This is a genomic window from Acinetobacter puyangensis (assembly GCF_900096995.1).
GTDB classification, from domain to species: Bacteria; Pseudomonadota; Gammaproteobacteria; order Pseudomonadales; family Moraxellaceae; genus Acinetobacter; species Acinetobacter puyangensis.
Genome location: NZ_OANT01000001.1, coordinates 173,015 through 288,357, shown reverse-complemented (window position 1 = coordinate 288,357; position 115,343 = coordinate 173,015). Strand labels below are relative to the sequence as shown.

The following is a 115,343-nucleotide window of genomic DNA, read 5'->3' as shown; positions in this document are numbered from 1 at the left end:
AAATGTTGGTAACCCCTTGGCAACAGGACGCAATTGACATCCAGCAATAAGCAACAATAACAGCATACTGATGCTGATTTTGCAGGATTGCCATCGATTTTGATCCATCATTCTGTCCCGTGCCATTTTTACATTAGTCCGTTAGCATTTCTGGAAGATCTTCCCGACAATACTCTGCCAATACTTTTAAACGACGCACCGACTCTTTATTCATCGGATTTTTTTCATCCCAAGCATAGCCTGCCAACAGTGAACTGATCATTTCCTTTACATCCTGATTTTGACGCTCGGAAAATACCACATCCTGAAAATCACCCTGATACCACGCTTCAACATACGCTCGGAACACTTGAATGCCTTTGCGCAAAGGCTGCTCATATTGTGTCAACCAATCCACGGCTTGCCCCTGTAGCATTTGATCTAGTAAAGCAATCGCCATGCTAGATGATTTAAGCGCAATGGTCACGCCTGAAGAAAACACAGGATCAAGAAATTCTCCAGCATTGCCTAATAGCGCATAATTCTTACCAAATAACTGTTTGACATTGGCTGAATAACCGACCAGTTTACGCACAGGCGTGTCAAATTTAGCATGTTGTAGCACGTCTGATAATGCGACATCATCCGCCAAAATACGGCGCATTAAAGGCTCAAGTTCATTTTGATCTTCATCTTGCAACATATATTTCTGGAAAAAATCTGGCTCTGCCACAATACCAAACGAACTACGACCATCGGCAAATGGAATCAACCAGTACCATGCACGATGATCTTTCTCATGTACCGTAATCAGAATTTTATTACGGTCAAAGGCAGGATGCGATACAATACCATCTTCAATATGAGTAAAAACTGCCTGCCGTACTGGAAAATCCGAAGGATATTCCAGATCTAAAAACTTCGGTAAAATTCGTCCAAAACCACTGGCATCCAGTAAAAATTTTGCTTCTATCTGATAGGGTTGTCCCTGTTCATTCTGCACAGTTAAACAAGGACGATCCGATTCCACATCTACCGCAATTACTTCGTGCCCAAATCGAATATCTGCACCTTTTTGACAGGCTTGCTGTGCCAGAATATTATCAAATAAGGCACGGCGAACTTGCCATGTTGTCCCAGGTCCATCACTAAACTTTTCAGTAAAGTCATATTGATGGGTTTGCTTACCTCGTAAAAATGCGGCACCATTTTTAAACTGGAAATCACAAGCATCAACCTGATCCCGTACCGCATCTAATAGCCCTGCTTCTTCAAGAAATACCATACATTGTGGCAACAAAGACTCGCCAATTGAAAAGCGGGGAAAAACCTGTTTTTCAATGATGGTCACTCGATAGCCTCGTTGTCTCAACAAACAGGCAGCAGAACTACCTGATGGACCTGCACCAATAATTAATACGTCAGTATTTTCATGTAACATAAAATTCCCCTCATCATTTTATTCATACATTTAAATTTTATCTTGTTGTCATTTCGGCAGCTCTGTCTGGGTTAAACATGTTGCAAACACAAAGGATAAAATCACCCCAATCAACACCGTCATCCCAAAACAGAAAATCGCATAGGTATTACTGAGTGCCAATAAACCAAAGCCTAACAGAGTCGATAGCATACACAAGAATAATGCCATGGCGACCACAAAACTATGCTGCTCGGCATGGCGATAGAAAATCGCATAATCCACCCCGATTCCCAAGATTAAAAAAGTCGCCATAATACTAAATAAATTTAGCTCAATGCCTAAATATGCCTGTATTGCAAAGGTACATGCCAATGCCATTGATACAGGCAACATCAACTCCAATACCGATTTTCGTCCATACAACATGCCTAAAATCACTGCCAGTGTTACTATTGCCGCCAATAATAACCACTGTGCATGCTGACGATGTAAAGCAAACTGTTCTGATAAGGTCTGCACAGGCTGCATAAAATAGACATATTCATTTTGTAATTGACCTAATGCTTGTCGATCCTGAATCCCTTGTAACAATACAACACGCTCATGGTCAGAAATCGCCAGTTGTGCCAAGGGATGCTGGGCAAATTGCTGCATGGTCAATTGTGATTGCTGTGCCAGTTGTTGTTGCCATTTTAGCGTATCTGCTACTGACAGCCCCATCGCTTCGGCATAATCAATCAATATAGTGTGTGGAATAGCCTGTAACAGTTCAACATTCTGTTGTTGTAATGCAGGATTTAGCCATTGCCCGATTGCCTGTATCTGTTCGATTTTACCCTGTTGCTGTAAAAGCTGTAATCGTTCAAGCAATTGCTGTTCCTGCTGTACGACATGCTCGGCAGTTGACCCTGTCACAATAAAATAATCATTGCCCTGCTGCTGACCAAATCGCTGTCTTATGTTTTGGTCTGCTTGTTTTAAGGTGACATCGGCACTTTGCAGATTATGAATATCATCATTAAAACGAACTTGCGATAAGCCAGCCAGACTAAACAAAACAATGACAGCAATCATTGCATAACGACGTTTTGGATAGATCACGATTTTATTGCGAATTTCCCCCAAAAAATGCAACCGCTTTAATGCAGGTTTTGCATTTAACGCAGGCAGACGTGGTAATAACAATACAGTGGTCAGCCATGCCGAGAACAAGCCGACCATAGAAAATACCGAGATTTGCTTGAATGCTGGAAAAGGCGTAAATGATAAAAAGAAATAGGCAATAATCGTGGTCATCAAGCCCATAAATAAACTGGGCAATAATGGCATCAAGATACGAAAGCCATTTTTTTCATGTGAAATGGATTGCATTGCCATAAAGTAAAAGGAAAAATCAACACAAACCCCGATTAGACTTGCGCCAAATACCAAGGTCATTAAATGGATTTCACCAAAAATCCAGTGCGTTACCGCAAAGGCAATTAACGAACCTGTCGATACAGCAATAAATTCGGTCAATAATGGACGTAGTGAACGAAAACCGAATAAGACCAATAACACAATTCCTATACTTGATCCCACGCCAATAGTAGAAATTTCTTTTTGTGCCGATTGGGTTCCAGCACTGGCAAACAATAAGGTGCCTGTCCATGTTGCCTGCACATGTGCCTGCTGTAATTGTGCAGTTTGTTGTTGAATCCATGCCAAAGTCTGTTGCTGGTTGTCAATCTGATAAGTACTTTGCCTAAGCTCTAACACAATCAAACGGGAAAGTTGAGTTTGTCCATTATCCAGTGGTTCACGCAGCGTTGCCCAGCCCTGTTCCAGCTCAATATTCTGCTGATTATGCTGTGATTTCTCTAGCAAATAGCGCGGAAATAATAATAATGGATCCTGCTGCAACATCTGTGCAGTGATCGGCACACCTGGACTCAACAATTGCAACATGCTTTTTTCTGTTAAGGCAGCATAATCCTGTTGTAACAGTAATTCTCGATCTTCCTGACTGAGTAACCCTGTCCGATATTGAAATAGCATCTGGCCAAATTGATCGACATCCAGACTGGGCTGAATCGGTTGCCACAACTGCGAGCCTGTCGCCTGTTGCAATAATTGCTGGGTCGCCTGATTCAGTTGTGCTTCGTCCTGTGTTTGTAACATCACAAAGACTTTATGATTGATCTGCTCACTCACCTTATCATAGCTTTGCAACAACTTAGGATTATCACTAATCTGTGGCAGCAGGGCAAAAATATTACTTTGAATATGAATATTTTTGTTGAACCACATCGTCGCCATACTGATTGCCACAATCGCCACCAGTAACAACCAGAATGCTGTGAGTTTATTTTGCCAATTGGAAAAGTGCATGTTCGGCTGGGCTTAATTGTGCAGGCGTGCTGCTATGTTGGCGAAATTGAATACGGGTGGTGCTGTTGCCTTTTTCCTGAATCAGCATGTTTTCGACATACTGTGCACCAGATGCATCCACCGCAATAAATAGCTTTTTCAGTAAACTGGATTTTGGTGTTAGACGAATGTTCCAGCGGGCGGGTTGCTGCGTATCATCAATGTAAATAGATTGAATATTAAAATTCTGGCTTAAGGTTTTTTGATCACCAGTCATCAATTGTAAAAATACACTGGCAACAGCACCATAAGGTGATTTATCCAACGCAACTTCACTTTGTGTACGTGCAGTTTTCTGTACCAGCTTTTTTTCGGTCATGACCAGATCTGCCTGTACAGGCGTTTTCATTTGCCACAGCACACCATTAGTTTTGGAAAACAACACCTGCCCCGTGGAATTAAAAGTTTTTGCAACACTCGGCAATTGTTTTTGTTGCTGGAACTGCGCCCGCACCAGTGTTTGACTCGCCAATTGCTGAAAAATTTGCTGGGCCTGCTGTGGATTGGCAAAGCTTTGTGAACTGATCATCATAGAAAAAACCAGCATACACAATAGACTTATCTGTAAACAGAAACGCTTACTAAAATGACGACTTAAAAACATAAATAGGCAACCTATTTTAATCTGACTGAAACGCTGACCATTGCTGTAATCGTGTCAATAATGCAGGCGGTGACACAAAACACAACTCACGATCAGCAATACGCACGGCAACCTGTATGGTATAACCTTTGGTCAGTCTTTTTTGTGAGCTTAAATCGTAGATTTGGTATTCAATTTTTAAACGGTTTTCCCATTCTTTTAATATCGCCACTACACGAATTTTCTGTGCAAACACAATACCATGTGCATAACGAATATGGCTTTCCACCACAGGCCAGGCATAACCTGAAGCTTTCATCTGCTGGTAATTATAGTCAAACTCATCTAGCAGCTTACATCTTGCCAGTTCAAAATATTTTAAATAATGACCATGCCACACCACTTCCATACTATCGACATCATGAAATGGCACATCAATAACAACTTCTGCACGCATTGGATTATCCTGTTGATTGTTGTTGCCATTCAAGATGTTGCAGCCGTTGTGTCAAGACATACAATACAGGCTGTAAAGGACGATCTTCGATGACATAATCAAATGACTGTGCCACCCAGTCCAGCAATTGTTGCAAGGTGACCGAATAGTTCGCCTGCTCGCCAAAGCGTAAATACAAGGCCTGACGACTGGCACATAAACATGCTGCCAACACCTGTTCAGTTAATTCTGCAACCCGAATGGCATCCCGTGCCGCAATCGTGCCCATACTCACTTTATCCTGATTATGACACTCAGTAGAACGTGAAAAAATCGAAGCAGACAATGTTTGTTTCAACGCTTCGGCTGTCCATGCCGACACCGCAATTTGTACCGCTTTAAACCCATGATTTAAAGGTAAGCGTGCTGCACTTGCACCCGTCAGATTACGTGGCAAACCATGATTCATTTTATCATCAACCAATTGCGCCAATTGCCGATCCAGTAACTCGGCACAATTCGCCAGCATAATTTTCAAGCTATCCATCGCCTGTGCAATATGCCCACCATAAAAATGTCCGCCATGTAATACCCGTAAACCCTCTGGATCAATCAAAGGATTATCATTGGAAGAATTGAGTTCATTTTCAATCATCTGTTGCAACCAGACTTTTGAATCCTCAAACACGCCAATCACATGTGGCGCACAACGTAAGGAATAACGATCCTGCAAACGTGGTGACTGTGCCTGCGACTGAACTTCTGCCTGCAATGCCTCCCGAATCCATGTCGCGACACGCTGCTGTCCCTGATGTGGCTTCTGAGCAAATAAAACAGCATCAAAATGACTAGGATTGCCCTGTAATGCCAATACATTAGCGGCAGTAATCAAACTACTTAATCGTGATACCTGCTCGGCACGGGCAAAAGCAAAACAGGCAATAGCGGTCATCACCGCCGTGCCATTCATCAATGCCAGCCCCTCCTTGGGACGTAACTTTAAGGCAGTCACGCCCAACTGCTGATAGACCTGTGCAGTTGGCTGTATTTTACCCTGATAATAAACCTCACGTTCACCAATCAACACCGCAGCCAAATAGGACAATGGGGTTAAATCACCACTTGCACCGACTGAGCCTTCTGCTGGAATCACTGGAATTACATCATGATTTAGTAACCAGACTAACCGTTGCAGCAATGCCAGTGACACGCCAGAAAATCCTCGTGCCAATGACACCAATCGCGTTACCACAATCGCTCGTGCCGTGACATGATCAAAATTTTCACCCAGACCACAACCATGAAAGCGCAATAATTGAATCGGTAATTCATCAACCTGATGACGAGGAACAGACACCAGACAAGAATCCCCATAACCTGTGGTTACGCCATAAATAACCCCATCTTTTTCCAGCAATTGATCGAGAAAATCGGCACCTCGCTGAATCCTTTGCTGCCATGCATCATCTTCGGGTAAAGCAACAGGGACATGCTGCTGCGCAATCGCAATCACCTGTTCAATCGACAATGGTTGCTGACCAATAGTGATTACAGCTTCTGATCTTGACATGATGTCCCCCAAAACGGATAAAAATTAAACCATTGATATGGTGCTGCCAGACAATGCTGTTGTACTAATGCGACATATTGCTGCATATACTCAGCTAAACGCTGCTGTCGCTGTTGACGTGGCAATAATAAATTCGCACTGATTAAATGAATATGTACCTGAATTTTTTGTTGTACTGGATAACAAAATACTGCCAATACAGGTGCTTGCAGTAGATGTGCTATTAACCATGCACCCTCGGGCCATGCCGCTGGAGAACCCAGAAAATCTATCACTTGTTGCCGATTGGATTTCACAGGAATACGGTCCGCTGCAATCACAATCCACTCACCTGCATCTAACCGTTGCTGTAATAACAAGGCAGTATCTACCCCGATTTCATCAACAGAAATTAAACGTACCGCCGCCTTGGGGTTAATACTCTGGAGAAAAGCATTGAATTGTTGAGCATGTTTACGATAAACCAGTACATTCACCACCTGAACATGATCGGATTTCACCGCACGCAACAACTCAATATTGCCAAAATGTGATACCAGAAGAATCGCCCCTTTCTGGTAATACTGGCGAAAATGCTCATGTCCAAACAGTTGTAATTCCTGCTCTGGAACATCACCAAGCCAGCCCGCCATTTTATCCAGAATACTCATGCCAAAACTACGTAAATGCTGATAACTATTGAACATTGTAGGTGGCATATCAAATGGAGATTGTGCTTGAGCAAAAGCATGTAATCGGGTTAAATAATCCAAAGAATTTTTTCGTGCAGTCTGTGCAAATAGCCAATACCACCAAATGACCAAACTCAGAATAAACACGAAGATACCACGACCACCATAACGATATAGCCACAGCATCACACGCAACACAAAGAAGCTACCTTTTTCCTGTTGCTGATCCCAGCGTTTCGGTTGCAATGGGGAGGTTGACATAGTTAATCCTGCCAACGTCGTTTTAATAAACGGGGAAATCGTATCAACATGCCTGCAAGCAAGCGTGCATGGGTTTTCGATATTCCCCAATTATCCCGCCATAGCTGAAAATGTGAAATACCATCGGCTGGATAAATCACTTTGGTTTTTACATTAATAAACCGCATCCCTTGCCAGCTTAAGCGTACTAGTATCTCACTATCAAAGCCCATACGTGGCTGTAAAGAATGATTTTTAATCACCTGATGCGTTGCTGCAACTGGATAAACCCGAAAGCCACACATACTGTCCTTAATCTCCAAGGATAAGGCGTTAATCCACACCCAGACATGCGTCATATAACGACCATATAAGCGTTTTTTCGGTACAGTCACATCAAATACAGGATTACCAATAATCATCGCATGCGGATTTTGCTCTGCTAGTGCTAAAAATCTGGCAATATCCTGCCAATCATGCTGACCATCTACATCCAGTTGCAAGGCATGACTAAACCCATGTTGATCGGCATACTGGATGGCTGTCATCACCGCCTGTCCTTTGCCTTGATTTTCTGCATGTTGTAATAACGTAAAATCAAATTGTTGTTGTAGTGTCGCAATCACACATTTACAGGCAACATCACTGCCATCATCGACCAAAATAACAGGCAACTTAAATTGTTGCAGGTAGCACAAAAGCCGGGATAAATAATGCGGATGATTATAAACAGGTAAGATAATACAGGCGTTGATCATGTTTTATCCTTGCAATTAAATAACAACCGTCCTGAAGCCACACGTTTACCACTGACGTGATCAAGCTGAAAAATTACCTTATTATCCTGTCGTTGCAAATTTAATTGTAAGATATCATAAGGACGGATCAAATCCTGAAATTTAAGCTGTTCATAGCCTGTGCAAAACTCAAAATCCATCCACAGTTGTGGCGAAAATTTAACCAAAAAACCAATTTGCCCGACACCAGGATACACAGGAAAATTCGCAAAATGCCCAGCAAAACATGCCAACTCTGGCAAAAATTCCAGCTGATAAATAAAATGCTCTTCCTGTTGCTGTTGCGTTAAAACTACAGGGCTGACTAAAGGCTGAAATAAGCTTTGCATCAATGCTCGGCTAATTTTGCCTTGTGCATTATGCGGAATCTGTGACATAAAACGCCAGCGTCTTGGCATGGCTATGCTTTCCAACTGACCGGATAACTGTTGTTTTAACTGAGCAACAATGGCTTTTTTACCCAGCGCCAACAATTGCTGTCGCATCTCTGGACTTAACACCACGACCACTGACAACAGCTCACGCTGTCCCTGTTGCGTCAGTAAAGCATAACACTGCTGTACCGCAGAGAGTTGTTCAATACTGTATTCAATCGCATCCAGACTTAAACGTTTTTCTTCGAGTTTAATAATACGATCACTACGCCCCAATAGCTCAAAACCATGTGCCTCCAACTTGGCAACATCGCCTGTGGCAATCCAATCTTGCTGATAAGCATGGGCAGTTTTCACCCATAACTGTTGTTGATCATCAAGCCGAATATCTACATCTGCCAGACTTTGCCAAGATGTATGATCCTGTGTTTGTGTCGCAATACCGCCAGTTTCCGAACTCCCAAACACTTCCACAATCGTTTGTGGATAATATGCCCGAATACCAGCATCTAGCTTACCGCCAGAAGAAAAAATCAATGGGCTGCCAGCAAAATCAAATTGCCCGATACAGCGTTTCAATAAGGCAGGACTAGCAATTAAATAATGATGTCGATTTAATGCTTTAAGCTGTTGTTGTGCGGCAATAATTTGTTCTGGATACGCTAATTGTTGCCGATAAAATGCCTGTCCCGACATCAGTGGCAATAATACTTTAAATAATATGCCATAAATATGTTGATGACTGACACTTGCCAGCATGCAATAAGGTTCAGACAATGAAAAATGATCCTGTAAAACCACGACTTCAGTTAATAGCTGTTGTAAAGTACGTGGAATTTGCTTGGGTTGTCCTGTTGAACCTGAGGTAAAAAAGATCAGTGCTTGCTGTAAAACCCTAGACCAATCCGTCACCAGCGTATTAATGGTTTTTTCCTGCTGAGTTACTGTATATTTTTCATCAATAAATACAATATTTTTTTCAGAAAACTGCTGTTCCAGTTGTGCAATACGATGCGGTGGCAAAATTATGGTTTTTTCTGCGATCAAGCCCGCCCACAGCCAAGATAAAAACAAATAACTGTCTTCTGTCCACAATGCAAACTGGGGTGCGCTTTGTGTTTGTAAATAACAGGCTCGATCTGCTACGCCCTGCCAAAATTCAGCAAAACTTAGACTTTTAGCATTTGCCTCTATCAGCAAAATCTGTTTAGAAAATAAAAAGTGTTGAAATGCCCAAGTTTTCATCGCATCTGTTTCGCCTGATGCCGCTTACGGAGTATAAATTCAGCAAGCAGCAATGCCCCCATTAAAAGATAAGAAATAAAACCATTATAAATTGCCCAAATCTGGGTACTAAAAAATAATACAGTCATTAATGCAATTATCGCATTCAGCAATAAAAACACACACCATACCTGCGTGACTTTTCTGGTCCACTGTACACCCGATTCGGGTAAATCAGGCTGATGCAGTCGTGCAAAGCGTTCAATCATTGACGGTGGTGAATACAGCGTATAAGCAAAAATGATACATGTACCTAAATTCATCAACACAGGATAAAACTTAAGCCCATAATCATTTTGTAATAGCAGACTTAATCCACCACAAAGCAGTGCCAATGCTGTTAAAGGTAAAAATAAGCGATTTGGCTGCAACAAATAACGCAATACAGCAGCAAAAATTAACACAAAACTGATCCAGAGTAATTTTTCATAACGCAATGCCCATAGCACAGCAAATGGATAGAACACCATTAACAGCGTCACCAATGCAGCCAGAGGCTTACGCATGATTTTAATTGATCTGCATTTTTTCGATGACAACCACCACATCTGCAATGGTTCGTACCGATTTAAAATCCTCGGGTTTAATTTGCTGTCCAGTTAATGCCCGAATTTTGACAATTAAATCGACTGCATCAATACTGTCAATATCCAGATCATTATAAAGATGGGCTTCCATCTGTACTTTTGCAGGATCAATCTCAAATAACTCTTCCATCCAGTCCCGTAGCTGGTTTAAGATTTCTTGTTGTGTTGCCATCATGTTCTCACTGTTCAGCATTAAACGGATTGTTGGGATTGTACCAAAGCAACCAGGCTATTAATCGATCTAAAATGTTGTTTTGTTTCTTCTGATTCAGCATTTAATTGAATGTGATAACGCTTTTTTAATGCGACCCCCAATTCTAACGCATCAATTGAATCCAACCCCAAACCGTCACCAAATAAAGGTGCATCATTATCAATATCATCAATACTGATATCTTCTAATACCAGCACATCAATGATCATGTGTTTAATTTCATTTATCAAGTTGCTCATTTAGACAGCTCTTTATCAAAAAAGTCATATAACCAGACATTTAACTGTCTGACATTTTTAGGATTGACCTCAGTCTGAGGTAATATTTCATCAATATTTAAAGCATCCAGCACCTTAATTTCAATATGAAATGGCCGATCTGGAATATGATACCACTTTTCATTTTTGGTTAAAGTTGAAGGTGTACAACGTATGCTGACAGGTCGGATCGGTACTTTTGCCCTTAATGCAATATTTGCTGCACCACGCTGAAAATCATTCAATTTTCTGCCCTTAAGTGTTCGTGTTCCTTCAGGGAAAATGACCAATGATGCAGCATTGCATTGTAATAACTTGGATACACAAGACTGAATAAATTGTTCAGAACCTAAATTTAAAATATAACCTGCACTTTGTACTGGTCCACGGGTAAAGAGATTAGACCATAATGCCTGTTTTACCACACAATTGGCTTGTGGCATCAACCCAATTAACAACACCACATCAATCAAGGTGGGATGATTGGCAATCACCAGTTCACCATAACTATTTTCTAGTTTTTCAATACCTTCAACGTCATACGTCATAATCCCCAAAGCCTTCATCATATCAACAAAGCCTTTAAAACTATGTTTAATGATTTTTTGTGCCAATTGATGTTGTTGTTCAGGCTGACGTTTTAGCAATTTGACTGTCGGTGAAATGACCACAGCAATTAATAATCCCCCTGCACCAAAAGTGGCAAAGCTAAAACCTGTCGCAGCGACACGCCAATAATAATTTATTTTTCTTGTTAACATTTTTTCCAGACCCATGAATTACTCTGCCAAACCATCTGATCACTGTGCCAAAATTGTCTAAAAGCTTCTATTTGTAGTGAATTTTCTATCATTGTTTCATTTATAGGCTGAATATCAACATTTGGGTGTGCCAAAGAAATGATCGCAGCCATTGCAATCGGTTGTGCAACCACAAGCGAATCCTGATAAATCTCAGGCAAAGATTCATCATAGTACACCACGAGGACTTGCTGCTTTTGCTGTGATGTTAAAAAAGCATAAGCATCCAAAACACAATCCTGCCAGACATAGCTGGCATGACTACTCAAACTAACTGAGGGCGTGTCATCCTGAAATAAAATCGAATATAAACCTGCAATCGCATTATGCACGGAAGTAGAAAACTGTGTGGGAGAAATGGCTTGGCTTTCTGCTATATCGTTTAAAATACTGACTGTTTTCTTTTCATCGCCATAACGAGAACTCCACACAATATAATCAACGGAGGTATCCAGAGATAAAAGACAGCTACGAGCCGCATGCAATGCAAGTTTAGCAAGCGAAGATAAGCGGCGACGTTGTATGGCTGGAATATGTTCCAGCGTTTTCAAATCCCTATAGTCACTAAAAAATTGTAAATGAGAAATACGGCATTTATACATTGCAGATATCCACGCAATAAATCGCATAAATGACCAACATTTATCACTTCAATGCGAAAAATTTCGCAGATTATAACAACTGTTGTTTTAGCTTTCAAAACATAAATACTGTCTTGATCAGACAACAATCTTTCAGGAAGCCTGAGATACTGCTAAAACACTCTCAACATTATCTGGCTGCGAGACCAATATGGTTGCAACGGTACGCCCCGTTTCGGTCTGAATATGACAATCAAAAATACCGATTTGATGACGATTTAAAAATTGTAAAGAGATTTCAACCAGTAGCTCTTCACCGACGGCAAAATAATCCTGTGCCATCTCAAAGCGTTTTGAACCCAGTAAAAAGCCAAGTTTTGGCTTGTTGCCTTTCAGTCGCTCCTGTACACCACCAAACATAGCAATGGTTTGTGCCATAATTTCAATCGCCACCCAGCTTGGTAAACCCTGCGACTCGATAAATGGCATATCAGCACGAATGGTGACTTTGGCAATACAGCCATTGTCTTTGACTTCCACCAATTCATCAAGCAATAGCATAGGGGCACGATGTGGAATATAGTATTCAGCATGACAAGGGAGATCGGAAAGTTGCATGAGTTATTCCTTATAGCGATTGATCTTTTGGCTGTTGATCTTTAAAAAACAGGCGGCCACTGGCAACGACTTCCTGTGCAGCATTGCTAAGCTTAAAGTTCATGGATTTTTCTGTTTGTTCCAGCACAATAAAAATCTCTTGATCCGGTAGAATAAAGTTTTGAAACCGCAACTGTTCTATTCGTTGAATGACACCGAGACTGGCAAAATATTGCGAAATAATTTGCTGAACCATGGCAATTTGCGCCACACCGGGGAACACTGCAAATTCTGGAAAATGCCCTTCAAAGGCTAATAATTCCTTGCTTACTGTCGCTTTAAATTCTAGTTTATCTGCTTCCTGTGCAACACATTGTGCCATTGGAATAAACTGCCCCATAGTCGCAATCCTATATGCAATATCTTGATGGAGAACGTGCGAACCCGCATCAATAAGTGAACATTTGTACACTTATAAGCTTAGTCACTCTTTAAGTCCACAACAATGGCGAATCTTCACAGTCTGAATATTTCGTTATTGTCTTAAAACATCATATGCAAGCTTAGAGATGTAACATTCTTTGCTATCAATATTTTGTCCGTTTGAAACCAGCAAGTACTAACTTTGCACATATAAACATCAACAATTGACTCGTTTGATCTTTGCAGCTCAATTTTTATTCATATAGTTTTTTTACCGATAAACCACGTTTATTAAAATAAAGCCAAACAGAAGTATGTTATAAATTGCGCATATTTTTTGCTGTACGGCGTTATGCTCAAATTTTTTCATCATTCTGTTTATCTTCTTATCCTGCTTTTCCCCGCATTATTGACGGGTGGATTGCTGGCATTTGTCGGAAATGCTGCTGATGGTGTTCGTTTAGGCTGTTTATCCTTGCTAGGCTGTGCCATTTTTTACTATGCGGTTAAACGCCAAAGCAAATTACTTTATACCTTGACCGTCATGTGGTGGCTGATTTTCTGGTTTGATAGTGTGTTACGTGCAACAAGCTGGTTCCTATTCGATAGTGATACCAATGCCTATTTTATTATGCAAGCGATTGCCAATACCACGCCACATGAAACCCTAGAATTTTTACAAACCCATCGCCTCAATCTCATTATGCTTGTTGTGTTGTTGTCGATAGTGACTTTAGCTTATTTTTTCTATCTATTTAAATATTTTACCAAACAACACCTAAACGCATTATTACAGCAAAAGTTTAGTCGTTCTCTGATCATTTTGTGCAGCATCACCATGATTACCAGTTATGCCATGCGTCCTGCCCGTGCATTATTTCCTGTACTGTATTGGCAAAACTATTATGCAGAGATACAGAATTTTCAGGATGAAATTTTAAAGCATAAGGATTTACAACAGCAATGGGCGCAATATGCCCGCAATAATCTTGTTTATCAAAAAAATTTTCAGCAACAACAAACGCATGTTCTAGTACTATCGGAAAGTATCACCAGTCTGAATATGGGTGTATGTGGCTATGATCGTGAGACTACACCAGAACTCAAAAAACGCCTTGATCAACTCTACGTATTTTGTCGGGCCTATTCACCCTATCCGTCAACCATTAACTCGCTCAAGGTTAACCTAACCAATAGTTCTGCCATCTTGCCGAATGATGAGCCGACAGAAAGTTTAATCAGCTATGCCGAAGCTGCGGGTTTTAAAGTCTATTGGCTCAGTAATCAAGATGATAGCTATATTTCCTCACTGTTTGGTTCCGATGCAACCACGCACTTTTACAATAACAAACGCTCTGGACGCAGCAGTCAGGCACTGGATGAACAATTACTGCCAGTATATTTTGATGCATTGGCAGATCCGCATCCCAAAAAACTGATTATTCTTCATTTAATTGGTGCACATCCCAATTATGCAGCCCGTTATCCGGTTAAATTTGATCATTTTAACGATGATAATAATGATGAAACAGAAAGTCTTATGGAAGCCAACCAGATTGGTCTTTGGGTACAATCCAAACGTAACCAATATGACAATGCCATTCTTTATCAAGACTGGTTGCTTTCCCAATTATTTGATCCACTACAACGAAATACCGCACTCGGGCAGCGTTCTTTTATCTTTCTATCCGATCATGGTAATGAGGTTGGACATGAGCTGGATTATGCCGGACATAGCCCAAATACGATTGCAGGCTATCAGGTGCCAGTCATTGTATGGCACAATCAGATGAAACTACATGGCATTAATACTAAGGACATCATCGACACTGCTAAACTGGACACGAACTTGATGCATTTGATGGGCATTCGAGATAAAAATGATCACCCACAATTATTCTGGCTAGAACCAAATTATCAATTTAAACCAAATAGTGCCTGGCCCTATTGGCAAAAAAAAGTATCTCCATCTTGAGATAAAATTAGATCCATAAAAAACAGCATCTATGTTTATCCCATGATGCTGTTTTTTATTTTAAAACTAAACGACAAGGTCCTATCGTCTAAATTTCTTCTCTGCCTTTTTGAACTTCTGCACATAACGACGACGACGTGCCGCAGTACGTTCATCAATCTGTGACTTTCTACCTTCAAATGGATTCTCAGCAGTTTTAAAATCAATCCGGACAGGCGTACCTTCCAGTTTATACACCTTGCGGAATACATTTTCCAAATAGCGACGATAATCCGCGGGCGTTTTATCCACTTTATTACCATGAATCACAATGGTAGGGGGATTTTGTCCACCCATATGTGCATAACGCATTTTGATACGACGACCTTGTATCATCGGTGGCTGGTGCTGTTCGGTAGCATCACTTAGAATTTGTGTGAGTTTTGCTGGTGTTACTTTTAAATTGGCAGACTCATACGCACGATGAATCGATGGGTATAGCTCACCCACACCGGTACCATGCAATGCCGAAATCAGATGGATTTTTGCCCATGGAATAAAGTCAAAACGTCGTTCGATCTCCATTTTGACCTGACTGCGATCATAATCGCTCATGCCATCCCATTTATTGATGGCAACCACCAGTGCACGACCCGCTTCTAGTGCATATCCGATCAAATGCAAATCCTGTTCAACAATACCTTCTCTTGCATCAATGACCACGACAATTACATTGGCATCTTTAATGGCTTGCAAAGTTTTAACGATAGAGAATTTCTCGACCGTTTCATCTACCTTGCCTTTACGTCGAACCCCTGCGGTATCAATCAGGGTATATTGACGACCATTACGTTCAAACGGGATATACACCGAATCACGCGTCGTACCCGGCATATCAAAGACCACAACACGATCTTCGCCCAGTAAGCGGTTGACCAGCGTCGATTTACCAACATTGGGCCGACCAATCATGGCAAGGCGTAAACCTGTTTTTTTATCATGCTCTTCAGGATTTTCATCTTCTGGCAAGTCTGCCAGAACATCTTCCAGCATTTGTGCCACACCACGACCATGGCTAGCAGCCACATGCATCGGCTCGCCGAAACCCAGTTTAAAAAACTCTGTGACAGCAGCTTCTGCATGGGTACCATCGACTTTATTGGCGACCAGAAAAACTTTTTTGCCTAAAGTACGTAGCTCTCGGGCAATTTGCTCATCTGATGCAAGCAAGCCAGCACGGGCATCGACCACAAAAATAATGATATCGGCTTCATTGATGGCAGTTTTAGATTGCTCCGCCATATAAGAATCAATACCTTGCTCACTTTCACCAATCCCACCGGTATCGACCACGATAAAGGATTTATTCTGGTAAGTCGCATCACCATATTTACGATCTCGAGTGAGACCAGCAAAGTCGGCAACAAGTGCATCACGACTTTTGGTGATTTGATTGAAAAGTGTAGATTTTCCGACGTTTGGACGCCCGATTAACGCAATAACTGGTTTCATAAAACTGTCTTTAAAAATCAGGGAGTTTGCCAAACACTAAAGTTGCCTTTAGTTGTCGCAACATAAAGTAAATTATCTTCTACACGTAAAGTACGCACATCACCAGAAGTTTTTTCACGGCCATTAACCTTTCCTGTGGCTGGATCAATCAGATGTAATACCCCATCATAATCTCCCACCACCAGAATATTACCCAAAACCACAGGGTTACTCAGACTACGATGCGCAAGCTCATCGTTTTGCCAAAGTTTATTACCGCTATACAAATCATAAGCCACCAAACTACCATCGGTATTGGCAACATAAACAGCTTTATTATCCACTGCGGGACTATTCAGACTGCTGGCTTTTTCAGACCACAATACCTGTTGGGAGCTTAAATCCACTACAGTGACTTGCCCCTGAAAACTGACCGTGACCATCTTATCACCGATCACTACAGGCTGACCATCAATATCAATCAATCGCTGAATATCGCCACGTCCATCATTCACTGCAACCCGACGCTGCCAGTTCGGTACCCCAGTAATCACATCTAATGCATAGACATAACCATTGGCAGATGCCACAGCAATGGTACGCTGATCAATCACGGTAGGCGCAGCATAACCACGGACCCGTAAAGAAGCATCCGGCAAATCAAAGGTCCAAATTAATTGGCCACTACGCACATCATGGGCAAAAACTGTACCATCATTGCTAATACTGACCACACGATTCTGGAAAATCAAAGCGGGACTTAAAATCGAACCGGTCAGTTGTTGTTGCCACAAGGTCTGACCTGTCTTGGCATCCAATGCAAAAATTTGCCCTTGATGATTACCGACCACGGCAATACCTTGTGCAACTGAAACACCCGTAGTTAAGGCCTTACTTGGACGAACTTCCCAGAGTTTATTTTTACCATTGAGAGCAGCTACCTTGCCATCTGGATCGACACTGTAATACACACCATCAAAACGATCCAACTGATAACGCAAAGGATCATGCTTTGGACTAGATGACACACTGGTTTGAAAAACCGGTTTTAATTGTTGTGTGACTTGAATCTTGGGTAAGGGATTCGGTTTTGGTTCTTCAACTTTAATCCCACTTTTGCTCGAACAACCGAGTAAAGCAACGGATAATAGGGTGAGTGCAAAAGGAATTTTAACGATATTTTTCATCGGTTATGACTCGCTCGGGATGTTCGCAGATGCTTGGCTAGGGGTTAAGACTGGACTTTCAATTTTAGGATCTTCTACTAAAACACCCAAGTTTGCCAATTTAATTTGTAATAATTCACGAGGTTGTTCACGTTTAACCAAAACCTCCCATGCTTGTTGATAGGCTTTCTTCGCAGCTTCAAAATCATTTTTTGTCACATAAATATCGCCTTTTGCTTCGGCAACCGAAGGAATAAATGCTTCATTATTAATGCCATCAAGCGTTTTTAATGCTGCATCAAGTTGTTCCTGAGCAACTTGCGTATAAGCCAAATGAAGTTTCACAATGGATTTTAAACCTTCATCTTTAACTTTACTGGTTTCTGCCTGAGTTAAAATTTTATTGGCCGCAGCATAATCTTTTTTATCAAACGCAAGTTTTGCCAGCAACAATTGTGTTTGAACCGCCTGTGCACTGTCCGGATTTTCCTGCACGATCTTATTCCCATCGGCAGTCAGTTTTTTATAACTGGCATCATCAACAGTGGCAAGTTGTGACTGATTCAATAAATTCTGATATTGAACGGTCAGATTGCTTGAACCTACGGTTTGTTTTTTATCCCACCATTGCCAGCCAAAAAATACACAAAGTGCAAGAAGTACACCTGTCACAATAGGCGAACCATAGCGTTTGACAAAGGAGCTTAACTTTTCCTTTTGTTCATCGTCTGTCATTGCAGTCATGTATACTTCTTCCTTTTTCAAATTTAATGCTATGGATTACTGCGTCAATTGCTTCTGATTGAAGAGTGCCTGTTGCAAATAATCAACCAGTTTAACCAGATCAACATGCTGTTGTTCCGCATTGGCCAGATGTTTCACCAGCACTTGCTGGCTTTCCCATTCACGCTCACCTAAAATCAGCGCAAGCGTTGCACCGGATTGATCGGCCTTTTTCATCTGGCTTTTCATGCTGCCCTGTGAACCTGTTTTTAAACGAATGCTTAAGGCCGCTTGTTCAAATTGATTACGCAGTTGTTCTGCCAACACCAGTGCTTTACCTTGATATGCAGGTTCGGCCAGTAAAAATACCTCACAATCGGTAATGGTTTCTGTCAGTTGTTGTTCCAATAACAACAGCAAACGTTCCATACCCATGGCAAAACCGACCGCAGGCACCGATTGATCTGCCTTACCTTTTAACTGACCGACCAGACCATCATAGCGTCCACCAGCACATACTGTGCCTTGTGAACCAAGATGCGTGGTGGTCCATTCAAATACTGTTTTATTATAATAATCCAGACCACGTACCAGTTTTTGATTAATCACAAATTGAATACCGGCATCAGTCAAATACTGCTGTAATTGCTGAAAATGATCCAGACTGTCCTGTTGCAGGAAATCGTGTAACTTAGGTGCCTGCTCTAGAATTTTTTGCGTACTTTCGATTTTGGAATCCAAAATCCGTAATGGATTGGTACCTAAACGACGTTGCGAATCTTCATCCAGTGCGTCTTTATGCTGATTTAAATATTCAACCAGTGCAGTACGATATTGGGCACGTTCATCGCTTTCACCCAATGTGTTTAGTTCAAGCTGAACCTTATCGGCCACACCCATACGCTGCCATAAACGGGCCGTCATCAAGATCACTTCGGCATCCATATCCGGTGTTGCGACACCAAAGGTTTCCACACCAAACTGATGGAACTGACGATAACGCCCCTTTTGCGGTTTTTCATAGCGGAACATCGGGCCGACATACCAGACCCGAGGTGTTGCACCACGTAAAAGATTGTGTTCCAGCATGGCACGTACACAACCTGCTGTACCTTCTGGACGTAAAGTCAAGGATTCCGGTGGATTACCCTTGTCCAAAAAGGTGTACATTTCTTTTTCAACAATATCGGTCGCATCACCAATCGAACGTTTAAATAGACTGGTTTGTTCAACAATCGGCAAACGGATTTGTTGATAGCCGTAGGCATCCATTAAAGACGCAAGATGCTGCTCCAAACGACGCCATGCTGGCGTTTGGCTAGGAAGAATATCGTTAAAACCTTTGATTGCTGTAATTGAACTCATAACCTACTCAGGAACTTGTGCGAATAATCTCTTTTGATTTAGCTTCTTCAAGCTCTTTAACACGTTGACGAACCATTGTTTCGACTTCATCAACCAAACTATCTGTATCAATTAAATGGCTTTTTTCACCATTGCGATACACCAATGACCGGGGACTTGCCCCAACCACACCAATATCCGCTTCTTTCGCTTCACCCGGACCATTGACCTTACAGCCAATCACCGATACATCCATCGGTGTACGAATATCTTCCAAACGCTCTTCCAGCATTTGCATGGCTTTAATCACATTAAACTCTTGTCGTGAACAACTAGGACATGCAATAAAATTAATGCCATTGGAACGTAAACCTAACGATTTTAAAATATCAAAACCAATTTTGACTTCATCTTCGGGTTCTGCCGCCAATGAAATCCGCATGGTGTCGCCAATGCCTTCCAGCAACAAACCACCTAATGCAATGGCTGATTTCACCGTACCGGTACGATAGATCCCGGCTTCGGTTACACCCAGATGTAAAGGATTATCAATTTGTTTGGATAATAAACGATACGCATCCAAAGTCAAAAAAACATTTGAAGCTTTAACACTGATTTTAAACTCATGAAAATTTAAACGGTCTAAAATATCAATATGCCGCATGGCCGATTCCAGCAATGCCTCACCTGTTGGTTCACCATATTTCTTCTGTAAATCTTTTTCCAGTGAACCGGCATTGACCCCAATACGCATGGAAATATCATGATGACGTGCAGCCGCCACCACTTCACGGATCTTGTCTTCCGAACCGATATTGCCCGGATTGATGCGTAAACAATCTGCACCGCGATCTGCAACAGCCAGCGCAATTTTATAATCGAAATGAATATCTGCCACAAGCGGCACTTGCACCTGTTTGCGTATTTCACCAAATGCTTCTGCGGCTTGCATAGATGGAACCGATACCCGTACGATATCGGCACCCGCATTTGCACAGCGCTGAATTTGTGCCACCGTCGCATCAACATCGCACGTTTCGGTATTGGTCATGGTCTGCACACTGATTGGTGCATCGCCACCCACATAGACCGAACCGACACGAATCTTGCGTGTCGGACGACGTTGAATTGGATTGTGTATCATGATGTTTTACCTGTACAAGATACCAAATGAATAAAACAAAAACTAAGGAGACAGTCTAAAATCAGCCGAACCATTAGATTTTGTATAGCTAGATAAGCCAATCGTCTCATTATTAAGTTTCAATTTAACTGCACTGGCGTCATCTAAGCGAATACTGAATGGGGCCTCACCATTCAAATTTAAAGTGTCAGCCTGACGACCCTGCGCCAATGTTTTACCAGTAGCGTCGGCAATCATGACCGAGGTCGGTTGACTAAACTCTAATACTAATTGATCTCCGCTGGCAGAATGGGTTGCGCCACTATTCATCGGCAAGACTTCAACCACATTATTACGATCAAGCGCATCGACTTCAGTCACTGCTTTTTTACTGTTCCAATTACTTAAACCAGCCCAGATTGCCCAAAGCAACACCACCAGAACAATCAAAATAAATAAGCGTTTAACCCATTTATTGATGCCACGTCGCCCACTACTAGACAAACGCCCCATGATCTTGATCGGGGAATCCTTTAATGCATGATTTGGCGGTAAGCCGGTATCATTACTATAGATTTCATCAAATCTTTGAATTAAAGCCGTCGCATCGGTATTCAGGAATTTGGCATAGGCGCGATAATAGCCTTTAATAAAAGGCGCTTCGGGTAAAGCTTTATAATCGTCCTTTTCTAGCGCCGTCAATTGTTTCTCTGGAATTTTTAATGCCTGTGCAACGTCTGCCAACTCTTTTTTCTGAGACAAACGAATTTGACGCAAATACTCGCCAGGACGTTGAGAGTTTCCTAATCCAGTGGAGGTGGAAGTCGTAGATTTAGGAGTATTTGAGTTTATTTCCATACCGCCTCAGAACTATTTTGTAGCTGTAAATAACGTTTATATTCGGGACTATCCGGAAATTGGGCACGCAATTGGTTGGCCAGCACCTTCATTCCCATCTCATCATTTCTTGCACGTGCCAAGCGCAACCCAATCCATAAGGCACGTGCACCCTGGTTGGTTTGTCCAGTATAGCGGACATAATCTTCGTACATTTGCCCCGCCAATGTAAAGCGTTGCTGAAAATAAAGCAATTCTGCCAATTCCAAACGAGAGATGACAGCATCACGATTGGCTTGTAATGCCTGAGTAAAAGCCTGCTCCGCATTGGCTGTATCACCCAGTTTCAAATAGGTACGTCCCAAGTTTTCCAGTGCAGAGAAACGCTGTTCATAGCCCAGCGTCGTGCCTGCAATTTTAAATTGTTCTATCGCCTCTTGGTAACGACCCTGCTGGAATAAATATGTACCATAATTGTTACGGGCCTGCGGATACTTTGCATCAATCGAAATTGCACGTCTAAAGTATTCTTCTGCTTTTTTCATGTTGGTCGGGCTGCCTTCTTGCTGCAACAGCACACCCATCATCAAATTTGCCTCAATCGAACGAGAATTAATCTTCAAGGCCTGATCTAGTTCATTTTTAGCTTTATCTAGATCACCTGTACGGATATATTCAGCTGCCAGTTGTGTCCGTAACTGTACAGCTCTGGCAGGATTTTTATCACCGAGCGTCGAATTGGACGTGGTGGTCTGACAACCTGTCATCCCCCACATTGTACATGACAATATCATGATCTGGCCAAACCGAGCTACCTTCATCCCACCCATAACCTTTTAATTAATCACCTTGCGTTCTTAAAATCTCACCCTGCTGGCTTGCAACTTTTTTCTGCCAGCGCTCTGCACGACGAGTACGGTCTGCAACCTGTCCAACCAACTGACCGCATGCTGCATCAATATCATCACCACGTGTTTGTCGAATCGTACACACAAATCCGGCATCTGACAAAGTTTTTTGAAACGCCATGATCCGATTTCGGCTGGAACGCCCATAAGGTGCATGAGGAAAAGGATTAAAAGGAATTAAATTAATTTTGCTTGGCAAATCTTTAAGCAGTCTTAATAATTGCTGCGCATGCTCGGCTTTATCGTTCACGCCATCGAGCATGACATATTCAATGGTGATATGTTTGCGGCTACTTTCATTGCCATCTTTGGCAAGATAACGCTGTGCCGCAGCAATCAATTGTTCCAATGGATATTTCTTATTAATCGGTACCAGTTCATCGCGCAATTCATTATTCGGTGCATGTAAGGAGATTGCCAAAGCAACATCAATGGTTTCCGCCAGTTTATCAATCATCGGTACAACGCCGGAAGTTGATAAAGTCACACGACGTTTTGACATACCGTAAGCAAAATCATCCAGCATCAATGCCATAGAAGCGACCACTGGCTCGAAATTAAGTAGAGGCTCGCCCATACCCATCATCACCACATTGGTAACCGTACGGCTACGCTCAGCAATCGGCACATCTTCCATATACGACTGATTGGCGACCCAAAGCTGACCGATAATTTCCGCAGGACTAAGATCACGCTGAAAACCCTGTTTCCCGGTGGAACAGAAGGAACAATCCAGCGCACAACCCACCTGAGATGAAATACACAATGTTTTACGGGCACCAGTTTTATCATCGGCTGGAATCAATACGGTTTCCACCAAAGAACCCGCACCATCGCCAACCCGAAATACCCATTTCCGTGTACCATCTTTGGAATAATTGCGATGCACAACTTCAGGCGCACAAATTTCGGCAATCTTTTCCAGTTTTTCCCGTAATTTGCCCGAAATATTGGTCATTTGGGCAAAGTCAGTGACTCCGAACTGGTGAATCCACTTCATGACCTGACCAGCACGGAATTTCTTTTCACCCAATTGCTCAAAAAACTGTTCCAGTTCAGGACGCGTCATGCCTAACAGGTTTACTTTCTCCACAGCAAACACTGCTGCGGAAGAACCTTGTTCTGTCGCGGATGTCGATTGTGGCATAACAGCATTCATGAGCAGACCTATTTCGCTATTTGGCTTTGGGTGCGTAAATTAAATTCGGTAAAATGTCACGTCTGGATATAAAGTACGTGAAAAGAAATTTGCATCAATAAAAAACCAGATAAGTATAGCACTTATCTGGTTGGTGTACTGTTAAGAATTAACGTGTACGTGGATAGATCTCATCTGCATTAAAGAAGTATGCAATTTCACGTTCAGCTGATGCAACAGAATCTGAACCGTGTGCAGCATTTTCATCGATACTTACTGCAAAATCTGCACGGATTGTACCAGGTGCAGCTTCTTTCGGGTTGGTTGCACCAAGAATATCACGGTGTGCAAGTACAGCATTTTCACCTTCAAGTACAGAAACCACAACAGGACCAGAAGTCATGAATTCAACCAGATCGTTAAAGAAACCACGTTCTTTATGCTCTGCATAAAAACCTTCTGCATCTGCTTTTGACAAATGTTTGTATTTGATTGCAACAGGTTTTAAACCAGCTTTTTCAAAACGTGCAATGATGTCACCGATGTGGTTTTTGCCTACAGCATCTGGCTTAATAATAGATAAAGTACGTTCAATCGCCATGGTTGGCTCCCTAATGGTAATGTTAACCGAAAAAAATTTTCCGCATTATATACGAGCATCGCCCTTAAGATATAGTATTTTATGTATTAAATTAGCCAGTTTGATTAAAGCAAAATAATTTAAATCCTTGGCACAACATACATCATCTACAAAAATTTTTATGCCGTACCAAAACAACCAAAAGATTGCATGAATCTATCTATTCAGATCAAGATTTACAGTATAAATCTTATCGAGCTTCATCAATCCACGCCATTTGAATCGCCTCCAGAACACCCTCACTGGATTTATTCGGATCATCTTCAAAATCCGGCAGTGCACAAATCCATTGGTGTAAATCGGTAAAACGGATATATTGCGGATCCACTTCTGGGTGTGCTTCATAAAGTTCAATTGCAATATCAATTGCATCTGTCCAACGTAATGCCATGATCGTTCACCTAAATTTTTTCTTGGCAGATACTTTAACAAAAATTTGTAGCGAGACAATCTTAAAATCTATATTTTAACGGCCAATCATTCATACTTTACAACATGATGTTAAACACAGGTGCCAGCCAAAGCGTCAGCGATGCCACAACTACGCCAATGGTTGCCCCAACGATCACATCGGTTGGATAATGCAGCCCCAGAATCATACGTGACAAAGCGATAAGCAAGGTAAAAGGCAGCATGATCAACAATAGAACCGGCACAATCGAACCTAATATCGTTGTAATCATGACAGCATGCAGCGTATGCCCTGAAGGAAAACTAAAATGATCCAGTGGACGCTCTCCCAGAATAATCACCTGATGTACCTGATAAGGTCTAGGGCGTACGGTATGACGTTTTAATACTTTATAAATTAATGTGCCAATACTGCTTGCTGCAACCAGATACATCACCTGAGAAAAATAACTGATGCCCTGTATAAACCAGACGATGCCCAGCATGGCACCCCAAAACAGGCCATCGCCCAGTCGACTAATTGTTCTAAAGAAAAGTGCAATGTTTGGATTTTCAGACCAGTGATTAAGATAAACACAACTGCGTAAATCCCAATCCAGAATGGTTTTGTGTGCTATTTTAATTCTACTCATGGGTGTATCCCCCTACATTCGTGCATAAACCATTGGTTTTTTGGCAAACTGCGACAATGCCTGTTCAAAATCTGTAACCGGTTTCTCCCAACCTTTATCTTGCGCTTTTTTTGCCGCCAGTTCACCCATTTGCCTTAATGTTTTTAATTCTGGTAATTGTAGCAGTTTTTGCTGCCAGAGATTGCATTCACCCAGCGGTACCAGCCATCCTGCTTGCGCCTGCTCCAGCATTTGACCAGCACAGGCATAATTATAGGCCAATACCGGTAAACTGCTTGCCATGGCTTCAAGCACTACATTACCAAAAGTTTCGACCTGACTTGGGAAAACAAAAACATCGGCACTGGCATAACATTGTGATAAAGCCTCGCCGGTTTGTGCACCCATAAATATCACATCAGGATAGTCTTGTTGATAGGTAGCAAGGATTGGACCATCACCCACCACAACCAACACAAATTTACGATTTTTTTGCGTTCTTTTTAATTGATGAAACGCCGAAAAAATTACAGGCAATTCTTTTTCCGGTGAAACCCGTCCTACAGACAGTAATACCGTGGTTTCTTGATCTGCCTGCCATTGCTTGCGTAATGTCTCACTACGGTAATTCGCATTGAAGCGGCTCGCATCAACACCGCGGCCAATCACGCGCATCGCACACTTCACCCCAAATGTCTGCAACTGATCCAGCGTAAACTGACTAGGAACACAGGTTAAATCGGTATTATTGTGAAACCATCTTAAATATTGTTGTAAAGGTTTCAACAAAAATGCCAGATCGAAATGGCGACTAAAATCATGAAATGCCGAATGGAATCCGCTGGAGATCGGAATCTGGCGTAATTTTGCCTGATTTAAAGCAGCCAGCCCCAAAGGACCTTCTGTGACGATATGCACAATATCCGGTTTAAATTGATCAAATGCCTGCCCAATTTTAAATACCTGTGGCAAACCAAATTGCAACTGACGATATTTTGGAATAGATTGTGATTTTACTAGACATTCCATATCTGGAATAAAGTCGTGACTTCTGGTTTTTTGTTGCGGACGAATCAATAAAATTTTGTGTCCACGCTTTTGTAATCCTTTTGCCAGTTGCAACATGGAAAAAGATACACCATTAATTTCGGGTGGCCATGTTTCACTGACAATCGCAATATTTAAACAATGCTGTGCTATTTTATTTTTATCCAGATCAATTGTTTTTGTACAATCAAAATACGCTGTTGTAGCAGTTTGATCCAATAATAAAGTTGGGACTTGAGGTGGCATATCGGTTTATCCTAATTTTTATCTTATACCGATAGCTTAAAAACAAAGTTTGACTCTTTTATGATCAAATGATGACAGTTCAATGAAGATATCCCACTCTCAACTGACCCTATAGATGTATTTTTTTATTTTCCATTAACTGATTGGCATTTTGCTGCATCCAGTCGCTTAATGCATTTAAGGGTTGTTGCATGGTTAAACCCAAAGCCGTAATTTGATATTCCACCCTTGGCGGTATTTCGGGGTAATGCTGCCGTTGTACCAACCCCAAAAGCACAAAATGTTTAAGATGCTTGGACAATTCTTTTTGTGTAATAGGTTGCAGAATCTGCAATAACTCGCCAAAACGCAAGGGTTCCTGTTGTTGAATCAGGCGATATAAAATCGGAATAGTCCATTTCCCGGATAGAATACCAACAAACTTCATCATTGGACAATTCGCATCCTGTGCAACATTTTTCATTTACATTTTCCTACATTTCTTTTGCTCAATACGGCACAAAACGCAAACCTCATAGATACTCAGTATCCTATTGGATATTACTATTTTTTTCATACTTTTTAAAATAACAATAAGCTAAAGATCAAACTTTAAGGAATATCTAATGCGTTTAAGTCATAAAAAAATCCTGATCACTGGTGCAACCAGTGGTATAGGCAAAGCCAGCGTTGAAGCTTGTCTAAATGAAGGGGCTTTTGTCTTTTTTACCGGACGTGATGCAAAAAAAGTGCATGATTTACAAAAGTATTGGGGCAAACAAACGATTGGTTTGGTCAGTGATGCCAGTGACTGGCAGGCACAATCCTCATTGATTCAGTCTATAGCGCAACATACTACCGCACTGGATGCGATTTATCTCAATGCAGGTGATGTAACGCATGCGCCTTTAACAGAATGGGATAGCATCTCTTTTGATCGGGTTTTTAATACTAATGTTAAGGCGCCTTTCTTTTTAATTCAGTCTGCTCTGTCCTTATTATCCAAGAACAGCACAGTAATCCTGTGTGGCTCAACCTCTATTCATATTGGATTGGCACAAAGTAGTGTCTATGCTGCCAGTAAAGCAGCCCTGCGCTCATTGGTGAAAACATTGTCCGGCGAACTATTGCAACGAAACATTCGCTTTAATTTATTATCGCCCGGCCCGACGTATACCGATGCTTTTGATAAACTCGGTTTGCACGATGAACAAAAACAACTGATGATTGATGAGATTAAAAATCTGGTGCCTCTAGGCCGCTTGGCAAAGCCCGAGGAACTGGCACAGGCTGTGGTGTTTTTAGCATCTGACGAATCAAGATTTATGCTCGGTACAGAAATCCTGATGGATGGTGGCGTGGCAAATCTTTAATAGGATGTTTTTTGATTTGCCAACCTGTAACTGCAATTTTTAGTAGCGATAACATGCCGATAATGCTGTTCTACTTGTTGTACCTGCATTACGCAAAGACAACACACCATGATTCACGCCATTAATTTTGACGTGTGCCTGTTGCTGTCCGGAAATCAAACCTTTGGGAAAGGAAGATTTACTCATATTTAGCAACCGATAACCAGCGTTATTGCGTTGTTCAGCAAACACAAACGGGTAAATCATATTGCCGATCTGGATTTCCACCCGTACCGGATTAGGCTGGCTGGCAGTAAATGCTGCTGCCACTGTCGGAATGTTGCCCTCACAATACACATTCAAGGATTTTAATCCTGCCACGCTCTTGGTAATTCCTGCTATTTTCAAGCCTTTGACGCTGGCAAATTTCCATTCGGCATTGTTACTGACATTATTAACAGCTGTTGTGCTTGAATTAGGCACGGATACAGCATGATTTGCATTGGTTTTTGCAGCTGGCGCATTTTCTTTTACTGGCAATAATTTTGTGCCATTCCATTGATACACTGTCGTTTGCTTGATGGTTGGACAACAGCGCGGATCATTAGGGCCTGCTTGCAATGAATGAACATGTATTAAACCATTTTTCACGTCAATGGATTGTACTGAACCGAGTAAACCCTCATCAGCCACAACTTGATAACCTTTGCCCTTATCACTCAGAATCACAAGACCATTGCTCCACCATGTCCCTCCTAGAAAAGACACCTCTAACACTACTTCGGCTTTCCCATCGTCATCTAAATCAGTCACAATACTTTGATTTACCTCAACCTCTTCCCGGTTTGCAGCCCGTTCTTTTTTCTCTTTGGCAACGTAGGCTTTTACAGCTTTATCCTGTGCAGGGGTTAAATTGGCAGCATGCACTGATGCAGCAAATACCACCAATACACACGCACAAATGATTTTTCTCATCTCACACCTCTTACGCTGACTTGTTAATGGTGGCTTTTTCTTTCAACAACGATTTTAACTTTGCTTTTGCTTCTCCAATTGCACGATTGGTCAGATAAATTTGAAAATAAGCAATATAAGCAAATACCACGAGAAATGGCACAGCAAAATAGGTCCAACTCATTGCACCTTGTTTACCCGTGACGGCACCCCATTTATTATACGAATACACAGTCTGTGCATCAGCACCCAACCAATAGCCTATCCCAGCACAGACAATAAACAACCAAAACAATGCTGCACGACTCAGCGCAGGATAACCAAATACACGGCGCAGTGTTTCTTTCCTTCCCCAATATACAGAACCCGTGCTGATATTCTGTACTGCAACATAATACTGTTGTTTTTTGCCTGATTTTTTTGCGGCGAGGGTCTGTACCGTATTCCCGTCCTTCACCGAAATATCCCAATCCACCAGTTTCAGTACTTTTTCATCACCAGCCTCATTTTCCAGAAACACCTCATCATGAATATAGGTATCAGAACTGGTATATATAGGGGTATCACCACCCCCACTACTTGATATTCTGGTTTCCCGTTGTTTTTCACGCTGCGTCACTGTGCCGATGAAATGGCTAATGTCGTAGTGTTTATTCCGCACCGTAATGCTCTCACTCATCTCACTACTCCATTATTATGCGGATTGAATAAACGGTTTTAATTGGTTTTTCACCGATTGGATGTCGTCTTTCCAAGGCTTATGTACAACAAAATAAAAATAAACGATCACCAGCACAATCGACAACCAACTAATAATCATGGCACTTGCAACCAGAATCACAATCGGCAGAATAAATACCTTCCACCACTCAGGGCGTACCAGTTTGCCAATCGAACCATGCCGACCACGATCACCCCATAACAAAGTATTGGTACTCAGGTTATTGATCGCAACATACGAACCTTCATCCTTGCCTTCTTTAATCAACCAGATCGCTTGAATAATATGACCCTCACGGGTCGCAATATCCCAGTCTACCAAACGCAATACATGTTCCTGTCCTTGATCATTAACCAGAAAAATATCATCATGCGTATATGTTGTTGAGCTAATTCTTACAGGTGCAGCACCGCCTGTCCCTTGATATGTTGCTCCGCCACCACCTCCTCCAGATACAACGGTTTCCAGTTGTTTATTACTATGCGCAACCTTACCTGTAAATTCATATATATTGTAATTCTTGCCCCGAACCTGTATCACGTTATTTGACGCCATCACAGTCTCCATAAATATTGTGTAATTATTGGAATAGCATTTGAATACAGCAAAAAATAAGCAGATAGAATGATTCTTTTTTAGCAAAAATCTTTTTACAAATAAATACAAATTTAGATAGAAATCACTTAAAAATGTTTCAAATTGATACTAATTATCAGTACCCAATCCACTATAGCAAAATTCAAAATGTAAGTTACATTTGTGTCATGCCGGACTTGATCCGGCATCCAGAGTTAACGTATCCTAAATTAAACTCTAGAAAGCTAAAGCCTAGGCCTTAACAACTTTTGAACTTTGCTCTGGATACTTGCTTTCGCAAGTATGACGAGATGATATGTAGCCTATAAACCGAATTTTGCTATATACGTAGATCAACTGAATTTCAATCATCTTCTGTGAAAAAACCATGATGAAAATACCGTAATCCATAACCGAAAAATTAATCGAGTAGGATCTAATAATGCGGTGGTTTATTGCTCAGCGGATCAAAGGGCGCAATGCCTTCTGAGAGATCCGAAGACTCAACACGTTGATACAATAATTGCATTTTCTTGTTTAAATCGGCAATTTCGGTATTCTGCTGCGCCACTTGATCGTTAAGTTGCTCAACTAAATCATCTAAAAATGCAATTCTTACTTGCAAATCTTCTATGAGTTGGGACAATGGCGCATGGTCATCATGCGATGGCGATTTTGACATTCTGTCGCTCCTGAAAAACGAGTTCTAAATAGTTGGGTTTAAAATTATGGCTTACATTACTTTACGAGATGTTCACTTGGCATTCGGTGGACCCGCCTTGCTTAATGGAGCAAATTTTACCTTAGAACGCGGCGAACGTGTGTGTTTAATCGGACGCAATGGTGAAGGAAAATCCACTTTACTGAAACTCATTGATGGCAGTTTACAACCCGATACCGGTGAAGTATCTATTCAAAATGGTGTACGTATTGCCATGCTGGCACAGGACGTGCCTATGTCCTCTGGTCTGGTCGCCGATATTGTCGCCGATGGTGCCGGAGAAGCTGCCAAAGTACTGAAACAATATCATGAAGCCAATAATGCCTGTGTATTGGGTGATCTGGATGCATGTGATCGCATGGGTGAACTTCAGCACCAACTCGATCAACTTGATGGCTGGTCACTGGAAAATCAGGTCAATACCATTTTGGCGAAAATGGGCCTTGATCCCAATGCCGATCTTGCCGATTTATCCGGTGGACGTAAACGTCGTGTCCTTTTGGCACGTGCCCTGCTGACCAAGCCTGATGTATTGCTACTGGATGAGCCAACCAACCATCTGGATGTAGAGAGCATCGAATGGCTGGAAAACTTTTTACTCGAACAGCACAATGTCACACTGTTGTTTATTTCCCATGACCGTTCTTTTGTTGATCGTTTATCAACACGTATCGTCGAACTGGATCGTGGTATGTTACGTAGCTTTGAAGGTAATTATTCCCGTTATCTTGATCTTAAAGCACAGCAACTCGAAGCCGAAGAAAAACAAAATGCCCTGTTCGATAAAAAACTGGCTGAAGAAGAAACCTGGATTCGTCAAGGCATCAAGGCACGTCGTACCCGTAACGAAGGACGTGTACGTGCGTTAAAAGCACTGCGTGATGAATCCAAAGCCCGTCGCTCACAACAAGGCAAAGTCAATATGGGCGCACAGGAAGCCAGTCGTTCCGGCAAACTGGTGTTTGATATCGAGCATTTAAGCGTCAGTTATAATGAGCAAGTCCTGATTAAAGATTTCTCGGCGATTGTCATGCGGGGCGATCGTATTGGTCTGGTTGGCGACAACGGTGTCGGCAAAACCACACTGGTCAAAGCGATTCTGGGGGAAATACCGCATCAAGGCACAGTCAAAACCGGCACACAACTGGAAATTGCTTATTTTGACCAATTACGCAATCAACTCGATCTGGAAAATACCGTTGCCAATAATGTCAGTGAAGGTTCTGATTTTGTTGATGTAAACGGTCAGCGTCGCCATATTTATAGCTATTTACAGGATTTCCTGTTTGCGCCGGAACGTGCCCGTACACCAGTCAAGGCATTGTCCGGTGGTGAACGTAATCGGGTCTTGTTGGCCAAATTATTACTTAAACCGTCCAACCTGATTGTCATGGATGAACCGACCAATGATCTGGATATGGTGACACTGGAATTGCTGGAAGAAATGCTGGCCGAATATAAAGGCACATTATTACTGATCAGCCATGACCGTGCATTTATGGACAATGTGGTTTCATCAACTTGGGTATTTGATGGCAAAGGCCATATTCAGGAATATATTGGCGGTTATCAGGATTATTTACAGCAACGTCAACGTATGCTTGAACAAGCTGCAAGCAAAGTCAGTAAAACCAGTACTAACGAATCGGGCAAAGAAAATACCAACAATAAACTACCGAAAAAAGTAAAATTAAGTTATAAAGATCAACGAGAGCTAGAACAACTTCCGGAATTAATTGCTGCATTAGAAAATGAACAGCAACGACTGGAAAAACAACTTGCAGATGGTTCATGGTTTATCAATGATCCGGAACAGGCAACACAAGCTGCCACTCGCTTGGCGGAAATAGAAGAACAGTTATTGGAAAAACTAGAACGCTGGACTGTATTGGAGAGTAAGCAACAAGGAGAGTAATCGTGAAAATTGTCTATGCGGCAATCTTAATCAGCATGGTGGGGCTGGCTGCATGCCAGTCTACTCCCAATCCCAATCAACCGCAGTTGCAAACCCAAAAAATCTATCATGCACCTGCACAGATTTTTGATTTTGACCTCGGTAACAGCGCCTTACGTGGCAAATTGCAATTAAAGCAATCCTGTGATGTGATCGGAACCAGTCTGGATATTCGGGATCAGTTAAGTCAGCAAGTTCGGATTGATACCTTTAATCTACGCAACAATCCCCAATTCAATCTCACGGCACCAAGCAGCCTCAAACAGATTGCCGAACAATTGCTTCCGCTCTATCAACAAAAATACAAGGCCAATCTGCTTGGCACACCGCAATATTATAAAACTACGCACAATGAAGTGGTAATAAGACGCTTGCAAGCCGGACAACAACCCATCGACATCGCCATACAGACGGCTTATGATTATGCTTACGTCATCATGCTAAATAGCCCCTTATCACAACATGATCGGCAAAATACACAACAACAGCTACAAATTTTGTTAAAATCACTTCATATTCCTGGCAGCAAGATCACCAGCAGCAAAACAACAGGCAGCACGAGTGACTTACCGATTGCCTTTGATTTAAGCAATCATGATGCAAATGCTCGCCGTAACTGGCAAAAAACGTATTGTTTATGAGTGATTCCACACAACACACCTCTGCACGTCCATATTTTCGATGGTCATTTCTTTTGCCACAATATTGGGGCATCTGGATCAGCCTGACCTTTTTAATGTTACTGACCATTTTGCCATGGTTTGTACAGCGGAAAATTGCTCATGCACTGGCTACGATTGCATGGAAAACCCTAAAATCACGTCGAGAAACTACCCTTCGCAATCTGGAAGTCTGCTTTCCGGAGTGGTCCCCCGAACAAGTCCAACAACAAGCCTGTCAGGTTTTTGTTGATATGATGCTGGGTGTATTTGAAACACTCAATGCCTGGTATCAACCATCTTGGTACAAAAATCGTGTCTCCATTGAAGGACTTGACGCATTACATGCTGCGCAAAAAGATGGGCATGGCATTATTCTTCTGGGTTCGCACAGCACTTTGCTAGATGCTGGTGGTTATATCTGTAGTTTATATTTCAACCCCGATGTGGTGTATCGTCCACAAAACAATCCCCTACTTGACTGGCTAATCTATACCGCCAGAGAACCAGTCTATGGTGAACAAATTGACCATGATGACCTGCGTTTTCTGGTTAAGCGTTTGAGACAAGGCCATATCATCTGGTACTCTCCCGATCAGGATTTTGGTTTAAAACAAGGTGTGATGGCACCTTTTTTTGGTGTACCTGCCGCCTCAGTCACCGCCCAGCGGCGTCTGGTGAAAGTCAGTAAAGCCAAAGTATTATCCGTACATTTTTATCGTATTGGCGAAAAAGACCCGAAATATCAAATCATCATTGAACCTGAACTGGAGAATTATCCCACTGCGGATGAAGTGGCTGATGCAACCCGGGTCAATCAGTTATTAGAAAAACAACTGCTTCGGGCACCAACGCAATGGATGTGGTTTCATCGTCGCTTTAAAACACGACCTGAAGGTTATGAGAAGATTTATTAAGATTTTGTCATGGCTTAGGAAATAAACTAAACTTTGCTACAACTACAGGTTATAGCACTCTATATCAGACTTTGCCGCTGATGATGAAGCACATTCAATACCCAAAAATTTTATTTTCATCGTTTATAAGAAAAAATAAACCCTCAATATCGAGGGTTTATTTATATTATCAATTAATCTTTTTGATCCTCTACAAACTCTTTAAAGTCTGCTTTACGAATCATGGCATGAATTCCTTTGGTACGATCAACCACTTGAGACACCTGAAAATCTGTCGCTGCACTTAAATAAGCGTAAGCTGTCGCTTCATCAATACCAAATTCATTTTTCAAAAATGCAATTGCTTCTCGGGTCGATTTTTTCATCGCTTCATCTAGATCGGTATCCAGTCCAGGCGTAATCCAAAATTCAGCATTTTCAGCTAACGGTTGTTTAATTTCCTTACCAGGAATTTTATCCTTACCCGCTTTAAGCACTGTAATTTTTAAAGTCGCACGAGCAGAGCCTTCTAATGCTGTCAGTGATACCTCACCATCGCCCTGCACAAAATGACTATCCCCTGTATAAAATAAAGCACCTGGTACCTGAACCGGATAATATGCTGTTGCACCAGCACCTAACTCATTAATATCAATATTTCCTCCAAAAAATGATGGCGGGATTGAATTCACGGGTTCAGCAGTGTTGGCAGCTACACCCATAATCCCCATAAATGGAAATAATGGAAAGCGAATCGATTTGCCATTTTCAGTTTTAATGACACCTTCATATTCGCCTTTGTCATTTTTCTCAATCGGAGTGAATACAGATACATTGCCAAAACTTTCCGGATGATTGACATCAGGATTGGCACTGGCTGGTGTTTTTGGGTATTCGCCTGGCAAAGCCCCTTTACCATGACGGTTTGAAATCACGCCATAAGGCACGCGAGGTTCAACCTTAATCACTTCGACTTTGAGCACATCACCCGGCATTGCCCCCTGAATCTCTACCGGACCGGTAACAACATGTGGGCCATCCTTAAAAAAATCACGTTTAATATTTGATTTTGTAATTATTTTTGCTTCATCTAAAATATATTCGGGTTTCACGCCTTTGGAAGTAAAATATTTTTCTGCATCACGTCCCTGATCTTCCAACAAACCTTCATGCGAAACAGTATCAAAGGTAATTGTGCTACCCGAAGGTACACTTAAAACTGATTTTGATACTTTATTTGGCAAATAACCCCAGGTAATTGTAGAAAGTGTTGAAGGTACATAATAGTTGCCTTTGTAGTCCCCGGTTTTTAATAAAGTCGGTTTATCCGAAATCTGTTTTAAAACCTTAAAATCTTCGGCATAGACAGATATGTTGAAAAACATAGAACCGCATACTGCAATTGCCAATAAAGATTTTTTTAACATATAGACCTCTTAATATAGTAAATAAAACAAAGCCCTATGCTTTAGCAATAGTCATGCCAGATTATTTTCTATTTTCCTAAAGACTCATCAGATGAATTGCACTACAATTGTGCATTTTAAATATTCATTTTATTTTAAAGGAATTTAATGACTTTAATAAGAACCACTTTAATGCATCATGCAAACTTTAATCACCCTTGCAGATATACTTACATCCTTGGTTTAAGCCTATGTTGTTTAATGTCCGGTATTTTGTGGATTGTATATTTTACAGGATATAAAAACACATAACCCGAGTTGAACATCCTGTTCAAACTCGGGTAATATGCGGTTGTGCTTGGCGTTTTTTGTTTTCTCTGGTTTCCGTTCCTCATCAAATCCATGATGATCTTCCATTCAGCTCCTATCGATCCTTGTTGAGAAATTTCCGTTTCTCGTCTCCTGTGCTGATAAACATAGAATAAGAAAAAATCTGGTCTAAAAGAAGTCGCAAATTACAGCAGATCCTGTAAGCCAAAACGTACAAATTTAGCGTTTTATTCATGAATCTTGTCCGACAATTATTTTATCTGATATATTTTTCTCTGATTTTTCAATCCCCTGTTTAATTTTATCCTGTGCTTCCTGTTCATCAGATTCAGTTTGTTCCAGTTCCTGCTGTAAAGCTTCAAATTTTCGCCCTGTTTGCAAAACCGTATACACAGGAAAATGGTCAGATCCCATATGAGGTAAGCGTTGCATGGTCACCAACGCAAAATCCGTGCTATGAAATACATGGTCCAATGACCAGCGTAAAAATGGATAATTCGCATGAAAGGTGTTGATAAATTTTCGTCCGACCCGTGGATCAAGCAATCCACTAATACGCTGAAACAGTCGTGTTGTGCGTGACCAAGCCACATCATTTAAATCACCCATCACAATACAGCTTTGATCAATATCTTTAATGGCATCACCAACAATCAATAATTCTGCATCACGAAGTGTCGATTCTTGCGCTTCTGTCGGACTTGGTGGTTGCGGATGCAGGCAATATAAATCGACAGGCTGACCTGAGCGCAAAAACACCGTGGCATGAATAGAAGGAATTTCGTTACTGAGGAGGAATTTCACTTCAACATTTTTGAGTTTAAGTCTACTATATAAATGCATGCCATATAAATTATCCAAGGGAACTGGAACACGATAAGGATAATCCTGTTCCAATACAGACAATGCTTTTTCCCATGCTCTATCGGTTTCTAGCGTTAACACCAAATCTGGTTGCAAAGCCTGTATTTGCGCAATCAATAAATGATATTGGGTATTGGGGGTTAAAACATTGGATACTAAAAGTGAGATTTGCTGATCTGGATTTGATTCCCTTTGTTTGACCGATTGCACCTGTTTTTTCCAGATGAAGGTATAGGGCAAGACCATTTTAAGTTGATAGGCCATGGCTGCCATCAATAGGATTAAAATCACATAACGCCATATGTTCCATTCACTTGGCAAAAATAGTAAACCCGAACATGCAATTGCACCTACTGCCAAAATTTGTAAGCGTGGAAAATCTGCACCTCTAAACCACCATTCATCTCGTGGAATCAATGACCAAAACGTCAGCCAAATGGATAATATGGCCAGAATTTCAAAAATCAGCATTCGTCCCCCAGCAGGAATATATTATTTTTATCAAAGCATTTAGGGCGTGTTGATCGTTCATTGATGAATAGCAGCCAACCCTTATTATCGAATAGCACAAAGCCGTATTGTATCGCAACAATATTGCTGTTTTGATTCTGTATATGCTGTGCAGATGCTGTTGCTTTTGCTACACTTAAAGCCCTTTTAAAAAAGTATTTTATAACCTGAGGCAAGATGACATGAAAGTAGGTCTGGTTGGCTGGCGTGGGATGGTAGGCTCTGTCCTGATGCAACGTATGGTTGAAGAAAATGATTTCGAACATTTCGAACCATTTTATTTTTCGACCAGTAATGCAGGTGGTGATGCACCTACATTCGGTGGCAAGACAGCGCCTGCTTTGATGGATGCTACAGATATTAACAGCCTGAAAAATATGGATGTAATTATCACCTGCCAAGGTGGGGATTATACTTCCGATATTTTTCCAAAATTGCGTAATGAGGGCTGGAATGGTTACTGGATTGATGCAGCAAGTACCCTGCGTATGACAGACGATGCCATTATCGTACTTGATCCTGTGAACCAACATGTCATTAAAGATGGCTTAAGCAATGGCGTTAAAAACTTTATTGGTGGTAACTGCACTGTATCGCTGATGTTGATGGGCCTAGGTTCACTATTCCAGCAAAATCTGGTGGAATGGATGACCGCAATGACTTATCAGGCGGCATCGGGTGCAGGCGCACAGAATATGCGTGAATTGATTACTGGTATGGGCTATTTATATAACAATAGCAAAACTTTACTGGATGATCCAAAATCTGCAATTCTGGACATTGACCGCCAAATTGCAGACTTACAACGTGGCGAAGGTTTCCCAAAAGCAAACTTTGGTGTGCCTCTGGCAGGCTCATTAATTCCTTATATTGATAAACAGCTGGAAAGCGGTCAGTCTAAAGAAGAGTGGAAAGCACAGGCAGAAACCAACAAAATTCTGGGTAATACACAAATTGTACCGATTGATGGTCATTGTGTCCGTATTGGTGCTATGCGTTGCCACTCTCAGGCATTAACCATCAAACTACGCCATGATGTGCCACTTGATGAAATCGAAGATATGATCGCACAGTCCAACCCATGGGCCAAAGTGATTCCAAATACACGTGAAGCATCAATGACCGATTTAACTCCTGTTGCCGTGACAGGAACTTTATCTGTGCCAGTTGGTCGTTTGCGTAAGTTGAATATGGGTAAAGAATATCTTGGTGCATTTACCGTTGGTGACCAATTGCTCTGGGGTGCTGCCGAACCATTACGCCGTATGTTACGTATCCTGATCGAATACAAACAAAATTAATTTTATTCGGGTTACTTGCCCTCGGGCGAGTAACCCTCTATAACTTATCCATTGCAACAATATAAAATTTATAAACGGATGTATTATGGGATCACATTTTAAATTCGGGGTATTTTTGATTGGTGTAAATCTGCTCATCCCATTTTTTGCCCACGCATTGACCATCAAACCAGTTACGATTGATTCATCACGAGGCGAACCACTGTACGCCGAGATACCATTTTATAATGCTGAAAGTAATACACCTATAAAAGTTGCTATTGCACAACCTTTTGAATTGGGTCATCCCGAAGTGATGGACCAGAATCAATTCTCTCATCTAAATTTTTATATCCGCCAAAACTCAAAAGGCGATGGCGTGATTGTCATTACCTCCTCCCGCCCGATAAAAGAAAATAATATTGATTTTGCGCTCAAAATTACTGATGGTGGTCAAACTCGATTTCAACAAATTCGTGCAAAGTTACCCAGCCGCATTGACCGACTACAGACCACATTAAATGCAACGTCACTTCAGCCTCAAATCATTCACGATGAAAAGGCCATTGCGTTAAATCTACCAACGGCAGGTACAGTATCAAGTATTCCTGCCAGTCAACATAATACAGATCAGGCATTAGTGGTCCAGCGTGCAGCACCACCCCCATTAAAAAATAATAGTGGCAGCAATACTGCACCTACTTCAGCGATGGTTATCACTGCACCCTCAACATACGCTGTACCTACCAATAAAAAAGAAATTTCGGCGACATCACAGGCTGTACAACAACCTGTAAGCGATAGAGATGTTCAAACTGCGTCTTCCCCAACGGCAACTCAGAAGATGACACCGCAAAAAACGCGAACCGATCTATCAAATTCATCAAACTTGAGCATTGATGTGACAGGTCATGCTGCTCATGACAAAAATAAAACGGCCCAAAGCACAGCAACACCGTCTTCTAAAACGATGCTGGCAAAACAGAAAAACACAGCTACGCCTGTTAAAAACAATCAGGCACGTTCAAATCCCAATCACACCACATCAAAACATCGTGATCAATCCGGTCATTTGGTCAAAGCCAATGAATCCTTGTGGGGTATTGCAATCAATATTGCACAACAACAAAATGTACCTGTACAACAGGTGATGCAACAAATTCAGGCACAAAATCAGCATGCTTTTATTAATGGTAATGCCAATCGCTTAAGACAAGGCGTGGTACTCAATCTTCCAGGGAATTATCCGGTCACGACAGTACAAACCAAGAAACACCCTGAAAAATCTAAACAAGTGGCAAGCATGGCAAATAACCAATCGCAAGCATCGATTGCCCAGAAACAAACCGATGCCCATATGAGTATCGTTGCCAATGACAAAGGTAAAATACAGGGCAGTGAAAAAAATAATACGGCAAATAAACACCGTCATGAACTCACTGTACAGGTTCAACAACAACGCAAGGCTGCTCTTGGCTTACAAAATAGTGTACATCAGATTGATCAACAGCTTAAAAGCAAAGAACGTCGGATCGCTTTACTCAATGCCAGACTTGCCGAATTGCAACAACAGTTAAAATCACGAGAGGCTGGGCAGAAAAAAGCGCAACCCACACCCAATACCACCTCAAACTCACAAAGTATGATACCTGCCTTCATTAACGGAACACTTATTGCTTTTGTAGGATTAAATTCGGACTTTGCAATCACCACATTGCTTCAGGAGCTTGTCTAGCTATGTCTATTTCAATTATTGTCATCTTGGTTATTGCGATTGCAGTATTACTGGTTATTCGCGCCAAACAGGGGCAAGATAAGACCCCAGCAAAAAAAACGACGAGCAGTAGCAATAGAAAAGTAACCAAAACCCCAAGCAAGACTACCGTATCAACCAAAGCTACCAATACATCAACCCATTCTGAAGTACCAGCCAAAGCACACCTAGATCTTGACAATTTATTGGCAAAATTGGATCTGCTGATTGCTGATCGACAATATGCCAAAGCAGAAGGCTTAATCAATTTATCTCTAAATCAAGACTCCAATATACCTGAGCTCTATTTTAAATTGCTTAAACTTTACCAATTACAAGATGATAATTTTGCAATCAAACAGTTATTTGATACCGTACAAAAACTGAATTTAAATGAAATCTATCAACAGCTCTTTAGTGAACACGAAGTCTTTCAACAAGATCAAAAAACGTCAATACATCACAGTACACCACTTTCAAAATCTCAATCCTTAGAACCGCTTGAATTTGTAAATCCAAAAACAACCACAATTCTCGCAACGGCACCAGCGCCCACTACCGAGGAACCATTACAAGAAAAAACGTCGCATACACCCCAAAATAACACCATAGAATTTGATAGCCTTTCAATTACCTCACCAGCACCCAATAAGGCAACAACAGCAAAAGAATCATCTGTAGAACAAGGTCTTGATTTTCATCACACCATCACTGTCCCAACAGAAAAGCCAAGTGAATCGGCATCTGAGTTTCAACTTGAACAACCTACCCCGCCCAAAGCTCATCAAGATACATTAAATCAAGAGTCATTGACGTTTACACTTGAGGAACAATCACCAGCTCAAGCTGTGCATAACCCCCTTCCAGAATTTGAATTTAAGCTGGATACACCGCTACAACATATAGATACAGCCAGTGAAAAAATCCTTCTAGAAGACATTGCAACGAATACTGTACCTCCTGTTCAGATTGAGATCTCACTCGAACCTGAACAACATCGTGTTGTTTATGCCGATCCGGAAGATCCTATTATTCAAGCCTTTCCGGATCTGACTGAGGTTAATCCGGTTGATCTGGATATTGATCTTGCAGAACAGTATATTCGTTTAGGTGAATATCATGCTGCCAAACTGATTCTAGGCGAACAATCCACCAATTTATCTGATCAACAAAATGTAAAAATCGAACAACTCTTACAAAAGATCGCCTAATTCAAGCAAATCTTGTTAAAATAAGCAGTTTTTAAAACTGCTTATTTTTTATGAATAAAATTGCCGTTATTTATATGGGAGGGACATTCGGTTGTGTTGGCTCGCCTTTAACACCCATGTCAGCGCCAATTTTTCTGGAAAAACTACAACACTTATATTTATCCAGAATGCAGCAATTGGATTTTTTTGCAGCACCAACCATCAAAGACAGCAGTGAATTAAACGCCCGTGACTGGCTAGAATTAAGTTTTTTTATTCAAACATTAAGTAAGCAATATCAAAATTTTGTATTGATTCATGGGACCGATACACTTCATTATGCAGCAGCTTTTTTACATCATATTTTCGCCGATACAATTCATCTGATTATTACAGGCAGTCAATATCCATTATTCAAGCAAACAGGTGAAAACCTCTATTCTAATTCTGATGCGTGGGACAATCTAAATTTTGCCTTAAACTCAATTTCAAGCCTAAAAGCAGGGGTTTATCTTGGCTTTCAGCATACACTTTACCATGCCAATAGCTGTTATAAAGTTCATACGCAGGAATTAAAGGCATTTACTGGCTTAGAAACAACAACGTATCAATCCAGCCATAGTTTAAATGCGCTTAAACATTTAGAAACAGCCCATCTCGAGCTTGCCCAAAAACTTAGAATTTTAAATTATTACCTATCACCCGAGAGTGCAAAAAATATCACATTTAATCTTGACGCGCTTAGACAAAATCCTCCTAATATTTTGATTTTGCAGACATTCGGCTGCGGTAATTTAGCGTATACAACAGAATTAAAAGATGTACTCAATGCACTTATACAATCGGGATGCTGGATCATCATCAGCAGTCAAGTTTTATATGGCGAGCTTTCCCATCAATATGCTGCTGGCTCATGGCTGGCTGATCTCGATCTGGTCTTTGATCCGCATCATAGTCAGGCAGATCTTTATGCCCGTGCAGTAATACTTTATCTACAACATCATCAACAGCAAAACTGGCAAAAATACTGGTTAATTTAAGGATTCATCATGCAGCGTTATGCAATCGGCATTGAATTTTGTGGTACCCGTTTTAAAGGCTGGCAAACACAGCAAAGCGGTGTACGCAGTATTCAACACACCATTGAACAAGTCCTCAGTAAAATTGCAGATGAACCGATTACGATACACGGTGCAGGACGTACCGATGCAGGTGTACATGCCACCAATATGGTTGCGCATTTTGATACCGAGGCGATTCGACCAGAACGCGGCTGGCTGATGGGTGCCAACTCACAATTGCCCAAAGATATTGCAATCCAGTGGATTCAACCAATGGACTTGGACTTTCATGCGCGTTTTAAAGCCTGTGCCCGACGCTATCGCTATGTGGTTTACCATGCGCCACATCGTCCGGCCTTATTATGGGGACAGGTAACCCATGCCTATTATCCGCTGAATATAGCCAAAATGATTGAGGCAGCCAAAAAATTCGAAGGCACGCATAATTTTGAAACCTTCCGCGCCGCTGCCTGTCAATCCAATCAGCCTGTTCGTCATGTCAAACATTGCCGTTTATTCCAACATGGTGCCTTTCTGGTACTAGATATTCAGGCGGATGGATTTCTACATCATATGGTGCGTAATATCATGGGATGTCTATTAGAAATTGGACAGGAACAATATGACATTGATCACATTGATGAAATGTTTGCAGCACAGGATAGACGTGCAGCAGGCGTAACCGCCCCTCCCCATGGACTATATTTCATCCATGCCGACTATCCGCCGAAATTCCAACTGCCCAAGCGTCCTCTAGGACCACTCTGGCTGAATCTACCGGAATAAAAGCCATTTTTGCGTGCAACCGCAAAAGTGAAATATGCAGTCTGTATAATCACTTGGCTGAAGAAACTGCCTGTTTACGCTTACGGTATTCAACAGGCGTTTCATTGGTCCAGCGTTTAAATGCGCGATAGAATGTACTCGGTTCGGAAAAGCCGGTGAGATACACAATTCTTTCCACACTTTCGCTGGTATTTGCCAGTAATTTTTTTGCCAGACGACAGCGATAATCGGAAAGAATCTGCTGGAAACTGGTGTCTGCTTCACTCAACTGGGTACGTAAGCGGCGTGGGGTAATACTCAATTGTGTGGCAACTGTTTCCAGCGTGGTTTCACCACTTTCCAGTGTGGCCCCAATTGCACGTCTGACCTCACCAACTAAATCATAACGCGCCAGCTCTTGTAATTTTTCCACTGCGAGCTGTTCATGCAACTGCAAAAGCTCTGGTTCCGCTTGCCACAACGGATAATCTAAAATAGCGTGGTCGAAATAAATTCTGGTTTCTTTTTGCCCAAGACTTACAGGACAATCATAGACCCGTAAATATTCTTCACCACTTGCGCCCTCACTAAAATTAAAATCGATAAATGTCGGTTGGAAACGGCCTTCTGTGACAAATTTAAAGAAACGCAGTACCCCAGACATAAAGCATTCGGAAAAGTGGCGATTTACTTTTTGATCGGCAGTCGGCTGGACACAGTTGGTCAGATAACAATGTGCTTCATTAATCACCAGTTCTGCTTTTAATGCATCACTGATCAGGCGTTGATACGCCAAAGCACGTTTAAGCCCGGCACCAAAGTTTCCACTGCTAATAAACAAATGTTCAATCACCTGACCTCGATACAAGGGCAAATATTCGCCCAAATGCAATCCAATATCGGGATCATGAGTGACCTCTTCTAACGCATTCCAAAAGGCGCTCTGGGCACTAAACGGTGTCCGTGCATTTATTCCCAATTGACCTAAAGCAACACCTGCTTTATTTAGAATTTCTTCTGTAGGGAGTCCTGCCCGTCGCATTGCCTGATAGCCCAAACGTAGCACGACTGACGCATCTGTTAACTGCCCCATGATTTTCTTCCTTACTTAATCATGTTGAAATATATCCACTTTCATCTCTATTAGATTAACCACTATTGACCAAACTGACAACGTATTAAATGGCAATTTTGAATATAAATTGAGGCACCTTATGCAAATTATTTACAATTTAAAAAACTGTTGCGCTTTAAATCACATATAACTTGAGATATTTAATTTTTTTGGCTATAATTTGCGCCTGTAATTTTTAACAAATCAGGTAGGCTATGGCCAATAAAGAAGAGCTCATCGAGTTCGAAGGCGTTGTCACCGAAACGCTTCCTAATACCATGTTCCGTGTACGTTTAGAAAACGGGCACGAAGTTATTGCGCATATTTCTGGCAAAATGCGTAAGCACTATATCCGTATCCTTACAGGGGATAGTGTTAAAGTTGAAATGACGCCTTATGACTTAAGCAAAGGTCGTATCACGTATCGTGCGCGTTGACCCTATCAACACAACTTATTCAACTTAAGCCAAATTCTAAAAAGCTACATTCCACAATGTGGCTTTTTTATTTATCCGCTATAATCAATAAAAACATCCTAATGAGCAAAACAATGACAAAAACCATTCTTGTACTTTTCTACACAACCACATTATTCCTCATCACGGGATGTATGCATAGCAGTCTGCAACGTCAGAACTTTACTGCCTACTTAGATCAATTTATTGGTCAACCTAAAGAGACAATACTATACTAAGGCCGACTTTAAAGCATTTGGTTTTGATGCCACCACGGCAGCACAGGTCCAGCACAATTCAACCCAGTTGATTTATACCATTCATCGTCCACTTGCAATCCCAATTCCCATGCCGGCACAAGCCACTTTTACCCCAGGTATGGCTGGTATGATGAACAGCGGAGGGATGACGCCTTCTTCTGCGCAAGGTGGTCATGCTTATGAAGTACAAGCAAATTGCCATATTATTTTTCATCTGGAAAATAATGTTGCAATCAAATGGGAAAGCAAAGGTAAAGCCTGCTAAGCTGACATAAAATAAAAAACGCAGCCTCAAGACTGCGTTTTATCAACTATTTTAAAATCAAATCAATAGATTAAGCCAAAGCAGCAACGACTGCCTCGCCCATCTCTTGTGTACCAATCTTGGTTGTGCCTTCAGAGACAATATCCGCTGTACGCAAGCCCTGATCCAACACCTGACCCACTGCATCTTCAATGGCTTTTGCTGCGCTTTCTTCACGGAAGGTATAACGCAATAACATCGCAACTGACAAAATGGTTGCCAGAGGATTTGCAACATTTAGTCCCGCGATATCAGGCGCCGAACCATGACAAGGCTCATACATGCCTTTGCCATTTTCATCCAGTGATGCTGAAGGTAACATACCGATTGAACCGGTCAACATTGCTGCTTCATCAGACAGAATATCGCCAAATAAGTTACCGGTTACAATCACGTCAAATTGTTTCGGCGCACGTACCAATTGCATGGCAGCATTGTCCACATACATATGTGAAAGCTGAATGTCTGGATAATGCTGGTCTTTTAATGCAGTTACAGTTTGTTTCCAAAGTTCCGTCACTTCAAGTACATTGGCTTTATCCACTGAGCAGACTTTCCCTCCACGCAAACCAGCCAATTCAAATGCAACCTTGGCAATCCGCTTGATTTCAGATTCGGAATAAACATCGGTGTTATAACCTTGTTTTTCGCCATTCTCAAGTTCACGAATGCCTCGAGGCTGACCAAAATAAATACCGCCGGTCAATTCACGAACAATCAGAATATCCAGACCAGCCACAATTTCAGGCTTTAAACTAGACGCATCGGCAAGCTGCGGATATAAAATTGCAGGACGCAGATTGGCAAATAAATTAAGTTCACTACGAATTTTTAATAGACCGCGTTCCGGACGAATTGAACGCTCAATAGTATCCCATTTTGGACCACCGACTGCCCCCAATAGAATCGCATCGGCTTTTTGAGCCTGCGCACTGGTGACTAGAGGATAAGGTTCGCCGTGTGCATCGATGGCTGCACCACCCAGTAATCCATGTTCCCAAGTCAAACCTAAATTATATTTCTCATTGACTGCACTTAATACTTTTTCGGCAGCTGCGACAATTTCGGGACCAATACCATCGCCATCTAAAATTAAAATATGTTTCGTCATTTTAACGTCCAATTGTGATGTGTTTTACACACGGTTCTTAAGGGCTGACCCTTCAACCCTAAATACGTTGTTCTACAAATTCGCCTAAACCGGTCACCACATTAAAGGGCCGGCAAAAACGTCGTAAAGCAATATTGTCTTGCAAGAGATCGACACAGAGTGCACCAGGCATGGCGACATTGAGCAAAGAACCATTACTCACAGCCTTTTGACGGAACATCATTAACTTATATTCATGACCTGCCAAAAAGCGGTGGATCAGATGAAACTTTTCTGCCCGCTGATTCGAAACCGGATAAAATCTTACGGCCACCTCATGTTCTCCCGAAATCAGGGAAAGTGCATATTGGTGATTAATGGAAAAGACTGAACCTTCCAAACGAACCATACCTCGTTCAATCGCCTGCTTGGTTGGACGATGGGTTTGCTCATCGATGACCATCACATCATCAACTCTTGCAAAATCGCAACCTTGAGCGGCTGCACAAGATAAATACAGCGTATCCAAGTCTGAATGTGGCTGTTGCAAGATTTTATAAGCATCCACCACCGTATTTGTGCTTTGACACCCAGAGAGTAACATCATCGCACCTAAAAACCACGCAGTGAAATATGCGACACGCATCATGTGTATCCTACTCATGTGTAGCATTGGACTTTTTTAATAGCAACGCCCATCTTATCAAGATGTGTTTCGGATAGCTACGCTTGCCGCACACTGTTTACAAAATCTTTAGCCATGAATCTCCTGAAATACCCATGGTCGTTGTTGTTTGGTCTTTGCTTCATATGCCTTGATATCATCGGCAGCTTGCAGGGTTAAACCAATATCGTCTAAACCATTTAACAGGCAATGTTTGCGAAATGAATCCACTTCAAAGCTAAATACTTGTCCGAACGGGGTACGTACTTCCTGTGCCGCCAAATCGACAGTCAATTGATAACCTTCGGTTGCTTCACATTCCTTAAACAGCTGATCCACTTCCGCTTCGCTTAAGATCACAGGTAACATACCGTTTTTAAAACTGTTATTAAAGAAAATATCCGCATAACTTGGTGCAATCACGGTACGGAAACCATATTCACTGAGTGCCCAAGGCGCATGCTCACGACTCGAACCACAACCAAAATTGGTACGTGCCAAAAGAATGGTTGCACCTTGATAACGCGGCTGATTTAACACAAAATCAGGATTTTTAGGACGTTTAGCAATATCCTGTCCCAGATAACCTTCATCCAGATAACGTAACTCATCAAATAAATTATCACCAAAACCAGTGCGTTTAATCGATTTTAAAAACTGTTTTGGAATGATTAAATCGGTATCGACATTGGCACGGTCTAATGGTGCAACAATACCTTGTTCAACTGTATATGCTTTCATGGTTTTGCTCCCTTAGAATGTCCGAACATCAACGAAATGACCGGCAATCGCTGCTGCGGCTGCCATGGCTGGACTGACCAGATGGGTACGACCACCATTACCCTGACGACCCTCAAAGTTACGGTTAGAGGTTGACGCACAATGCTCGCCCGGCTGCAATTTATCGGCATTCATTGCCAAGCACATCGAACAACCCGGTTCACGCCACTCAAAACCAGCTTCCAAAAAGACTTTATCCAAACCTTCCTGTTCAGCTTGTTGTTTCACCAAACCAGAACCCGGTACGATCATCGCCTGTTTAATACTGCTCGCAACTTTACGACCTTTCACCACATCAGCAGCCGCACGAATATCTTCGATACGGGAATTGGTACATGAACCGATAAAGACCCGATCCAGTTGAATATCCGCCAAAGCCTGACCTGCATTTAAGCCCATATACTGATAAGCACGTGTCCAGTCATTGCGTTGTACGTCATCTTTGGCTTGTTCCAAGGTAGGAACAGCTTGTGTTACCGGAATCACCATTTCAGGTGAAGTTCCCCACGACACTTGCGGTTCAATCTCTTCGCCTTGTAACACCACCACAGTATCAAATACTGCATCATCATCAGAATGCAAAGTATTCCAATAAGCGACTGCCTTATCCCAGTCTTCATCTTTTGGTGCATAAGGACGGCCTTTTACATAGTCAATGGTCTTTTCATCGACAGCAACCAGCCCTACACGTGCTCCGGCTTCAATCGCCATATTACACACGGTCATGCGTCCTTCAATCGACATATCCCGGAACACCTGACCACCAAATTCAATCGCATGTCCTGTACCACCTGCGGTACCGATTTTGCCGATAATCGCAAGAACTACATCTTTAGAAGTGACACCTTTACCCAGTTTGCCATCGACACGCACCAGCATGTTTTTCATTTTTTTCTGAACCAGACATTGCGTTGCCAAGACATGTTCAACTTCAGATGTTCCAATCCCGTGTGCCAGACAACCAAAGGCACCGTGTGTTGCGGTGTGTGAATCACCACAAACGACCGTCATACCCGGCAAAGTCAAGCCCTGTTCCGGCCCAACCACATGTGCAATACCCTGACGAATATCATTAATACCAAACTCGACAATATTAAAAGTTTTACAGTTATCATCCAGTGTTTGTACTTGGATACGGGACGTATTATCTTCAATCCCGGCAATTCCTTGCTCACGTTCTTTTTTCGAGGTCGGAACATTATGGTCTGGTGTGGCAATATTGGCACTTAAACGCCAAGGCTGACGCCCAGCCAACTCTAAGCCTTCAAAGGCCTGTGGCGAAGTCACCTCATGTAATAAATGACGGTCTATATAAATCAGGCTGGAACCATCATCACGTTGTTTGACCAAATGATCATCCCATAATTTATCATACAATGTTTTTGGATTCTGGGTTTTGCCTGCCATATCGTCGCCTCCATTGTGCTACATCGGACTGGGTATAGATACTTTATACTATGAAGTATAGAGGATTTTAAAACATAAAACTAATTTATCATTTTTATACATTACAAAACTTTTTGGAATGAATTGTATTCTTTTTCCATCATGCCAAAAACAGAACCAGCAAAATATTTCTTTTTAATTTATCTTAAATGCTCAAAATTAATATATATTTTATTCATTGTGAATTTTTCTCAAACTTGCTACATTTTCATAACGCCATGAGATGCTCATGATACACTTTTAAAAAATATGTCTTTCGAATTATGAAAATTGCCACATTTAATGCTTTTATTAAAGTCATGGAAACTGGTTCAATCTCGGTTGCTGCGGAAAAGCTGTATTTAACCCAACCTGCCGTTACCAAACGCATTCATGGTTTGGAAGATTATCTGGGGATTAAGTTATTTGAATCGCTTGGCCGTGGTATTCAACCCACGCAAGCTGCACATCATATTTTACCACGTATTAAACAATGGCTAAGTGAACTTGAAGATATTCAGCGTGACATTAGCCAATCTCAAGATCAAGTCAAAGGTAAATTAAAAATCGGTACCAGCCATCATATTGGCTTACATCATCTCCCCAAACATCTGAAACCTTTTGCACAGGAATACCCTCAGGTTCAATTAGATGTTCATTTCGTCGATTCCGAACAAGCACATCAATTGGTGCTTGCCGGTGAAATCGAATTGGCATTTTTAACTTTACCACCGCAAACTGATGTTCGTCTGCATTATCAACCCTTATGGCAAGATCCTCTCACGTTTGTGGTTGCGCCTTTTCATCCGTTGGCACAACAGCAGGATTTAACCTTGAAGGACTTAATCAGTTATCCAAGTCTACTGCCTTCTGCACATACCTATACCAGTCAAATTACTTTGGCAGAGTTTGAAAAACGCGGTTTAAAATTACAAGCGTCCATGAGTACCAATCCATTGGAATCTATTCGCATGCTGGTATCCATTGGCTTAGGCTGGTCGGTTTTACCGCAGACATTAATTAATCAAGACTTACAAATTTTGGATCTGAATTTACAGTTACATCGACGTTTGGGTATGGTCTGGCATCCCGAGCGCAGTCAATCCAAAGCAGTACAGATTTTGATTGCCAAAATTATGCAAACGCTGGTTTAAACCTGACAAGGAAAAATTGCAAAACCTCCTGATTTTTCTTCATGTTAAGCTGAAAATTTCTCAAGTTCATACTGTTTTATTTATGGATCTTCACTCAATCTATTGATTATTAAAACCTTTCAATAAAGTATTAATAAAATTCATGTTATTCGACAAAATTTGAGAATTATTATTCAATAGCCATCATGTTTAAATTTTAGGATTTCAGGTCATGTCCAGCAATACCAACGCAGCAGCCAAACAACGTTATGCAGGCTATAAAGCCGACCATGTCGGAAGTTTTTTACGTCCAGTGCGTTTAAAACAAGCACGTAAAGATTACGCCGAAGGTAAAATTTCTCAAGCAGATTTAGTTCAAGTTGAAAATGAAGAAATTTTAAAGCTGATCGAACAACAAAAACAAAATGGCGTGCATGCCATTACCGATGGTGAATTACGTCGGGCATGGTGGCATTTTGATTTTATGGAACATTTGACTGGTGCCGAAGGTTTTGACGAAGCGCAAGGTTACCAATTCCATGGTGTGGAAACCAAACCACATCAGGTTAAAATTGTCGGAAAAATCGACTTTAATCCGAACCATCCACATTTACAACATTTTAAATTTTTAAAAGATGCGGTCGGTGAAGATGCCAATCATATTGCCAAAATGACCATTCCAAGCCCAAATATGTTTATGCAGCGTAAAATTCGTTGCAGCAACGAGATTTATGTCAATGACTTACAAGCTTATGCTCAGGATCTAGGCCACGCTTATAATAAGGCCATTCAGGCATTCTATGCTTTGGGTTGTCGTTATTTACAACTTGATGATGTGTACTGGGCCTTTTTGGTGTCACAACAACGTGCCAATGAAGCACAGGAATTTGGTGATTCAACCGAAGAACTGGCACAGGCCTGTGTGACCACATTAAACCTTGCCTTGGCGGATAAACCAGAAGATTTGGTGATCGGCATGCATATTTGTCGTGGTAACTTTGCTTCGGCATGGATCTATGAAGGCGGTTATGATTCTATTGAAGATTATATTTTCAAACAAGTCCAAAATGTAGATCGTTACTTCCTCGAATATGATAACGAACGTTCTGGTGGCTTTGCACCTTTAGCCAAATTACAGGATTCTAATGCCGAAGTAGTATTGGGATTGGTGACTTCTAAAGTTGAACAACTCGAAGATAAAGCTGCCATCATCGCCCGTATCAAGGAAGCAGCACAATTTTTACCACTGCAACAACTGGCGTTAAGCCCACAATGTGGATTTTCTTCTACTGAAGAAGGAAACAAAGTGGATTACCAAGCACAGTGGAAAAAATTACAGTTAATTAATGACATTGTGGCAGAAGTTTGGCCGAAATAATGACGCGCAACTAAATTAAGGTCTGTTGACACTTCATCTCAACAGGCCCTATTCATGCCGTACTAATTACACTAACCGTATAAAACTGGTGACATTCATTTATAATTAACGACCATTGCACATATTGATCTATATAAATTGTTCTATAAAATCAAATCGACCAATCCTGAATAGCCCAATGATTTTCTTGAGCCAATGCCTGTAAACGATCATCCGGATTCACAGCGATGGCATGGTTTGCATATTCTAATAAAAAACGATCATTAATCGAATCGGAATAGGCCCATGATTCAGACACCTGCCGTCCATTTAACCATTGATCCAGCCGTTTTAGTTTACCTGTTTGGTAACATGGCAACCCCGTAACTTTGCCAGTATATTTTCCATCAATGACTTCTGCATTGGTGGCAATAATATTGTGAATACCAAACGCCCGAAAAATCGGGGCCGTAATAAAATCACTGGTCGCTGTAATTCCTACGATTTCATGCCCCAGATCCTGATGTTTTTTGATGGCTGCAAATCCTTTGGGGCGCATCTGCGGTCGAATGATTTTTTGCATAAACACGTCATGCAAGGCACTTAAATAATGATTGTCGTGCCGGGTCAGAAAATCAAACACAAACTCATTATAGGCAATCGGATCAAGCTGCCCTGCTTTGTAATCCTGATAAAACTTATCATTCATTTGGCGGTGATAGACCGGGTCGACCAGACCTTCATTCACTAGAAATTCTCCCCAGGAATGATCCGAATCGGTATTCAGTAAAGTATGATCCAGATCAAACAACGCCAATTTCATGACAAGCCTCAGATTATTAAAAAATTTAGTAAAAAAAATGTAATTCTGTTACCGCAAAGAGCAGAAATTCGTTAAGATCATAACAATTTCAATTGCTTTGACTTCGCGATTACTCGATGAGCATGATATAGCAACTCTTCCTGCTCGCAAAGTCCATAACATAGATAAATATTTAGGTGCCAAATGATCGATTCTGAAGGTTTCCGACCCAATGTCGGGATCATTTTGGCAAATGACGCTGGACAAGTACTATGGGCAAAACGCATTGGACACAATGCTTGGCAATTTCCACAAGGAGGCATCCAATATGGTGAGACTCCTGAACAGGCTTTATATCGAGAATTATATGAAGAAGTCGGATTACTGCCAGAGCATGTGGAAATTATTGCACAAACCCGAGGTTGGCTAAGGTATCGTTTGCCATATCGCTACATTCGAACAGACTCCAATCCTGTATGTATTGGACAAAAACAGAAATGGTTTTTACTGCGCCTTGTAGGTACGCAAAAAAATATTTCCCTACAGACCACAGATCCTGCCGAGTTTGACGAATGGCAATGGGTAAGCTACTGGTACCCACTTGGACAAGTGGTAAATTTTAAACGAGATGTCTACCGACGGGCATTGTCCGAACTCTGTTTGCACTTACCTTTTCGGCACTCGTCTTGATTTACTTAGGAACAGCACATTTAATCAGGGAATAAATTCATGGCAAATACAATGCAACTTGAAACCTTAAGACGTATCGTGCAGGAGGTGGATGCCTCACCAAGTCTGCATGAAGCGCTTGATGTGATGGTAAATCAGGTTGCAGAAGCCATGGATGCCGATGTTTGCTCAGTCTATTTACTCGATGAACGTAACCATCGCTATGTACTCATGGCATCCCACGGTTTAAAACTTGAAGCAGTGGGCACGGTTTCCCTGGATACCAGCGAAGGTTTGGTCGGACTGGTCGGACAACGAGAAGAAATTGTCAATCTGGAACATGCACCCAAACATGAACGCTTTATTTATTTACCCGAAACTGGTGAAGAAGTTTTTAATTCATTTTTAGGTGTGCCCATCATGTATCGCCGCAAAGTGATGGGCGTGATGGTGATTCAAAATCAGGAAAGTCAGCATTTTAGTGAAGCGGCTGAATCCTTTTTGGTCACGCTGTGTGCGCAACTTTCCGGCGTGATTGCCCATGCCCACGTGGTCGGCAATATTGATGTTTTTCGTAAACCGTCCAGCGGACCAAGCTATCAAACCTATCAAGGGGTTGCCGGTGCAGATGGGATTGCGCTGGGTCGTGCCGTTATTCTTTATCCCGCTGCGGATTTAAACTCAATTCCGGATCGTGAAGCAGAAGACATCAGCGTAGAATTGGAACTGTTAGGTAAAGCTGTTTTTGCAGTACGTGAAGACATTAAAAATCTTGATGCAAAAATGCAGGATTCCCTGATGTCGGAAGAGCGTGCTTTATTTAGCGTATTTTTACGTATGCTGGATGACAATGCACTGCCTGCCGAAATCAGTGCTTTAATTCGGGAAGGCCACTGGGCACAAGGTGCAGTACGGCGGGTGATCGAAAAGCATGTCAATATTTTTGCGCAAATGGAAGATGGTTATTTGCGTGAACGGGTATCCGATCTTAAGGATCTTGGACGACGTATTCTTGCCCATCTGCAAACTGCGGATACTGGCCATAAGGAAATTACCGAAGATACCATTTTAATTGGTGAAGAAATCAGTACTGCGGCGCTGGTCGAAATGCCGATTGGCAATATTGCAGCCATTGTCACCACTGAAGGTGCAGCCAATTCGCACATGGTGATCGTGGCACGCGCATTGGGTATCCCCACCGTTGTCGGTGTGACAGAATTACCGATCAGTACATTGGACGATGCCGAGATTATCGTCGATGCCTATCAAGGTCGGATATTTGTGCATCCGCCACGACGCTTACGTACCCGCTATAAGGAAATTAAAAAAGACGAAGATCAGATTGCCAAAGACCTAAAACAGTATGAAACTAAAAGTGCGATTACGCCTGATGGTGTTGCCATGCCGCTGTTTGTCAATACCGGTCTGATGATTGATGTGGTGCGTGGTGTACAACGTGGTGCCAAAGGTGTCGGGCTCTATCGCAGTGAGATTCCGTTCATGCTGCGGGAACGCTTTCCCGGTGAGGAAGAACAACGTGCGATTTATCGCCAGCAACTAAGTCACTTTGCCAATAAACCTGTGGTAATGCGTACCCTTGATATCGGTGCCGACAAAGATTTGCCTTACTTTTCGATTGAAGAAGAAAACTCGGCCCTGGGCTGGCGAGGTATCCGTTTCACCCTGGATCATCCGGAAATTTTTTCTTCACAAATCCGTGCCATGCTCAAGGCAAGTATTGGTCTGAATAATTTGCATATTTTATTGCCAATGATCACCAGCGTTAGTGAAGTTGAAGAAGCACTCTATCTGCTTGACCGTGACTTGAGTGCAGTTCAGGAAGAAGAACAAGTCAAAATTACCCGACCAAAAGTCGGGATTATGATTGAAGTTCCCAGTATTCTGCTACAAATTGACGAATTTTCCGAACTGGTCGATTTCTTCTCTGTCGGATCAAATGACTTAATTCAGTATTTACTCGCGGTTGACCGTAACAATCCGCGCGTTGCCAGTGTTTATTCGCACTTTCATCCGGCAATTCTTAGAGCACTGACCAAACTGGTCAAAGAATGCCATCAATATGACAAACCGATTAGTCTTTGTGGTGAGATGGCAGGTGATCCACTGACTGCAATCTTATTGATGGCGATGGGCTTTAATACCCTGTCAATGAGCTCCAGTAATATCTTGCGTGTGCGTAAGGCCATCTGCCACGTACCGATGACAGATGCACAAGACTTGTTAGAGCAAGTTTTAAAACTCAACAATCCTTTAATGATTAAAAGTCTGATTGAACATTATTTTAGAACCCATGGACTGGCGGATATGGTGAAAAGCGGCCGTGTTGTGACCAGCTAACACAGCACTGTAATCTGGGGTCATTGACCGTAACTAAGATAGATCAATGACCCACATGAGAAATTATATCTTGATGACAGTCCCCTGTGCGATGGCACATAGATACTCCCGATCCTGATGGATACAATAAATTTCTGCCACACAGACTGCTTGTTTTTTGCCAACACTTTTTGCAATGGCTTTTGCAATCAAGCGTTCACCTTGCGCAGGCTTAACATAATTAATCTTAAATTCGGACGTTAGCGCATCACCCATTAACGCAATGCCACCAGCAAAAGTAATGGAATTATCTGCCAAATAACTTAAGACCCCGCCATGGGCAAAACCGTGCTGTTGTCGATGCTGCTCACCTAATACAATGTCTATTTCAACTTCATTGGCTGAAATAACTTTTAAGTTTGCATCCAAAAACTGGCTAAAAGGTTGTGATTTAAAAATATGATCGGCGATATTTCGAATATCCATATTCCATTCCCTTTTAAAAATTATGCAGGTAATGCCCGTTCCAGTATCCGTACCACGTCAATCCCTTGTGCAGCAACAAGCCCAGTTACACGACCATGCAATGCATTAAACCTTGTCTGAATAAATGCCTCAGCCACAAAGGATTCAGAATATCGCAGCAATAATACCGCCTGTGCCAACAACACCAGTCGTGTCACTATACTGCGTGCGGAGAATTGCAAATCATGGGCTGATTGCAGCAATAAAGCATATAACTCGGCCCGTGCGACTTTCAGTACCTGATTCTGCTGGCATTCTGCATCAAATGAGCTTAATAATATCTCAATTAAGTCCGGTTCTCGTTGAATCGCACGCAAAACATCCAGACACATCACATTGCCGGAACCTTCCCAGATAGAATTCACTGGTGCTTCCTTATACAAACGTGCCATGATGCCCGTATCGACATAACCATTACCACCAAATACTTCCATGGTTTCGCCGGTTAACTCGACCGCGCGTTTACAAATCCAGAACTTGGCCGCAGGCGTCATGATTCGGGTCCATGCCTGTGACAATTGGTTATCAAGCTGATGTTCGTACTGATAGTGCCAAGCCAGATGCATACTCAATTGCAATGCCGCTTCTGTTTCCAGTGCCAGATCGACCAAAACAGATTGCATCAAGGGTTGATCTGCCAAAACTTTACCAAAAGCCTGACGCTGCCGTGTATACGCCAGACATTGTACCAATGCCTGACGCATTACGGCGCTGCTCCCAACCGAACAAGTCAAACGGGTATAGCCAGCCATTTCAATAATAGTCGGAATACCTCGCCCTTCTTCACCAATCATGATGCCCCATGCTTCCTGAAATTCCACTTCACTGCTGGAATTACTACAATTGCCGACCTTGCTTTTTAAACGCTGTATATTAACCCGATTTTTACTACCGTCCGGCAACCAGCGTGGCACAAAGAAACAGCCCAATCCAGAATCTTCGGTCTGCGCAACAACCAGATGTGCATCAGACATCGGTGCAGAAAAAAACCATTTGTGTCCGGTCAGTAAGTATTCCTGTCCTCGTCCAGCCTGATTCACCGCTTTTGCCAATGTTTGATTGGCGCGTACATCTGAACCACCCTGTTTCTCGGTCATGCCCATGCCAATCCAGATCGACTTTTTATCGTGAATGGGGATATCGCGTTCATCATATTCTGTTGACAGTAATTTATCACCCAGTTCAGCCCATAATGCTGGTTCTCGCTGTAATAATGGAATACTACCTAACGTCATAGCGATCGGACATAAATTACCACTTTCAATCTGTCCAGACAGATAAAAACGGCTGGCCAAATCTACCCAGGCACTGGATTGATGCTGTGTGATAAATGGGTGAGCATGTACAGCATATTGCCGATTAAATGCCATCCATTGATGCCAAGCTGGATGAAATTCCAGAAAATCAATACGCCGCCCCCGCGCATCAAAAGCATGCAATTCCGGTGTATGTCGATTGGCCAATTCGGCAGCATTATAGAATGCCGCACTACCAGCCACATCACCAAAGGTACGCAATGCAGACTGATCCTGACTACCATAATGCTGTAAAATTTGTTGTAGAATCAAATCCGTATCAAATAGATTATAATCCTGAAGCTCATCAAACTGATTACTGATCTGATGGGTAAGCCAATTTGTTGTCATCGATGTTCCCTCATGTGTTATTGTAAAAGTACTTTTTAAGTATAAAAGATTTCCTTTGTCCCCATGTTCGGATTTTCATGATGGCTCAAGCACCAATAAATGTACGCCGAAAACCAAGGCAATCCAGAGCTAAATTTACACAGCAGGCATTGCTGGAAACCACTGTTCAGCTTTTACGGGAAAAAAGTTTTGATGAAATCACCATTCGGGAAATCACCGAAATTGCTGGCGTGGGTTTAGGCACCTTTTATGAATATTTCAGTCAAAAAGAAGATGTAATTGCCCTGATCATTCACCAATACATAAAGATGAATATTCAACAACTTCAGCACCTGGCAACCACGCAATTATCAAATTATCCCAACTTAAGCATAGATCATTATTTATACTACCTCATTGAGCAGCAACTTCTAATTATTAGACAAGAACAGCGTATCTGGGCAACGATTTTTTTACTTGAACGACAACTTTCCAGCGTCGAAATTTATCAAAAACATTATGATCTTATGACGCAGCACTGGCAGAATTTACTTACACCTTATTATCATCAATCTATTAAAAAACAGCGTGTAGCGCAGAATTTGCATCGGATAATTTACGGTTTTGTTATGCAAGGCTTACTCATTCAGCCAGATTTTCAAGATTGGGAAAATTTGCAGGAAGATATTATCACTGCAAGTCTGGCCTTTGTTACAACTCAAGAAGATTAAAAACCATTAAATCAGTCGTTTGATTTACCTTTAACCTTATATTCAACATAGCATTAATCTAAAAAACAAATCACTATTACCAATTTAATCTGTTTTACAAATTAATTAATTGTTTTACACTGAAAAAACAGATTCAAATGCTTTATTCGATTCATGTAGAGGTTATGATGAACTTAGACCTGAAACATAGTCACACCAACATTACTATCATTCAACAATATCTTGTTGCATATTGTTTTATTCATTAAATCTAATTCATTCGCCACTTTATAACAAACAGGAGATAGCCATGACCGACAAAAAATGTCCGTATAGCCATTTAACCACCGACTTTGGTGCACCGGTTGTTGATAACCAAAACAGTCTAACCGCCGGTCCACGTGGTCCATTATTGGCACAGGATGTCTGGCTAAATGAAAAACTAGCCAATTTCGTCCGTGAAGTCATTCCAGAACGTCGTATGCATGCCAAAGGTTCAGGTGCATTTGGTACTTTTACTGTGACACATGATATTAGCCAATATACTCGTGCCAAAATCTTTAGTGAAATTGGTAAAAAAACCGAAATGTTTGCCCGTTTTACCACAGTTGCTGGTGAACGTGGCGCAGCCGATGCCGAACGTGATATCCGTGGTTTTGCCTTAAAATTCTATACCGAAGAAGGTAACTGGGATCTGGTAGGAAATAACACCCCCGTGTTCTTTTTACGTGATCCACGTAAGTTTCCTGATTTAAATAAAGCGGTAAAACGTGATCCACGCACTAACTTGCGTAGTGCAACCTACAATTGGGATTTCTGGACCCTGTTACCAGAAGCATTCCATCAAGTGACGATTGTCATGTCTGATCGTGGTATCCCCGCCAGCTATCGTCATATGCATGGTTTTGGTAGCCATACCTATAGCTTTATCAACGCAGCCAATGAACGCTTTTGGGTGAAATTCCACTTTAGAACCCAGCAAGGCATTAAAAACCTAACCGATGCCGAAGCAGAAACTGTCATCGCCAAAGATCGTGAAAGCAATCAGCGTGATTTATATGACGCCATCGAAAGTGGTGACTATCCGAAGTGGACACTGTTTGTACAGATCATGCCAGAACAAGAGGCGGAAAAAGTTCCTTATCATCCATTTGATTTAACCAAAATCTGGCCACATGCAGATTATCCATTGATCGAAGTCGGTGAATTTGAACTGAATCGTAATCCCGAAAACTTCTTTTTAGATGTTGAACAATCTGCTTTTGCACCAAGTAATCTGGTTCCGGGGATTAGTGTTTCTCCAGATAAAATGTTACAAGCACGCTTGTTCAACTATGCAGATGCACAGCGTTACCGTCTGGGGGTAAACTATCAGCAAATTCCGGTAAACAAAGCGCGCTGCCCGGTACACAGTAACCATCGTGATGGTCAGGGACGCATTGATGCCAACTATGGTGCTTTACCACATTACGAACCAAACAGTTTTAATCAGTGGATTGAACAACCAGAATACAAGGAACCACCACTAAAAATCACGGGTGATGCCGATTTCTGGAATTACCGTGAAGATGACAGCGACTACTTTAGTCAACCCCGTGCTTTGTTCGAATTGATGAATGATGAACAAAAACAGGCTTTATTTGACAATACCGCCCGTGCATTGGGTGATGCCCTCGACTTTATCAAACAGCGCCATATTGATAACTGTGAGAAATGTCATCCAGACTACGCACAAGGTGTACGTGATGCATTAAGCCGATTAAACATAGAGGCCTAAGTCTTTATTTTTATTTATGATTCCCATCTTTATATGTGAATAAAGAAAAACCTTTGCATAAATTTGTTTAAAAAGTCATCGTCAGATGGCTTTTTATTTACATAGCATCACTTGAAGTCAATCCTGTTTCTTTTAAGCTAGATGTTATTTATTAGAAAGAACAAAACAATGTCGAATTTACTTCATCCTGCTGCACAACAAGGCTTCAGTCAGGGCGCAGAACTCTATCAACAATCTCGTCCAAACTATCCCAATGAGGTCGTTAGCTGGTTAAAGCAGGAGCTACAATTAAATGGCAAAAGTAAAGTGGTTGATCTCGGTGCAGGCACAGGAAAATTTATCCCTTATTTGCAACAAGTCACACCGCATATCTTTGCAATTGAACCGATTGCAGAAATGCTGGATCAGTTAATTCAAAAGCATCCAAACATCCATAATATTCAAACTGACAGTAAAAATATTACTCTCCCCTCTAATAGTATTGATGCCGTGATATGTGCACAGTCGTTTCATTGGTTTGCCAATGGCGAGTCACTGGATGAGATTTATCATGTGCTTAAACCACATGCGGCATTGGGATTAATCTGGAATCAACGTGATATTTCTTTCCCATGGATCAAAGCAATTACCGATTTGATTACGCCACTTGAGGGCGATACACCACGTTTTTATCGTGGGACATGGCAGAATGTCTTTGAACATCAACATTCATTTCAATTGCAGTCGATTAAAAAATTCCAGTTACTACATCGTGGTAGTGTAGAACAAGTGGTCATTAACCGTATTTTATCGACCAGTTTTATTTCTGCTGCACCAGTACAGGAAAAAGAAAGAATACGACAAGGCTTGATTAAAATCGTTGACCAGTATTTAAACAAGGGCTTACAGGATACGATTGATTTCCCTTATGTGACCTATGCTTACCACTATAAAAAATGCTAAAAACCATGATGAATAACGATAAATACTCATCATGGTTAGATGGATTACATTGATGCTTACACCATCAATGTATTATTTAATATTGACCTGACATTGCCATGATTCTGCTGGTTTATCCTTTTCCCATGCACGTACATACTCCAGCTGAATGGTTTCAGTCCCTGCTTTCTTCGCAACAAATTCAAAATGACGAATCCCGCCACTACCGACCGTTGCCTGATCTTTAGTATCGGCAACATAATGCGAACTGGCGCTGAGATTATTTAAAGGGTTCTTTAGTTGCCATTGATAGCCTGTGGTCGCATTTTCCGGTGCGCTAAAACCGATTTTTTCGCCTATCGCCACACTTAAATTGGCAGGACAAGCCTCACCTAAATGAAAACTTTGTTTCACTTGCGTTTGCTCATGTTTTGGAATCTGTACACACCCCACCATTAATCCACTACAAACTACGATTGTAGCCAATTGTTTTAATATATTCATCGTTCACCTTCTGTGTTTTAAATTATGAAAATTCATCATGTTATCTACTTCAATCAGATCGAGTTTAACTTGAATGCTTTTCTAACCATTCGATCGAACTGACTCGAAATACCTCGCAAGCGCCGTCACCGACATCATCTGGACGTTGCGATGATTTCCACACCAGATCTTTATCTTTAATCTCAACCAAATCACCCTTTAAACGAACAAAGTCACCACGATTGACCTGTTTAATGGCTTGCGCAATTTGCGGATTGGCAGGAATAATATGGATATTTGAGACCATTTGCATGGCCTGTTCGGCAGGCACGGGTAATGTTTCAATTGCCCATTTTAAATACCGATCATATTGTTTTACCGCAATTTTTGAAGCAATTTCCGGATGGGCAAATAATCCCCAACTCACGGCAAAATCGACAGGCGAAAATTTTGCCTGTTCATCATCTTGATAATTTTTATAACCCAAAATTCGAAAATCGCCATTAAACGGCTGTAGCACCGAAATAGACTGACCTTCTACCGGAGGTAATCCATGGGCAACGTTATATTCAGCGTAGCTTGCATAGGCAGGAATCATTGCAAAAGCAAAAAAAGACAGTAACATCATCCTTCTCATCAACATCTGCAAATCCTCTCAATAAATCATGCTGCTATTGTGCAAGATTCTGGCAAAAACTATGCTAGTTTTTAGTAAAGCCAAGTGTATTCAATCTTGGATTTTGTTAGCAAGGATTACCTTTTGTAACCATCTTTACAAAAATAAAAGATCTCAATTCAGTTATGTCAATCAAGCTCTGTTATTCATCATCAAATGCGATGCGAACAGTTTCAAATCTGACCCGACCTTCATCAATTGCCTGAGCAATGGCTTGCTGACCTTTGGTCAGTCTGGCTTGTCCGGATTTGATATCAATAAAAATCACTTCAATGTCTTCGGCATCACACAAACCTTCCCGATATTCACTATAGCCCGAAAACACCACATAATCGACCGGATCACCTAAAAACTTGGCATCACTGGGCAAATAATCAAACTCGGGGAATAAAGGTGCAAATTGCTCTGCCATCTTACCTTTTAGTACCGCCCGACTGGTATTTACACTGCGCTTTCTCGCCGAAGTTAATGTTGCTTCATGCTCACGCATGAGCTCACTCATTTCATACTGGTGTTCTGCTTTTAATTGTTGCAGTCGCCCAAAGAAAAACCACACACTACTAAACAGAATCCCCACCATCATACCAATCAACAGGGCAACAGGAACAGACATAAAACACTCATTAATATCATAAAGTATTATTCGTTTTAAACGTTTACTAGCATAAACTATTGCTGATGATAAAAGGTATGCTCATCTACATGACATCTTTTTTATTTGTATAAATAAAATCTCATTGGGTTAAGCATGCCTAGACTTAGCGATGCAATGAAATATCTTTTCACTAAATCCGCTATTACTAGGGTCTGTTGACATTTGATAAATAAATTGCGTTGTAGGCTAAAATTTCTTCAGATTAGGCACAAAGCGAAGGCAATGGCTATTCCCTTGTCGAGCTTTGTAACGACGTATGGGGGAATTTTAGCCACAACCCTTTGGGACAGGGTTGTTTTTTGACACTACTGCGTTATGAATAGTTCATTTAGAATAGCTAAATTTCACTATTCCATGCCTTGTATTGCCTAAAAAACAACCACTGTCGCAATCATAGACGAAATATCAACAGACCCTATAGATTATGTCATTCTGCTGTCATAATAAAATGCTATGCTTGGGTTAGGACATTATTCATTTTTTAAGGTAAAGCATGAAAACGCTGTTAATTGCAAATCAAAAAGGTGGCTGTGGAAAAACTTTAACTGCAATTACGATCGCTTCAGCACTCGCCAATAAAGGCTTTAAAGTTGCCCTTGCAGATGCCGATCAACAAAAATCCAGTCTGCAATGGTTAAAGCTACGCCCTGCGACTGTTCCTTCAATTATTGCGGTGGATTGGCGCGATGAACAATCCATTGGTGCCTCTCCCAAAAAAGTTGACTGGCTCATTATTGATGCACCCGGAGCATTATCCAGCGAGCAAGCCCAACAGTTAATCGCTGAAAGTCATGCATTGATTGTACCCTTACAGGCATCTTTTTTTGACATTGATAGTACACGACGTTTTTTAAAACAAATTGAAGATATTAAACGCATCCGCAAAGGCAAAGTTGAAATTCATCTGCTTGCCAACCGAGTAAAAACCGGTGCTTCTAGCCAAACACAAATTCAAGAATTTTTTGATAAAATCGAACAGCAACCCATCGCATGGATTAACGAACGTAGTGCCTATGCCCAACTGGCAATGCAAGGCTTAAGTGTATTTGATAAAAATCAAAAACAATTCTTAATTATTCAGCAACAATGGGAACCTATTCTAAAACAACTACTTGGTCAAAATAATGATCAGGACAAACAGGACTGGTTCTAGTTTCTGTCATTTTAGGCTAAGATGAGACAAATTCTGTCTCAAACATGGATACGACCACGTGCAAGAAAATGCGCCTATATTGCAACGGCTCTTATTATTTGGACTATTTTTTTGCTTAATTCTATTAAGTTTTGAAATATTAAAATACTTTATTGTGCCTGTTGTCTGGGCAACCATTATCACCTATATGACATGGCCAGTTTATCGAAAAATCCATGCATGGTGTGGTGAGCGCAAAAATTTGAGCGCCTTGCTCATGACTTTAATTGTGGTGCTCGTGGTAGGTATTCCTTTTATTATCGGAATTTTTGTATTGCAGCACGAGGGACGCAATTTATATTTTGAATTACAACACCAACTCTATTCCGGTAAATTAACCGTGCCAGCATTTCTCAATGAATTACCGATTGTCGGCAATGAAATTGAGCGTATTATTCGTGATTTCAATAACAATCCTCATGCAGCGACGCATAATATCGGGATCTGGATTCAAGGCCATCTGGGCTATGGTCGTTTTGTACTGACAGAAATCAGTCGCAATCTGATTAAAATGGTATTTGCAATTCTCTCCTTATTTTTCTTTTATCGTGATGGCAGCATTATTCTGGCTCAGGTACAACGCGCCTTTGAAATGGTGATCGGTTCCCGTATTCATCATTATTTTGAAACCATCTCTGAAACCACACGTGCTGTTGTCTATGGCGTTGGCCTCACTGCTGTGGCACAGGCTTTACTTGCTGGTGCAAGCTATTTTGTCGCAGGTGTGCCCAACCCAATGGTGCTGACCATTGTGACCTTTGTTCTGGCTTTAATTCCCTTTGGAACTCCGGTTGCATACTGTGGCGTGGCATTGTGGCTATTTTCTCAAGGTCACACAGTTGAAGCAATCGGTGTGGTAATTTGGGGTGTGGTCATCGTCAGTAGTGCAGATAATGTGATTCGCCCCTTGGTAATTTCTGGCGCCACCAAAATTCCTTTTTTACTCATCATGTTTGGGGTACTCGGTGGTATTAGTAGTTTTGGCTTGGTCGGATTATTTATTGGTCCGGTGATCCTTGCTGTATTGCTGGCTTGCTGGCGTGAATGGTTACAAGAACATAGTCATCAAGCAGAAATTCAGCCAGAACTGCCTTTACTTGAACATCAGGATAAACCTTAAATTTTAAACACTTTATCCACATATTTTACCCTACCAAAACTACCGTTTAAGTAAGCCCATTTAAACGGTACTCTTGCATAAAATTACAAAATATTGGCTAGAATCCATTACTATAAAAACACATCTATAGAGAATGGGAATCAATATGAAATTAAAGACTAATTTACTGCTATTGGGTTCGTTATCAGCTTTAATTCTCAGCGGTTGTAATAGCATAGAAGAAAAAATCACACCCAAGGAAACCGTCACGGTATATGCAGTCACGCCAGATGGCATTGGTGAAAATATTGGGCAAGTGACGTTTATCGATTCCAGCAAAGGCTTAATTATTCAACCCAAGCTTAAAAATCTCACTCCGGGTCCACATGGCTTCCATATTCATCAAAATCCTTCCTGTGAAGCTGATGTAAAAGATGGCAAGCCTGGCGCAGCACTCAAAGCTGGTGGACATTTAGATCCAAACAATGCAGGTGCACATGGTACTCCAGAAGGACCTGGGCATTTGGGTGATTTGCCGGTACTTGTTGTGGCAGCAGATGGTACTGCAACAACTTCTGTCATTGCACCACGACTAACACTTGATCTGGTTAAAAACCGTGCCATTATGATTCATAAAGGTGGAGACAATTATTCTGATCATCCTGCACCTCTTGGCGGTGGCGGAGATCGCATTGCCTGCGGCGTGATTAAATAAACAGCCTCCATATCTATATCTCATGGCGTATTGTGTAGGCAGTAAAACAAATAACATGTTCACGCAATACACCATGAGTATAGACTGAATAGCGCTTAAAAAAGATGAATCGTCCTGACGCCCACTTCATATTGAAGTCATCTTATTAGCAGGCTTAGTCCCTGTTTTTTAAACCATAATATTATGTTTTATATATGGTTTTATTGACCTTTACTCAACCAAATAGTTTTATCCGTTTTTTGGCTTTTGGGTTAGCTGTAAGACTTACAAACTTTAATATGCCATCTTTAAAATTAGCTTTTTGTAGTGCATCACGATCCGCATAATAACTAGCACGGCCTGCCCATGGATCTTTTAAACCCTGACGAGGCATTACCTGCTCTGCACGTTTAATATAGCCTGACGTTAAATTACTTCCCATTAAACTAACAGTCGATTTTGCAGATTCATCACCTTGAGGTGTTACCGTGGCAAAACCATGTTTATCCATATAGTTAAATAAACGGCATAGATACTCTGCCACAATATCAACTTTTAAAGTCCACGAGGCATTGGTATAGCCAATGATTAATGCAAAATTCGGAACATCACTGATCATTGAACCCTGATACATTAAGTGCTCTTTGGTTTCAATCGCTTTACCATCAATCGAAGCATTTAAGCCGCCTAATAATTGAATCTCTAGTCCAGTTGCCGATACGATAATATCCGCTTCCAGCACTTTACCAGATTTTAGCTGAATGCCATGTTCAACAAATTTTTCAATATGATCGGTTTCTATAAAAGCTTTACCTTCACGCAATACCTTAAATAAATCACCATCAGGAACAACACATAGACGCTGATCCCACGGATTATAATTTGGGGTAAAGTGCTTCATATCCACTTTGCCTTTTAATTGCATTTTCACCCCAGCCAGTAAGAATTTTTTTACAGCTTCGGGATTGGATTTTGAAAATTTGTAAATTGCACGTTGAAAACCAATATTGCGTTTACGGGTTAAATTATAAGCCACACTTTCGGGTAAGATTTTCCTGAGTTTATTATAAACAAAGTCAATCGATGGAATTGAAGCAATATAAGTTGGCGAACGCTGTAACATGGTGACAATTGCATCTTGTTTTGCCAAAGCCGGAACCAGGGTAATGGCTGTGGCCCCACTGCCTATAATCACTACTTTTTTACCGACAACATCCAGATTTTCCGGCCAATGCTGTGGATGAATCAATTGACCTTTAAATTTATCCTGATCAACATACTTCGGTTGAAAACCATGCTCATAATTATAATAGCCTGTACAGCCAATCACAAAATTTGCAGTCCACTGCTCGACTGACCCGTTATTATCAATTTCCAGCTCCCAAAGCTGTTTTTCGGTATTCCAGTTCGCAGCATTGAGTGCATGGTTAAATCTTATTTTTGACTGGAGATGATATTCATCTATGGTTTCTTGTAGATAATTGCAAATTGCACCCGCTTCAGCCAATACTTTATCTTCACGCCAAGGCTTAAATTTATAGCCAAACGTTGACATATCCGAATCGGAACGAATGCCAGGATACTTAAATAAACTCCATGTCCCACCAATACGATCACGACGCTCAAGAATAATAAAATCACGCTGAGGGCTATTTTGCTGCATATGTACAGCGACACCAATGCCTGAAATCCCTGCACCGATGACCAGCGTATTAATATGTTGTGTCATTATTTTCATACCTTGCATCCCTTTTTCTGCAATGTAGCACAAAACTGACAATATGCCATGTCAATTTAGGATGTTTTTAAAAAATTTTGTTATCAAATGATAAAAATAAAAAAAGACCAGATAAACTGGTCTTTTTTAGTACATACTGAATATTATTCAGCAGTATTTGCTTCACGATCAACAAGCTCTACAAAAGCCATCGGTGCGGCATCGCCAGCACGGAATCCTGCTTTAAGAACTCGTAAATAACCGCCGTTACGTTCTTTGTAACGAGGGCCAAGAACGGTAAATAATTTACCAACTGTTGCTGCACTACGAGTACGAGCAAATGCCAAACGGCGGTTTGCTACAGTATCGTTTTTAGCTAAAGTGATTAAAGGCTCAGCAACACGGCGAAGTTCTTTCGCTTTAGGCAACGTCGTCTTAATCAACTCATGCTCAACTAAAGCATTCGTTAAGTTTTGGAACAACGCCTTACGATGGCTGCTAGTACGGCCTAATTTCACACCACTATTACGATGACGCATGGTGAATAGTCCTACTCAATTAACGGCTACGATAGGCAAAACGATCGTCCATGCGTAAGCTGGCTGGTGGCCAGTTTTCCAAACGCATGCCGAGTTGTAAGCCTTTAGAAGCCAACACATCTTTAATCTCAGTCAACGATTTTTTACCTAAGTTTGGAGTTTTTAATAACTCAACTTCTGTACGTTGAACAAGATCACCAATGTAGTAAATATTTTCTGCTTTTAAACAGTTCGCCGAACGAACGGTAAGCTCTAGATCATCCACTGGACGAAGCAAGATTGGATCTACTTCTTCACGTGGTTCTTGTGCTACAGGTGCTTGATCTTTTTGCAAATCAACAAAAATCGCGATCTGTTGTTGCAAAATAGTTGCTGCCTTACGAATTGCTTCTTCAGGATCAACAGTACCATTGGTTTCAAGATCAATTACAAGTTTATCCAAATCAGTACGTTGTTCAACACGCGCACTTTCAACCGTGTAAGATACACGTTTGATTGGACTATAACTTGCATCAAGCTGCAAGCGACCTACTGGACGAGTTTCACCTTCCGGGAAACGCGCATCAGATGGTTCATAACCACGACCTTGAGCAACTTTCAGGCGCATTTTTAAATGACCATTTGCACTCAAAGTACCAATTAAATGCTCTGGATTTGCAATTTCAACATTATGCGGTAAACGCAGGTCTGCGGCAGTAACTTCGCCAGGACCTTGTTTATCCAATGTCAAATATGCTTCGTTTTGATCGAACAGTTTAATTGACAATCCTTTTAGGTTCAGCAAGAGCTCGACGATGTCCTGCTGCAAGCCTTCTAAAGTACTGTACTCATGCTCAACACCTTCTACTTCTACCTCTACCACAGCTGCGCCAGGTAGAGAAGACAATAGAATGCGACGCAAAGCATTGCCGAGAGTATGACCAAAGCCACGCTCTAAAGGCTCAAGAATTACTTTTGCCGAGGTTCCGCTCGCCGCTTCGACCTTAATCGCTTGCGGAGTTAGAAACTCGTTTGCAGTACGCGTCATATTGCTACCTCAAGGATTATTTAGAATACAATTCTACAATCAAGCTTTCATTAATTTCAGCTGGTAGATCAGAACGATCCGGTGCAGACTTGAACGTACCTTCCATTTTGCCATGATCAATTTCGATCCAAGCTGGAAGACCACGTTGTGTTGCCAACTCAATTGCGCCTTTAATACGCAATTGTTGTTTTGCACCCTCATGAACTGCAATTACATCACCTGCTTTAACTTGGATAGACGCGATATTCACACGACGACCATTTAAAGTAATACTACGGTGACTTACAAGCTGACGAGCTTCTGCACGAGTAGAACCAAAGCCCATACGATACACAACGTTATCTAAGCGGCTTTCAAGCAACTTCAACAAGTTCTCACCTGTTGCGCCTTTAACACGAGCAGCTTCTTTATAGTAGTTACTAAATTGACGCTCTAACACACCGTACATGCGACGTACTTTTTGTTTTTCACGTAATTGTAGCGAATACTCAGATTGCTTGGCACGAGACTGACCATGTTGACCAGGTGCTTTCGCGTGTTTTTTAGTTTTGACGTCAAATGGTTTAACGCCAGATTTTAATTGCAGGTCTGTCCCTTCGCGGCGAGAGAGTTTGCATTTTGGACCAATATAACGAGCCATGAATGTTTCTCCTTACACGCGACGTTTTTTAGGTGGACGGCAACCGTTGTGAGGTATTGGTGTCACATCGGTAATGCTGTTAATCTTATAACCCACTGCACCTAATGCACGAACCGCAGACTCACGACCAGGACCAGGACCTTTTACAAGGACGTCCAAGTTTTTCAAACCGTAATCCAAAGCAGCTTTACCAGCAACTTCGGCCGCTACCTGAGCAGCAAACGGGGTTGATTTACGTGATCCACGGAAGCCTTGTCCACCAGAGGTAGCCCAAGCCAATGCATTACCTTGACGATCGGTAATCGTTACAATGGTGTTATTAAAAGACGCGTGAATGTGTGCAACACCTTCAGAGACGGTACGAGAGACCTTCTTGCGTGCGCGAGTATCTTTAGCCATCTTTTAGCTTCCAGAAATCTTACTTTTTAATCGGTTTGCGCGGACCTTTACGGGTACGTGCGTTAGTTTTGGTGCGTTGACCGCGGACAGGCAAGCTGCGACGATGACGAAGACCACGATAGCAGCCTAAATCCATTAAACGTTTAATGTTCATGGAAATTTCGCGACGAAGATCACCTTCGGTATGAACCTTAGCTACTTCTGCACGAATCGCATCAAGCTGAGCGTCATCAAGTTCACGAATTTTTGTTGTTGGTGCAATGTTTGCAGCAGCTAAGATATTCTTAGCAGTGAAACGACCAATACCAAAGATATACGTGAGAGAGATAACAGCATGCTTGTTATCCGGAATGTTTACACCGGCAATACGAGCCATTGACTTTTCTCCAACAAGGCAGTTGAGATAATCAACCGCCCCACAAAAATCTTGAGGGGCGGATATTAACCCAATTGACCTAATAAATCAACAGGTCTTTGATTATGATTAACCTTGACGCTGTTTATGACGAGGCTCTGCGCTACAAATTACGCGAATCACCCCATTACGACGGATAACTTTACAGCTACCGCAAATTTTTTTAACTGAAGCTTGAACTTTCATGATAAACCTCTATGTGCACTATCCTTTCGGATGAGCGGTCGATTTTCTCATCAATGACTGATTATCATATTGATGCGATGTTAAATGTGCCTGTAGCTGCGCCATAAAGTCCATCACAACAACTACCACGATTAACAATGACGTACCACCCAAATGAAAGGGTATTCCAAAAGAACTTTGTAAAATCATTGGCATCAAACACACAATGGTAATGTACATCGCACCGATAAATGTCAAACGATTAAGAATATGATCTAAATAACGAGCTGTCTGCTCACCTGGACGAATACCTGGAACATATGCACCGCTACGTTTAAGGTTTTCTGCAACTTCCTTTGGACTGAAGACCAGTGCCGTATAGAAATAACAGAAGAAGATAATTAACGCACCAAACAACACTAAATAAAGTGGCTGTCCAGGCGATAGTACCAACGCCAAATCTTGTAGCGAACTTTTTATAATTCCAGCATTAGGATCCGCACTCCCTACCCACTGTCCAATACTTGCTGGGAACAGCAATAAAGAACTTGCAAAAATTGCAGGGATCACACCAGCCATATTAATTTTTAATGGTAAATGTGTTTGTTGCGCCGTAAAAATACGACGACCTTGCTGTTTTTGTGCATAGTTAACTGGAACACGACGTTGCGCTTTTTCAATAAACACAATCGCTGCAAGCACCATAATAGACAAGACACCAAATACCAAAATGCCAATCAAACTGCTTTGACCATTTTCGATCGAAGAGAAAGTCTGCATTACAATATTTGGCAAGCCTGCCACAATACCTGCAAAGATAATCATGGAAATACCATTACCCACACCGCGTTCGGTAATTTGTTCACCCAACCACATTAGAAACATGGTTCCTGCAACCAAAGAGGTTACAGCGGGGATATAAAAAGCCAAACCTGATGTCAGTGTTATTCCCTGACTGATCAATCCAGCACACATACCGACAGCCTGAACAAGTGCTAAAAACAATGTCCCTTGTCGTGTATATTGGTTGATCTTGCGTTTACCTTGCTCACCCTCTTTTTTTAATGCTTCTAATGATGGCACAACAGAAGACATTAACTGCACAATGATCGATGCCGAAATATACGGCATGATCCCCAATGCAAGGATGGACATACGCTCTAATGCACCGCCCGAGAACATATTAAACAAACCAAGAATAGTCCCTTGATTGGCATTAAATAGTTGTTCAAGTGCGGCATTATTAATACCAGGTACAGGTATATGTGCTCCCAGCCTAAACACCAGCAATGCACCTATCAGGAACATTAGCCGTTGAATAATCTCACGATATTTCACATAAAAAGGTTGCCCTTTTTGCACATGAACGTGACCAGAAGAACTAGGAGACATAGACACAGACGATTACTCCTCGACTTTACCGCCAGCTGCTTCAATCGCAGCTTTCGCACCTTTAGTCAATGCAATACCTTGTACGGTAAATGCACGAGTAATCTCGCCAGAAAGTACAACACGTGCACGAAGTTGATCACGACGTACCACATTTGCAGCTTTCAAGGTTTCAAGGCTGATAATATCGCCTTCCACTTTATTCAGCTCAGACAAACGTACTTCAGCAGTTTTCAATGCGATTTGGCTAGTAAAACCAAATTTTGGTAAACGACGATAAATCGCTGTTTGACCACCTTCAAAGCCAGGGCGTACACCACCACTTTTACGTGATTTTTGACCTTTAACACCACGACCACCTGTCTTACCGACACCGGAACCAATACCACGTCCGACACGCAGATTATCGCGCTTTGCACCTTCAGCAGGTGCGAGTTCATTTAAACGCAGAGTCATGGCATTATTCCTCTACACTAACCATATAGTAGACTTTATTGATCATTCCACGGTTAGAAGGTGTATCTTGCACCTCAACTGTGTGACCAATGCGACGCAGACCTAAACCCTGTAAGCAAAGTTTATGATTCTTTAAACGATGCGCTGAAGATTTAGTCTGGGTAACTTGAATCGTTTTCATGATTGATTACCCTTGAATTTCTTCTACTGATTTACCACGTTTCGCAGCGACTTTCTCAGGAGAAGTCATATCACGCAAACCATTAAAGGTTGCGTTTACTACGTTAGCAGCATTCGTAGAACCATAACATTTAGCAAGTACGTTTTGTACACCAGCAGCTTCTAAAACAGCACGCATTGCGCCACCAGCAATTACACCGGTACCTTCAGAAGCAGGTTGCATATAAACACGACTTGCACCATGACGTGCATTCACAGGATGTTGTAAAGTTGTTCCTTTCAGATCAACTGTAATCATGTTACGACGTGCAGCTTCCAATGCTTTTTGAATAGCTGCTGGAACTTCACGCGCCTTACCACGACCAAAACCCACACGACCGTTACCATCACCTACCACAGTTAATGCTGTGAAAGAGAAAATACGACCACCTTTAACAACCTTGGCTACACGATCAACGGCAACCAGCTTTTCAACGAGACCTTCGTTTTGTTCAACTTTCGCCATGATTAGAACTCCAAGCCGCCTTCACGAGCAGCATCAGCCAAGGCTTTGATACGGCCATGAAATTTAAAACCAGAACGGTCAAATGCAACTTTAGTAACACCAGCTGCTTTGGCACGTTCAGCAATTAAAGCACCTACTTTCGTTGCTGCTTCTACATTACCTGTAGCACCAGAACGCAGGGCTGCATCCAAAGTTGAAGCTTGTGCTAAAACTTTGCCACCATCTGCTGAGATAACTTGTGCATAGATGTGACGCGGCGTGCGGTTTACACACAAACGAGTCGCACCCAATGCACGGATGTGCAAACGTGTGCTTTTGGCACGACGTAAACGGGATTGTTTCTTTTCGTTCATAAGAACCTCGCGCCTTATTTCTTCTTAGCTTCTTTACGAAGAATAACTTCATCCGAATAGCGAACACCTTTACCTTTATATGGTTCAGGAGAACGATATGCACGGATTTCCGCTGCCACTTGACCTAACAATTGTTTATTTGCTGATTTCAACACGATTTCAGTCGCAGTTGGTGTTTCAGCAGATACACCTTCAGGTAAAGCATAGTCGATCGGATGTGAATAGCCGAGGTTAAGGTTTACAACTGTACCTTTTACCGCAGCTTTATAACCAACACCAACCAATTGCAGCTTGCGTTCGAAGCCTTCACTAACACCTTTTACAAGGTTATTTAAAACAGCGCGAGCAGTACCAGCTTGCATCCAAGCATCTTTTGATTCAGATGTTGGAGCAATTTTAAGCTGGCCTTCTTCCTGTTTTAGCTCGACCAGCGCATGCAGGTTGAAAGACAATGTACCTTTACTGCCTTTCACTTCGACCTGCCGGCCGTTCTGAGTAACTGCTACACCATTTGGTACAGTTACTGGGGCTTTAGCCACACGAGACATGAGGAATCACCTATTAAGAAACAAAAGCAATAACTTCACCACCAACGCCAGCTGCGCGAGCTGCACGGTCAGTCATGATGCCTTTGCTTGTAGAAACAATTGCAATACCCAAACCTTGCTTAACGCTCGGTAAGTTATCTTTGCCACGATATTGGCGCAAACCTGGACGGCTTACACGTTTTACAGTTTCGATAACTGGTTTGCCTTCAAAATATTTTAAAGTTAAAGTCAAAGTTGCTTTGGTTTCTTCTTGAGAAACTGCCACATCAGAGATATAACCTTCTTGCTCTAATACGTTTGCAATTGCAACTTTTAGTTTAGAGCTTGGCATAGCAACAGTTGCTTTTTTTGCCATTTGTGCGTTACGAACACGAGTTAACATGTCGGCAACGGTATCTTGCATACTCATCTAGTCGCTCCTTACCAGCTTGCCTTCACAACGCCCGGTACATCACCTTGCATTACTGTTAAACGTAACATGTTACGGCTTAAACCGAACTTACGGAAGTAACCATGTGGACGACCAGTCAGACCACAGCGGTTACGAAGACGTACAGGAGATGCATTACGTGGCAATGCTTGTAATTTTAACATCGCTTCAAAACGCTCTTCTTCAGATGCACTTACGTTTGCAATAACAGCTTTTAATTCAGCACGTTTTGCAGCGTATTTGGCAACTGTTTTTTCGCGTTTTAATTCGCGATTAATCATACCTTTCTTAGCCATATCGACCTCTTATTTGAACGGGAAGCCGAATGCACGGATAAGCGCACGGCCTTCGTCATCGGTGCGAGCAGTCGTAGTAATGGTGATATCCAAACCACGAATACGATCAATCTTATCAAAATCGATTTCAGGGAAAACGATTTGCTCTTTCAAGCCCATTGAGTAGTTACCACGACCATCAAATGATTTCGCAGAAAAACCGCGGAAGTCACGAATACGTGGAATTGCAATAGAGATCAAACGGTCTAAGAATTCGTACATTTGGTCGCCACGTAAAGTTACTTTACAACCAATTGGCCAACCATCACGGATTTTAAAACCTGCGATTGATTTACGTGCAAGCGTAACCACTGGTTTTTGACCAGCAATTAGTGTCATATCGGCAACAGCACCATCTAACAATTTCTTATCAGTTGCAGCTGCACCAACACCCATGTTCAGGGTAATTTTTGTAATGCGAGGAATTTCCATCACATTCTTAAGGCCAAGCTCTTGTTGAAGCTTCGCTTTAAGTTCTTCATTATAACGTGTTTTAAGTCTGGCCATCGCCGTATCAACCTATTACTTCGCTACCGCCACTGATTCACCATTTGATTTATAAACACGAGTTTTCGTGCCTTCTGCATCAACTTGGTAACCAACACGGTCAGCCTTTTGGGTTGTAGCATTAAAAACTGCCACGTTTGAGATATGAAGCGAAGCTTCCTGAGTAACAATACCGCCTTCAGCGCCAGTTACACGATTCGGCTTTTGATGCTTCTTCACTAAGTTAAGGCCTTCAACCTTAACACGGTCTTCAGAAACTGACAGAACAGTACCCTGTTTGCCTTTTTCTTTACCTGCGATCACAATTACTTGATCGCCTTTTTTAATCTTCGCCATGATTGCCTCTTATAGAACTTCTGGAGCCAATGAAATGATTTTCATGAACTGCTCAGTACGAAGTTCACGAGTCACTGGTCCGAAAATACGAGTCGCAATCGGAGCTTTATTGTTGTTCAAAATAACAGCAGCATTATCATCAAAACGGATCACAGAACCATCTGGACGACGAATACCGAATTTGGTACGAACAACAACAGCATTCATTACGTCACCCTTTTTAACACGGCCACGTGGAATTGCTTCTTTTACTGTAACTTTAATAATATCGCCAACAGAAGCATAACGACGATGTGAGCCACCTAGTACTTTGATACATTGTACACGGCGGGCACCACTGTTGTCTGCTACGTCGAGCATACTTTCGGTTTGAATCATTGCCCTACTCCAAAACCGAGCATCATCGGCCCATTCGAAAGGCGTAAATCCTACTCGAAATTTACCGATGATGCAACAAGAACGTTGAATTACTCAGTAGCTGCTTCAACCACTTCCACTAAAGTCCAAGCTTTAGTTTTAGAAATTGGGCGGCTTTCTTTGATGGTTACAACGTCACCAGTTTTGGCAGTGTTGTTCTCATCATGAGCATGTAACTTAGTTGAACGGCGGATTGATTTGCCATACAACGGGTGTTGAACACGACGTTCAATCAGAACAACAATAGATTTGTCCATTTTGTCGCTAACAACTTTACCCGTTAATGTGCGGACTGTTTGTTCACTCATTGTCCGTTCCCCTGTTTTTCGGTAAGGAGTGTCTTGATGCGAGCAATTGCTTTACGAGCAATTTGCACTTCGTGCGTTTTGCCCAATTGGCCAGTTGCTTTCGCCATGCGAAGACGGAATTGGTTAAGCTGTTGCTCATCAAGCAAAGCTTTCAATTCTTCTACCGATTTTTCACGTAGATCTTTAGTTTTCATTACATTACCGTCCGAGTCACGATAGTGGTTTTAAACGGAAGTTTAGCAGCGGCCAAAGTGAATGCTTCACGCGCCAACTCTTCGCTTACACCTTCCATTTCGTACAGGATCTTACCTGGCTTGATTTGGCAAACCCAGTATTCCACACTACCTTTACCTTTACCCATACGCACTTCAAGAGGTTTCTGAGTAATTGGCTTGTCCGGGAATACACGGATAAATATCTTGCCACCACGCTTTACACGACGGCTAATGGTACGACGTGCAGCTTCAATTTGACGCGCTGTCATTTGACCACGCTCAATCGATTTAAGTGCAATTGTACCAAAAGATACTGTGCTACCACGATGCGCCAGACCTGTGTTACGGCCTTTATGCATCTTACGGAATTTAGTACGTTTAGGTTGCAACATGGATTATTCTCCCTTGTCTGCAGCACGGTCATTACGACGTCCACGACGCTCCTGACCTTCACCACGACCACGACCACGTTTAGCTGGACGTTCTTCGCTCGGAGCAGGGTTCATGACTTGTTTCATGCCACCTAGAATCTCACCGCGGAAAATCCATACTTTCACGCCGATCGTACCGTAAGTTGTTTCTGCACGTACAGTTGCATAGTCGATGTCGGCACGAAGTGTATGCAAAGGTACACGCCCTTCACGATACCATTCAGTACGCGCAATCTCTGCACCACCTAAACGACCAGAAACTTCAACTTTGATACCTTTTGCGCCAGCGCGCATGGTGTTTTGTACCGCACGCTTCATCGCACGACGGAACATTACGCGTTTTTCCAGTTGTGAAGCAATCGCTTCTGCAACCAAACGTGCGTCCAAGTCAGGGCGATCAATTTCGTTGATACTTACTTGCGCTGGCACACCCATAATTTGGGTAAGTTCACGCTGTAATTTCTCAATATCTTCGCCTTTTTTACCGATGACGATACCTGGACGAGCAGTGCTAATTGTTACCTTAGCAGCACCAGTAGGACGTTCGATAAGAATATTGCTAACCATCGCGCTCTTAAGTTTTTTAGTTAAAAACTCACGAACTTGAAGATCTTTAAGCAAATAATCAGCGTATTGTTTCGGATTCGCATACCAGTTAGCATTATGACGTTTCACAACACCTAGGCGGATACCGATTGGATGAACCTTCTGACCCATATCAAACCCCTACCTTAACAGTGATGTGACAAGTACGCTTAGTGATACGATCCGCACGACCTTTTGCACGAGGCATGATACGTTTCAGGCTCGCACCTTCATCTACAAAAATTGTAGATACTTTAAGGTCATCAACATCTAAGCTGTTATTGTGTTCAGCATTGGCGATTGCAGATTCTAATGCTTTTTTAACCAGCACAGCCGCTTTCTTATTGCTGAAGTTTAAAATGTCTAGCGCGCGCGCAACTGACTTACCACGGATAAGATCAGCAACTAAACGTGCTTTTTGTGCCGAGATGGCGGCACCGCGTAATTTTGCAGTTACTTCCATTATTAGCACCTTAACGTTTAGATTTCTTGTCAACACCGTGACCACGATAGGTACGAGTTGGCGCGAATTCACCGAGTTTATGACCAACCATATGTTCAGATACAATCACTGGAACATGGTTACGACCATTGTGAACAGAAATTGTTAAACCAACAAAATCTGGGAGGATCATCGAACGACGAGACCAAGTTTTAATCGGCTTGCGAGAATTACTAGCAACAGCCGCTTCAATCTTAGCGAACAAGTGCGCATCGACGAATGGGCCTTTTTTCAGAGAACGAGGCATTGTCAGATTCCTTTACTTGTTACTTAACGCGACGATCGCGAATAATCATCTTAGTCGTACGCTTATTGGTACGTGTTTTGTACCCTTTCGCTTTTTGACCCCATGGGCTTACAGGTTGAATACCTTTATTACGCCCTTCACCACCACCATGTGGGTGATCAACTGGGTTCATCGCCATACCACGAACGGTAGGACGAACACCACGCCAGCGCGCAGCACCAGCTTTACCCAGTGAACGAAGGTTGCTTTCTTGGTTAGAAACTTCACCAATTACAGCACGGCATTCAACATGCACTTTACGCATTTCGCCTGAACGTAAACGAACAATTGCATATGAGCCATCACGACCTAGCAATTGAACAGAAGTACCAGCAGAACGTGCTAATTGCGCGCCTTTACCGATTTTAAGTTCAAGGTTATGTAAAGTGGAACCTAATGGCATGTTACGAAGTGGCAAACAGTTACCTGTACGAATTGGTGCATCGTTACCAGATTGAACTGTATCGCCAGCACGCAAACCTTTAGGTGCGATGATATAGCGACGCTCGCCATCAGCATACTTAAGTAAAGCAATGTGAGCTGTACGGTTTGGATCGTATTCGATACGTTCTACAACCGCTGGGATACCATCTTTATTACGTTTAAAGTCAACAATACGATACTGTTGTTTATGACCACCACCAACGTGACGAGTCGTGATGTGGCCGTTGTTATTACGACCACCAGTACGTTTTTTGGCTTCTGTCAACGCTGCAAAAGGCTTGCCTTTGTGAAGGTGGCTATGAACCACTTTCTCTACAAAGCGACGCCCAGGAGACGTTGGCTTACATTTTTGAATTGGCATAATTTTCGTCCTTATTCCGCTGTCGTGCTTGTTGTATCAGCAGCGGTATCGCCCAAGTCAGCCATCTCTACATCTTGGCCAGCTTTCAGGGTGACGTATGCTTTTTTAACATCAGAACGACGTCCTAATGTCTTACCAAAGCGTTTAGATTTACCTTTAGTGATTGTCGTATTTACTTTAACAACTTCAACACCAAATAGTTTTTCAACCGCTTTTTTAACTTCAAGTTTAGTTGCATTAATATCAACTTTGAACACTTGAACACCAGCAGTCTCGCCTAAAACTTGTGCTTTTTCTGAGAATACAGGCCCTTTAAGGATTTGATAGATACGTTCGTTGTTCATCCGAGTTCTACCTCAATTTTCTTAGCAGCAGCAACAGACATGACAACTTTATCAAACGCAATCAAACTTACAGGATCGATTGCAGTTGCATCTACCACATCTACATGCGGAAGGTTACGCGCTGCAAGGTATAGATTCTCATCTACAGCATCTGTTACGATCAATGCACGAGTTGCATTCAGGTCATTCAGTTTTGCAAGCAATTCTTTGGTTTTTGGTGCAGATACTTGAATATCTTCAACCAACACCAGACGATCTTGGCGAACAAGTTCAGCCAGAATACATTGCATTGCACCGCGATACATCTTACGGTTAACTTTTTGAGACCAATCTTGTGGACGGGCAGCAAATGTTTTACCACCACCAACCCAGATCGGGCTACGAATAGAACCAGCACGAGCACGGCCAGTACCTTTTTGACGGAAAGGTTTTTTACCGCCACCAGATACATCACCACGTGACTTTTGTGCACGAGAACCTTGACGACCACCAGCTAAATAAGCTGTAACAACTTGGTGTACAAGTGCTTCGTTAAACTCACGACCGAAAGCAACTTCTGACAATTCAACCGCAGAGCCGGAAACAGTTTTTAAATTCACGTTATTTCCCCTCAGGCCTTGATGGTAGGACGTACAATTACGTCACCGCCAGTTGCACCAGGAATAGCACCTTTAATAACCAGAACAGAACGTTCTGCATCAATAGATACAATTTCAAGACCTTGCACAGTTACGCGTTCAGCACCTAAGTGACCAGGCATTTTTTTGCCTTTGAACACGCGACCAGGTGTCTGGTTTTGACCTGTAGAACCGATTACACGGTGAGATACAGAGTTACCATGCGTAGCATCTTGCGTACGGAAATTCCAACGCTTCACACCACCCTGAAAACCTTTACCTTTTGATTGACCAGTTACGTCAACAACTTGACCAACTGCGAACAAATCAACACCGATCGTACCACCAATTTCACGACCTTCAAGTTCCGCTTCATTTACACGAAACTCTTTCACTAAACGACCAGCAGCAACTCCAGCTTTAGCAAAATGACCTTTTTGTGCACCTGTTACGCGAGATTCGCGACGTTCACCTGTGGTCACTTGAATTGCTTGATAACCATCAGTCTCAAGTGTTTTGATTTGTGTAATACGGTTTGGATCGACTTCGATCACTGTGACTGGCACAGAGACGCCGGCTTCTGTGAAAATGCGGGTCATACCGCACTTGCGACCGACTAGACCAATAGCCATATGTGTAAACCTCTTAAAATACAGCTGACTAAATCTTTTTGGGATTTAATCATCCGACAAGCCTTATCCCAATGCGATCTGAACGTCAACACCCGCTGCAAGATCCAACTTCATTAATGCATCAACAGTTTTGTCTGTTGGTTGCACGATGTCGATCAAACGCTTATAAGTGCGAATTTCGTACTGATCACGCGCATCTTTATTCACGTGAGGTGAAGTTAAAACGTTAAAGCGTTCGATGCGAGTAGGCATCGGAATAGGACCACACACTTGTGCGCCTGTACGCTTAGCCGTTTCTACGATCTCTTGAGCAGATTGATCAATTAAGCGATGATCAAAAGACTTAAGACGGATACGGATTCTCTGGTTAGACATACCAGTAAACTCCAAGCTTAAAATATAAAGAATCACCCATGACGCACCTCACCTATTGGCAAGTGTCAAGGGCAGTGAAAATCACTAAGGTCATGATCGATGCCACGACTGTCACGATTCATCCACACCAACCATTTTGGTTGAATATTGTGTGCGATGACCTTCTTAAATTAAAAAGGTCGCTTATTATAGCGACCATTGCATACTAAAGCAACTACCGAAATCGAATATTATTTATTCGACTCATTATTTTTTCCATTTTATTATCCATGGGCTACCCACTTTAAATCATCTTCGATATTTTCTTGCATATCACTTTGATTTGTCAAAACATAATCTATAGCACGATTTAAAATATCATTGCCCATCTTGTAACGATATGCTTCTATTGGCAGGGTTGCCAATGTTAACTCATCTTTAAGTTTTGCATTCTGTCCGGTGAATCTTAATATCTCCTCATCATCTTCTAAAAATAAGTTAAGTGCATTTGGCGTAATTTCCGGATGAAACTGGAATCCAATAATATTGCGCCCAATTTGATACGCTTGATTGACACACTCCTCATTACTGGCCAGTAAAATTGCGCCTTTGGGTAAACTAAAACTTTCACCATGCCATTGCATAATTTCAAATGTTTTTGGCAATTTAAAACATTGCTCTGGATAAGGATCAACTGCGAAAACTTGTGTCCAACCAATTTCTTTTTCTGGATTGTGTGACACTTTTGCCCCTAAAGCATTGGCAATCATTTGTCCGCCCAGACATAAGCCAATGACAGGTTTGCCCAAAGCAATAAATCGCCTCAGCCATCTTTTTTCAGTTACCAGCCATGGATACATCGCTTCATCATTGACACTCATCGTGCCACCCATAATAATGAGCAAATCAATATCCTCGACGTGGGGCAAAGCCTCAATATCTAGTTTCTGTTCCGGCGGCAAGGCAAAAAATTCTGTCGCTGTGATGTGTGCTTTATGTTCACGTAAATAATGTTCACAACTGCCGAATCCTTCACCTGCGATATGCTGAAAATAATGCACTCTAAGATGCGGTTTCATTGTAATCTTCCGTTTATAATTCAGTTTACAAAAGGATTGCAAAATTGAAGCCAACTCACGTTTTTCTTTTAGAAAAATATTGTTTAATAACATTATGAAATAATCTATTGACATGGTTTTACAATGCCCAAAACTTCTTTGCAAAAACAAACACTTTTTAGTCAGCCGATTCGTCAGGCACCGCAATATATTTCCACGGTCCAAGCACCGGTTTATCGGGCATCAACCATTATTTTCAAAAACACCGATGCCCTCACCCAACGCCACTGGACAGATGATTATGATTATAGCTATGGTACCCATGGCACACCGACCACTTATACGCTGGCCGATCAAATTGCTTTATTAGAAGGCGCAGATCACTGTTTACTGGCACCCAGTGGTTTATCAGCCATCAATCTGGTCAATAGTGCCTTACTCAATTCGGGTGATGAAGTCTGGATTCCGGATAATATCTACGATCCCAATCAGGCACACTTAAGTTCACTAAGTAAAAAATATGGTATTGTTTTAAAAATCTATTCAACCACCGATATCAATAGCATTCAATTTGGCGATAAAGCCAAACTGATCTGGATTGAAGCCGCAGGTTCGGTCACCCTTGAATTTCCTGATATCATTGGTATCCTTAAAAAAGCACAAGTACATCAGGTTCTCACTGCATTGGATAACACATGGGGCGCCGGTCTGGCATTTTGTGCATTTGATATTGGTGATGATCATCTTGCTGTAGATATTAGCGTACATGCATTGACCAAGTATCCAAGTGGTGGCGGTGATATATTAATGGGCAGTATCTGCACCAAAAACAGAACCTTACACCAACAGCTTCTACATATGCATGCATTACAGGGCATTTCGGTGTCTGGTGATGATGTGGCGCAGATTAATCGCAGCCTGCCCAGTATGGCACTACGCTATCGACAGCACCAAAACAATACACAAATAATTCTCACTTACCTTGTGGCCTGCACCGAATTTGCACAGATTCTACATCCCGCACTAAGTAATCATGCAGGTCATGCGTATTGGCAACACATTTGTAAAGATGGGCAAGGTGCCGGTTTGGTCAGTGTGATTTTTAAAACAGAATACGATTTGAAAAAAATTCAGCAATTTTGCAACGCTTTAAAGTTATTCCGTTTAGGATTTAGCTGGGGCGGACCAACCAGTCTGGTGATGTATTACAATCTCAAAGATATGCGTCAATGCTCAACCGCTCATCTGGCTGACGGCTGGCTGGTACGTTTTTGTATCGGTCTGGAATCCCCGGAGGATTTAATTGAGGATATTCAACAAGCCCTTGCCCAGCTTTAAGTTTTAAGCAGTTTTTTTATCCATGTGCATGGAATAAGCTAAAACTTTGCAGTATGTTATAAACACATCAAAACAGGCTTTGAGGATTTTATGGGAACACCACTCGTTATTGCCAAACAAAGTACCGATACCACAAAAGAAATAGTTTTATATTCTCAGCTTGCCAACCGTCACGGTTTGATTGCAGGGGCAACGGGAACAGGTAAAACCGTCACCTTAAAGGTACTGGCCGAAAATTTCTCCCGTATCGGTGTTCCCGTATTTCTTGCGGATGCCAAAGGTGATGTTTCCAGCATTGCCAAAGCCGGAAGCAGTAATGCAAAATTTGAAGAACGGCTAAAAATGCTCAACATTGATAGCATTCCTTTTGCTGCATCATCTGTGACCTTTTGGGATTTATTTGGTGAACAAGGTCATCCGATTCGCACCACTGTTTCAGAGATCGGTCCTTTATTGTTAGCCCGTATCCTCAATTTAAATGATACACAAGAAGGCGTATTGTCCGCTGTATTTCGTGTTGCTGATGATCAGGGACTATTGCTGATTGACTTTAAAGATTTAAAGGCCATGATCAGCTATGTGAGTGAAAATGCAGCCAGTCTAAAAAATGAATATGGCAATTTATCACCTGCCAGTCTCGGTGCGATTCAACGTAATTTATTGGCACTGGCCGATCAGGGCGGCGAAAAGTTTTTTGGTGAGCCAAGCCTGGATATTCTGGATTTCTTACAGACTGACAGCAACGGACATGGTTATATTAATTTGCTTGCTGCCGACAAACTGATGAACACGCCAAAACTCTATGCCACCTTCCTGTTATGGATGCTGTCAGAATTATTTGAAAAGTTACCTGAAGTGGGTGATCTGGATAAACCCAAACTGGTATTTTTCTTTGATGAAGCGCATTTACTGTTTGATAATGCCAGCCCTGCCTTGCAACAGAAAATTGAACAGGTCGTGCGCCTGATTCGCTCCAAAGGTGTAGGAATTTATTTTGTCACCCAGAATCCGTTGGATTTACCGGAAAGTGTGCTTGGACAACTGGGAAATCGGGTACAGCATGCTTTACGGGCATTTACACCTAAAGATCAGAAAGCGGTTAAAACCGCAGCAGACACATTCCGCGCCAATCCTAATTTTAATGTGGCAGAAGTCATTACCCAACTTGCCGTTGGGGAAGCATTAATCAGTTGTCTTGATGAACAAGGGACACCGCAAATTGTTGAACGTGGCTGGGTGATGCCCCCCTACTCGTCATTTACACCTTTGACACCGGAAGAACGTCAAGCGTTGATGCAGCAAAGTATTGTTGCCGGCGTCTATGAAAATGAAGTTGATCGCGACAGTGCCTACGAAATGTTGCAACGCAAGGTCAGCGAAAGTGAACAACAAAAACAGGCAGATGCACAAGCTGCCCAGCAAGCCAAAGAACAGGAAGCCTTGGCAAAACAACAAGCCAAGGAGCAAGAACGTCTGGCTAGAGAACAGCAGAAGCAGGCAGATAAAGCTCAGAAAGACCGTGAAAAACTGACACAAGATCTGGTCGGTACCTTTGCCAAAAGTGCTGCACGTTCTTTAGGTGGAAAAACAGGCCAAACCTTGGTTCGTGGAATTTTAGGTTCTCTGTTTGGTAAACGTTAGGACATCCTTATGCAATTTAATCAAATTCAGAATGCTTTACAGCATGATGAAATTTTACAGGCACTTGCTGCACAACGTGAAGTCAGTTGGGAAAATCCGCATGTGGTCAGCTTTGACCAAGCGCAACATGATACAACGCTCAATCGCTCAGATATTGAAGATGCAGCACAGCGGTTACAACGTTTTGCACCCTATATTGCGCTTAAATTCCCTGAAACTGCAACATCACAGGGTTTAATCGAATCCGAACTGGTGCCAATACCAAACTTTGCCAGAACCATGGCGGAAGCATTTCAAGTTGACATCACACCAATACTTTATCTAAAAAAAGACAGTCATCTCCCGATTTCAGGCTCGGTCAAAGCCCGTGGCGGCATTTATGAAGTGCTTTATCGCGCCGAACAACTGGCATTACAACAGCATAAAATTACGCTTGAAGATTCTTATCTTAAACTTGCCGAACCCGAATTACAGGCATTTTTTGCACAATATAAAATTGCTGTCGCCTCTACCGGGAATCTAGGTTTATCCATTGGCATTATGGCAGCCACACTAGGCTTCCAGTGTAGTGTACATATGTCACATGATGCCAAACAATGGAAAAAAGACAAATTACGCAGTATGGGCGTGAATGTTATTGAGCATCAAGGCGATTATGGACAGGCAATCTTACAGGGACGACATGAAGCCGATGCCGATCCACAGTGCTATTTTATTGATGATGAAAACTCGCAATCGCTTTTTCTCGGTTATGCAGTTGCTGGTCAGCGTTTAAAACAGCAACTCGAACAACAGCATATTATTGTCGATGCTGAACATCCTTTATTTGTCTATTTACCTTGCGGGGTTGGTGGCGCACCAGGTGGTATTACATTTGGTTTAAAACATGCTTTTGGTGATCATGTTAAATGTATTTTTGCCGAACCGACCAATTCGCCTTGTATGTTCCTCGGTATGTACACTGGTTTACATCATGATATCTCGGTACAAGACATTGGATTAACTAATCTGACCATTGCTGATGGGCTGGCAGTGGGTCGTGCTTCTGGTTTTGTTGGACATGCCTTGGCACGTAGCATTGATTTTCTTTACAGCCTTTCCGATGATGAAATGTTGCATTGGTTACGACAACTATATAAGACTGAAAATATCATTCTGGAACCTTCTGCGCTCGCAGGCAGTGTCGGTTTTGCCCGCTTACAACAGCAAGGATTGCTTAAAAATATTACGGCACAGCAATTTGCACAGGGAATCCATATTGTTTGGGCAACCGGTGGTGGCATGCTGCCCAAAGAGGAAATCGAAAAGCTTTTATAGTTTTTTTGATGTCGCCAATGATGGGTCCATTGGCGATTGAAGATTTGATTTTAGATTGTCATAGAATCATTACAGCGATCATTGATAAACATCAATCAAGACATGCGTAATTTAATAGGTTTTCTACTATTTTAAGACAAAACCAATTAAACAACACTTTCCCGTTGTTTTAACATATTCAAAGCGACATCTATGATCATGTCTTCCTGACCACCAACCATACGCCGTTTACCTAGCTCTACCAAAATGTCGAATGCGGATAAATCATATTTTTTTGCGGCAGCCTCAGTATGTCGCAAAAAACTTGAATACACGCCAGCATAGCCTAGTGCCAAAGTTTCTCGATCTACTCGAACAGGACGCTCCTGTAATGGTCTGACAATGTCTTCCGCGGCATCAATTAATCGTTTTACATCACATCCATGGTTTAAACCCATACGTTCTACTGCTGCAATAAATACTTCTAGAGGCGCATTCCCAGCGCCAGCCCCCATACCTGCCAAACTAGCATCAATACGATTACAGCCATGTTCTAAAGCAACAATACTGTTGGCAACCCCCAAACTTAGATTATGGTGAGCATGCATTCCTGTTTCAGTTTCAGGTTTTAAAACATCCTTCATGGCCTTAAAACGATCTGCAATGTCATACATATTCATGGCACCGCCAGAATCGACAATATAAACACACTGCGCACCATAACTTTCCATAAGACGACCTTGTTCTGCCAATTTCTCGGGCGAATTCATGTGGCTCATCATCAAAAAGCCAACCGTATCCATTCCTAATTCACGTGCATACTCAATATGCTGGCGAGACACATCTGCTTCGGTACAATGTGTTGCTACTCGAACGATGCGAGCACCTGCATCATAGGCGGCCTTTAAATCATGTACTGTACCAATACCTGGTAATAATAGGGTTGCGACTTTGGCATGCTTGACTTCACTCGCCACCGCCTCAATCCACTCCAAATCAGTATGTGCTCCAAAACCATAGTTAAAACTAGAACCTTGTAAACCATCACCATGTGCAACCTCAATACTATCTACACCAGCCTCGTCCAGCGCACGAGCAATTGCTCTGACCTGTGGTAGCGTATATTGATGGCGAATCGCATGCATTCCATCACGCAAAGTGACATCTGAAACATAAATTTTCCGTTCCTTGTCTAACATTCTGATCTCCTTATGCAATCTTTTTATTTAAATGAATTTCTGCAAAACGCTCAGCAGCAGCTAAAGCTGCACTGGTCATAATATCTAAATTACCAGCATAAGCAGGTAGATAATGGGCAGCGCCTTCCACTTCCAAGAAAATAGAGACTTTTAAACCTGGCAGCTTTCCAATACCCGGAATATTTAAAGGATGATTGGCATCAAATTCTTCAAACTGTACTTGCTGTTTTAAGCGATAACCGGGTACATATGCATTTACAGCATTGGCCATCTCTTGAATTGATGCTTGAATAGCATCTTGATTTGCTCCAGCTTCAACCAGACAATAAACCGTATCACGCATGATTAAGGGGGGTTCAGCTGGATTCATAATAATAATCGCTTTACCCTTTTGCGCACCTCCAACTTCCTCAATCGCTTTTGAAGTGGTTTCCGTAAACTCATCAATATTTGCCCGTGTACCTGGTCCGGCAGACTTACTGGCAATTGAGGCAATAATCTCTGCATAATGTACTTTTGCTATTCTTGATACTGCGTGTACCATGGGAATAGTGGCTTGACCACCACATGTCACCATATTGATATTTGAAGCGTCCAAATGTTCATCCAGATTCACAACCGGAACGACATAAGGACCTATCGCTGCGGGGGTCAAATCAATCACTTGAATGCCATATTGTTGTAGAACTTGATTATGATGAGTATGTGCACCTGCTGAAGTTGCATCAAAGACAATTTTTATTTCTTTAAAACATGAAAGTTTTAATAATCCTTCCACACTGTCGGCAGTGGTTTCAAAGCCAAAACGCGCTGCTCTAGCTAAACCATCTGACTTTGGATCCACGCCAACCATTGCACCAACTTGCAAATATTGAGAGTTACGCATGATTTTAATCATCAAGTCAGTTCCAATATTTCCCGATCCAATAATTGCACATTTAATTCTTTCCATGATCATTTCGTCCTATTTTCCAAATAAAGCAGTAACAGTGCCAAAACCGTCAATATTCACAATAAATTCATCATCGGGCTTAACCACCACCATTGGTCCTAATGCTCCGGTCAATACAATATCTCCTGCCAGTAATGGACGACCTCGACGAACCATTTCATCCGCCAACCAAATCGCAGCATTTAGCGGATTCGCAAGACAAGCCCGTCCTTCTCCCTGCGAGACGAGTTCATCTTTCCGATGCATTTGCATCCTGCAATTTACTAAATCCAAGTGATCTAATTTGACGGGACGTGACCCCAATACAAATGCGGCAGAAGAAGCATTATCTGCCACCGTATCAATCAAACTGATCTTCCAGTTTTCAATACGACTATCCACAATTTCTATGGCAGGCAAGGCATAAGCAGTTGCAGAAATAATATCGGCATAGGTGTGGGTTGTTTGGGTAAGATCTTGTTGTAAAACCAATGCAATTTCCGCCTCAACTTTAGGCTGTATAAAACGATTAAATGGAATCGCTTCGCCATCACCATATGCCATATCAGCAAACAACATTCCAAAGTCAGGTTGATCTACCCCCAATTGAACTTGCACAACTTTTGAGGTTAAGCCAATCTTGCGCCCCACCAATTTTCGTCCTTTTGCTAAGCCTTGCTGCGTATTTATATCTTGCACGGCATAAGCAAAATCTACATTTGAAGTGTTCTCATCTAATCGCATACGAATAGGCTCTATCGCAACACGGGTTGATTCGGCCTGACTTAAAGACTTTGCAATGGATTGCATTAAATTTTCTATTTGCATTTGTTCTCTTCCTTCAAAAATATGTGCCTAACTCATGCAAATTCACGACTTGGCGGTTTCTGTTAAACTTGCCAATGATTGCTTATTAGTAATAATTTTTTTGATCGCTCTCATTTTCTTAGCAGCATTTACAGTAATGCCTGCAACAACGATGTCATCTTTCAATCCATACGCAATAAATGAGGAGGTATTTTTTAAATCGTCCATCTCACTGATTTTCCAATCCTTGGCAGTCATATCACCAGCACACTGGATATTAAAATTCAACTGGTCTGTCCAAAACCAAGGGGGATTCGCTTTAGGCGGCATAATTGTCATCACATGCCGGGCAAAAATTCCTGCTTGAAGATTTGCATTTTCCCAAGTCTCGACACGTAAATATTCACCATTTTCGCGTAGTTGCGTTGCAACATCCCCTGCTGCATAGATATCTGGATCCGAAGTTTGGCAGTTTTCATTTACTTTTATTGCACATTCAATATCTAAACCAGCGTCGAATGCCAACCTGGTATTAGGGATCACACCAATACCGTAGATAATTGCATCCGCTTCTAGCTCTTCTTGATGATTGAGTTGCACAACAACACGTTCACCCTCTAACCGTGAATGTGTAATTTGAGTTTCAAGTCGAATATCAACACCTGCTTGTCGATGCTGTGCAAGGAGGAAATCACTTAAAATATTCGGTACACAACGCCTCATTAATGTTGAACCTGATTCAATCAAAGTAACTTTTGTGCCTTTAGCCCTTGCTGATGAAGCCAATTCAAGGCCAATAACGCCGCCTCCGATTAAAATTACATGGCGATTCGGCTGCAAAACCTGAATGAGTGCTTGAGCATCTTCCAGATTACGAAGGGTATAAACATGTTTACCCAATGCATCTATCATTGGTAAACGTCGTGGCGAGGCACCTGTTGCGATTAACAACTTGTCATAATAAATATGTTCTCCGCTTTCCAGTTCTACAGAATGTGCCTCCCGATTAAGCTTTTTAACCTTGCTGTTCAAAATCACTGTGACATCCAGTTCTTGAAGCTTTTGCTTAGATAAAATCTCAACCTTAGTTTCATCCGGTTTTAAAATCACATCTTTCGATAGTGGTGGTCTTTCATAAGGCAGGTGAGCCTCATCACCAATCAAAATAATCTTGCCAGTATATTGATGATGTCGAAGTTCCAAAATTGCACTGGCTCCGGCCTGACCTGCACCAATAATAGCAATCGTATTTGTCGTCATATGTATAATCCTTTATTCTGGAACTCCGCTGATACGATACTGAAACCTGCAATCCATTCACTGATTGCTTCATAACAGTGAATTTCCATTTCATATTCACCCAGTGTTTGCATTGTCGCCAACGCCGCAATCCAGCAACGCACTTCTTGTCCGCCACGTCCGCCTTGTTCTCGAATGTCCTCTTCTGTCATTTTTAACAGCGTATCAAAATCAGCTTTTTTAAATAATTCGAGTAAATTCTTGTCCCATTGTGAATTAAGCGGTACTGCTACAGATTTATCACCTGAAGCCAGCTTTTGGCCCACGGCAATCACTTTGGATTGACGTATATTTCTTGATTCAGGACTTGGATTGCGACCAGCGATTAAAAATTCCTCCATCTCAGGTGGAACAGAACCAATTTGAGGTGTGGGTGGATCATGTGAAAGGCCGCCAGTCCCTAGAATTAAAATCCGTTCGTTTTCCAATTTTAAAGTTTTTAAAAATTGACCCACCGCTTTTCCTAATTGAATCGTTCTTTGTACTGTAGGTAACGGAACAGCAGCTGAATTAATAAAAATTGGAATCGTGGCATAACGATTTAATTGACCATCACATAAAAAATGTAATGGTTGAGTGACACCATGATCAGCTTGCATACGGTAAGAATAGGCAATATCGATACCATCATCTAAAACAGAACGAATAAGCAACTTTGCAGTATCTTCAGGAACGTTTATCTCACCTGGTCCATAATTCCAATCCCCTGCCGCTGTCGCCCTTATCCCGACACAGAAGCTGGGCATTAAGTCATAAAAAAAACCATTAAAATGATCAGGGCCATACGCAATAATAAGCGTTGGATCATATTCCTTAACCTTTTCAGCCAATTGTTTAAAGGTATCACGAACATTCTTTTCTTGCGTCTGATCTTGTGGAGAAGCAAATTCCATTAATGGACTATGTGAAGCACATATTAGTTTGACAGCCATAATCGATCCTTCTTTTAAGCTTTTAAATTTTTAATAATGAAATAATTCTGCTCGTGGTTGTCTTAATCCACGGATGCCTAATCCACAATCAGCATTAATGAGCACACCACTTAAAGGCCGATTATTTTGACGCGAAGCTAATAAGACATACGCACCCGTCATATCTTCTGGTTCCGGAAGAAAATTTAACGGCATTCCCCTCGCAATTTTTTCAGGATCTCTGGCATCCAGAAGTCCTAAATTCTCCTGCCCTAAAGATGCTGCACCTTTGATGTTGACGTTCATGCCAGAAGGTGCAACAGCATTTACACGGACCTTAGGTGCAAGCTCATAAGCCAGTTCTTTCATAATTCCTACGCCAGCATGCTTGGACGCCGTGTAAATTGGTCCGCCACCTGCCGAGTAAAGTGCAGCATTTGATAACGTCAAAATAATTGAACCTTCAGATTTCATTAACTCATTGAGGGCAGCTTTGGCACCTAGAATAAAAGCTTTGCTATTAATTCCCATGATTTCATCAAATGCTTGATCCAGTTGTTCACCTGACATATTGACAATGTCTGCATAGTGGTCCCAAATACCTGCATTACCGATAAAACAATCTAGTTTTCCAAAGCGATGAACTGTTTCATTTACAGCGTTTAAATTGTCTTGATATCTCACAACATCGCCTTCAACCACAACAATTTTTTCGCCATACCGTGCTTTTAAAGTCGCTACTTTAGAAGCGGAACGTTGTAATACCGAAATTAAAGCCCCCTCCTCGATAAATCGCTCAACCAGAGCCAGTCCGAGTCCAGAACCTCCGCCTGTAATTAAGACAACTTCATCTTTTAGCCAGCCCATAACAACTCCTTTTACAACTCGACATAAAGTGAGCCATCTTCAATTCTTACCGGGAATGTTTGAATCGGATCTGTCGCAGGAACACATTGAGGTACACCGGTTTTCAAACAAAAACGTGAAGCATGTAATGGACATTCCACTGTTCCATCATCTTCAAGATAGCCTTCTGACATCGAAGCATTACCATGGCTACACTTATCATTCATGGCAAAAAACTCACCATTAAAATTAAAAACTGCAATGGCCTTTATTCCATCAAGATCACAATCGATCTTTAGGGCTTCACCTTCTTCCAATTCATTAATCTGACAAATAAAAATCTTATCCATTAGAAAAACACTGTGATGTTATGAGAAGTTAAGGTTGCCTGATCCAAAGTAATATCGCGTTTGCTAATCAGCCAACCCAAGCCTGTATCAATTTTGCGGATAATGTCTTCACGCTTACCCACATAAATCATGATGTCCTTTTCTTTTTGCGAACGATATAACAGGTAGTTGCTATAAACTTTGTATTCAGCATCGACCTGCATAGCCTCCACTCGAATATTGGTGATCAGATGTCGAGTGCGTGATGGGGGTTCTTCTGACCAAGACATTCCTGTTTCCAGCTTTGCGACACGACGTTCAAGAACATGCTTACTGTCATTAAATATCCATGTCGAGGGCGGAGAAATACTTTTACGTCTATCTCTAGTTTGAGCATTGGTAGTCGTTTTTAAGGTATATAAAATATCTTCTGCTAACACATCCAACCAGGCCCGAAAGTTCCAGTCATCTACTAATTGTGCTTCTGCATACATAAATTGACTAATCTCATGATAAAGATTGCAATCAATCTGTTGTGGCAAAGGCGATGATGTCAAAGGTGTGACGATTTGGTTCATCCGACAAGCTCCTTCTCATATTGTGCCGTAGCATTTTCTACGTCATTCCAATCCTCATGAATTAATAAATCAGCCCAACGTCGATACATGGCACGTGCAGCTGTTTCAGAAAAAATATGATTCGTAATTCCTGGAATACCGTCTTCACGACGTTTTTCCCGTCCAATGCCCATTTCCACAATGAGCTTATTTTGTCTGGCCTTATAACCTCGCAAAACTTTTTGAATTTCAATCCAGTTTTCACCATCATCCGCTTCGGCAAAACCTGCGGGACCAAATGCACGACTCGCTGAACGTTCAAAGGCTTCCTTGATATGGGCTGGTGCGGCCTTGTCTGTAATACAAAATGCCCAAACTTCTGTTTTATTCGGACCACGGGGATGCCAGATACGGATGGTTGCGGTACCATTCAACCAGGATAATGTGGGAAACATGGTGTTATGCCCAGCCAAACGTAATGCCCGAACCTCACCAAGACGATTTTTGGCTTCCTCATAGGTTTCACGGAAATAATTGGCAACTTCGCCATCAACCCAAAAATTTGCATCTGGCTTTTCTGTAAAGAAAAAACCTGACCCATGTCCCTGCTGTCCATATTGGAGATTATCCTTGGCAGTTTCCCAAACCGGACGTGCTGTTTGGGCATCACCTAACTGATTCGTGGAGGCATCATCTTGTTTACCACCAAGTACCTGTACGGCAGAAGCGTGGGATACCAATACATGATATTGGTCCGAAGCAAACTGCTCCGCAGCAAATTTCCAGTTACAATCTATTTCCCATTTATGTACACCACCGACAATTTCTGAACCACCTTCACGACGATCCAGCACACCATCAAGATACCAGGCAATATCGCCCATATAGTTCAGTAGATCTGGGGTATTTTCATCCCAACACCCAAAAATCAATCCTTTATAAATTTCGACACGGGCGACTTCAACTAATCCCCATTTGTCTTTACAAGCACCATGTGGATAAATAATCTCTTCTAATGGAATATCTTTAAGTGCTCCATCAATACCATATGACCAACCATGGTAAGGGCAAGTAAAAGCCCGTGTATTTCCACAATCGGCATAACTGACCCGCATGGAACGATGACGACACTGATTTAATAATGCTTTAATAGAACCATCTTTTTGACGTATAACAATAATCGGGTCTTCACCCATATAAGTATTAAAAAAGTCGCCAGCTTTAGGAATATGGCTTTCATGACATAAAAACAGCCAACAACGTCCAAAAATACGTTCAAGCTCTAACTCATAAATTTCTGGATCAGTATAAATCGATGGGGTAATCCGCCCATGTTTGGCATCAACCAAGTGATCAATATTTAAGGCATTAATCCTGTTGTTATTCATGTAAACTCTCCATAGTCTCTGTACATAAACAATCAATTTAAAAACATGATGGGTTTAAAAACCTTACAAGTGAAATAGTTTTTATATATTCATAAATAGACGAGACTAATTAATAAATGCTTTACTTTAGAAAGGAGATGCGTGGTTTTTCATTGGAAAAAACCTATACATGTTATGGTTAGTTGTTTTTATGGATAAACCCAATTAAGGATGATGCATTATGGAGTTACGTCATTTACGTTATTTTGTTACTGTTGCAGAGGAGCTTAATTTCAGTAAAGCGGCACAAAAATTATTTACTGCTCAACCCTCATTAAGCCAACAAATTAAATGTCTTGAAGATGAATTGGGTTTTCACTTGTTTCATCGTACCAAACGTAAAGTTGAACTCACCCAAGAAGGTAACTACTTACTACCCTATGCCTATGCGACTTTGGAACAAGTCGAAAAAGCGATTGATAAAACCCGTTTGGCAGCTAAAGCGCAAAAAAATGTACTCAGAATTGGTTTTGTACCTGTTGCTGAGAGTAAGGTTTTTCCTTATCTACTCCCCATGTTGCGTTTTGAAAATCCCGATTTAAAATTGTCGCTACAAAGTATGGATGCGATTGAACAATATCATGCACTAGAAAATGGCGAACTGGACATTGCGATTATCCGAGAGAAAATAGCGACATCAGCCATTTCCAACCATCTTATTTTAAAAGAAAAAATGATATTTCTACTTCCTGAGCAACATGCGCTGAGTAAAGCAGAACAAATAACGCTCGAGATGTTAAATCATATTTCGCTGATTATTCCATCAGAGACACATGCGCCAACCTTACACAGCACCATTCGAAATTTTTTTCATACACACCACATCCAGATTAACTACATCCAGCATGCTGCCAATATTTTATTTAATATTAACTCAGTCAGTATGGGATTAGGCTGTGCAATTTTACCGGACTATGTTCGTCCCATTGTCAAAAACAATAAATCCATCGTAGTACGAGAGTTAACAACCGAATTACCTCTATTAGATTTATATGCCTGTTACAATAAACGTAATAATCAAATGAATATTGCCAAATTTATGGATGAATTGAAAAAAAGAAGCCCTTTCTAATCGTTAATTATAGGGAATATAGATTGGATCGCACAAAATTTATATTAGTCATCAATTTTAAATTCAGCCATCATAATTCCATGATGGTTTAGTTTTTATACCCGATTAAATCCGCCATTGAATACCAACAAAAGCTTAACTGCTTTTACTTTCATATTTGATACATTTTTTAATCACAGGGATTCGTTATGTGTGCAATGGAAATACCAAATTATAAAACCGATCCATTCTTTGGTTTACAGGATCAATGGATCGAAACCGCTACAGATGAGCTGACACATTATCATGAGTTAGGTACAGGTACACCGTTATTATTTCTACACGGGTCAGGTACAGGTGTTTCAGCAGCAGCAAACTGGTGGTTAAATCTGCAACACCTTAGCCAGATTGGGCATTGTTATGCCATTGATTCTATAGGCTATGGACAGACTGTCGTTGCAGATCATACGGCTTATGGCATCAAGCAATGGGTAGAACATGCGATTCGCTTTCTAGATGCAAAAGGAATTGAAAAAACTTGGGTGATTGGCAACTCTCTAGGTGGATGGCTTGCGTTTCAGATGGCACTGGACTATCCAGAACGCCTGCTCGGGATTATTTCCATGGGAACAGGGGGAGCCAAACAAACAGCCGCACTAAAACAACACGCCAATCCGGAACTGTCATTAGCAGGAATTCGTAAAACATTAGAAATGTTTGTGGTTGATAAGACACTGATTACAGATGAATTGGTTCAAGTTCGTCTAGAAGCGGCAAAAAATGATTATGCCAATGCGCGATTGCTAGATGTTGTTGCAGCACGGGATCGTGACCGTTTTGAATTTCCACTCGATTTTGAAAAAATGAAACAGATTGACTTGCCTGTATTATTGATCCATGGCGTACAAGATGTCGTCATTCCAGTTAGTCGAACGTGGGATATTCTCAACACTGTTTCCACTGCTGATGCACATATTTTCAATCAATGCGGGCATTGGTCCCAAGTGGAAAAATCTGAAGAATTTAATCTTATTGTAAGTAATTATCTGAATCAACATATAAGCTAAACCTGTTGATATTTATATTTTTAGATCAGAAAACCGTATTCTTATATTTTTTAATTTTAACAGTCTATTTTATAAATAGGCTGATTTTATATATATATAGTTTTCATAAAAACAAATAACTATTTTTTAAATTATTTTTTTAAATTACAAATCAATATAATAAAAAAACAAAAGGATTTTTGTAAATTTAAGGAATATCTATGAAAAGGATCACTGTAATAATAATGGCAGGATGCGTATTGCCATTGAATAGCCAAGCCAATGATTTCATTGAGCAATCAACAGCGTCACTTACCAGCAGAAATTATTATTTAGATCGTAATTTTACCAATAATAATACCCTCTCTGGTGCGCAAGATTGGGCGCAAGGTTTTATATTTAACTTCAAGTCTGGCTATACTGAAGGAAAAATAGGAGTAGGACTGGATATACAAGGCCTTACCTCTATTAAATTACATGCAGATCCTGATTATCTAGGAAGTGGCTTATTACCTACAAATAGTACGACGCGTGAACGTTCAAATACTGCAAGTGAGATCGGTATTACGGCAAAATTAAAATATCAGGATACAGAACTTAAAGCAGGTACTGTCCATCCATGGAATCCTGTTATCTTTGGTTCAGTTTCTCGGCTTTTACCCCAAACTTTTCAAGGTATTAGCTTTGATTCTAAAGATTTTGATAACTTAGAGCTGACAGCAGGCTATATTGAACACGTTAATCACCGAGACTCAACCAATCATGAGGATTTATCTAATATCGCATTTAATGGCCGTTTTAAAGCAGCATCAAGTGATCATTTTAATTATATTGGTGGGAAATACCAATTTTCCCCATCAACACAAACAGGCTTATATTATGCGATAGCAAAGGATATTTATGAACAGTCAGCATTTACCTTTAAAAAAACTTCTGCGTTACAAGATCATCTTAATTTAATTACGGACATTCGCCTTTGGAATAGTCAGGAGAATGGTCAGGCTTTGGCTGGAAAAATAGATAATACATTACTCACTGCAAATCTCGGATTTAACTATCATCAACATACATTGACTTTAAGTACCATGCAAAATTTTGGTAGTACCGCCCATCCTTATTTATCAGGTGGCGAAGTATTAATTTTTATTGATGGCTGGAGTACAGATTTTTTGAATCCAAAAGAAAAAGTATATGCTATTCGCTACGACTATGACTTTAAAAGCTATATTCCAGGTCTTAAATTCATGACACGATATACACGAGGGGATCATATTAACTTACCGCATCTTGGTGGCACAAACCTCCATGAAGACAGTTTGGATTTTGATCTGCACTACGTCATCCCTACCGGAAAATTTAAAGGCCTAGGATTACGTGGACGTTATGGCATATATGATAATAACTTTAGCCAAAATGCCACATTTAAACCAGCACACGAAACCCGTATTAATATCGACTACACATGGAAATTTAAATAATTAAATAACTGCCGATATTCAAATATCGGCAGTTATTTTACGCACTTCTAATTATCTTATGCAACAAATGTTCTAATGAAGGCTTTTCACTATTACGATAATTCATAAACAATGAAATCTTCGGTTGAATACGTAAAAATTTTTTAATCGTTACATCGTTTGTTGCAATCGTTCGAATATTATCTGGTAAAATCGTAATTCCCATACCCATATTGACATAGCTCATGGTGACAAAAGGATTTTCTGTTTCAGCAACAATATTTGGCTCGATATGATGGTCAGTAAATATCTTCAAAATTTTGTTATATAACTCCGGTGCATGCTCCAAAGCTGGGATAACCAGATTTATACCATTTAACTCTTTGACTGGTATGTGTGAATATTTATTTAAAGGATGATCTTTAGGTAGAATAATAAGCAGATCTTCTACCAAGAATTCATGACTACTAATATCCTGATTATTGATATTACTACGACTAAAAGCGATATCAATTTCACCCTTTTCCAACATCTGAATCAATGGCAAACTCATAGCACTGATAATTTCGACTTGCATCGTCGCACTATTTTGCTTAATCGTTTCTATAAAGTATTTTGGAATTTTGACTTCAACACCAATCATCATGCCTATCTTTAAGTCTTTAGCGCGACCTTTAAGCTTCATGGCAAAATTTTGGGTTTTTTCAGCCTCAATCAGAGCTTTTTTAGCTTCTTGTAAAAATACTTCGCCCGTTTTAGTAAGTGCGATTACTCGACTTCCTCTTTCAAATAAATCCACACCAATATAGTCTTCCAAATCCTTCATTTGCTGACTTAAAGATGACTGGACTGTATTAAGCTTTTTTGCAGCAGCAACAAAACTAATTTCTTCACTAATAGCGACAAAATACCTTAAATGTCTTAAAGCAAGCATGATTCCCTTCCTTACTTTTTATCTGCTGTTTTTCCACATCCATTATGGAAAAACACATCAAATATTTATGATCTATATAAAGCATAAAATGAGGCTGCCTTTAAAAGCATTCCTCCTTATTAAAATAACGAACTTCTCCTTTTCAAATTCGAGCAATCAAGCTCCCAATAATCTTCCCATTTTTTGTATAAATCATGTCCAGCTTGACCTCATAAATGACTAAGCACACCATATATCACAAGGGAGGAACTGAACATGAACCTTCATGACAGCCTCCCATAGATAAATAGTTTTAATATGATCAGACCACTTGTTTATCCATTTTAACTACAGGTTGGGTAACAGCCAGTTTTTTAGATAAAATCACCATAATAATGGCAGACAAGACAATACCGGGTATAGCTGCGGTAAATACGCCTGATGCGCCTGCACCTGATGCCACAATAAAACCGGCAATTGTCGGCCCAAGCATAGCCCCAACTCGCCCAATGGCAGAAGCTGTACCAACGCCAGTTCCTCTTAAATGCGCAGGATAAACCAAGCTACCAAATGTGTATAAAACACCTTGTCCACCAATGGTAAATGTACCTGTTAATGCCGCTGCCATATAAATTTGTGATAATGTGGTTGCCGCATTTAAACTGAGTAAACCCGCTAGAATCCCGATATACATTAAAATAATCACCAATACTTTATTCCAGCGATCAATCAGCATGCCTAAAATAATGGTCCCAAAGAAAGCACCGATCATAAAAAACACTTGTGCCATACTACCTTGTTGGCGACTAAACCCTAATTCCATAAAGAGTGTAGGCAGCCAGCTTAACATGATATATACCACCATTAGGGTAAAGAAATAACTGACCCACAACAACAGTGTCCGTAAAATAAATGGACTTTGTAGAATCACCTTAAAGGCACTTTGTTCATTCACTTGTAGTACTTTATTTTTAATGGACTGTAGATACTCTCTGGATTCTGGCAACCAATAAATCATTAATGGAATCACCAATAAAGGCGCAATACCGCCTAAATAAAAAATAGATTTCCAGTTACCTGTGGGATCATATGCCGCCCAAAATGACAACAGCAATGCCCCTACAGGTAAACCACAATACATTAATCCAACTGCCCGTCCTCTATTTTTAGGCGTAGCCGCTTCTGATGCCAAGGTAATTAAATTCGGCAACGCTGCTCCCATACCAACACCGGCCAAAAAGCGCACCAATAATAAAGTAGAGAAACTATTGACCCAAACTGTAAATAACGTAAATACCGCAAATATTGCCACAGCAATAATCAATACTTTTTTACGACCAATTTTATCTGCATAACGTCCACCCAATAACGTCCCTGGCAATAATCCTAAAATTCCTGCACTAAAAAATATTCCCAATTGTTCAGATGTAAGTGAAAAATATTCTCTAATGCCAGTCGCTGCTATACCTGCGGCTTGTAAATCCAATCCTTCAATGACAGCCACCACGAAACAGAGAAACACCGTAATCGGTGAGGTTTTTTGATCTTCGCTTGTATCACGTTCCATATAGACTTTCCTTTGTCTTGATAATCCCACTCCTATATTTTCATATTGTTATTTCCTCGACTATTCATATCGCCAACTATTGACAGGGCTTAAAAATCAAACCATATACTCAACTTACTTATATTTATAAATTTTTATAAAATTATTTATTTGATTTAACTATAATAGTAGCGAAAAAACCAATAAATATTTAGCATAAACATCATAATTAATAGAAATACATTGATAAATTATCGCCCTAAACTATTAAAAATAATCTGACTATCTTTTCAAAAGCTTTTTTGATCGGCACACCAATTGCGCTAAGAAGGATTAAGCGAATCTTCAAATCATGTTCACGCTTCGGATAAAATTGATGCACATTCACATCATATTGATTTAGAAATTTAAACCCTGCCATTTTGTTCACCAAAAATCCGTCCTAAATTGCCTTTATTTTTTTAAAGAATTATTTTACTTAACAATAGAATAGACATCATCCATAAGGCAATACTAGATATAGCATAGGCTAAAAAGCGATGCTTCACCTGATTATAGCTACAATGCACAAGACTATGAATGATTCTAAAAATAACAAACAACCAACTACATATCATGATCATTTCAGATTGAATATCCAAGATTAAAACCAATAAGCATTGCCCATAAAAGATTACGGGTAGTTCAAATAAATTGCTTAGATTGTAAGCAGGATAATTGATGTAGGCAGGTAATACACTGTACTTCTGTTCAGGTGTCGCCAAAGCTTGAGGAGGGACCTTATGTTTGATCATATACGTCAAACGTAAGACATACATATATGACCATACCGCCATCGTTAGAAAAATCATCAGCATAAATGGCTTTAATATTTCGTGTTCCATGTTTTGTTTTATCCAGATTCTATCGCTTTTAATTATCTGGTTAACGCCATCATGGCGCATTGATATTTGTCAATTTTCGTAATAAAAGTTTTGTTTAAGTCGACTTAAAGATTCTGGTGCAATACCTAGATAAGAAGCAATATGATGATTCGGCATATTCTGGACAATATCGGCAGGCATCCAAGCCAGAAACTTTTTATATCTCTCAATCGCTCTGAGGTTTTGAATCATACGCAAGCGTTGCTCTATCGCAATATAATGTCTGGCAATAATTTCTATCCTGAGCCGATCCAAGATCGGATACTTTACTTGATCAAGTAAAAATTCCAATGGAATACAATATCCATGTACCTCCGATACCGTCTGAATATATTCGCTGGCAATCAACCCAGCTTGTGGATTGATAAAATGATCGGCTAGGCTGGCAAACGGTAAGGCAATACTCTCTCCACATAAAAAGCGCAAATTAATGTCCCGACCATCTTCAAGATAGAAGCATCGGATTAACCCTTTTTCAATAAGAATAAGTTGATGCCATGATTCCCCTTGTCTAAATAAATAATGATCTTTCGACCACACTTTTTTGTGTAAATGCTGAAAAGAATATTTTAAAAACTCAAGTTCGGCTTGACTCGCTTGAGGTAATAGCGATGCCAAAAGATTAAATGCTCTACTCATATCTCATCCTAAAATTATTCTAAAACTATTTTTTTGCTTATGTGTTAAAAGTCTAACATGTTCTTTTCATGATTAATATTTCCTTAAACTCATCTTTACTTTACAAATAAAATTATATTTTTCAACATATTAAAACAATATTCTCAGTATAAATTAAAGATATATTGCAAATATATTTTATAAGATGTATTTTATATACATCTTATAGATAATCAACAATCAAGGATCGCCAGCCATGAATGAGCAAGCCATCGCAACTGTAAAAGCCACTGTCCCTGTCCTGCGTGAAAATGGGGTGGCACTGACCAGTTATTTCTATAAACGTATGTTGGGAAATCACCCTGAACTTAAAAATGTATTTAATTTAAGTCATCAAGCTACGGGTCGTCAGCCACGGGCATTGGCAGCGGCAGTTTTAGCGTATGCAGAAAATATTGAGGACCCAAGCAAGTTGTTAAAAGCCGTAGATCGCATTGCCATTAAACATGTTTCACTGGATATTCATCCCGATCAATATGCCATTGTCGGTACGAATTTATTGCACTCAATCAGTGAAGTGCTGGAATTACCGATGGATCATGATGTCATCACTGCATGGGAACAGGCTTACGGACAGCTTGCCAACATTCTGATTAATCGTGAAAAAGCGCTTTATCACGAAGTTGCAACCAAAAAAGGTGGCTGGTCTGGCTGGAGAGCGTTTAAAATCAGTGCTAAACAACAAGATGGTGAGCACACCACATTCACCCTAGTGCCAACAGATGGGCTTGCGATTACACCGGCACAAGCTGGCGCATTTATCTCGGTAAAAGTTGCTATTGCCGATCAGGGTATTGAACAGCCACAACAGTTTAGCTTTGAACAGGTTCAAGATAATGCTGAATATCATATTCAGGTTAAACGTGAATTGGTTGATGCAGATGTCCCCTCTGTATCAAATGCTCTTCTTGATCATGTCCAAGTCGGAGATACAGTGCAAGTTACCGCACCATTAAGTTATCATTAAACTGTACTGGCTCTATTTAAGAGTGCTATTCGGCACTCTTTTTATTTTTAATGGCTTCTATTATCATGAAGTTTATACTATTTTATTCCGATTGAGATTATTACGTTTACGCATTATTTCTTAAGAAATAATTTTTTATGACATGTGCAAGATGTAATACGCATCATCAACCCGTTGTATCCATTTTATATTTATAAATTAAGGTTAATGCGCTGTTTAATAAACTCTAAGAATACTTTTAACTTTGGTGAATCAAAACGATCTTTTGAATACACTGCAAATATGTCAGACACGATATCCTGCGAATAGGAAACTTCAATTTCAGTCAGTACAGGCACAAGTTCACCTGTTTTTAGCTCCTCATCAATCATCCATTCAAGCAGCAATCCGACACCAAGCCCTGATCTAACCAACGCTTTATATTCCAACCCTTGATTCACGCTAATATCACCTTTTAATTTTATTTTTTTCCATGGCCCATTTGCTTCTCGATAAAACCAAGGCGCCTCTGTTAACCCCTCTTTAAATGAAATAATATTATGCGTTAAAAAATCGGCAATCTTTTCTGGTGGACTTTTGCGCTCCCAATACGCTTTGGACGCACAAAGAATATGCTTATTACTGCCAAGCTTCATGGCCACCAAAGTTGAATCCTCAAGTGTCCCCGATCTGATGGCAATATCAAATCCCTCACCGACAATATCCACAATTCGATCAGAATAATTAATCTCTAAATGGATTTTTGGATATAAACTTAAAAAATCAGGAATTAATGGTGTTAATTTTAAATGTCCCAAAAGATTGGAGACGGTGATACGTAAATGACCCTGTGGCTCAGCTTGATGTTCTTTTAATTGCTGATGAAGTCCGTCTATGTCTCTTAAAATTCTTATCGATTCCCGATAATAAATACTGCCAACCTCTGTTAGATGTAATTTTCGGGTTGTACGTCGAAGTAAAGGTACACCAACGTATTGCTCTAAATTTTCAAGCTGACGCGAAACTGCTGATAAAGAAATTCCAAGTTGTCGAGAAGCTTCGGAAAAACTCCCAAAATCGACAATTGCTTTAAAAATTTTAATTTGCTCAAATAAATCCAAGATACTTCACCGCTCAATAATATTCAGATTATTGCTAAATTCACAATAGTTAATCCATAAAATAGCATATTATCTCTACAGCTAAAATTGTTTAGAGTGATCATTGTTCATCCAATTAGCTTAAAGGAGAACTCATGAACACTTCTTATAACTTTTTCATAGCGTTGTTTATTTTAGTCAACTATTTCGTTACGACGACAACAGTCTATGCACGAGATCATATTTACTTTCAAGCTGATGAAGCAATTTATCCTGAAGGAATTGCCTACGATGCCACAACCGATACTTTTATTGTAAGCTCAATGAAAAAAGGTAAACTCGGACGAGTTGACCGTGAAGGCAATTATCAAGTCTTTGCTGATGACAAAAGCTTAATTTCATCACATGGGATTCAAATCGATACCAAACGCAACCGTGTTTTAGTCTGTGTTGGCGATAATGGAATATCAAAGCGCAGTGATGAAAAAACCACTTTAAATTTAGCTAGAGTCGTTGAATTTGAACTTTCTAGTGGCAAACTCAAACGTGTTATTGAGCTCACCAATTTAGCAACCAAATATGAAAATCATCTCGCAAATGATCTCACAATTGATGAGGAAGGAAATGCATATGTTACAGATAGCTTTGCACCAGTCATCTATAAAATTCCGTTAAATGGTACACCCAGCATTTTTATAAGCATGCCAAAATTCACCCAAGAAACCAGCCAAGCTTCAGGGCTTGAACCCAATTTAAATGGTATTCTATATCATCCAAACGGTTTTCTGATCGCTGCCAACTGGCGCCAAGGTACCTTATGGCGTATTCCAATCCATAATCCAGATGCCTTGAATAAAATAGAAATCAATAGCCCTGTCCAAGGAATTGATGGTCTTACACTTATTTCCCAGAATACTTTGGCAACAATTCAGTCTTATCGCACGGCTCACAGTCAACTCAGCAGCAAAATTTCAATTCTAGAAAGTGAAGATAACTGGTATTCAGCCAAAATTATCCAACGCCATAACAATACGCCGTTTATGAATTTGCCTACCACTGCAACTTTAGCAAATGGAAACCTTTATTTTCTCAACTCACAATATGCTGAATTATTTTCCAAACAAAAAAGTGCCCTACAACGCCATTACAACATCGGAAAAATATCCGGATTAACCAACAACACTATGGAAAAAATGCAGGAAACATCTCGTTCAAATAAAATTTTCCAAATCTCAATTGTAGATGCATTTTTGACTGGACAATACGACGGCATGATGCATTTTGGCGAGGTGAAAAAATACGGCGACTTTGGTCTAGGTGCTTTCGACCAAATGGATGGTGAAATGCTTGCATTCGATGGTGATTTTTTTCAAATTAAATCTGATGGTAAAGCGTATCCAGTCACAAATAAGATGCTAACGCCACAGTCATTTGTGACTTTTTTCAAACCAGAGAAAACAGTACAGCTAAAAGCTAATCTTACAAAGAACAACTTCGACAAATGGGTACTAGAACATATGAATAAAAATCAAATTTATGCCATTAGAATTGATGGAATCTTTGATGTGGTAAAAACTAGAAGCAATCCACCTCAAGAAAAACCATATCAACCATTGGTTAAGGTTATTCAAAGTCAAAATACGTTTGATTTAAATTCAGTTCGTGGAACGCTTGTCGGCTATCGAATGCCCGATTTCATGTCTCGATTAAATGTTCCCGGTGTTCACTTGCATTTCATTGATGAAAATAAGACGGTCGGTGGACATGTACTTGATTTCAAAATGAAGTCAGGTGTTATGCAAATGGCCAGAATGAAATCATTTGAGTTTTCCATTCCCAATAATGATGACTTTAATAAAATCGATTTTAAGATCGATCGCTCACAAGAAATCAATAAAGCTGAATAGGATTGAATAAATGAAAACTATTGTCATGCAAGATATTGGGTTAAATCACTTACATCTTATCCATACCCCGATACCCGAGATTGGACCAGATCAAATCCTTGTTAAAATGGAATTTGCCTCTCTTAATTATCTGGATCTTTTGGTAATACAAGGAGATTTAAAACTCCCTATACATTATCCTTACTGCCCCATCAGTGACGGGTCAGGTACAGTTATTGACGTGGGTACACATGTCCATGACTTCAAAAACGGTGATCGTGTCGCAACTGTTTTTATGCCAAAATGGAGAGAAGGACGATTTACACCAGAAAAAACTGCCTTGGAAACACGATCTGGACTTGGGGTTGTGTCCGGTTGTCTTGCAGAGTACCGTGCATTTAAAAAAGATCAAGTGATTCATATTCCCGATGAAATCTCACTTAAAGCAGCTTCCACCCTACCAATTGCTGGCCTCACTGCATGGAAAGCACTTGAGCATGGAAAAGTCTATGGAGGACAAACCATTCTACTGCATGGTACTGGTGGAACCTCCATTTTCGCTCTGCAATTTGCAAAAAAAATGGGGCTCAAAGTAATCATTACCTCCTCAAGTGACGAAAAACTAGAACGGGCACAAACACTTGGTGCAGACCACCTAATCAACTACCGTACAACACCTGATTGGAATCAGAAAATTCTAGACGTCACTTGTGGTCAGGGTGTTGATTTCGTTTTTGAAAATGTTGGTGGCGATAATATAAACAAGTCAATCGCTGCTCTAAGAACAGAGGGACATATTAGCCTTGTAGGATTGCAGACTGGATTTGAAATGAAAATAAATGCCTTCCCATTACTTTGGAAAAATGCAACTATTCGAGGTATGGAGGTGGGAAATTATGAAGACTTTCACAATATGCTCAAATTTTTACTCATAAACAATATTCATCCGATCATTGACAAAGAATTTAGTCTAATTGAAACAGCAGCAGCACTTCGATATCTGCAAAGTGGAAACCACTTTGGAAAGATAGCTATAAACATTTCGAATTAAAATCGCTTAAGTAAATGCAAAGCTTCAATAAGTCCAACACTCTTTTTATTTTAAATGGCTTATAATCAATGTATGCAACTCAATAAATTTACCGATTACGGTTTACGCCTATTAATGTACCTTTTACAACCGAGTGATGGTGTAGTGACCATTGCTCAGGCTGCGCATGTGCTTAAAATATCGGAAAATCATTTGGTGAAAGTCACGCATTTTATGGCAAAACAAGGCTGGATCATCAGCACCCGTGGTAAAGGTGGTGGCATCCGTCTGGCACCTCAGGCACTTACGCTGCCCATTGGTGAAATTGTCCGCACGCTGGAACATGACGAAAAAGCCATTAACTGTCTGGAACCTGCTTGTGTTTTACGCTTTAGCTGTGGTTTAAAATCGGTACTGGATCAGGCGCTTGAGCAGTTTTACCAATATTTAAATCAATACCAATTACAAGATGCATTGCATCACCCCGTATTATATAGCTTGACTAAAGATAAAGATTTTGCCGAAATCAAGGCAATTAATATCAGCTAATCAGAATTGCCATTCGCTACCTACCCCATATTGACCTATAATAGTTCCTGCCTTATTTATTTGTATTGATGATATGCACAAATACCAGAAATCGAAAGACACCAAAGCCAAGCTGGCACCGAAACAAAAAATCAGCTATGAGAAAAAAACCTCTGATGTCACCAGTCTTTATACAGCACAGGCATTAAATTGGTTACGTCAGGCTGAATTTTTAATGAGTGCGCCCAAGCTATCGATTTGTGTCGAAGATACAGGGTATGAGATTGCTTTTGCTGGCCGATCCAATGCAGGCAAATCCAGTGCCATTAATACCCTCACCAATCAAAAACAATTGGCACGGGCATCAAAACGTCCTGGCCGTACCCAGATGATTAACTTTTTTAGTCTGGGTAATCCTAATCAGCGACTGGTGGATTTGCCCGGTTATGGTTATGCGGCTGTACCGGAAGACATGAAATTACTCTGGCAAAAAGAGCTGGAAAATTATCTGATTCACCGTGAAAGTCTACAAGGCTTGATCCTGTTAATGGATATTCGTCATCCTTTACAGCATTTTGACCGTATGATGCTGGAATGGGCACATTCCCGTAATCTCTTTGTGCATATTTTGCTGACCAAAGCAGATAAGCTGAATCGTGGTCCAGCCAATAAAGTCTTGCTCGAAGTCCAAAAAGAACTCAAACAATCTAAACTGAATTTTTCGATTCAACTCTTTTCATCGCTGGATAAACAGGGTTTGGCCGAACTAGCAGGTGTCATGGCAGGGCGACTGAATTTCACATTAGCACTGATCGATCAAGAACAACCCGAACCTGCGATTCCATCCGAATCTCCTAACGATGATCAGCAAGATGCCTAAAAATTTTCTTGTGTAAAATCATCTCGTCCTATAATGATAACTCCTGTCCCCTATTCCTTTTGAATTTGACCGAAATCATCGTTAAATAAATTTATGGATACAATAATCGAAACTATTAGGTAATCAGAATGGGCATATTGTCTTGGTTTAAGAAGAAAACCGTCGGTTCTTCGATTTCTTACCATATCAAACCGCGTAAAGTAAAATTTGAATGGCAAGATACCCCTGTGGACTGGATTCCGCATGAACCTTTTGCCAGTTATTTCATTAATGAAATTAATATGATCTTACCGGCGGGTGAGTTCTGGTTTTGTCGGCTCTATAATAAAGTTTTACCCCACATCACCGATGAAAAACTCAAGGAAGATGTCAAAGCCTTTATTCGTCAAGAAGCTATGCACGCCAAAGCACATCAGTCTGCCAATGGCGAATATCTAAGTATTCGCAATATAGATGTCGATCGTAATATCAAAATTATGGATTTTTTGTTTACCAAAGTATTGGCAGATCAACCCATGGGTTTCAATATGCCAAAACCATTAGAAAATCAATGGGATTTGTTTCGCTTGGGGATTATTGCCACAGTTGAACATATGACCTGTGTAATGGGCAACTATGCACTGGAAAACAAATTATGGCTGCAATTGCAAGCCGATCCGGAAATGGTCGATCTGGTCAAGTGGCATGGTGCAGAGGAAGTAGAACATCGGACAGTTGCGTTTGACCTATATCGTCATCTGGGTGGTGGCTATATCGCACGTTATTATTTAAGTCTAGTGGTCATTGTTGGTGTGCTCGGGATCTGGGTCGATGGTGCGGCACATATCATGAAACAAGACCCAAGACTGGCTACCCATCAACCAAGTCTGTTTAAGCCATGGATCTGGCGTGAATGGTATAAGGTTGCCAAACGTAGTCATGGAGGATTATTACCCAATCCATTTTGGTTAATTGGGCAACAGATCAACTATTTAATGCCTTGGTATAATCCATTACATGAAGCCAATACCGATGTGGCAATCGAATACCTTAACCAATCACCTGCTGCAAAGCGGGCAGAATCAACTGGCACCCATGCCGCAGCCTAGCATTTAAACACTATGCCCGATCAGTGTCGGGCATATGCAAAAATTAACTCGGTGCTTGTAGCGAAGAATCGTCATCGCCGACATGATGCTGTACCACAGCACTAATCATGATATCCCCCTGAACATTAACCACTGTTCTGACGGTATCCAAAATACGGTCTATCGGCAGTAAAATAGCAATCGCTTCCGCCGGCAATCCTACCGATTGCAACACCATAATCATGGTAACCATACCTGCACTTGGAATCCCCGGTGCACCGAGCGAGGCCAGCATTGCCGTTAAACAGACAATAAATTGCTGGGTAATCGAAAGTTCCAATCCCATCAAATTGGCAATGAATAATGCGGCGGCGGCTTCATATAAAGCCGTACCGTCCATATTTAATTGTGCCCCCAATGGCACCACAAAACCGACAATTTGTGGTCGAACCCCTAGATTTTGCGCACATTGCATTGATAATGGCATGGTGGCAGAACTGGAACTGGTGGCAAATGCCGTGATCAATGCTGGTCTGGCAACACGGAAAAAACGAAGTGGTGATACTCGTCCAAAGATCCAGAGTAATACAGGCAATACCACTACACCATGAAAAATTGTAGTGCCGGTAACCACCGCGGCAAATTTTGCCAAACTACCCAGCACGGCAAAATCTTCGGTTGCAATCAATTTTGCCATTAAGGCAAAAATACCAAATGGTGCGATTACCATCACCCATTTTACCAATTGCATCATCATATCGAACACTTGCTGAAATAAATCATGCACCTGCTGATATTTTCCACGTCCCGATACGATAATGGCACCGAGCAATAATGCAAAAATCACCACAGCCAGTACATTATTTTCAGCCATGGCCTTAAACGGATTAATCAGTGTATTTTGCAGAAAATTGGTAAAGAAAGCACTGGGGGATAAGGTGTCAGGCGTATGATGTGCATCCATCGCATCTTTAAACAGTGAAATATCCAGTCCAATTCCCGGCTGAAAAATATGGGCACACAACAAGCCCAGCAATAATGCACAGGTGGTCGTGGTAAAGAAACACAATAACGTGATTTTCCATGCCTTGCCAAAATTACCCACCGCCTGAAGATTGGCCACGCCCACCACTATCGATGAAAAAATCAGCGGGACTAACAACATTTTAAGTAGCCCGATAAATAAGCTACTTAATAATGACAAAATATATAAACTATTGCCTGACCAGGCACTTTGCGGGGATAAACTCAGTAACCAGCCAAAGCCGATACCCAGCACTGCTGCAACGAGGATTTGTGTATTCAATGATTTTAACATAAAGATTGTTTTTAGACGATTTTGAAGCTTTATCGCACTATAACATGCTGTGCAACAAAGCCAATCGAAAGAATGTTGATATTGTTATCCGAAATACGCTTAAGCCCGGCTTAAATCAATCTCTCTGAGTCGGATTAAACCTTCCTGCACAGTGCTACAGACCAGTTGTCCATTTTGCCACATACGACCAAAATTTAACCCCCGGGAAGATGCAGTTTGGGTTGCATCCATATCATACAATAACCACTCATCGGCGCGAAAAGGATGATGAAAATAGATGGTATGGTCAATACTTGCTGATTGTAAACTTGGTGAAATCCAGGATAACCCATGGGGACGCAGGCAAGTTGTCATCAAGGTAAAATCTGAACAAAATGCAGCAATCGCCTGATGCATGGCAATTTGATCATGATCACCCGTGATTTTATCCCAGGTACGTAAATAATGTGCCTGTGAAGGGGCTTCAGGTTCGACATCAAACGGATTGGTCGGATTGATCGGGGTAATTTCAATATGACGACGACGCAAAAAGGCCTGACGATAATTTTCCGGAACAAAATTAATCATGGAAGATTTTAATTCTTCTTCCGATTTTAACTGATCGGGTCTTGGATACTCAGGTTCTGCAATCTGATAGTTCAAGCCTTCTTCTTCATGGGCAAAAGACACCATGGCCTGAAAAATCGTGCGTCCATGTTGAATCGCTTTGACACTGCGACTGACAAAACTCTTACCGTCACGTAAGCGTTCAACCTGATAAACGATCGGTGCATTGACATCACCGCCAAATAAAAAATAGGCATGTAATGAATGTGCAGGTCGATCAGTGGTATAGGCCGCTGCCCGTAAAGCTTGCCCAAGCACCTGACCACCAAATACACGTTTGCCGACCAGATTTTTGCTTTGTCCTCGGTATAGTCCTTCTTCTATTCGTTCTAATGTCAGTAAGTCGATCAACTCTTGGGTAAGTGAAGTCATAAATCACCTGTATGCTATTACAGCACTGCAACTGTGGACGGAATCGGTTTTATTGTGCCACAAATTGCATAGATTGCAGTATTTTTTTGACAATTGTAAAAGTCAATAAGAATAAATCCCCCGAAGCAAGAGAAGTTTTATATAATCTCAGCGCACATCATTGGCATAAAATAGCGTTGGTTTTTAAGTTAAACTCAGCAACATATGCTTTTCATCATTTACACTGTGTAGATACAAGGAGTCCGCTGGTGGATAACTCTGGTTTTTCAAAACTGTCACGTCGATTATCAAGTAAATTACTTGATCTTGTGGTCAAGCCACATTTACTCGGCGAACCACCAAAAGTTACAGCACAACTCGCCCTAGTAGACAATACACAAACCGAGCAAACTCAACCACCACAGCAAAAACTCACCTTGTATGTGTTACAGAACTATTCCCGTAGTAATGCGGTGTTACTGGATAATGAAACCAAACGGTTAAATCTGCCACGTGCCTTACATCCGCTTAACCTTAGTGATGTACACGAAAAAAAATCCGTGATTTTCCTGCAACATCGCAATCAGAATAATTTATTAAATCCTCCTGCACATACCCTGCCGCCACGTTTATTACGTTTAATTGAGGCACTGGATCAACATCCAGAACTCGATGTCGAATTAATTCCGGTCACCATTTTGTGGGGACGTGAACCGGATAAAGAAGATTCATGGCTAAAATTACTATTTACCGACTCATGGTCTACGCCGGGTAAAATCAAGCAACTGGTCAATATCGGTGTGCATGGTCGTCAGACCTATATCGAATTTCATGAAGCACAATCCTTAAGCGCACTGACCGATTATGCCAAGATGCATTATCCGAATCTGTCGCCAGCCACCTATGTGGTGAGCAATCTCAATCAATATCTCGATAGCAAACGTGAAGCTGTACTTGGCCCAGACCTTTCTGACCGCCGCAATGTGATGCAAAGTCTGATTAAATCCCGTGATGTACAAGAAGCAATCCTACAAGAAAGTATTCGTAGCAAAATCAGTGTTGAAGAAGCAGAACGTCGTGCCATTGGCCATCTTAATGAGATCGTGTCCGATTATTCTTATTCCACTGTACGCTTTGCCGAAAGCACCTTAACCCGACTGTGGACGCAGCTCTATGATGGCGTTGATGTACATAATTTCAGTACTGTTCGTGAACTGGCGGATAAGTATGAAATTATCTATACGCCTTGTCACCGTAGCCATATCGACTACTTGTTGCTGTCGTATGTGATCTTTAAACGTGGTCTGATGGTGCCGTATATTGCTGCCGGTGATAACCTAAACCTGCCCTTTGTGGGGCAAATCCTACGTGGTGGTGGCGCCTTCTTTATTCGTCGTTCATTTTCTGGTGCACAGCTTTATACGACTGTATTTAAAGAATATTTATATAGTATATTATCACGTAATACGCCACTGGAATACTTTATTGAAGGCGGACGTTCCCGTACTGGACGCTTGCTGCCACCTAAAACTGGCATGCTGGCGATGACAGTCCACAGTCATCTGCGCGGTCGTGGCAAACCGATTGTGTTCATTCCAACCTATATTGGTTATGAGCGCTTGATGGAAGGTGCCACCTATGTCGGTGAGATGCAGGGTCAACCCAAAGAAGCCGAATCCATTTTTGGTATTATCAAAACCTTACGTAAAATTGAACGCATTTTCGGTAAAGTGCATGTCAATTTTGGTGAACCAGTTTTTCTCGATGAGATTCTAAAACAACAACATGTCGATGATGTGCAGATTGAATCCAATAAGGATGCTTTACCACCAGAAGTATCAGAAGCAGTCAATATCGCTGCGCATCGCATCATGGAAAATATTAACCGTGCAGCAATCATCAATCCAGTGTCGTTATTATCTTTGATTCTACTTGCCACGCCAAAACATACACTGGACGAAGATGCCTGTATTTCACAGCTTGAAACCTATCAGGCCTTAAGCAAAGCTTTACCTTATGATGAACGTACCGAAATTACACCATTGTCCGGCAAGGAAATTATTGCCTACGGTTTAAAACTCAAACTGATCAAACGCATTAAACATGTACTGGGCGATATTATTGCCATTGAGGATCAGCAAGCGGTACTCTTGACCTATTTCCGCAATAATATTTTGCATTTATTTATTCTGCCTTCGTTGATTGCAGCACTGGTTGAGCATAACGGACGTTTATTACGTGATGACTTGATTAATGTCATCAAGGCACTTTATCCCTTCCTCAAAGCAGAATTATTTTTAAAGTGGGATATTAAAGCGCTTGAACCCATTATCGAACAGTATTGTGATGCTCTGATTGA

General features: G+C 41.2%; 127 protein-coding genes (2 of these 127 running past the window's edge). 35 read left to right on the top strand and 92 right to left on the bottom strand.

The genetic code is table 11. From position 1 onward, the window contains the following. From CRO21_RS01395 to CRO21_RS01320, 16 genes are all read right to left on the bottom strand, one after another. Positions 1-108 carry the beginning of a DUF3261 domain-containing protein gene (locus CRO21_RS01395; RefSeq protein WP_228150334.1) on the bottom strand. The gene continues 471 nt to the left of window position 1, outside the view, so the window shows 108 of its 579 coding nt (coding positions 1-108); its start codon is at positions 106-108; its stop codon lies beyond the left edge, outside the window. A gap of 25 nt (positions 109-133) precedes the next feature. Then, positions 134-1,420, bottom strand: a complete 1,287-nt coding sequence (locus CRO21_RS01390) for an NAD(P)/FAD-dependent oxidoreductase (RefSeq protein WP_097077563.1) — start codon at positions 1,418-1,420, stop codon at positions 134-136. Positions 1,421-1,468: 48 nt separating this feature from the next. Then, complete coding sequence (locus CRO21_RS01385) at positions 1,469-3,772, bottom strand: MMPL family transporter (RefSeq protein ID WP_097077562.1); 2,304 nt, start codon at positions 3,770-3,772, stop codon at positions 1,469-1,471. Next, positions 3,747-4,343 carry a LolA family protein gene (locus tag CRO21_RS01380; protein WP_228150333.1) on the bottom strand — a complete coding sequence of 199 codons (597 nt, stop codon included), beginning with the start codon at positions 4,341-4,343 and terminating at the stop codon, positions 3,747-3,749. The genes CRO21_RS01385 and CRO21_RS01380 overlap by 26 nt, the downstream gene beginning before the upstream one ends. A gap of 88 nt (positions 4,344-4,431) precedes the next feature. Then, entirely contained in the window at positions 4,432-4,851 is a 420-nt protein-coding gene (locus CRO21_RS01375) for an acyl-CoA thioesterase (RefSeq protein ID WP_097077560.1), read from the bottom strand. Between the two features lie 4 nt (positions 4,852-4,855). After that, positions 4,856-6,400, bottom strand: coding sequence for an HAL/PAL/TAL family ammonia-lyase (locus CRO21_RS01370; protein WP_171293955.1), 1,545 nt, complete (start codon positions 6,398-6,400; stop codon positions 4,856-4,858). Continuing rightward, the gene (locus tag CRO21_RS01365) at positions 6,379-7,332 is read right to left on the bottom strand and encodes an LpxL/LpxP family acyltransferase (RefSeq protein WP_097077558.1); all 954 of its coding nucleotides are present in this window, start codon (positions 7,330-7,332) and stop codon (positions 6,379-6,381) included. The genes CRO21_RS01370 and CRO21_RS01365 overlap by 22 nt, the downstream gene beginning before the upstream one ends. Before the next feature lie 2 nt (positions 7,333-7,334). Further along, complete coding sequence (locus tag CRO21_RS01360) at positions 7,335-8,069, bottom strand: glycosyltransferase family 2 protein (RefSeq protein WP_171293954.1); 735 nt, start codon at positions 8,067-8,069, stop codon at positions 7,335-7,337. Next, positions 8,066-9,727, bottom strand: a complete 1,662-nt coding sequence (locus CRO21_RS01355) for an AMP-binding protein (protein ID WP_097077557.1) — start codon at positions 9,725-9,727, stop codon at positions 8,066-8,068. Before CRO21_RS01355 ends, CRO21_RS01360 begins: the two co-directional genes overlap by 4 nt. After that, the gene (locus tag CRO21_RS01350) at positions 9,724-10,272 is read right to left on the bottom strand and encodes a COG4648 family protein (RefSeq protein WP_097077556.1); all 549 of its coding nucleotides are present in this window, start codon (positions 10,270-10,272) and stop codon (positions 9,724-9,726) included. The genes CRO21_RS01355 and CRO21_RS01350 overlap by 4 nt, the downstream gene beginning before the upstream one ends. A gap of 4 nt (positions 10,273-10,276) precedes the next feature. Continuing rightward, a complete protein-coding gene (locus CRO21_RS01345) occupies positions 10,277-10,525 on the bottom strand; it encodes an acyl carrier protein (RefSeq protein WP_097077555.1) in 249 nt (82 codons plus the stop codon). A 20-nt stretch (positions 10,526-10,545) separates the two neighbouring features. Further along, positions 10,546-10,806, bottom strand: a complete 261-nt coding sequence (locus tag CRO21_RS01340; protein WP_097077554.1) for a phosphopantetheine-binding protein — start codon at positions 10,804-10,806, stop codon at positions 10,546-10,548. Further along, a complete protein-coding gene (locus CRO21_RS01335; RefSeq protein ID WP_228150332.1) occupies positions 10,803-11,585 on the bottom strand; it encodes a lysophospholipid acyltransferase family protein in 783 nt (260 codons plus the stop codon). The genes CRO21_RS01340 and CRO21_RS01335 overlap by 4 nt, the downstream gene beginning before the upstream one ends. Next, on the bottom strand, positions 11,579-12,226 hold the full coding sequence (locus CRO21_RS01330; RefSeq protein ID WP_097077552.1) for a beta-ketoacyl synthase chain length factor: 648 nt from the start codon (positions 12,224-12,226) through the stop codon (positions 11,579-11,581). Before CRO21_RS01330 ends, CRO21_RS01335 begins: the two co-directional genes overlap by 7 nt. A gap of 132 nt (positions 12,227-12,358) precedes the next feature. Then, positions 12,359-12,823: an ApeP family dehydratase gene (locus CRO21_RS01325; protein WP_097077551.1), complete on the bottom strand. Its 465-nt coding sequence runs from the start codon at positions 12,821-12,823 to the stop codon at positions 12,359-12,361. Between the two features lie 10 nt (positions 12,824-12,833). Further along, a complete protein-coding gene (locus tag CRO21_RS01320) occupies positions 12,834-13,202 on the bottom strand; it encodes a hotdog family protein (protein WP_097077550.1) in 369 nt (122 codons plus the stop codon). Positions 13,203-13,577: 375 nt separating this feature from the next. Here CRO21_RS01320 and CRO21_RS01315 point away from each other — a divergent pair, with 375 nt between their 5' ends. Next, positions 13,578-15,200, top strand: coding sequence for a phosphoethanolamine transferase (locus CRO21_RS01315; protein ID WP_097077549.1), 1,623 nt, complete (start codon positions 13,578-13,580; stop codon positions 15,198-15,200). An 81-nt stretch (positions 15,201-15,281) separates the two neighbouring features. Here the strand turns inward: CRO21_RS01315 and der are convergent, their stop codons facing one another. From der to CRO21_RS01250, 13 genes are all read right to left on the bottom strand, one after another. Beyond that, positions 15,282-16,691 carry a ribosome biogenesis GTPase Der gene (der, locus tag CRO21_RS01310; RefSeq protein WP_097077548.1) on the bottom strand — a complete coding sequence of 470 codons (1,410 nt, stop codon included), beginning with the start codon at positions 16,689-16,691 and terminating at the stop codon, positions 15,282-15,284. Between the two features lie 17 nt (positions 16,692-16,708). Beyond that, positions 16,709-17,857: an outer membrane protein assembly factor BamB gene (bamB, locus tag CRO21_RS01305; RefSeq protein ID WP_097077547.1), complete on the bottom strand. Its 1,149-nt coding sequence runs from the start codon at positions 17,855-17,857 to the stop codon at positions 16,709-16,711. Positions 17,858-17,860: 3 nt separating this feature from the next. Continuing rightward, positions 17,861-18,580 carry a YfgM family protein gene (locus CRO21_RS01300; RefSeq protein ID WP_097077546.1) on the bottom strand — a complete coding sequence of 240 codons (720 nt, stop codon included), beginning with the start codon at positions 18,578-18,580 and terminating at the stop codon, positions 17,861-17,863. Between the two features lie 36 nt (positions 18,581-18,616). Beyond that, positions 18,617-19,924, bottom strand: coding sequence for a histidine--tRNA ligase (gene hisS, locus CRO21_RS01295; RefSeq protein ID WP_097077545.1), 1,308 nt, complete (start codon positions 19,922-19,924; stop codon positions 18,617-18,619). Between the two features lie 7 nt (positions 19,925-19,931). Continuing rightward, positions 19,932-21,047, bottom strand: a complete 1,116-nt coding sequence (ispG, locus tag CRO21_RS01290; protein WP_097077544.1) for a flavodoxin-dependent (E)-4-hydroxy-3-methylbut-2-enyl-diphosphate synthase — start codon at positions 21,045-21,047, stop codon at positions 19,932-19,934. Between the two features lie 42 nt (positions 21,048-21,089). After that, positions 21,090-21,884: a helix-turn-helix domain-containing protein gene (locus CRO21_RS01285; protein WP_097077543.1), complete on the bottom strand. Its 795-nt coding sequence runs from the start codon at positions 21,882-21,884 to the stop codon at positions 21,090-21,092. Beyond that, positions 21,875-22,684, bottom strand: coding sequence for a type IV pilus biogenesis/stability protein PilW (gene pilW / locus CRO21_RS01280; protein WP_097078095.1), 810 nt, complete (start codon positions 22,682-22,684; stop codon positions 21,875-21,877). The genes CRO21_RS01285 and pilW overlap by 10 nt, the downstream gene beginning before the upstream one ends. A 19-nt stretch (positions 22,685-22,703) precedes the next feature. Beyond that, entirely contained in the window at positions 22,704-23,918 is a 1,215-nt protein-coding gene (gene rlmN / locus CRO21_RS01275; RefSeq protein WP_228150355.1) for a 23S rRNA (adenine(2503)-C(2))-methyltransferase RlmN, read from the bottom strand. Between the two features lie 160 nt (positions 23,919-24,078). Beyond that, positions 24,079-24,510, bottom strand: coding sequence for a nucleoside-diphosphate kinase (gene ndk / locus CRO21_RS01270; RefSeq protein ID WP_087619424.1), 432 nt, complete (start codon positions 24,508-24,510; stop codon positions 24,079-24,081). A gap of 229 nt (positions 24,511-24,739) precedes the next feature. Next, entirely contained in the window at positions 24,740-24,940 is a 201-nt protein-coding gene (iscX, locus tag CRO21_RS01265; RefSeq protein ID WP_097077541.1) for a Fe-S cluster assembly protein IscX, read from the bottom strand. A gap of 97 nt (positions 24,941-25,037) precedes the next feature. Then, the gene (locus CRO21_RS01260) at positions 25,038-25,592 is read right to left on the bottom strand and encodes a phosphatase PAP2 family protein (RefSeq protein ID WP_097077540.1); all 555 of its coding nucleotides are present in this window, start codon (positions 25,590-25,592) and stop codon (positions 25,038-25,040) included. A 12-nt stretch (positions 25,593-25,604) separates the two neighbouring features. Beyond that, complete coding sequence (locus CRO21_RS01255) at positions 25,605-26,864, bottom strand: glycosyltransferase family 4 protein (protein ID WP_097077539.1); 1,260 nt, start codon at positions 26,862-26,864, stop codon at positions 25,605-25,607. Positions 26,865-26,973: 109 nt separating this feature from the next. After that, on the bottom strand, positions 26,974-27,327 hold the full coding sequence (locus tag CRO21_RS01250) for a winged helix-turn-helix transcriptional regulator (RefSeq protein WP_097077538.1): 354 nt from the start codon (positions 27,325-27,327) through the stop codon (positions 26,974-26,976). A 142-nt stretch (positions 27,328-27,469) separates the two neighbouring features. On the opposite strand from CRO21_RS01250, the gene CRO21_RS01245 reads away from it, so the two are divergent. After that, positions 27,470-28,216, top strand: coding sequence for an SDR family oxidoreductase (locus tag CRO21_RS01245; RefSeq protein WP_097077537.1), 747 nt, complete (start codon positions 27,470-27,472; stop codon positions 28,214-28,216). 39 nt (positions 28,217-28,255) lie between these two features. Here the strand turns inward: CRO21_RS01245 and CRO21_RS01240 are convergent, their stop codons facing one another. The 4 genes from CRO21_RS01240 to CRO21_RS01225 all read right to left on the bottom strand — a co-directional run bounded on the left by CRO21_RS01240 (position 28,256) and on the right by CRO21_RS01225 (position 31,128). After that, complete coding sequence (locus CRO21_RS01240) at positions 28,256-29,170, bottom strand: hypothetical protein (protein WP_097077536.1); 915 nt, start codon at positions 29,168-29,170, stop codon at positions 28,256-28,258. 10 nt (positions 29,171-29,180) lie between these two features. Next, entirely contained in the window at positions 29,181-29,828 is a 648-nt protein-coding gene (locus CRO21_RS01235; protein ID WP_097077535.1) for a hypothetical protein, read from the bottom strand. A 15-nt stretch (positions 29,829-29,843) separates the two neighbouring features. Continuing rightward, positions 29,844-30,425, bottom strand: a complete 582-nt coding sequence (locus CRO21_RS01230) for a hypothetical protein (protein WP_097077534.1) — start codon at positions 30,423-30,425, stop codon at positions 29,844-29,846. Between the two features lie 457 nt (positions 30,426-30,882). Further along, positions 30,883-31,128 carry a SlyX family protein gene (locus tag CRO21_RS01225; RefSeq protein ID WP_097077533.1) on the bottom strand — a complete coding sequence of 82 codons (246 nt, stop codon included), beginning with the start codon at positions 31,126-31,128 and terminating at the stop codon, positions 30,883-30,885. A gap of 46 nt (positions 31,129-31,174) precedes the next feature. Here CRO21_RS01225 and CRO21_RS01220 point away from each other — a divergent pair, with 46 nt between their 5' ends. From CRO21_RS01220 to CRO21_RS01210, 3 genes are read left to right on the top strand one after another with little or no spacing between them, the layout of a single operon-like run. Continuing rightward, positions 31,175-33,082, top strand: coding sequence for an ATP-binding cassette domain-containing protein (locus CRO21_RS01220; protein WP_097077532.1), 1,908 nt, complete (start codon positions 31,175-31,177; stop codon positions 33,080-33,082). Positions 33,083-33,084: 2 nt separating this feature from the next. Continuing rightward, entirely contained in the window at positions 33,085-33,762 is a 678-nt protein-coding gene (locus CRO21_RS01215) for a hypothetical protein (RefSeq protein ID WP_097077531.1), read from the top strand. Beyond that, positions 33,759-34,697, top strand: coding sequence for an LpxL/LpxP family acyltransferase (locus CRO21_RS01210; RefSeq protein ID WP_097077530.1), 939 nt, complete (start codon positions 33,759-33,761; stop codon positions 34,695-34,697). Before CRO21_RS01215 ends, CRO21_RS01210 begins: the two co-directional genes overlap by 4 nt. A gap of 173 nt (positions 34,698-34,870) precedes the next feature. On the opposite strand, the gene CRO21_RS01205 is transcribed toward CRO21_RS01210, so the two are convergent. Continuing rightward, on the bottom strand, positions 34,871-36,061 hold the full coding sequence (locus tag CRO21_RS01205) for an acetamidase/formamidase family protein (RefSeq protein WP_378234921.1): 1,191 nt from the start codon (positions 36,059-36,061) through the stop codon (positions 34,871-34,873). Between the two features lie 582 nt (positions 36,062-36,643). After that, positions 36,644-37,747, bottom strand: coding sequence for an endonuclease/exonuclease/phosphatase family protein (locus CRO21_RS01200; RefSeq protein WP_097077528.1), 1,104 nt, complete (start codon positions 37,745-37,747; stop codon positions 36,644-36,646). Positions 37,748-37,968: 221 nt separating this feature from the next. On the opposite strand from CRO21_RS01200, the gene asd reads away from it, so the two are divergent. The 5 genes from asd (at position 37,969) to truA (ending at position 43,856) form a co-directional block, all read left to right on the top strand. Continuing rightward, complete coding sequence (gene asd, locus CRO21_RS01195; RefSeq protein WP_097077527.1) at positions 37,969-39,087, top strand: aspartate-semialdehyde dehydrogenase; 1,119 nt, start codon at positions 37,969-37,971, stop codon at positions 39,085-39,087. 85 nt (positions 39,088-39,172) lie between these two features. Further along, complete coding sequence (locus tag CRO21_RS01190) at positions 39,173-40,801, top strand: type IV pilus assembly protein FimV (RefSeq protein WP_097077526.1); 1,629 nt, start codon at positions 39,173-39,175, stop codon at positions 40,799-40,801. A gap of 2 nt (positions 40,802-40,803) precedes the next feature. Continuing rightward, positions 40,804-42,030 (top strand): hypothetical protein, encoded by a 1,227-nt coding sequence (locus CRO21_RS01185; RefSeq protein WP_097077525.1) that lies wholly within the window; start codon positions 40,804-40,806, stop codon positions 42,028-42,030. Between the two features lie 50 nt (positions 42,031-42,080). After that, positions 42,081-43,049: an asparaginase domain-containing protein gene (locus CRO21_RS01180; protein ID WP_097077524.1), complete on the top strand. Its 969-nt coding sequence runs from the start codon at positions 42,081-42,083 to the stop codon at positions 43,047-43,049. A gap of 9 nt (positions 43,050-43,058) precedes the next feature. After that, positions 43,059-43,856 (top strand): tRNA pseudouridine(38-40) synthase TruA, encoded by a 798-nt coding sequence (gene truA / locus CRO21_RS01175; protein ID WP_097077523.1) that lies wholly within the window; start codon positions 43,059-43,061, stop codon positions 43,854-43,856. A 49-nt stretch (positions 43,857-43,905) separates the two neighbouring features. On the opposite strand, the gene CRO21_RS01170 is transcribed toward truA, so the two are convergent. Continuing rightward, the gene (locus CRO21_RS01170; RefSeq protein WP_097077522.1) at positions 43,906-44,928 is read right to left on the bottom strand and encodes an AraC family transcriptional regulator; all 1,023 of its coding nucleotides are present in this window, start codon (positions 44,926-44,928) and stop codon (positions 43,906-43,908) included. Positions 44,929-45,164: 236 nt separating this feature from the next. Here CRO21_RS01170 and infA point away from each other — a divergent pair, with 236 nt between their 5' ends. Both infA and CRO21_RS01160 read left to right on the top strand, forming a co-directional pair. After that, positions 45,165-45,386: a translation initiation factor IF-1 gene (infA, locus tag CRO21_RS01165; protein WP_004692529.1), complete on the top strand. Its 222-nt coding sequence runs from the start codon at positions 45,165-45,167 to the stop codon at positions 45,384-45,386. Positions 45,387-45,611: 225 nt separating this feature from the next. Further along, positions 45,612-45,929 carry a hypothetical protein gene (locus CRO21_RS01160; RefSeq protein WP_097077521.1) on the top strand — a complete coding sequence of 106 codons (318 nt, stop codon included), beginning with the start codon at positions 45,612-45,614 and terminating at the stop codon, positions 45,927-45,929. 70 nt (positions 45,930-45,999) lie between these two features. Here the strand turns inward: CRO21_RS01160 and leuB are convergent, their stop codons facing one another. The 4 genes from leuB to leuC all read right to left on the bottom strand — a co-directional run bounded on the left by leuB (position 46,000) and on the right by leuC (position 49,909). After that, a complete protein-coding gene (gene leuB, locus CRO21_RS01155) occupies positions 46,000-47,079 on the bottom strand; it encodes a 3-isopropylmalate dehydrogenase (protein WP_097077520.1) in 1,080 nt (359 codons plus the stop codon). 58 nt (positions 47,080-47,137) lie between these two features. Next, positions 47,138-47,707: a hypothetical protein gene (locus CRO21_RS01150; RefSeq protein WP_097077519.1), complete on the bottom strand. Its 570-nt coding sequence runs from the start codon at positions 47,705-47,707 to the stop codon at positions 47,138-47,140. 105 nt (positions 47,708-47,812) lie between these two features. After that, positions 47,813-48,463, bottom strand: a complete 651-nt coding sequence (gene leuD / locus CRO21_RS01145) for a 3-isopropylmalate dehydratase small subunit (RefSeq protein ID WP_097077518.1) — start codon at positions 48,461-48,463, stop codon at positions 47,813-47,815. Positions 48,464-48,475: 12 nt separating this feature from the next. Next, the gene (gene leuC, locus CRO21_RS01140; RefSeq protein ID WP_097077517.1) at positions 48,476-49,909 is read right to left on the bottom strand and encodes a 3-isopropylmalate dehydratase large subunit; all 1,434 of its coding nucleotides are present in this window, start codon (positions 49,907-49,909) and stop codon (positions 48,476-48,478) included. A gap of 302 nt (positions 49,910-50,211) precedes the next feature. Here leuC and CRO21_RS01135 point away from each other — a divergent pair, with 302 nt between their 5' ends. Together CRO21_RS01135 and CRO21_RS01130 are read left to right on the top strand one after the other, a co-directional pair. Beyond that, complete coding sequence (locus CRO21_RS01135; protein ID WP_097077516.1) at positions 50,212-51,081, top strand: LysR family transcriptional regulator; 870 nt, start codon at positions 50,212-50,214, stop codon at positions 51,079-51,081. Positions 51,082-51,292: 211 nt separating this feature from the next. Next, positions 51,293-52,438: a 5-methyltetrahydropteroyltriglutamate--homocysteine S-methyltransferase gene (locus CRO21_RS01130; RefSeq protein WP_097077515.1), complete on the top strand. Its 1,146-nt coding sequence runs from the start codon at positions 51,293-51,295 to the stop codon at positions 52,436-52,438. A 151-nt stretch (positions 52,439-52,589) separates the two neighbouring features. Here CRO21_RS01130 and CRO21_RS01125 read toward each other — a convergent pair whose 3' ends face one another. After that, on the bottom strand, positions 52,590-53,240 hold the full coding sequence (locus tag CRO21_RS01125) for an HAD family hydrolase (RefSeq protein WP_097077514.1): 651 nt from the start codon (positions 53,238-53,240) through the stop codon (positions 52,590-52,592). 183 nt (positions 53,241-53,423) lie between these two features. Between CRO21_RS01125 and CRO21_RS01120 the strand changes: the two genes are divergently transcribed. Both CRO21_RS01120 and ptsP read left to right on the top strand, forming a co-directional pair. Continuing rightward, on the top strand, positions 53,424-53,909 hold the full coding sequence (locus tag CRO21_RS01120) for an RNA pyrophosphohydrolase (RefSeq protein ID WP_087619454.1): 486 nt from the start codon (positions 53,424-53,426) through the stop codon (positions 53,907-53,909). 39 nt (positions 53,910-53,948) lie between these two features. After that, positions 53,949-56,246: a phosphoenolpyruvate--protein phosphotransferase gene (gene ptsP / locus CRO21_RS01115; protein WP_097077513.1), complete on the top strand. Its 2,298-nt coding sequence runs from the start codon at positions 53,949-53,951 to the stop codon at positions 56,244-56,246. A 63-nt stretch (positions 56,247-56,309) separates the two neighbouring features. Here ptsP and CRO21_RS01110 read toward each other — a convergent pair whose 3' ends face one another. Together CRO21_RS01110 and CRO21_RS01105 are read right to left on the bottom strand one after the other, a co-directional pair. Continuing rightward, entirely contained in the window at positions 56,310-56,711 is a 402-nt protein-coding gene (locus CRO21_RS01110) for a PaaI family thioesterase (protein WP_097077512.1), read from the bottom strand. A gap of 20 nt (positions 56,712-56,731) precedes the next feature. Further along, entirely contained in the window at positions 56,732-58,396 is a 1,665-nt protein-coding gene (locus CRO21_RS01105; RefSeq protein ID WP_097077511.1) for an acyl-CoA dehydrogenase family protein, read from the bottom strand. An 80-nt stretch (positions 58,397-58,476) separates the two neighbouring features. Between CRO21_RS01105 and CRO21_RS01100 the strand changes: the two genes are divergently transcribed. The 3 genes from CRO21_RS01100 to CRO21_RS01090 all read left to right on the top strand — a co-directional run bounded on the left by CRO21_RS01100 (position 58,477) and on the right by CRO21_RS01090 (position 61,804). Next, positions 58,477-59,106 carry a TetR/AcrR family transcriptional regulator gene (locus CRO21_RS01100; RefSeq protein WP_097077510.1) on the top strand — a complete coding sequence of 210 codons (630 nt, stop codon included), beginning with the start codon at positions 58,477-58,479 and terminating at the stop codon, positions 59,104-59,106. A gap of 289 nt (positions 59,107-59,395) precedes the next feature. Further along, positions 59,396-60,862, top strand: a complete 1,467-nt coding sequence (locus CRO21_RS01095; protein WP_213064388.1) for a catalase — start codon at positions 59,396-59,398, stop codon at positions 60,860-60,862. A gap of 168 nt (positions 60,863-61,030) precedes the next feature. After that, entirely contained in the window at positions 61,031-61,804 is a 774-nt protein-coding gene (locus CRO21_RS01090; protein ID WP_097077509.1) for a class I SAM-dependent methyltransferase, read from the top strand. A gap of 72 nt (positions 61,805-61,876) precedes the next feature. Here CRO21_RS01090 and CRO21_RS01085 read toward each other — a convergent pair whose 3' ends face one another. The 3 genes from CRO21_RS01085 to CRO21_RS01075 all read right to left on the bottom strand — a co-directional run bounded on the left by CRO21_RS01085 (position 61,877) and on the right by CRO21_RS01075 (position 63,555). Continuing rightward, complete coding sequence (locus CRO21_RS01085; protein WP_097077508.1) at positions 61,877-62,287, bottom strand: protease inhibitor I42 family protein; 411 nt, start codon at positions 62,285-62,287, stop codon at positions 61,877-61,879. Positions 62,288-62,351: 64 nt separating this feature from the next. Beyond that, positions 62,352-62,894, bottom strand: coding sequence for a hypothetical protein (locus CRO21_RS01080; protein ID WP_378234922.1), 543 nt, complete (start codon positions 62,892-62,894; stop codon positions 62,352-62,354). A gap of 190 nt (positions 62,895-63,084) precedes the next feature. Then, the gene (locus CRO21_RS01075; RefSeq protein WP_097077506.1) at positions 63,085-63,555 is read right to left on the bottom strand and encodes a Holliday junction resolvase-like protein; all 471 of its coding nucleotides are present in this window, start codon (positions 63,553-63,555) and stop codon (positions 63,085-63,087) included. Between the two features lie 535 nt (positions 63,556-64,090). Here CRO21_RS01075 and CRO21_RS01070 point away from each other — a divergent pair. From CRO21_RS01070 to sodC, 3 genes are all read left to right on the top strand, one after another. Next, entirely contained in the window at positions 64,091-64,750 is a 660-nt protein-coding gene (locus CRO21_RS01070) for a ParA family protein (RefSeq protein ID WP_097077505.1), read from the top strand. Positions 64,751-64,808: 58 nt separating this feature from the next. After that, positions 64,809-65,909, top strand: a complete 1,101-nt coding sequence (locus tag CRO21_RS01065) for an AI-2E family transporter (RefSeq protein WP_097077504.1) — start codon at positions 64,809-64,811, stop codon at positions 65,907-65,909. A 145-nt stretch (positions 65,910-66,054) separates the two neighbouring features. Next, entirely contained in the window at positions 66,055-66,603 is a 549-nt protein-coding gene (sodC, locus tag CRO21_RS01060) for a superoxide dismutase family protein (RefSeq protein WP_228150330.1), read from the top strand. Between the two features lie 214 nt (positions 66,604-66,817). Here sodC and CRO21_RS01055 read toward each other — a convergent pair whose 3' ends face one another. The 30 genes from CRO21_RS01055 to CRO21_RS00910 form a co-directional block, all read right to left on the bottom strand. Next, positions 66,818-68,311 (bottom strand): flavin-containing monooxygenase, encoded by a 1,494-nt coding sequence (locus tag CRO21_RS01055; protein ID WP_097077502.1) that lies wholly within the window; start codon positions 68,309-68,311, stop codon positions 66,818-66,820. A 152-nt stretch (positions 68,312-68,463) separates the two neighbouring features. Then, a complete protein-coding gene (rplQ, locus tag CRO21_RS01050) occupies positions 68,464-68,838 on the bottom strand; it encodes a 50S ribosomal protein L17 (RefSeq protein ID WP_097077501.1) in 375 nt (124 codons plus the stop codon). A gap of 19 nt (positions 68,839-68,857) precedes the next feature. Next, complete coding sequence (locus CRO21_RS01045; protein ID WP_087619468.1) at positions 68,858-69,865, bottom strand: DNA-directed RNA polymerase subunit alpha; 1,008 nt, start codon at positions 69,863-69,865, stop codon at positions 68,858-68,860. A 16-nt stretch (positions 69,866-69,881) separates the two neighbouring features. After that, the gene (gene rpsD / locus CRO21_RS01040; protein ID WP_097077500.1) at positions 69,882-70,505 is read right to left on the bottom strand and encodes a 30S ribosomal protein S4; all 624 of its coding nucleotides are present in this window, start codon (positions 70,503-70,505) and stop codon (positions 69,882-69,884) included. 12 nt (positions 70,506-70,517) lie between these two features. Then, positions 70,518-70,904, bottom strand: a complete 387-nt coding sequence (rpsK, locus tag CRO21_RS01035; RefSeq protein ID WP_097077499.1) for a 30S ribosomal protein S11 — start codon at positions 70,902-70,904, stop codon at positions 70,518-70,520. Between the two features lie 19 nt (positions 70,905-70,923). Beyond that, entirely contained in the window at positions 70,924-71,280 is a 357-nt protein-coding gene (rpsM, locus tag CRO21_RS01030) for a 30S ribosomal protein S13 (RefSeq protein WP_087619470.1), read from the bottom strand. Positions 71,281-71,388: 108 nt separating this feature from the next. Then, complete coding sequence (gene rpmJ, locus CRO21_RS01025) at positions 71,389-71,505, bottom strand: 50S ribosomal protein L36 (RefSeq protein WP_000867907.1); 117 nt, start codon at positions 71,503-71,505, stop codon at positions 71,389-71,391. Positions 71,506-71,523: 18 nt separating this feature from the next. Further along, positions 71,524-72,876, bottom strand: a complete 1,353-nt coding sequence (secY, locus tag CRO21_RS01020; protein ID WP_097077498.1) for a preprotein translocase subunit SecY — start codon at positions 72,874-72,876, stop codon at positions 71,524-71,526. 12 nt (positions 72,877-72,888) lie between these two features. Then, a complete protein-coding gene (gene rplO, locus CRO21_RS01015) occupies positions 72,889-73,329 on the bottom strand; it encodes a 50S ribosomal protein L15 (protein ID WP_097077497.1) in 441 nt (146 codons plus the stop codon). Positions 73,330-73,333: 4 nt separating this feature from the next. Next, on the bottom strand, positions 73,334-73,510 hold the full coding sequence (gene rpmD / locus CRO21_RS01010; protein WP_097077496.1) for a 50S ribosomal protein L30: 177 nt from the start codon (positions 73,508-73,510) through the stop codon (positions 73,334-73,336). 6 nt (positions 73,511-73,516) lie between these two features. After that, on the bottom strand, positions 73,517-74,014 hold the full coding sequence (rpsE, locus tag CRO21_RS01005; protein ID WP_087619474.1) for a 30S ribosomal protein S5: 498 nt from the start codon (positions 74,012-74,014) through the stop codon (positions 73,517-73,519). 2 nt (positions 74,015-74,016) lie between these two features. Further along, positions 74,017-74,367, bottom strand: a complete 351-nt coding sequence (gene rplR, locus CRO21_RS01000) for a 50S ribosomal protein L18 (RefSeq protein WP_097077495.1) — start codon at positions 74,365-74,367, stop codon at positions 74,017-74,019. A gap of 14 nt (positions 74,368-74,381) precedes the next feature. Beyond that, positions 74,382-74,915 (bottom strand): 50S ribosomal protein L6, encoded by a 534-nt coding sequence (gene rplF, locus CRO21_RS00995; protein WP_097077494.1) that lies wholly within the window; start codon positions 74,913-74,915, stop codon positions 74,382-74,384. A 13-nt stretch (positions 74,916-74,928) separates the two neighbouring features. Further along, positions 74,929-75,324 carry a 30S ribosomal protein S8 gene (gene rpsH / locus CRO21_RS00990; RefSeq protein ID WP_087619477.1) on the bottom strand — a complete coding sequence of 132 codons (396 nt, stop codon included), beginning with the start codon at positions 75,322-75,324 and terminating at the stop codon, positions 74,929-74,931. A gap of 11 nt (positions 75,325-75,335) precedes the next feature. Continuing rightward, complete coding sequence (rpsN, locus tag CRO21_RS00985; protein WP_097077493.1) at positions 75,336-75,641, bottom strand: 30S ribosomal protein S14; 306 nt, start codon at positions 75,639-75,641, stop codon at positions 75,336-75,338. A gap of 9 nt (positions 75,642-75,650) precedes the next feature. Next, the gene (rplE, locus tag CRO21_RS00980; protein WP_097077492.1) at positions 75,651-76,187 is read right to left on the bottom strand and encodes a 50S ribosomal protein L5; all 537 of its coding nucleotides are present in this window, start codon (positions 76,185-76,187) and stop codon (positions 75,651-75,653) included. 15 nt (positions 76,188-76,202) lie between these two features. Then, on the bottom strand, positions 76,203-76,523 hold the full coding sequence (gene rplX / locus CRO21_RS00975; protein ID WP_097077491.1) for a 50S ribosomal protein L24: 321 nt from the start codon (positions 76,521-76,523) through the stop codon (positions 76,203-76,205). A 9-nt stretch (positions 76,524-76,532) separates the two neighbouring features. Further along, the gene (gene rplN / locus CRO21_RS00970; protein WP_004725701.1) at positions 76,533-76,901 is read right to left on the bottom strand and encodes a 50S ribosomal protein L14; all 369 of its coding nucleotides are present in this window, start codon (positions 76,899-76,901) and stop codon (positions 76,533-76,535) included. A gap of 89 nt (positions 76,902-76,990) precedes the next feature. Continuing rightward, a complete protein-coding gene (gene rpsQ / locus CRO21_RS00965; RefSeq protein ID WP_097077490.1) occupies positions 76,991-77,248 on the bottom strand; it encodes a 30S ribosomal protein S17 in 258 nt (85 codons plus the stop codon). Next, a complete protein-coding gene (rpmC, locus tag CRO21_RS00960) occupies positions 77,245-77,442 on the bottom strand; it encodes a 50S ribosomal protein L29 (RefSeq protein ID WP_087619481.1) in 198 nt (65 codons plus the stop codon). Before rpmC ends, rpsQ begins: the two co-directional genes overlap by 4 nt. Continuing rightward, positions 77,442-77,855 (bottom strand): 50S ribosomal protein L16, encoded by a 414-nt coding sequence (rplP, locus tag CRO21_RS00955; RefSeq protein WP_097077489.1) that lies wholly within the window; start codon positions 77,853-77,855, stop codon positions 77,442-77,444. Before rplP ends, rpmC begins: the two co-directional genes overlap by 1 nt. Positions 77,856-77,858: 3 nt before the next feature. Next, the gene (rpsC, locus tag CRO21_RS00950) at positions 77,859-78,611 is read right to left on the bottom strand and encodes a 30S ribosomal protein S3 (protein WP_097077488.1); all 753 of its coding nucleotides are present in this window, start codon (positions 78,609-78,611) and stop codon (positions 77,859-77,861) included. 1 nt (position 78,612) lies between these two features. Beyond that, entirely contained in the window at positions 78,613-78,942 is a 330-nt protein-coding gene (rplV, locus tag CRO21_RS00945) for a 50S ribosomal protein L22 (protein ID WP_097077487.1), read from the bottom strand. Between the two features lie 10 nt (positions 78,943-78,952). Next, positions 78,953-79,228, bottom strand: a complete 276-nt coding sequence (gene rpsS / locus CRO21_RS00940) for a 30S ribosomal protein S19 (protein ID WP_086189610.1) — start codon at positions 79,226-79,228, stop codon at positions 78,953-78,955. 19 nt (positions 79,229-79,247) lie between these two features. After that, positions 79,248-80,072, bottom strand: coding sequence for a 50S ribosomal protein L2 (rplB, locus tag CRO21_RS00935; RefSeq protein ID WP_097077486.1), 825 nt, complete (start codon positions 80,070-80,072; stop codon positions 79,248-79,250). Between the two features lie 11 nt (positions 80,073-80,083). After that, positions 80,084-80,416 carry a 50S ribosomal protein L23 gene (rplW, locus tag CRO21_RS00930; RefSeq protein WP_097077485.1) on the bottom strand — a complete coding sequence of 111 codons (333 nt, stop codon included), beginning with the start codon at positions 80,414-80,416 and terminating at the stop codon, positions 80,084-80,086. After that, on the bottom strand, positions 80,413-81,015 hold the full coding sequence (gene rplD, locus CRO21_RS00925; protein ID WP_097077484.1) for a 50S ribosomal protein L4: 603 nt from the start codon (positions 81,013-81,015) through the stop codon (positions 80,413-80,415). Before rplD ends, rplW begins: the two co-directional genes overlap by 4 nt. An 11-nt stretch (positions 81,016-81,026) precedes the next feature. After that, the gene (gene rplC, locus CRO21_RS00920) at positions 81,027-81,665 is read right to left on the bottom strand and encodes a 50S ribosomal protein L3 (protein ID WP_097077483.1); all 639 of its coding nucleotides are present in this window, start codon (positions 81,663-81,665) and stop codon (positions 81,027-81,029) included. 63 nt (positions 81,666-81,728) lie between these two features. After that, on the bottom strand, positions 81,729-82,040 hold the full coding sequence (rpsJ, locus tag CRO21_RS00915) for a 30S ribosomal protein S10 (RefSeq protein ID WP_000070912.1): 312 nt from the start codon (positions 82,038-82,040) through the stop codon (positions 81,729-81,731). Positions 82,041-82,303: 263 nt separating this feature from the next. Beyond that, the gene (locus CRO21_RS00910) at positions 82,304-83,098 is read right to left on the bottom strand and encodes a type 1 glutamine amidotransferase (protein ID WP_097078093.1); all 795 of its coding nucleotides are present in this window, start codon (positions 83,096-83,098) and stop codon (positions 82,304-82,306) included. Between the two features lie 123 nt (positions 83,099-83,221). Here CRO21_RS00910 and CRO21_RS00905 point away from each other — a divergent pair, with 123 nt between their 5' ends. The 3 genes from CRO21_RS00905 (at position 83,222) to CRO21_RS00895 (ending at position 87,373) form a co-directional block, all read left to right on the top strand. Then, a complete protein-coding gene (locus CRO21_RS00905; protein WP_097077482.1) occupies positions 83,222-84,415 on the top strand; it encodes a PLP-dependent transferase in 1,194 nt (397 codons plus the stop codon). 90 nt (positions 84,416-84,505) lie between these two features. Further along, positions 84,506-86,056 carry a helicase HerA-like domain-containing protein gene (locus tag CRO21_RS00900; protein ID WP_097077481.1) on the top strand — a complete coding sequence of 517 codons (1,551 nt, stop codon included), beginning with the start codon at positions 84,506-84,508 and terminating at the stop codon, positions 86,054-86,056. Between the two features lie 9 nt (positions 86,057-86,065). Then, positions 86,066-87,373, top strand: coding sequence for a D-serine ammonia-lyase (locus tag CRO21_RS00895; RefSeq protein WP_097077480.1), 1,308 nt, complete (start codon positions 86,066-86,068; stop codon positions 87,371-87,373). A gap of 146 nt (positions 87,374-87,519) precedes the next feature. Here the strand turns inward: CRO21_RS00895 and dmpG are convergent, their stop codons facing one another. Genes dmpG through hcaE form a run of 9 tightly spaced genes read right to left on the bottom strand, consistent with a single transcriptional unit; the run spans position 87,520 to position 95,619 of the window. Then, complete coding sequence (gene dmpG, locus CRO21_RS00890; protein ID WP_097077479.1) at positions 87,520-88,551, bottom strand: 4-hydroxy-2-oxovalerate aldolase; 1,032 nt, start codon at positions 88,549-88,551, stop codon at positions 87,520-87,522. A gap of 10 nt (positions 88,552-88,561) precedes the next feature. Continuing rightward, a complete protein-coding gene (locus CRO21_RS00885; protein ID WP_097077478.1) occupies positions 88,562-89,503 on the bottom strand; it encodes an acetaldehyde dehydrogenase (acetylating) in 942 nt (313 codons plus the stop codon). 12 nt (positions 89,504-89,515) lie between these two features. After that, entirely contained in the window at positions 89,516-90,310 is a 795-nt protein-coding gene (locus tag CRO21_RS00880) for a 2-keto-4-pentenoate hydratase (RefSeq protein ID WP_097077477.1), read from the bottom strand. A gap of 42 nt (positions 90,311-90,352) precedes the next feature. Then, complete coding sequence (gene hcaD, locus CRO21_RS00875; RefSeq protein WP_097077476.1) at positions 90,353-91,549, bottom strand: 3-phenylpropionate/cinnamic acid dioxygenase ferredoxin--NAD(+) reductase subunit; 1,197 nt, start codon at positions 91,547-91,549, stop codon at positions 90,353-90,355. Continuing rightward, positions 91,546-92,520: a 3-carboxyethylcatechol 2,3-dioxygenase gene (locus CRO21_RS00870; protein WP_097077475.1), complete on the bottom strand. Its 975-nt coding sequence runs from the start codon at positions 92,518-92,520 to the stop codon at positions 91,546-91,548. Before CRO21_RS00870 ends, hcaD begins: the two co-directional genes overlap by 4 nt. A gap of 30 nt (positions 92,521-92,550) precedes the next feature. Continuing rightward, complete coding sequence (hcaB, locus tag CRO21_RS00865; protein ID WP_097077474.1) at positions 92,551-93,366, bottom strand: 3-phenylpropionate-dihydrodiol/cinnamic acid-dihydrodiol dehydrogenase; 816 nt, start codon at positions 93,364-93,366, stop codon at positions 92,551-92,553. A gap of 11 nt (positions 93,367-93,377) precedes the next feature. Further along, positions 93,378-93,695, bottom strand: coding sequence for a 3-phenylpropionate/cinnamic acid dioxygenase ferredoxin subunit (gene hcaC / locus CRO21_RS00860; protein WP_097077473.1), 318 nt, complete (start codon positions 93,693-93,695; stop codon positions 93,378-93,380). Then, on the bottom strand, positions 93,695-94,252 hold the full coding sequence (gene hcaF, locus CRO21_RS00855) for a 3-phenylpropionate/cinnamic acid dioxygenase subunit beta (RefSeq protein ID WP_097077472.1): 558 nt from the start codon (positions 94,250-94,252) through the stop codon (positions 93,695-93,697). Before hcaF ends, hcaC begins: the two co-directional genes overlap by 1 nt. Next, positions 94,249-95,619 (bottom strand): 3-phenylpropionate/cinnamic acid dioxygenase subunit alpha, encoded by a 1,371-nt coding sequence (gene hcaE / locus CRO21_RS00850; RefSeq protein ID WP_097077471.1) that lies wholly within the window; start codon positions 95,617-95,619, stop codon positions 94,249-94,251. Before hcaE ends, hcaF begins: the two co-directional genes overlap by 4 nt. A gap of 220 nt (positions 95,620-95,839) precedes the next feature. On the opposite strand from hcaE, the gene CRO21_RS00845 reads away from it, so the two are divergent. The 3 genes from CRO21_RS00845 to CRO21_RS00835 all read left to right on the top strand — a co-directional run bounded on the left by CRO21_RS00845 (position 95,840) and on the right by CRO21_RS00835 (position 99,233). After that, complete coding sequence (locus tag CRO21_RS00845) at positions 95,840-96,730, top strand: LysR substrate-binding domain-containing protein (RefSeq protein WP_097077470.1); 891 nt, start codon at positions 95,840-95,842, stop codon at positions 96,728-96,730. Positions 96,731-96,918: 188 nt separating this feature from the next. Continuing rightward, positions 96,919-97,776: an alpha/beta fold hydrolase gene (locus tag CRO21_RS00840; protein ID WP_097077469.1), complete on the top strand. Its 858-nt coding sequence runs from the start codon at positions 96,919-96,921 to the stop codon at positions 97,774-97,776. A gap of 200 nt (positions 97,777-97,976) precedes the next feature. Then, positions 97,977-99,233 carry an OprD family outer membrane porin gene (locus CRO21_RS00835; protein ID WP_228150329.1) on the top strand — a complete coding sequence of 419 codons (1,257 nt, stop codon included), beginning with the start codon at positions 97,977-97,979 and terminating at the stop codon, positions 99,231-99,233. Positions 99,234-99,270: 37 nt separating this feature from the next. Here the strand turns inward: CRO21_RS00835 and CRO21_RS00830 are convergent, their stop codons facing one another. From CRO21_RS00830 to CRO21_RS00815, 4 genes are all read right to left on the bottom strand, one after another. Next, on the bottom strand, positions 99,271-100,146 hold the full coding sequence (locus tag CRO21_RS00830) for a LysR substrate-binding domain-containing protein (protein ID WP_097077467.1): 876 nt from the start codon (positions 100,144-100,146) through the stop codon (positions 99,271-99,273). A 301-nt stretch (positions 100,147-100,447) separates the two neighbouring features. Then, positions 100,448-101,692, bottom strand: a complete 1,245-nt coding sequence (gene mhpT / locus CRO21_RS00825) for a 3-(3-hydroxy-phenyl)propionate transporter MhpT (RefSeq protein WP_097077466.1) — start codon at positions 101,690-101,692, stop codon at positions 100,448-100,450. Positions 101,693-102,132: 440 nt separating this feature from the next. Then, the gene (locus CRO21_RS00820) at positions 102,133-102,555 is read right to left on the bottom strand and encodes an MAPEG family protein (RefSeq protein WP_171293953.1); all 423 of its coding nucleotides are present in this window, start codon (positions 102,553-102,555) and stop codon (positions 102,133-102,135) included. 69 nt (positions 102,556-102,624) lie between these two features. Beyond that, on the bottom strand, positions 102,625-103,233 hold the full coding sequence (locus tag CRO21_RS00815; protein ID WP_097077464.1) for a Crp/Fnr family transcriptional regulator: 609 nt from the start codon (positions 103,231-103,233) through the stop codon (positions 102,625-102,627). 235 nt (positions 103,234-103,468) lie between these two features. On the opposite strand from CRO21_RS00815, the gene CRO21_RS00810 reads away from it, so the two are divergent. Then, the gene (locus tag CRO21_RS00810) at positions 103,469-104,239 is read left to right on the top strand and encodes a globin domain-containing protein (RefSeq protein ID WP_097077463.1); all 771 of its coding nucleotides are present in this window, start codon (positions 103,469-103,471) and stop codon (positions 104,237-104,239) included. A gap of 191 nt (positions 104,240-104,430) precedes the next feature. Here the strand turns inward: CRO21_RS00810 and CRO21_RS00805 are convergent, their stop codons facing one another. After that, on the bottom strand, positions 104,431-105,339 hold the full coding sequence (locus CRO21_RS00805) for a LysR family transcriptional regulator (RefSeq protein WP_097077462.1): 909 nt from the start codon (positions 105,337-105,339) through the stop codon (positions 104,431-104,433). Between the two features lie 134 nt (positions 105,340-105,473). Here CRO21_RS00805 and budA point away from each other — a divergent pair, with 134 nt between their 5' ends. The 5 genes from budA to CRO21_RS00780 all read left to right on the top strand — a co-directional run bounded on the left by budA (position 105,474) and on the right by CRO21_RS00780 (position 110,730). After that, positions 105,474-107,225, top strand: coding sequence for an acetolactate decarboxylase (budA, locus tag CRO21_RS00800; RefSeq protein ID WP_097077461.1), 1,752 nt, complete (start codon positions 105,474-105,476; stop codon positions 107,223-107,225). A gap of 10 nt (positions 107,226-107,235) precedes the next feature. After that, a complete protein-coding gene (locus CRO21_RS00795; protein ID WP_097077460.1) occupies positions 107,236-108,255 on the top strand; it encodes a zinc-dependent alcohol dehydrogenase family protein in 1,020 nt (339 codons plus the stop codon). A 72-nt stretch (positions 108,256-108,327) separates the two neighbouring features. Next, positions 108,328-108,783 (top strand): RrF2 family transcriptional regulator, encoded by a 456-nt coding sequence (locus tag CRO21_RS00790; protein ID WP_087619881.1) that lies wholly within the window; start codon positions 108,328-108,330, stop codon positions 108,781-108,783. 73 nt (positions 108,784-108,856) lie between these two features. Then, positions 108,857-109,642 (top strand): ribosome biogenesis GTP-binding protein YihA/YsxC, encoded by a 786-nt coding sequence (yihA, locus tag CRO21_RS00785; RefSeq protein ID WP_097077459.1) that lies wholly within the window; start codon positions 108,857-108,859, stop codon positions 109,640-109,642. A gap of 128 nt (positions 109,643-109,770) precedes the next feature. After that, on the top strand, positions 109,771-110,730 hold the full coding sequence (locus tag CRO21_RS00780) for a metal-dependent hydrolase (protein WP_097077458.1): 960 nt from the start codon (positions 109,771-109,773) through the stop codon (positions 110,728-110,730). Positions 110,731-110,773: 43 nt separating this feature from the next. Here the strand turns inward: CRO21_RS00780 and CRO21_RS00775 are convergent, their stop codons facing one another. Continuing rightward, positions 110,774-112,027: a dicarboxylate/amino acid:cation symporter gene (locus CRO21_RS00775; RefSeq protein ID WP_097077457.1), complete on the bottom strand. Its 1,254-nt coding sequence runs from the start codon at positions 112,025-112,027 to the stop codon at positions 110,774-110,776. 99 nt (positions 112,028-112,126) lie between these two features. Further along, on the bottom strand, positions 112,127-113,005 hold the full coding sequence (locus tag CRO21_RS00770; protein WP_097077456.1) for an acyl-CoA thioesterase: 879 nt from the start codon (positions 113,003-113,005) through the stop codon (positions 112,127-112,129). A 248-nt stretch (positions 113,006-113,253) separates the two neighbouring features. On the opposite strand from CRO21_RS00770, the gene plsB reads away from it, so the two are divergent. Then, positions 113,254-115,343 carry the 5' portion of a glycerol-3-phosphate 1-O-acyltransferase PlsB gene (plsB, locus tag CRO21_RS00765; protein ID WP_097077455.1) on the top strand. Its footprint extends 496 nt past the window's final position, so only the first 2,090 of its 2,586 coding nucleotides appear in the window; the start codon lies at positions 113,254-113,256; its stop codon lies beyond the right edge, outside the window.

What these genes read in the sequence shown, in the direction of transcription:
- CRO21_RS01390 (WP_097077563.1), bottom strand. Translation starts at nt 1,420, where the DNA reads ATGTTACATGAAAATACTGACGTATTAATTATTGGTGCAGGTCCATCA.
- CRO21_RS01385 (WP_097077562.1), bottom strand. Translation starts at nt 3,772, where the DNA reads ATGCACTTTTCCAATTGGCAAAATAAACTCACAGCATTCTGGTTGTTA.
- CRO21_RS01380 (WP_228150333.1), bottom strand. Translation starts at nt 4,343, where the DNA reads ATGATGATCAGTTCACAAAGCTTTGCCAATCCACAGCAGGCCCAGCAA.
- CRO21_RS01375 (WP_097077560.1), bottom strand. Translation starts at nt 4,851, where the DNA reads ATGCGTGCAGAAGTTGTTATTGATGTGCCATTTCATGATGTCGATAGT.
- CRO21_RS01370 (WP_171293955.1), bottom strand. Translation starts at nt 6,400, where the DNA reads ATGTCAAGATCAGAAGCTGTAATCACTATTGGTCAGCAACCATTGTCG.
- CRO21_RS01365 (WP_097077558.1), bottom strand. Translation starts at nt 7,332, where the DNA reads ATGTCAACCTCCCCATTGCAACCGAAACGCTGGGATCAGCAACAGGAA.
- CRO21_RS01360 (WP_171293954.1), bottom strand. Translation starts at nt 8,069, where the DNA reads ATGATCAACGCCTGTATTATCTTACCTGTTTATAATCATCCGCATTAT.
- CRO21_RS01355 (WP_097077557.1), bottom strand. Translation starts at nt 9,727, where the DNA reads ATGAAAACTTGGGCATTTCAACACTTTTTATTTTCTAAACAGATTTTG.
- CRO21_RS01350 (WP_097077556.1), bottom strand. Translation starts at nt 10,272, where the DNA reads ATGCGTAAGCCTCTGGCTGCATTGGTGACGCTGTTAATGGTGTTCTAT.
- CRO21_RS01345 (WP_097077555.1), bottom strand. Translation starts at nt 10,525, where the DNA reads ATGGCAACACAACAAGAAATCTTAAACCAGCTACGGGACTGGATGGAA.
- CRO21_RS01340 (WP_097077554.1), bottom strand. Translation starts at nt 10,806, where the DNA reads ATGAGCAACTTGATAAATGAAATTAAACACATGATCATTGATGTGCTG.
- CRO21_RS01335 (WP_228150332.1), bottom strand. Translation starts at nt 11,585, where the DNA reads ATGTTAACAAGAAAAATAAATTATTATTGGCGTGTCGCTGCGACAGGT.
- CRO21_RS01330 (WP_097077552.1), bottom strand. Translation starts at nt 12,226, where the DNA reads ATGTATAAATGCCGTATTTCTCATTTACAATTTTTTAGTGACTATAGG.
- CRO21_RS01325 (WP_097077551.1), bottom strand. Translation starts at nt 12,823, where the DNA reads ATGCAACTTTCCGATCTCCCTTGTCATGCTGAATACTATATTCCACAT.
- CRO21_RS01320 (WP_097077550.1), bottom strand. Translation starts at nt 13,202, where the DNA reads ATGGGGCAGTTTATTCCAATGGCACAATGTGTTGCACAGGAAGCAGAT.
- CRO21_RS01315 (WP_097077549.1), top strand. Translation starts at nt 13,578, where the DNA reads ATGCTCAAATTTTTTCATCATTCTGTTTATCTTCTTATCCTGCTTTTC.
- der (WP_097077548.1), bottom strand. Translation starts at nt 16,691, where the DNA reads ATGAAACCAGTTATTGCGTTAATCGGGCGTCCAAACGTCGGAAAATCT.
- bamB (WP_097077547.1), bottom strand. Translation starts at nt 17,857, where the DNA reads ATGAAAAATATCGTTAAAATTCCTTTTGCACTCACCCTATTATCCGTT.
- CRO21_RS01300 (WP_097077546.1), bottom strand. Translation starts at nt 18,580, where the DNA reads ATGACTGCAATGACAGACGATGAACAAAAGGAAAAGTTAAGCTCCTTT.
- hisS (WP_097077545.1), bottom strand. Translation starts at nt 19,924, where the DNA reads ATGAGTTCAATTACAGCAATCAAAGGTTTTAACGATATTCTTCCTAGC.
- ispG (WP_097077544.1), bottom strand. Translation starts at nt 21,047, where the DNA reads ATGATACACAATCCAATTCAACGTCGTCCGACACGCAAGATTCGTGTC.
- CRO21_RS01285 (WP_097077543.1), bottom strand. Translation starts at nt 21,884, where the DNA reads ATGGAAATAAACTCAAATACTCCTAAATCTACGACTTCCACCTCCACT.
- pilW (WP_097078095.1), bottom strand. Translation starts at nt 22,684, where the DNA reads ATGAAGGTAGCTCGGTTTGGCCAGATCATGATATTGTCATGTACAATG.
- rlmN (WP_228150355.1), bottom strand. Translation starts at nt 23,918, where the DNA reads ATGCCACAATCGACATCCGCGACAGAACAAGGTTCTTCCGCAGCAGTG.
- ndk (WP_087619424.1), bottom strand. Translation starts at nt 24,510, where the DNA reads ATGGCGATTGAACGTACTTTATCTATTATTAAGCCAGATGCTGTAGGC.
- iscX (WP_097077541.1), bottom strand. Translation starts at nt 24,940, where the DNA reads ATGGCATTACGTTGGACAGATGCAATTGATATTGCAATTGAACTTTAT.
- CRO21_RS01260 (WP_097077540.1), bottom strand. Translation starts at nt 25,592, where the DNA reads ATGAGTAGAATTAAAATAGCACACAAAACCATTCTGGATTGGGATTTA.
- CRO21_RS01255 (WP_097077539.1), bottom strand. Translation starts at nt 26,864, where the DNA reads ATGCCACCTCAAGTCCCAACTTTATTATTGGATCAAACTGCTACAACA.
- CRO21_RS01250 (WP_097077538.1), bottom strand. Translation starts at nt 27,327, where the DNA reads ATGAAAAATGTTGCACAGGATGCGAATTGTCCAATGATGAAGTTTGTT.
- CRO21_RS01245 (WP_097077537.1), top strand. Translation starts at nt 27,470, where the DNA reads ATGCGTTTAAGTCATAAAAAAATCCTGATCACTGGTGCAACCAGTGGT.
- CRO21_RS01240 (WP_097077536.1), bottom strand. Translation starts at nt 29,170, where the DNA reads ATGAGAAAAATCATTTGTGCGTGTGTATTGGTGGTATTTGCTGCATCA.
- CRO21_RS01235 (WP_097077535.1), bottom strand. Translation starts at nt 29,828, where the DNA reads ATGAGTGAGAGCATTACGGTGCGGAATAAACACTACGACATTAGCCAT.
- CRO21_RS01230 (WP_097077534.1), bottom strand. Translation starts at nt 30,425, where the DNA reads ATGGCGTCAAATAACGTGATACAGGTTCGGGGCAAGAATTACAATATA.
- CRO21_RS01225 (WP_097077533.1), bottom strand. Translation starts at nt 31,128, where the DNA reads ATGTCAAAATCGCCATCGCATGATGACCATGCGCCATTGTCCCAACTC.
- CRO21_RS01220 (WP_097077532.1), top strand. Translation starts at nt 31,175, where the DNA reads ATGGCTTACATTACTTTACGAGATGTTCACTTGGCATTCGGTGGACCC.
- CRO21_RS01210 (WP_097077530.1), top strand. Translation starts at nt 33,759, where the DNA reads ATGAGTGATTCCACACAACACACCTCTGCACGTCCATATTTTCGATGG.
- CRO21_RS01205 (WP_378234921.1), bottom strand. Translation starts at nt 36,061, where the DNA reads ATGTTTTTCAACATATCTGTCTATGCCGAAGATTTTAAGGTTTTAAAA.
- CRO21_RS01200 (WP_097077528.1), bottom strand. Translation starts at nt 37,747, where the DNA reads ATGCTGATTTTTGAAATTCTGGCCATATTATCCATTTGGCTGACGTTT.
- asd (WP_097077527.1), top strand. Translation starts at nt 37,969, where the DNA reads ATGAAAGTAGGTCTGGTTGGCTGGCGTGGGATGGTAGGCTCTGTCCTG.
- CRO21_RS01190 (WP_097077526.1), top strand. Translation starts at nt 39,173, where the DNA reads ATGGGATCACATTTTAAATTCGGGGTATTTTTGATTGGTGTAAATCTG.
- CRO21_RS01185 (WP_097077525.1), top strand. Translation starts at nt 40,804, where the DNA reads ATGTCTATTTCAATTATTGTCATCTTGGTTATTGCGATTGCAGTATTA.
- CRO21_RS01180 (WP_097077524.1), top strand. Translation starts at nt 42,081, where the DNA reads ATGAATAAAATTGCCGTTATTTATATGGGAGGGACATTCGGTTGTGTT.
- truA (WP_097077523.1), top strand. Translation starts at nt 43,059, where the DNA reads ATGCAGCGTTATGCAATCGGCATTGAATTTTGTGGTACCCGTTTTAAA.
- CRO21_RS01170 (WP_097077522.1), bottom strand. Translation starts at nt 44,928, where the DNA reads ATGGGGCAGTTAACAGATGCGTCAGTCGTGCTACGTTTGGGCTATCAG.
- infA (WP_004692529.1), top strand. Translation starts at nt 45,165, where the DNA reads ATGGCCAATAAAGAAGAGCTCATCGAGTTCGAAGGCGTTGTCACCGAA.
- leuB (WP_097077520.1), bottom strand. Translation starts at nt 47,079, where the DNA reads ATGACGAAACATATTTTAATTTTAGATGGCGATGGTATTGGTCCCGAA.
- CRO21_RS01150 (WP_097077519.1), bottom strand. Translation starts at nt 47,707, where the DNA reads ATGATGCGTGTCGCATATTTCACTGCGTGGTTTTTAGGTGCGATGATG.
- leuD (WP_097077518.1), bottom strand. Translation starts at nt 48,463, where the DNA reads ATGAAAGCATATACAGTTGAACAAGGTATTGTTGCACCATTAGACCGT.
- leuC (WP_097077517.1), bottom strand. Translation starts at nt 49,909, where the DNA reads ATGGCAGGCAAAACCCAGAATCCAAAAACATTGTATGATAAATTATGG.
- CRO21_RS01135 (WP_097077516.1), top strand. Translation starts at nt 50,212, where the DNA reads ATGAAAATTGCCACATTTAATGCTTTTATTAAAGTCATGGAAACTGGT.
- CRO21_RS01130 (WP_097077515.1), top strand. Translation starts at nt 51,293, where the DNA reads ATGTCCAGCAATACCAACGCAGCAGCCAAACAACGTTATGCAGGCTAT.
- CRO21_RS01125 (WP_097077514.1), bottom strand. Translation starts at nt 53,240, where the DNA reads ATGAAATTGGCGTTGTTTGATCTGGATCATACTTTACTGAATACCGAT.
- CRO21_RS01120 (WP_087619454.1), top strand. Translation starts at nt 53,424, where the DNA reads ATGATCGATTCTGAAGGTTTCCGACCCAATGTCGGGATCATTTTGGCA.
- ptsP (WP_097077513.1), top strand. Translation starts at nt 53,949, where the DNA reads ATGGCAAATACAATGCAACTTGAAACCTTAAGACGTATCGTGCAGGAG.
- CRO21_RS01110 (WP_097077512.1), bottom strand. Translation starts at nt 56,711, where the DNA reads ATGGATATTCGAAATATCGCCGATCATATTTTTAAATCACAACCTTTT.
- CRO21_RS01105 (WP_097077511.1), bottom strand. Translation starts at nt 58,396, where the DNA reads ATGACAACAAATTGGCTTACCCATCAGATCAGTAATCAGTTTGATGAG.
- CRO21_RS01100 (WP_097077510.1), top strand. Translation starts at nt 58,477, where the DNA reads ATGGCTCAAGCACCAATAAATGTACGCCGAAAACCAAGGCAATCCAGA.
- CRO21_RS01095 (WP_213064388.1), top strand. Translation starts at nt 59,396, where the DNA reads ATGACCGACAAAAAATGTCCGTATAGCCATTTAACCACCGACTTTGGT.
- CRO21_RS01090 (WP_097077509.1), top strand. Translation starts at nt 61,031, where the DNA reads ATGTCGAATTTACTTCATCCTGCTGCACAACAAGGCTTCAGTCAGGGC.
- CRO21_RS01085 (WP_097077508.1), bottom strand. Translation starts at nt 62,287, where the DNA reads ATGAATATATTAAAACAATTGGCTACAATCGTAGTTTGTAGTGGATTA.
- CRO21_RS01080 (WP_378234922.1), bottom strand. Translation starts at nt 62,894, where the DNA reads ATGATGTTACTGTCTTTTTTTGCTTTTGCAATGATTCCTGCCTATGCA.
- CRO21_RS01075 (WP_097077506.1), bottom strand. Translation starts at nt 63,555, where the DNA reads ATGTCTGTTCCTGTTGCCCTGTTGATTGGTATGATGGTGGGGATTCTG.
- CRO21_RS01070 (WP_097077505.1), top strand. Translation starts at nt 64,091, where the DNA reads ATGAAAACGCTGTTAATTGCAAATCAAAAAGGTGGCTGTGGAAAAACT.
- sodC (WP_228150330.1), top strand. Translation starts at nt 66,055, where the DNA reads ATGAAATTAAAGACTAATTTACTGCTATTGGGTTCGTTATCAGCTTTA.
- CRO21_RS01055 (WP_097077502.1), bottom strand. Translation starts at nt 68,311, where the DNA reads ATGACACAACATATTAATACGCTGGTCATCGGTGCAGGGATTTCAGGC.
- rplQ (WP_097077501.1), bottom strand. Translation starts at nt 68,838, where the DNA reads ATGCGTCATCGTAATAGTGGTGTGAAATTAGGCCGTACTAGCAGCCAT.
- CRO21_RS01045 (WP_087619468.1), bottom strand. Translation starts at nt 69,865, where the DNA reads ATGACGCGTACTGCAAACGAGTTTCTAACTCCGCAAGCGATTAAGGTC.
- rpsD (WP_097077500.1), bottom strand. Translation starts at nt 70,505, where the DNA reads ATGGCTCGTTATATTGGTCCAAAATGCAAACTCTCTCGCCGCGAAGGG.
- rpsK (WP_097077499.1), bottom strand. Translation starts at nt 70,904, where the DNA reads ATGGCTAAAGATACTCGCGCACGCAAGAAGGTCTCTCGTACCGTCTCT.
- rpsM (WP_087619470.1), bottom strand. Translation starts at nt 71,280, where the DNA reads ATGGCTCGTATTGCCGGTGTAAACATTCCGGATAACAAGCATGCTGTT.
- rpmJ (WP_000867907.1), bottom strand. Translation starts at nt 71,505, where the DNA reads ATGAAAGTTCAAGCTTCAGTTAAAAAAATTTGCGGTAGCTGTAAAGTT.
- secY (WP_097077498.1), bottom strand. Translation starts at nt 72,876, where the DNA reads ATGTCTCCTAGTTCTTCTGGTCACGTTCATGTGCAAAAAGGGCAACCT.
- rplO (WP_097077497.1), bottom strand. Translation starts at nt 73,329, where the DNA reads ATGACTCTGCGTTTAAATGAACTCGCACCTGCTGAAGGTGCAAAGCGC.
- rpmD (WP_097077496.1), bottom strand. Translation starts at nt 73,510, where the DNA reads ATGAAAACGATTCAAGTTACCCAGACTAAATCTTCAGCGCATCGTTTA.
- rpsE (WP_087619474.1), bottom strand. Translation starts at nt 74,014, where the DNA reads ATGGCGAAAGTTGAACAAAACGAAGGTCTCGTTGAAAAGCTGGTTGCC.
- rplR (WP_097077495.1), bottom strand. Translation starts at nt 74,367, where the DNA reads ATGAACGAAAAGAAACAATCCCGTTTACGTCGTGCCAAAAGCACACGT.
- rplF (WP_097077494.1), bottom strand. Translation starts at nt 74,915, where the DNA reads ATGTCTCGTGTGGCTAAAGCCCCAGTAACTGTACCAAATGGTGTAGCA.
- rpsH (WP_087619477.1), bottom strand. Translation starts at nt 75,324, where the DNA reads ATGAGTATGCAAGATACCGTTGCCGACATGTTAACTCGTGTTCGTAAC.
- rpsN (WP_097077493.1), bottom strand. Translation starts at nt 75,641, where the DNA reads ATGGCTAAGAAAGGTATGATTAATCGCGAATTAAAACGCGAAAAAACA.
- rplE (WP_097077492.1), bottom strand. Translation starts at nt 76,187, where the DNA reads ATGGCCAGACTTAAAACACGTTATAATGAAGAACTTAAAGCGAAGCTT.
- rplX (WP_097077491.1), bottom strand. Translation starts at nt 76,523, where the DNA reads ATGGCGAAGATTAAAAAAGGCGATCAAGTAATTGTGATCGCAGGTAAA.
- rplN (WP_004725701.1), bottom strand. Translation starts at nt 76,901, where the DNA reads ATGATTCAAACCGAAAGTATGCTCGACGTAGCAGACAACAGTGGTGCC.
- rpsQ (WP_097077490.1), bottom strand. Translation starts at nt 77,248, where the DNA reads ATGAGTGAACAAACAGTCCGCACATTAACGGGTAAAGTTGTTAGCGAC.
- rpmC (WP_087619481.1), bottom strand. Translation starts at nt 77,442, where the DNA reads ATGAAAACTAAAGATCTACGTGAAAAATCGGTAGAAGAATTGAAAGCT.
- rplP (WP_097077489.1), bottom strand. Translation starts at nt 77,855, where the DNA reads ATGTTGCAACCTAAACGTACTAAATTCCGTAAGATGCATAAAGGCCGT.
- rpsC (WP_097077488.1), bottom strand. Translation starts at nt 78,611, where the DNA reads ATGGGTCAGAAGGTTCATCCAATCGGTATCCGCCTAGGTGTTGTGAAA.
- rplV (WP_097077487.1), bottom strand. Translation starts at nt 78,942, where the DNA reads ATGGAAGTAACTGCAAAATTACGCGGTGCCGCCATCTCGGCACAAAAA.
- rpsS (WP_086189610.1), bottom strand. Translation starts at nt 79,228, where the DNA reads ATGCCTCGTTCTCTGAAAAAAGGCCCATTCGTCGATGCGCACTTGTTC.
- rplB (WP_097077486.1), bottom strand. Translation starts at nt 80,072, where the DNA reads ATGCCAATTCAAAAATGTAAGCCAACGTCTCCTGGGCGTCGCTTTGTA.
- rplW (WP_097077485.1), bottom strand. Translation starts at nt 80,416, where the DNA reads ATGAACAACGAACGTATCTATCAAATCCTTAAAGGGCCTGTATTCTCA.
- rplC (WP_097077483.1), bottom strand. Translation starts at nt 81,665, where the DNA reads ATGGCTATTGGTCTAGTCGGTCGCAAGTGCGGTATGACCCGCATTTTC.
- rpsJ (WP_000070912.1), bottom strand. Translation starts at nt 82,040, where the DNA reads ATGTCTAACCAGAGAATCCGTATCCGTCTTAAGTCTTTTGATCATCGC.
- CRO21_RS00910 (WP_097078093.1), bottom strand. Translation starts at nt 83,098, where the DNA reads ATGAAACCGCATCTTAGAGTGCATTATTTTCAGCATATCGCAGGTGAA.
- CRO21_RS00905 (WP_097077482.1), top strand. Translation starts at nt 83,222, where the DNA reads ATGCCCAAAACTTCTTTGCAAAAACAAACACTTTTTAGTCAGCCGATT.
- CRO21_RS00900 (WP_097077481.1), top strand. Translation starts at nt 84,506, where the DNA reads ATGGGAACACCACTCGTTATTGCCAAACAAAGTACCGATACCACAAAA.
- CRO21_RS00895 (WP_097077480.1), top strand. Translation starts at nt 86,066, where the DNA reads ATGCAATTTAATCAAATTCAGAATGCTTTACAGCATGATGAAATTTTA.
- dmpG (WP_097077479.1), bottom strand. Translation starts at nt 88,551, where the DNA reads ATGTTAGACAAGGAACGGAAAATTTATGTTTCAGATGTCACTTTGCGT.
- CRO21_RS00885 (WP_097077478.1), bottom strand. Translation starts at nt 89,503, where the DNA reads ATGGAAAGAATTAAATGTGCAATTATTGGATCGGGAAATATTGGAACT.
- CRO21_RS00880 (WP_097077477.1), bottom strand. Translation starts at nt 90,310, where the DNA reads ATGCAAATAGAAAATTTAATGCAATCCATTGCAAAGTCTTTAAGTCAG.
- hcaD (WP_097077476.1), bottom strand. Translation starts at nt 91,549, where the DNA reads ATGACGACAAATACGATTGCTATTATTGGTGCAGGTCAGGCCGGAGCC.
- CRO21_RS00870 (WP_097077475.1), bottom strand. Translation starts at nt 92,520, where the DNA reads ATGGCTGTCAAACTAATATGTGCTTCACATAGTCCATTAATGGAATTT.
- hcaB (WP_097077474.1), bottom strand. Translation starts at nt 93,366, where the DNA reads ATGGGCTGGCTAAAAGATGAAGTTGTCTTAATTACAGGCGGAGGTTCT.
- hcaC (WP_097077473.1), bottom strand. Translation starts at nt 93,695, where the DNA reads ATGGATAAGATTTTTATTTGTCAGATTAATGAATTGGAAGAAGGTGAA.
- hcaF (WP_097077472.1), bottom strand. Translation starts at nt 94,252, where the DNA reads ATGAACCAAATCGTCACACCTTTGACATCATCGCCTTTGCCACAACAG.
- hcaE (WP_097077471.1), bottom strand. Translation starts at nt 95,619, where the DNA reads ATGAATAACAACAGGATTAATGCCTTAAATATTGATCACTTGGTTGAT.
- CRO21_RS00845 (WP_097077470.1), top strand. Translation starts at nt 95,840, where the DNA reads ATGGAGTTACGTCATTTACGTTATTTTGTTACTGTTGCAGAGGAGCTT.
- CRO21_RS00840 (WP_097077469.1), top strand. Translation starts at nt 96,919, where the DNA reads ATGTGTGCAATGGAAATACCAAATTATAAAACCGATCCATTCTTTGGT.
- CRO21_RS00835 (WP_228150329.1), top strand. Translation starts at nt 97,977, where the DNA reads ATGAAAAGGATCACTGTAATAATAATGGCAGGATGCGTATTGCCATTG.
- CRO21_RS00830 (WP_097077467.1), bottom strand. Translation starts at nt 100,146, where the DNA reads ATGCTTGCTTTAAGACATTTAAGGTATTTTGTCGCTATTAGTGAAGAA.
- mhpT (WP_097077466.1), bottom strand. Translation starts at nt 101,692, where the DNA reads ATGGAACGTGATACAAGCGAAGATCAAAAAACCTCACCGATTACGGTG.
- CRO21_RS00820 (WP_171293953.1), bottom strand. Translation starts at nt 102,555, where the DNA reads ATGGAACACGAAATATTAAAGCCATTTATGCTGATGATTTTTCTAACG.
- CRO21_RS00815 (WP_097077464.1), bottom strand. Translation starts at nt 103,233, where the DNA reads ATGAGTAGAGCATTTAATCTTTTGGCATCGCTATTACCTCAAGCGAGT.
- CRO21_RS00810 (WP_097077463.1), top strand. Translation starts at nt 103,469, where the DNA reads ATGAATGAGCAAGCCATCGCAACTGTAAAAGCCACTGTCCCTGTCCTG.
- budA (WP_097077461.1), top strand. Translation starts at nt 105,474, where the DNA reads ATGAACACTTCTTATAACTTTTTCATAGCGTTGTTTATTTTAGTCAAC.
- CRO21_RS00795 (WP_097077460.1), top strand. Translation starts at nt 107,236, where the DNA reads ATGAAAACTATTGTCATGCAAGATATTGGGTTAAATCACTTACATCTT.
- CRO21_RS00790 (WP_087619881.1), top strand. Translation starts at nt 108,328, where the DNA reads ATGCAACTCAATAAATTTACCGATTACGGTTTACGCCTATTAATGTAC.
- yihA (WP_097077459.1), top strand. Translation starts at nt 108,857, where the DNA reads ATGCACAAATACCAGAAATCGAAAGACACCAAAGCCAAGCTGGCACCG.
- CRO21_RS00780 (WP_097077458.1), top strand. Translation starts at nt 109,771, where the DNA reads ATGGGCATATTGTCTTGGTTTAAGAAGAAAACCGTCGGTTCTTCGATT.
- CRO21_RS00775 (WP_097077457.1), bottom strand. Translation starts at nt 112,027, where the DNA reads ATGTTAAAATCATTGAATACACAAATCCTCGTTGCAGCAGTGCTGGGT.
- CRO21_RS00770 (WP_097077456.1), bottom strand. Translation starts at nt 113,005, where the DNA reads ATGACTTCACTTACCCAAGAGTTGATCGACTTACTGACATTAGAACGA.